Origin of the sequence: Chitinophaga chungangae (assembly GCF_017742215.1) — a bacterium.
Classification (GTDB): Bacteria; Bacteroidota; Bacteroidia; order Chitinophagales; family Chitinophagaceae; genus Chitinophaga; species Chitinophaga chungangae.
In genome coordinates this window covers 1,038,087-1,153,429 of record NZ_JAGHKP010000001.1, presented here as the reverse complement: position 1 = coordinate 1,153,429, position 115,343 = coordinate 1,038,087, and the positions used below count along the sequence as shown (strand labels likewise).

Annotated in this window: 100 protein-coding genes and 2 tRNA genes (2 of these 102 cut by a window edge); 43 read left to right on the top strand and 59 right to left on the bottom strand. The window is 52.6% G+C overall.

Annotation, left to right across the window (positions count from 1 at the left end; genetic code table 11):
- Together J7I43_RS04880 and J7I43_RS04875 are read right to left on the bottom strand one after the other, a co-directional pair.
- A protein-coding gene (locus tag J7I43_RS04880; RefSeq protein WP_209143816.1) for an SDR family NAD(P)-dependent oxidoreductase crosses the window boundary here: on the bottom strand, positions 1-587 show its 5' portion. It extends 280 nt beyond the left edge of the window; 587 of the gene's 867 nt are visible here — the first part of the coding sequence; it begins with the start codon at positions 585-587; its stop codon lies beyond the left edge, outside the window.
- A 51-nt stretch (positions 588-638) separates the two neighbouring features.
- Positions 639-920 carry a DUF427 domain-containing protein gene (locus J7I43_RS04875; protein WP_209143814.1) on the bottom strand — a complete coding sequence of 94 codons (282 nt, stop codon included), beginning with the start codon at positions 918-920 and terminating at the stop codon, positions 639-641.
- Between the two features lie 355 nt (positions 921-1,275).
- Here J7I43_RS04875 and J7I43_RS04870 point away from each other — a divergent pair, with 355 nt between their 5' ends.
- Entirely contained in the window at positions 1,276-1,866 is a 591-nt protein-coding gene (locus J7I43_RS04870; RefSeq protein ID WP_209143812.1) for a Crp/Fnr family transcriptional regulator, read from the top strand.
- A gap of 92 nt (positions 1,867-1,958) precedes the next feature.
- On the opposite strand, the gene J7I43_RS04865 is transcribed toward J7I43_RS04870, so the two are convergent.
- The 3 genes from J7I43_RS04865 to J7I43_RS04855 form a co-directional block, all read right to left on the bottom strand.
- The gene (locus tag J7I43_RS04865) at positions 1,959-2,327 is read right to left on the bottom strand and encodes an SPW repeat domain-containing protein (RefSeq protein WP_209143810.1); all 369 of its coding nucleotides are present in this window, start codon (positions 2,325-2,327) and stop codon (positions 1,959-1,961) included.
- Positions 2,328-2,355: 28 nt separating this feature from the next.
- Positions 2,356-2,751 (bottom strand): YybH family protein, encoded by a 396-nt coding sequence (locus tag J7I43_RS04860; RefSeq protein WP_209143808.1) that lies wholly within the window; start codon positions 2,749-2,751, stop codon positions 2,356-2,358.
- Between the two features lie 61 nt (positions 2,752-2,812).
- On the bottom strand, positions 2,813-3,382 hold the full coding sequence (locus J7I43_RS04855) for a hypothetical protein (protein ID WP_209143806.1): 570 nt from the start codon (positions 3,380-3,382) through the stop codon (positions 2,813-2,815).
- A 377-nt stretch (positions 3,383-3,759) separates the two neighbouring features.
- Between J7I43_RS04855 and trxB (J7I43_RS04850) the strand changes: the two genes are divergently transcribed.
- Both trxB (J7I43_RS04850) and msrA (J7I43_RS04845) read left to right on the top strand, forming a co-directional pair.
- Positions 3,760-4,743, top strand: coding sequence for a thioredoxin-disulfide reductase (gene trxB, locus J7I43_RS04850; RefSeq protein WP_236023292.1), 984 nt, complete (start codon positions 3,760-3,762; stop codon positions 4,741-4,743).
- A gap of 43 nt (positions 4,744-4,786) precedes the next feature.
- Positions 4,787-5,278, top strand: a complete 492-nt coding sequence (gene msrA / locus J7I43_RS04845; RefSeq protein ID WP_209143804.1) for a peptide-methionine (S)-S-oxide reductase MsrA — start codon at positions 4,787-4,789, stop codon at positions 5,276-5,278.
- A gap of 194 nt (positions 5,279-5,472) precedes the next feature.
- Here the strand turns inward: msrA (J7I43_RS04845) and J7I43_RS04840 are convergent.
- From J7I43_RS04840 to J7I43_RS04815, 7 genes are all read right to left on the bottom strand, one after another.
- Positions 5,473-5,557: transfer RNA gene (locus J7I43_RS04840), tRNA-Ser, on the bottom strand.
- Between the two features lie 386 nt (positions 5,558-5,943).
- Entirely contained in the window at positions 5,944-7,356 is a 1,413-nt protein-coding gene (locus tag J7I43_RS04835) for an efflux transporter outer membrane subunit (RefSeq protein ID WP_209143802.1), read from the bottom strand.
- Between the two features lie 18 nt (positions 7,357-7,374).
- Positions 7,375-10,548: an efflux RND transporter permease subunit gene (locus J7I43_RS04830; protein WP_209143800.1), complete on the bottom strand. Its 3,174-nt coding sequence runs from the start codon at positions 10,546-10,548 to the stop codon at positions 7,375-7,377.
- A 77-nt stretch (positions 10,549-10,625) separates the two neighbouring features.
- Positions 10,626-11,807: an efflux RND transporter periplasmic adaptor subunit gene (locus J7I43_RS04825; RefSeq protein ID WP_209143798.1), complete on the bottom strand. Its 1,182-nt coding sequence runs from the start codon at positions 11,805-11,807 to the stop codon at positions 10,626-10,628.
- A gap of 87 nt (positions 11,808-11,894) precedes the next feature.
- Positions 11,895-12,023, bottom strand: coding sequence for a hypothetical protein (locus tag J7I43_RS24835; protein ID WP_262898630.1), 129 nt, complete (start codon positions 12,021-12,023; stop codon positions 11,895-11,897).
- Positions 12,024-12,345: 322 nt separating this feature from the next.
- Positions 12,346-13,239, bottom strand: a complete 894-nt coding sequence (locus J7I43_RS04820; RefSeq protein ID WP_209143796.1) for a helix-turn-helix domain-containing protein — start codon at positions 13,237-13,239, stop codon at positions 12,346-12,348.
- 74 nt (positions 13,240-13,313) lie between these two features.
- Positions 13,314-15,419: an endonuclease MutS2 gene (locus tag J7I43_RS04815; protein WP_209143794.1), complete on the bottom strand. Its 2,106-nt coding sequence runs from the start codon at positions 15,417-15,419 to the stop codon at positions 13,314-13,316.
- A 231-nt stretch (positions 15,420-15,650) separates the two neighbouring features.
- On the opposite strand from J7I43_RS04815, the gene msrA (J7I43_RS04810) reads away from it, so the two are divergent.
- Positions 15,651-16,307, top strand: a complete 657-nt coding sequence (gene msrA / locus J7I43_RS04810) for a peptide-methionine (S)-S-oxide reductase MsrA (RefSeq protein WP_317197058.1) — start codon at positions 15,651-15,653, stop codon at positions 16,305-16,307.
- 95 nt (positions 16,308-16,402) lie between these two features.
- On the opposite strand, the gene J7I43_RS04805 is transcribed toward msrA (J7I43_RS04810), so the two are convergent.
- The 3 genes from J7I43_RS04805 to J7I43_RS04795 form a co-directional block, all read right to left on the bottom strand.
- Entirely contained in the window at positions 16,403-16,603 is a 201-nt protein-coding gene (locus tag J7I43_RS04805) for a hypothetical protein (protein ID WP_209143792.1), read from the bottom strand.
- 283 nt (positions 16,604-16,886) lie between these two features.
- Positions 16,887-20,312, bottom strand: coding sequence for a family 16 glycoside hydrolase (locus tag J7I43_RS04800; protein ID WP_209143790.1), 3,426 nt, complete (start codon positions 20,310-20,312; stop codon positions 16,887-16,889).
- Between the two features lie 31 nt (positions 20,313-20,343).
- Entirely contained in the window at positions 20,344-21,624 is a 1,281-nt protein-coding gene (locus J7I43_RS04795) for a Gfo/Idh/MocA family oxidoreductase (protein WP_209143788.1), read from the bottom strand.
- Between the two features lie 307 nt (positions 21,625-21,931).
- On the opposite strand from J7I43_RS04795, the gene J7I43_RS04790 reads away from it, so the two are divergent.
- Together J7I43_RS04790 and J7I43_RS04785 are read left to right on the top strand one after the other, a co-directional pair.
- The gene (locus J7I43_RS04790) at positions 21,932-22,723 is read left to right on the top strand and encodes a helix-turn-helix transcriptional regulator (RefSeq protein ID WP_209143786.1); all 792 of its coding nucleotides are present in this window, start codon (positions 21,932-21,934) and stop codon (positions 22,721-22,723) included.
- A gap of 59 nt (positions 22,724-22,782) precedes the next feature.
- A complete protein-coding gene (locus tag J7I43_RS04785; protein WP_209143784.1) occupies positions 22,783-23,160 on the top strand; it encodes a VOC family protein in 378 nt (125 codons plus the stop codon).
- 1 nt (position 23,161) lies between these two features.
- On the opposite strand, the gene J7I43_RS04780 is transcribed toward J7I43_RS04785, so the two are convergent.
- Positions 23,162-23,863, bottom strand: a complete 702-nt coding sequence (locus tag J7I43_RS04780; RefSeq protein ID WP_209143782.1) for a lysophospholipid acyltransferase family protein — start codon at positions 23,861-23,863, stop codon at positions 23,162-23,164.
- Between the two features lie 113 nt (positions 23,864-23,976).
- Entirely contained in the window at positions 23,977-24,648 is a 672-nt protein-coding gene (gene ung / locus J7I43_RS04775; protein WP_209143780.1) for a uracil-DNA glycosylase, read from the bottom strand.
- Between the two features lie 97 nt (positions 24,649-24,745).
- Between ung and J7I43_RS04770 the strand changes: the two genes are divergently transcribed.
- A tRNA-Arg gene (locus tag J7I43_RS04770) sits at positions 24,746-24,819 on the top strand.
- A gap of 156 nt (positions 24,820-24,975) precedes the next feature.
- Here the strand turns inward: J7I43_RS04770 and J7I43_RS04765 are convergent.
- The 15 genes from J7I43_RS04765 to J7I43_RS04695 form a co-directional block, all read right to left on the bottom strand.
- The gene (locus J7I43_RS04765) at positions 24,976-29,055 is read right to left on the bottom strand and encodes a carbohydrate-binding protein (RefSeq protein ID WP_209143778.1); all 4,080 of its coding nucleotides are present in this window, start codon (positions 29,053-29,055) and stop codon (positions 24,976-24,978) included.
- A gap of 199 nt (positions 29,056-29,254) precedes the next feature.
- The gene (locus J7I43_RS04760; RefSeq protein ID WP_209143776.1) at positions 29,255-30,697 is read right to left on the bottom strand and encodes a RagB/SusD family nutrient uptake outer membrane protein; all 1,443 of its coding nucleotides are present in this window, start codon (positions 30,695-30,697) and stop codon (positions 29,255-29,257) included.
- Positions 30,698-30,721: 24 nt separating this feature from the next.
- A complete protein-coding gene (locus tag J7I43_RS04755) occupies positions 30,722-33,991 on the bottom strand; it encodes a TonB-dependent receptor (RefSeq protein WP_209143774.1) in 3,270 nt (1,089 codons plus the stop codon).
- A gap of 246 nt (positions 33,992-34,237) precedes the next feature.
- On the bottom strand, positions 34,238-35,407 hold the full coding sequence (locus J7I43_RS04750) for a FecR family protein (protein ID WP_209143772.1): 1,170 nt from the start codon (positions 35,405-35,407) through the stop codon (positions 34,238-34,240).
- A 132-nt stretch (positions 35,408-35,539) separates the two neighbouring features.
- Positions 35,540-36,142, bottom strand: a complete 603-nt coding sequence (locus J7I43_RS04745; RefSeq protein ID WP_209143770.1) for an RNA polymerase sigma factor — start codon at positions 36,140-36,142, stop codon at positions 35,540-35,542.
- Positions 36,143-36,327: 185 nt separating this feature from the next.
- Positions 36,328-37,434 (bottom strand): DUF4998 domain-containing protein, encoded by a 1,107-nt coding sequence (locus J7I43_RS04740; RefSeq protein ID WP_209143768.1) that lies wholly within the window; start codon positions 37,432-37,434, stop codon positions 36,328-36,330.
- A 24-nt stretch (positions 37,435-37,458) separates the two neighbouring features.
- Positions 37,459-38,634, bottom strand: a complete 1,176-nt coding sequence (locus J7I43_RS04735) for a DUF5000 domain-containing lipoprotein (protein ID WP_209143766.1) — start codon at positions 38,632-38,634, stop codon at positions 37,459-37,461.
- Between the two features lie 16 nt (positions 38,635-38,650).
- Positions 38,651-40,579 carry a RagB/SusD family nutrient uptake outer membrane protein gene (locus tag J7I43_RS04730; protein ID WP_209143764.1) on the bottom strand — a complete coding sequence of 643 codons (1,929 nt, stop codon included), beginning with the start codon at positions 40,577-40,579 and terminating at the stop codon, positions 38,651-38,653.
- A gap of 11 nt (positions 40,580-40,590) precedes the next feature.
- Entirely contained in the window at positions 40,591-43,977 is a 3,387-nt protein-coding gene (locus J7I43_RS04725; RefSeq protein ID WP_209143762.1) for a SusC/RagA family TonB-linked outer membrane protein, read from the bottom strand.
- Between the two features lie 194 nt (positions 43,978-44,171).
- Positions 44,172-45,257, bottom strand: a complete 1,086-nt coding sequence (locus tag J7I43_RS04720) for a FecR family protein (protein ID WP_209143760.1) — start codon at positions 45,255-45,257, stop codon at positions 44,172-44,174.
- A 149-nt stretch (positions 45,258-45,406) separates the two neighbouring features.
- A complete protein-coding gene (locus J7I43_RS04715; RefSeq protein WP_209143758.1) occupies positions 45,407-45,982 on the bottom strand; it encodes an RNA polymerase sigma-70 factor in 576 nt (191 codons plus the stop codon).
- 172 nt (positions 45,983-46,154) lie between these two features.
- Positions 46,155-48,110, bottom strand: a complete 1,956-nt coding sequence (locus J7I43_RS04710; protein ID WP_209143756.1) for an LTA synthase family protein — start codon at positions 48,108-48,110, stop codon at positions 46,155-46,157.
- 485 nt (positions 48,111-48,595) lie between these two features.
- Positions 48,596-49,009, bottom strand: coding sequence for an arsenate reductase ArsC (locus tag J7I43_RS04705; RefSeq protein ID WP_209143754.1), 414 nt, complete (start codon positions 49,007-49,009; stop codon positions 48,596-48,598).
- Positions 49,010-49,141: 132 nt separating this feature from the next.
- The gene (locus tag J7I43_RS04700; RefSeq protein ID WP_209143752.1) at positions 49,142-49,984 is read right to left on the bottom strand and encodes an arsenite methyltransferase; all 843 of its coding nucleotides are present in this window, start codon (positions 49,982-49,984) and stop codon (positions 49,142-49,144) included.
- Between the two features lie 55 nt (positions 49,985-50,039).
- Positions 50,040-50,318, bottom strand: coding sequence for an ArsR/SmtB family transcription factor (locus J7I43_RS04695; RefSeq protein WP_209143750.1), 279 nt, complete (start codon positions 50,316-50,318; stop codon positions 50,040-50,042).
- Positions 50,319-50,491: 173 nt separating this feature from the next.
- On the opposite strand from J7I43_RS04695, the gene J7I43_RS04690 reads away from it, so the two are divergent.
- The 3 genes from J7I43_RS04690 to J7I43_RS04680 all read left to right on the top strand — a co-directional run bounded on the left by J7I43_RS04690 (position 50,492) and on the right by J7I43_RS04680 (position 53,185).
- Positions 50,492-51,448: a bifunctional helix-turn-helix transcriptional regulator/GNAT family N-acetyltransferase gene (locus J7I43_RS04690; RefSeq protein WP_209143748.1), complete on the top strand. Its 957-nt coding sequence runs from the start codon at positions 50,492-50,494 to the stop codon at positions 51,446-51,448.
- A 701-nt stretch (positions 51,449-52,149) separates the two neighbouring features.
- Positions 52,150-52,386 (top strand): hypothetical protein, encoded by a 237-nt coding sequence (locus J7I43_RS04685; RefSeq protein ID WP_209143746.1) that lies wholly within the window; start codon positions 52,150-52,152, stop codon positions 52,384-52,386.
- Positions 52,387-52,564: 178 nt separating this feature from the next.
- Complete coding sequence (locus J7I43_RS04680; protein WP_209143744.1) at positions 52,565-53,185, top strand: hypothetical protein; 621 nt, start codon at positions 52,565-52,567, stop codon at positions 53,183-53,185.
- Positions 53,186-53,284: 99 nt separating this feature from the next.
- On the opposite strand, the gene J7I43_RS04675 is transcribed toward J7I43_RS04680, so the two are convergent.
- On the bottom strand, positions 53,285-56,011 hold the full coding sequence (locus J7I43_RS04675) for a putative LPS assembly protein LptD (RefSeq protein ID WP_209143742.1): 2,727 nt from the start codon (positions 56,009-56,011) through the stop codon (positions 53,285-53,287).
- Positions 56,012-56,271: 260 nt separating this feature from the next.
- Here J7I43_RS04675 and J7I43_RS04670 point away from each other — a divergent pair, with 260 nt between their 5' ends.
- From J7I43_RS04670 to J7I43_RS04635, 8 genes are all read left to right on the top strand, one after another.
- On the top strand, positions 56,272-57,579 hold the full coding sequence (locus tag J7I43_RS04670) for an N-acetylmuramoyl-L-alanine amidase family protein (protein ID WP_209143740.1): 1,308 nt from the start codon (positions 56,272-56,274) through the stop codon (positions 57,577-57,579).
- A 96-nt stretch (positions 57,580-57,675) separates the two neighbouring features.
- Entirely contained in the window at positions 57,676-58,671 is a 996-nt protein-coding gene (locus tag J7I43_RS04665) for an MlaD family protein (RefSeq protein ID WP_209143738.1), read from the top strand.
- A gap of 5 nt (positions 58,672-58,676) precedes the next feature.
- The gene (locus tag J7I43_RS04660) at positions 58,677-60,329 is read left to right on the top strand and encodes an OstA-like protein (protein ID WP_209143736.1); all 1,653 of its coding nucleotides are present in this window, start codon (positions 58,677-58,679) and stop codon (positions 60,327-60,329) included.
- 21 nt (positions 60,330-60,350) lie between these two features.
- The gene (gene nhaA / locus J7I43_RS04655) at positions 60,351-61,577 is read left to right on the top strand and encodes a Na+/H+ antiporter NhaA (RefSeq protein WP_209143734.1); all 1,227 of its coding nucleotides are present in this window, start codon (positions 60,351-60,353) and stop codon (positions 61,575-61,577) included.
- 80 nt (positions 61,578-61,657) lie between these two features.
- Positions 61,658-62,134 carry a hypothetical protein gene (locus J7I43_RS04650; RefSeq protein WP_209143732.1) on the top strand — a complete coding sequence of 159 codons (477 nt, stop codon included), beginning with the start codon at positions 61,658-61,660 and terminating at the stop codon, positions 62,132-62,134.
- 27 nt (positions 62,135-62,161) lie between these two features.
- Positions 62,162-62,695 (top strand): hypothetical protein, encoded by a 534-nt coding sequence (locus J7I43_RS04645; protein ID WP_209143730.1) that lies wholly within the window; start codon positions 62,162-62,164, stop codon positions 62,693-62,695.
- 74 nt (positions 62,696-62,769) lie between these two features.
- Positions 62,770-64,287, top strand: coding sequence for an NAD(P)H-hydrate dehydratase (locus tag J7I43_RS04640; protein ID WP_209143729.1), 1,518 nt, complete (start codon positions 62,770-62,772; stop codon positions 64,285-64,287).
- Between the two features lie 107 nt (positions 64,288-64,394).
- On the top strand, positions 64,395-66,590 hold the full coding sequence (locus tag J7I43_RS04635) for a sodium-translocating pyrophosphatase (protein ID WP_209143728.1): 2,196 nt from the start codon (positions 64,395-64,397) through the stop codon (positions 66,588-66,590).
- A gap of 231 nt (positions 66,591-66,821) precedes the next feature.
- Here the strand turns inward: J7I43_RS04635 and J7I43_RS04630 are convergent, their stop codons facing one another.
- Positions 66,822-67,817: a helix-turn-helix transcriptional regulator gene (locus J7I43_RS04630; RefSeq protein WP_209143727.1), complete on the bottom strand. Its 996-nt coding sequence runs from the start codon at positions 67,815-67,817 to the stop codon at positions 66,822-66,824.
- A gap of 93 nt (positions 67,818-67,910) precedes the next feature.
- On the opposite strand from J7I43_RS04630, the gene J7I43_RS04625 reads away from it, so the two are divergent.
- The 15 genes from J7I43_RS04625 to J7I43_RS04555 all read left to right on the top strand — a co-directional run bounded on the left by J7I43_RS04625 (position 67,911) and on the right by J7I43_RS04555 (position 82,245).
- Positions 67,911-68,120 (top strand): hypothetical protein, encoded by a 210-nt coding sequence (locus J7I43_RS04625; protein WP_209143725.1) that lies wholly within the window; start codon positions 67,911-67,913, stop codon positions 68,118-68,120.
- Between the two features lie 223 nt (positions 68,121-68,343).
- The gene (locus J7I43_RS04620) at positions 68,344-70,674 is read left to right on the top strand and encodes a TonB-dependent receptor (RefSeq protein WP_209143723.1); all 2,331 of its coding nucleotides are present in this window, start codon (positions 68,344-68,346) and stop codon (positions 70,672-70,674) included.
- Positions 70,675-70,694: 20 nt separating this feature from the next.
- Positions 70,695-71,576 carry a DUF4249 domain-containing protein gene (locus J7I43_RS04615; protein WP_209143721.1) on the top strand — a complete coding sequence of 294 codons (882 nt, stop codon included), beginning with the start codon at positions 70,695-70,697 and terminating at the stop codon, positions 71,574-71,576.
- Between the two features lie 24 nt (positions 71,577-71,600).
- Entirely contained in the window at positions 71,601-72,215 is a 615-nt protein-coding gene (locus J7I43_RS04610) for a hypothetical protein (RefSeq protein WP_209143719.1), read from the top strand.
- Between the two features lie 186 nt (positions 72,216-72,401).
- A complete protein-coding gene (locus tag J7I43_RS04605; RefSeq protein ID WP_209143717.1) occupies positions 72,402-73,304 on the top strand; it encodes a sterol desaturase family protein in 903 nt (300 codons plus the stop codon).
- A gap of 87 nt (positions 73,305-73,391) precedes the next feature.
- Complete coding sequence (locus J7I43_RS04600; protein WP_209143715.1) at positions 73,392-73,775, top strand: BlaI/MecI/CopY family transcriptional regulator; 384 nt, start codon at positions 73,392-73,394, stop codon at positions 73,773-73,775.
- A gap of 10 nt (positions 73,776-73,785) precedes the next feature.
- On the top strand, positions 73,786-76,311 hold the full coding sequence (locus J7I43_RS04595) for a M56 family metallopeptidase (protein ID WP_209143713.1): 2,526 nt from the start codon (positions 73,786-73,788) through the stop codon (positions 76,309-76,311).
- 127 nt (positions 76,312-76,438) lie between these two features.
- Positions 76,439-76,930, top strand: a complete 492-nt coding sequence (locus tag J7I43_RS04590; RefSeq protein ID WP_209143711.1) for a YajQ family cyclic di-GMP-binding protein — start codon at positions 76,439-76,441, stop codon at positions 76,928-76,930.
- 61 nt (positions 76,931-76,991) lie between these two features.
- Positions 76,992-77,246: a type B 50S ribosomal protein L31 gene (locus tag J7I43_RS04585; RefSeq protein ID WP_209143709.1), complete on the top strand. Its 255-nt coding sequence runs from the start codon at positions 76,992-76,994 to the stop codon at positions 77,244-77,246.
- 68 nt (positions 77,247-77,314) lie between these two features.
- Positions 77,315-78,478 carry a putative sugar nucleotidyl transferase gene (locus tag J7I43_RS04580; RefSeq protein WP_209143707.1) on the top strand — a complete coding sequence of 388 codons (1,164 nt, stop codon included), beginning with the start codon at positions 77,315-77,317 and terminating at the stop codon, positions 78,476-78,478.
- Positions 78,479-78,521: 43 nt separating this feature from the next.
- Positions 78,522-79,280 (top strand): triose-phosphate isomerase, encoded by a 759-nt coding sequence (gene tpiA, locus J7I43_RS04575; protein ID WP_209143705.1) that lies wholly within the window; start codon positions 78,522-78,524, stop codon positions 79,278-79,280.
- A gap of 190 nt (positions 79,281-79,470) precedes the next feature.
- Complete coding sequence (locus tag J7I43_RS04570) at positions 79,471-80,052, top strand: 2'-5' RNA ligase family protein (RefSeq protein WP_209143703.1); 582 nt, start codon at positions 79,471-79,473, stop codon at positions 80,050-80,052.
- 1,128 nt (positions 80,053-81,180) lie between these two features.
- Positions 81,181-81,474 carry a hypothetical protein gene (locus tag J7I43_RS04565; protein ID WP_209143701.1) on the top strand — a complete coding sequence of 98 codons (294 nt, stop codon included), beginning with the start codon at positions 81,181-81,183 and terminating at the stop codon, positions 81,472-81,474.
- Between the two features lie 55 nt (positions 81,475-81,529).
- On the top strand, positions 81,530-81,802 hold the full coding sequence (locus tag J7I43_RS04560; protein WP_209143699.1) for an acylphosphatase: 273 nt from the start codon (positions 81,530-81,532) through the stop codon (positions 81,800-81,802).
- 212 nt (positions 81,803-82,014) lie between these two features.
- Entirely contained in the window at positions 82,015-82,245 is a 231-nt protein-coding gene (locus J7I43_RS04555) for a helix-turn-helix domain-containing protein (protein WP_209143697.1), read from the top strand.
- Between the two features lie 202 nt (positions 82,246-82,447).
- On the opposite strand, the gene J7I43_RS04550 is transcribed toward J7I43_RS04555, so the two are convergent.
- The 9 genes from J7I43_RS04550 to J7I43_RS04510 form a co-directional block, all read right to left on the bottom strand.
- The gene (locus J7I43_RS04550) at positions 82,448-83,593 is read right to left on the bottom strand and encodes a C1 family peptidase (RefSeq protein WP_209143695.1); all 1,146 of its coding nucleotides are present in this window, start codon (positions 83,591-83,593) and stop codon (positions 82,448-82,450) included.
- Positions 83,594-83,630: 37 nt separating this feature from the next.
- Entirely contained in the window at positions 83,631-84,353 is a 723-nt protein-coding gene (locus J7I43_RS04545; RefSeq protein ID WP_209143693.1) for a head GIN domain-containing protein, read from the bottom strand.
- Between the two features lie 28 nt (positions 84,354-84,381).
- On the bottom strand, positions 84,382-85,464 hold the full coding sequence (locus J7I43_RS04540; RefSeq protein WP_209143691.1) for a DUF4097 family beta strand repeat-containing protein: 1,083 nt from the start codon (positions 85,462-85,464) through the stop codon (positions 84,382-84,384).
- Positions 85,454-86,002, bottom strand: coding sequence for a hypothetical protein (locus tag J7I43_RS04535; protein WP_209143689.1), 549 nt, complete (start codon positions 86,000-86,002; stop codon positions 85,454-85,456). Before J7I43_RS04535 ends, J7I43_RS04540 begins: the two co-directional genes overlap by 11 nt.
- Positions 85,999-86,514 (bottom strand): RNA polymerase sigma factor, encoded by a 516-nt coding sequence (locus J7I43_RS04530; RefSeq protein WP_209143687.1) that lies wholly within the window; start codon positions 86,512-86,514, stop codon positions 85,999-86,001. The genes J7I43_RS04535 and J7I43_RS04530 overlap by 4 nt, the downstream gene beginning before the upstream one ends.
- Before the next feature lie 206 nt (positions 86,515-86,720).
- Complete coding sequence (locus J7I43_RS04525; protein WP_209143685.1) at positions 86,721-89,189, bottom strand: TonB-dependent receptor domain-containing protein; 2,469 nt, start codon at positions 89,187-89,189, stop codon at positions 86,721-86,723.
- A gap of 399 nt (positions 89,190-89,588) precedes the next feature.
- Positions 89,589-90,014, bottom strand: coding sequence for a hemerythrin domain-containing protein (locus J7I43_RS04520; protein ID WP_209143683.1), 426 nt, complete (start codon positions 90,012-90,014; stop codon positions 89,589-89,591).
- On the bottom strand, positions 90,015-91,295 hold the full coding sequence (locus J7I43_RS04515) for a prolipoprotein diacylglyceryl transferase (protein ID WP_209143681.1): 1,281 nt from the start codon (positions 91,293-91,295) through the stop codon (positions 90,015-90,017). It lies immediately after the preceding gene.
- A 138-nt stretch (positions 91,296-91,433) separates the two neighbouring features.
- The gene (locus tag J7I43_RS04510) at positions 91,434-91,847 is read right to left on the bottom strand and encodes a BrxA/BrxB family bacilliredoxin (protein WP_209143679.1); all 414 of its coding nucleotides are present in this window, start codon (positions 91,845-91,847) and stop codon (positions 91,434-91,436) included.
- A 215-nt stretch (positions 91,848-92,062) separates the two neighbouring features.
- Between J7I43_RS04510 and J7I43_RS04505 the strand changes: the two genes are divergently transcribed.
- Together J7I43_RS04505 and J7I43_RS04500 are read left to right on the top strand one after the other, a co-directional pair.
- Positions 92,063-92,503, top strand: a complete 441-nt coding sequence (locus J7I43_RS04505) for an Hsp20/alpha crystallin family protein (RefSeq protein ID WP_209143677.1) — start codon at positions 92,063-92,065, stop codon at positions 92,501-92,503.
- A 166-nt stretch (positions 92,504-92,669) separates the two neighbouring features.
- Positions 92,670-93,491, top strand: coding sequence for a hypothetical protein (locus J7I43_RS04500; protein ID WP_209143675.1), 822 nt, complete (start codon positions 92,670-92,672; stop codon positions 93,489-93,491).
- An 8-nt stretch (positions 93,492-93,499) separates the two neighbouring features.
- Here the strand turns inward: J7I43_RS04500 and J7I43_RS04495 are convergent, their stop codons facing one another.
- From J7I43_RS04495 to J7I43_RS04485, 3 genes are all read right to left on the bottom strand, one after another.
- Positions 93,500-93,961, bottom strand: coding sequence for a nuclear transport factor 2 family protein (locus J7I43_RS04495; protein WP_209143673.1), 462 nt, complete (start codon positions 93,959-93,961; stop codon positions 93,500-93,502).
- A gap of 529 nt (positions 93,962-94,490) precedes the next feature.
- Positions 94,491-95,888 (bottom strand): type III PLP-dependent enzyme domain-containing protein, encoded by a 1,398-nt coding sequence (locus J7I43_RS04490; RefSeq protein WP_209143671.1) that lies wholly within the window; start codon positions 95,886-95,888, stop codon positions 94,491-94,493.
- A gap of 323 nt (positions 95,889-96,211) precedes the next feature.
- Positions 96,212-96,841, bottom strand: coding sequence for a WbqC family protein (locus J7I43_RS04485; protein WP_209143669.1), 630 nt, complete (start codon positions 96,839-96,841; stop codon positions 96,212-96,214).
- Between the two features lie 339 nt (positions 96,842-97,180).
- Here J7I43_RS04485 and J7I43_RS04480 point away from each other — a divergent pair, with 339 nt between their 5' ends.
- Together J7I43_RS04480 and J7I43_RS04475 are read left to right on the top strand one after the other, a co-directional pair.
- Positions 97,181-97,636 carry an LEA type 2 family protein gene (locus tag J7I43_RS04480; protein WP_209143667.1) on the top strand — a complete coding sequence of 152 codons (456 nt, stop codon included), beginning with the start codon at positions 97,181-97,183 and terminating at the stop codon, positions 97,634-97,636.
- A 123-nt stretch (positions 97,637-97,759) separates the two neighbouring features.
- The gene (locus J7I43_RS04475; RefSeq protein WP_209143665.1) at positions 97,760-98,128 is read left to right on the top strand and encodes a HepT-like ribonuclease domain-containing protein; all 369 of its coding nucleotides are present in this window, start codon (positions 97,760-97,762) and stop codon (positions 98,126-98,128) included.
- A 17-nt stretch (positions 98,129-98,145) separates the two neighbouring features.
- Here J7I43_RS04475 and J7I43_RS04470 read toward each other — a convergent pair whose 3' ends face one another.
- Together J7I43_RS04470 and pyrE are read right to left on the bottom strand one after the other, a co-directional pair.
- A complete protein-coding gene (locus tag J7I43_RS04470; protein ID WP_209143663.1) occupies positions 98,146-98,517 on the bottom strand; it encodes a heavy-metal-associated domain-containing protein in 372 nt (123 codons plus the stop codon).
- A gap of 50 nt (positions 98,518-98,567) precedes the next feature.
- On the bottom strand, positions 98,568-99,203 hold the full coding sequence (gene pyrE / locus J7I43_RS04465; RefSeq protein WP_209143661.1) for an orotate phosphoribosyltransferase: 636 nt from the start codon (positions 99,201-99,203) through the stop codon (positions 98,568-98,570).
- Positions 99,204-99,290: 87 nt separating this feature from the next.
- Here pyrE and J7I43_RS04460 point away from each other — a divergent pair, with 87 nt between their 5' ends.
- Positions 99,291-99,893, top strand: a complete 603-nt coding sequence (locus tag J7I43_RS04460; RefSeq protein ID WP_209143659.1) for an NUDIX hydrolase — start codon at positions 99,291-99,293, stop codon at positions 99,891-99,893.
- A complete protein-coding gene (locus J7I43_RS04455) occupies positions 99,883-100,611 on the top strand; it encodes a class I SAM-dependent methyltransferase (RefSeq protein ID WP_209143657.1) in 729 nt (242 codons plus the stop codon). The genes J7I43_RS04460 and J7I43_RS04455 overlap by 11 nt, the downstream gene beginning before the upstream one ends.
- Before the next feature lie 5 nt (positions 100,612-100,616).
- Here the strand turns inward: J7I43_RS04455 and J7I43_RS04450 are convergent, their stop codons facing one another.
- The 4 genes from J7I43_RS04450 to J7I43_RS04435 are packed head-to-tail and all read right to left on the bottom strand — an operon-like array spanning position 100,617 to position 103,010.
- Positions 100,617-101,072 (bottom strand): hotdog fold thioesterase, encoded by a 456-nt coding sequence (locus tag J7I43_RS04450; RefSeq protein WP_236023287.1) that lies wholly within the window; start codon positions 101,070-101,072, stop codon positions 100,617-100,619.
- A 10-nt stretch (positions 101,073-101,082) separates the two neighbouring features.
- On the bottom strand, positions 101,083-101,571 hold the full coding sequence (gene coaD, locus J7I43_RS04445; RefSeq protein ID WP_209143655.1) for a pantetheine-phosphate adenylyltransferase: 489 nt from the start codon (positions 101,569-101,571) through the stop codon (positions 101,083-101,085).
- A 12-nt stretch (positions 101,572-101,583) separates the two neighbouring features.
- Entirely contained in the window at positions 101,584-102,150 is a 567-nt protein-coding gene (locus J7I43_RS04440; RefSeq protein WP_209143653.1) for an RsmD family RNA methyltransferase, read from the bottom strand.
- The gene (locus J7I43_RS04435; RefSeq protein WP_209143652.1) at positions 102,141-103,010 is read right to left on the bottom strand and encodes a DUF3822 family protein; all 870 of its coding nucleotides are present in this window, start codon (positions 103,008-103,010) and stop codon (positions 102,141-102,143) included. The genes J7I43_RS04440 and J7I43_RS04435 overlap by 10 nt, the downstream gene beginning before the upstream one ends.
- A 486-nt stretch (positions 103,011-103,496) precedes the next feature.
- On the opposite strand from J7I43_RS04435, the gene J7I43_RS04430 reads away from it, so the two are divergent.
- The gene (locus J7I43_RS04430) at positions 103,497-104,831 is read left to right on the top strand and encodes an MATE family efflux transporter (protein WP_209143650.1); all 1,335 of its coding nucleotides are present in this window, start codon (positions 103,497-103,499) and stop codon (positions 104,829-104,831) included.
- 6 nt (positions 104,832-104,837) lie between these two features.
- Here the strand turns inward: J7I43_RS04430 and J7I43_RS04425 are convergent, their stop codons facing one another.
- From J7I43_RS04425 to J7I43_RS04405, 5 genes are all read right to left on the bottom strand, one after another.
- Positions 104,838-105,593 (bottom strand): tetratricopeptide repeat protein, encoded by a 756-nt coding sequence (locus J7I43_RS04425; RefSeq protein ID WP_209143648.1) that lies wholly within the window; start codon positions 105,591-105,593, stop codon positions 104,838-104,840.
- A 67-nt stretch (positions 105,594-105,660) separates the two neighbouring features.
- On the bottom strand, positions 105,661-106,011 hold the full coding sequence (locus J7I43_RS04420) for a dihydroneopterin aldolase (RefSeq protein ID WP_209143646.1): 351 nt from the start codon (positions 106,009-106,011) through the stop codon (positions 105,661-105,663).
- Between the two features lie 53 nt (positions 106,012-106,064).
- On the bottom strand, positions 106,065-107,012 hold the full coding sequence (gene trxB / locus J7I43_RS04415) for a thioredoxin-disulfide reductase (protein WP_209143644.1): 948 nt from the start codon (positions 107,010-107,012) through the stop codon (positions 106,065-106,067).
- Between the two features lie 34 nt (positions 107,013-107,046).
- Positions 107,047-107,931: a DUF4249 domain-containing protein gene (locus tag J7I43_RS04410; RefSeq protein WP_209143642.1), complete on the bottom strand. Its 885-nt coding sequence runs from the start codon at positions 107,929-107,931 to the stop codon at positions 107,047-107,049.
- 178 nt (positions 107,932-108,109) lie between these two features.
- Positions 108,110-108,967, bottom strand: coding sequence for a sigma-70 family RNA polymerase sigma factor (locus J7I43_RS04405; RefSeq protein ID WP_109698810.1), 858 nt, complete (start codon positions 108,965-108,967; stop codon positions 108,110-108,112).
- Between the two features lie 392 nt (positions 108,968-109,359).
- Here J7I43_RS04405 and J7I43_RS04400 point away from each other — a divergent pair, with 392 nt between their 5' ends.
- The 3 genes from J7I43_RS04400 (at position 109,360) to J7I43_RS04390 (ending at position 113,774) form a co-directional block, all read left to right on the top strand.
- A complete protein-coding gene (locus J7I43_RS04400; RefSeq protein WP_209143640.1) occupies positions 109,360-110,373 on the top strand; it encodes a threonine aldolase family protein in 1,014 nt (337 codons plus the stop codon).
- A 220-nt stretch (positions 110,374-110,593) separates the two neighbouring features.
- Positions 110,594-113,230: a valine--tRNA ligase gene (locus tag J7I43_RS04395; protein ID WP_209143638.1), complete on the top strand. Its 2,637-nt coding sequence runs from the start codon at positions 110,594-110,596 to the stop codon at positions 113,228-113,230.
- A 55-nt stretch (positions 113,231-113,285) separates the two neighbouring features.
- Positions 113,286-113,774 (top strand): hypothetical protein, encoded by a 489-nt coding sequence (locus J7I43_RS04390; RefSeq protein WP_209143636.1) that lies wholly within the window; start codon positions 113,286-113,288, stop codon positions 113,772-113,774.
- Here the strand turns inward: J7I43_RS04390 and J7I43_RS04385 are convergent.
- Both J7I43_RS04385 and J7I43_RS04380 read right to left on the bottom strand, forming a co-directional pair.
- Complete coding sequence (locus J7I43_RS04385; protein ID WP_209143634.1) at positions 113,771-114,829, bottom strand: AI-2E family transporter; 1,059 nt, start codon at positions 114,827-114,829, stop codon at positions 113,771-113,773. The genes J7I43_RS04390 and J7I43_RS04385 overlap by 4 nt on opposite strands.
- A 10-nt stretch (positions 114,830-114,839) precedes the next feature.
- Positions 114,840-115,343, bottom strand: partial view of a hypothetical protein gene (locus tag J7I43_RS04380; RefSeq protein WP_209143632.1) — the 3' end only. 2,460 nt of this gene lie beyond the right edge of the window; only the last 504 of its 2,964 coding nucleotides appear in the window; its start codon lies off the right edge, out of view; its stop codon occupies positions 114,840-114,842.

Sequence of the window (115,343 nt, the reverse complement as noted above, 5' to 3'; positions counted from 1 at the left end):
GCTTCAAAAAGCTTATTATTTATAGATCCGGATAAACAATTATCAATTAAAACAGCAAGGCAATCAATCCCTTCAAGCTTCAGTTCGGCTTGTAACCCTTCCGATAACGCCATGATGCCCATTTTTGCCAATGTTTGAGGTATTAGAAATGGCGCCGAAAAAAGAGACGGTCCGCAACAGATATTTAAAATAACCCCTGCCTTGTTCTTTCGCATATCAGGTAATACAGCCTGTATCATCCGTATTACGCTCAATAAGCCGATGTCGAGCACCTGTCTTATTTGAGCGATGGAAGTTGCCTCGAGCAACCCGAAGCTGGCCACTTCCGCATCGTTGATCAATATGTCGATAGCTCCGTATTTATGAATGATCCGCCCTACGCTTTCTGATATAGATCTTTCGTTATCCAGATCTATAGCCACTACTTCAATGTTAGGAATTGAGCAAAGGTCATCGGCAGCTTTCCTGCTTTTTTCGTCTATGATTTGCATGCCTGCAATCACTCCATGCCCTTCTTCAGACAAAGCTTTGGCAATTAAATTGCCATAACCCGAACCACTGCCTGTTATCAAAATTGTTTTTGACATAAAAAATAAAGTAATCAATTCCGGTGCCGTATAATAACAGACATCATAATGCTACTTAATTACCGCTACCCCATTCCAAAATGCAATGCGCCCTTTTATACCTTCCGCTAACGGGCTGGGGTTTGGATAGTACCATGCCGCATCGGCCGCCATTTCTCCGTTAACAGTCACATTGTAATAAGATGCGACGCCTTTCCAGGGACAGGTCGTATGCGTACCGGACGCCGTCAGGAATTCTTTTTTTACCGAATCTGCCGGAAAATAATGATTGCCTTCGATCACAACCGTGTTATCGCTTTCCGCGATCACCTGTTCATTGTAAATTGCTTTCATCGATGTTGATTTCTAAAAATGAAATTTTTATGCTAAATATTTTTTTCGCTTCAATTGCATGGTAAAATTTAAGCCGGCATCATTGGATTCTAAAGTATAGACTTCGAACAAGCCATACATTGACAAATGTCACACACTCGGAAAGAACAGATCGGCCTATTCCGTCAAAAACTGGGTGTTTTCTACAACAGATTGTCCTTTGCGTCCATTTTCATCGCTTGTTCTATAATCTAATTTTAACGCCCTGTTGTGGCTTTATGACGATAAAAAACGGTCAAAAACCGGGTTACGGCTTTTTTGCAATTAAGTGCAACGAAAGCATGTGTTTTTTTAATGCGATTAGCGGTTTCTATTAATGCCTGAGAGTACATTCAATTTCTTTGAAAGTTATATTAGAGCGTATGGCCTGTTCTCTGACGATGAGATTGCAATCATTAAGTCGCTGGCCATACCCAAACACCTTAAAAAGAAGCAATATCTGCTTCGCCAGGGGAGCGTATGCAGGTATCACACTTTTGTATGCAGCGGTTGTCTCAGATCATACCGGATCGACGATGAGGGCTGCGAGCACATCATAGGCCTCTCCCCTGCTAATTATTGGGTAAGCGACCCGGTTAGCCTTCTTGGTGGCTCGCCTTCGAATGACTTTATCGACGCGTTGGAAGATAGTACCGTTATACAGCTTTCAACGAATAGCTTTAAAACGCTTATGGAAAATATCCCCGGTTTTAACGAAGTAAATAATAAGATCATTAAGGATGATTACAATGTGGCCCGTGACAGGATATACATGATGCTCAGCCTTCAGGCGGAAGAAAGATACAGGCAGTTTATCCGGAGTTTCCCGAATTTGCATGACCGTATTCCAATGTATGTGATCGCTTCGTATCTCGGCGTATCGAGAGAGACGTTAACAAGAATACGGAGCAAAATGGCGGAAACTTAATCCGACGGGCCGGTAGTACCCGGTCATTAAAATAACCCGGGTACTACCGGCGGGGTATCCTTATGCCGGCCCATCTTCTGAAGATCGTTTTTTTACCTGTCAGCAAGCACGCTTTCACTTGCGGTAACGGCAACTACCAAGTATACTACGGCCGCATTGATATAATAATATGCGGCATCGAAACCTTCCAGTTTAAAAAGGAACGGCACCAGCATAAAAGAAGTTGCCGCCAGTAAATCGAGTGTAAGATGCCCGCCAAATGGTATTATTTTAAATGCGCCGTAACGGTACTTTGTAGCCAGGCTGACGATGATGACAACAATACCTGCAACAACAGATATCCACCGTGCTGAAGGATTGCTGCTGCCTAATTGCAAAATAAATGGCGAGACGATCAGTGCTGCGGCAGCAAGGTAATCGACTATGCCATGATTACCCGGAGAAAGGAATCTCAACTTCATGTTTTTTGTTTTTTTAAGTTATCTGTTGTTACTGCCGAACCGCGGTTCCCTGGTTATTATCGATAATATACCTCCAGAAACCATCCGCGCCGCGCCGTACGATATCACATGCCGAGCCTCCGAGCTTGACTTCCCTGCCGTCAGGCCCTATGCCCTCAATGGACCAGTCCACGATAATCTGTGCAGTGTCTCCGGCGGTAAACACGTGACGCACGTTGGTATTAAGTGAAAGTCCGAGTTTGATGTCGCGCCCTATTATGGCAGCGATCTCTTCACGGTCGGTAACAAGTCGCCCGTCGTTCGCAACAAATACGGCTTCGGGGGCATACAAAGCCATTTGGTTATTGATATCACCTGAATTGAAACGTTCAACAAGTGAAGGAATAACATCCTCGGGCTTTGTGGGGAGTGGAAATGATTTCATGTACGTTCTCTATTTTTTAGCTAATAAAAAGTTTTCGCGATATTCAGCAAGACCTGTAGCTTCAGCCTAGATCTGCTCCCTGCTTATAATCTATTGCTTTTAATCTTTCATCTTTCAGAATACTGGTAGTTAACCAAACGTATTGCTTCAATTTATGGTCATATCCCAACATGGAAAAACTTTGCGCAAACGGGCAGGGCGGAAAGTCGGGAAAGCCCTTCCTTAACACATATCGATGAGGATCCTCATCAAATTTTGATTTGTGCACCTTTGGCAGCAAGCCAAATTTCAGCTCCAGACCGCTGTCTTCATGGGTTAATAATAATGTCGTTGCCGACAGGACCTTATTAACGACAGGAGTATCTTCCAGTGATGACAATGTATCAAACACATCAATAAGAATACCCTTTATCCTTTCTTTCGGAACTGAAATTCCATAAACCAAAGAAGAATCTTCACGCGTGCCCGAACTTTCAAAACGGTAAGCATGATCAACTTCGATTTGATCCGGGTCATACCTGTCGGACGTTTCCACCCAATATAATTTCCCGCCGACAATCCTGAATTCTTCGGTATATCCCAGCTTATCCAGCTCCTTTACGATCTTTACGATATTGCTTTTCGGGCTCATATTCTTTTTAAATTTTCAGAATGGAATAAGTTTAAATCCCTCGTTCTTTATTCGTCAAAGTACGGCAGCATTCATCTTTTTATCATTGACATATATCACAGAAAATAAACAGAAACTGCAGAACCGCGATGGTGAGGCATCTCGACTATAACCGGGCTTGAGCCGGAGCAAAAAACCACTGCATCCCACGGATATCCGCCGTGGAGGAGCCCGGTTTAACACGTCTAATTTGTGTGACAAATGTCAATGTCTGAAAGGGGGCAAGTTTTTAACTTGCCATCCTGGTGCATTGACGATCTTAAGAATCCGGACAGTCTGTCCTTTGGTCCTCGGCGATGATCCATGCAATAATGCTTACCTGATAAAAAAGAATACCATTGAATACGGAACAACACGAACGAATAAAATGCCTGATCATCGGATCAGGGCCATCCGGCTATACGGCCGCCATCTATACTGCCAGGGCAGACTTAAAACCCGTACTATATACGGGCTTGCTAATTGGCGGACAGCTGACAAAAACGTCTGATGTAGAGAATTACCCGGGCTATCCTGATGGTATTATGGGGCCGCGAATGATGGAGAATTTTCACAAACAAGCTTCGAGGATGGGTACGGATCTGCGCATCGGGTTCGTCAGCGCCGTGGACTTTTCCCAATCGCCCTACAAAGTTACCATCGATGACAACAAAGTCGTACTGGCGGATTCAGTCATCATTGCCACGGGGGCAACACCGAAATGGCTGGGGCTTGCATCTGAACAGCAATATGCCGGTCACGGCGTTTCGGCCTGCGCCACCTGTGACGGCTACTTCTTTAAAGGTGAAGACGTGGCGATCGTCGGTGCGGGAGACACCGCTGCCGAGGAAGCCCTGCATTTGTCAAAGCTTTGCAGGAAGGTTTATATGCTGGTCCGGAAATCGGGTTTTAAAGCTACAAAGACAATGATTCGTCGCGTAGAAAATATACCCAACATCGAAGTCAGATTCAATGTGGAAGTAAAAGAGATCCTCGGGGACGGGCAAAAGGTGAATGGTGCGCAGTTATATAATAATGTTACATTGCAGGAAACAAGACTGGATATCAAAGGTATTTTTTTAGCTATCGGTCACCGCCCGAATACTGAAGTGTTCAAAGCGTGGATCGATATGGATGATGTAGGATACATCAAAACAAAGAACTGTACCACAAAAACCAATATTCCCGGTATTTTCTGTTGTGGCGACGCACAGGACGCGGATTACCGGCAAGCGGTCACTGCTGCGGGAAGCGGCTGCATGGCCGCATTGGATTGCGAGCGGTATTTATTGGCAATGGAACACGGTGTTATTGAGGAAATGACTGACAAAGTGAGCGGATGATGACGCACAAAACAGCGATTAAAATAATATTAAAAGAAATTTTATGGAGAATAATAAAAAAGCATACCTGGCAGGCGGATGTTTCTGGGGTATGGAAGATCTTTTCAGAACACGTCCGGGCGTAATCGATACCGAAGTTGGTTACTTAGGTGGGGAGAACGAAAACCCAACGTATCAGAACCATCCGGGACACGCCGAAGGAATTGAAATTACTTATGATCCGGGTAAGACGACGTATAAGGAATTGCTGGATTATTTTTTTAGAGTACATGATCCCAGCACGGTAGACAGGCAGGGGAACGATAGAGGTAAAAGCTACCGTTCAGCACTGTTTATTCAGAATGATGAAGAAGGGATCGATGCGGTGGATATGATCCAGCTGGTGAACGATTCAAAACGTTGGCCGGGAAAAGTGGTGACCACATTAGAACCGTTTACTAAATTCTGGCCTGCTGAAGACTATCACCAGGATTATCTCGTAAAACACCCTAACGGGTACACTTGCCACTTTGAGCGATTCGGAACATTCCTGTAAAACGGGGTTAAGGGAATTTTTCCTACAGAAAAAAGAGACTTTGTAAACAAACTGTTCGGCGATCCATACTTAAAAACGGTTTTTGACCGAACACCTGCAATGTAGAACCTCTGTCGCATAATCATTTGAAAATGAAAGAGAAGGACAATTGATATACATAAAAAAGAGGCGCTTCATGATGAAGCGCCTCTCAGCGGAGGAAGAGGGATTCGAACCCCCGGACCTGTTACAGTCAACAGTTTTCAAGACTGCCGCAATCGACCGCTCTGCCATTCCTCCGGCGCAAAAGTATAAATCCGGTTGAATTTAAAAAAATTATTTTTCGCCCGGGCAATAAAAAACTCATGAAAGCCAATACAGTAAAGGGTTACAAAGGATCAAAATTTCTCCATGCTCCCCTTTTCCTCCATTATCAACGCCCCGGACGTATTAACGGGTGATCGCGGGGAGCGCTTCGCCGGCGACGATCTCATCTATGATACGTGTAGCCATGACCCCATAAAAAAACCGGCAAACCGCGTTTCCGCTAAGCCTGCCGGTACAACCTGATGTTCATGAAGAAAGATAACCGGTGACAGATGACAGTTGCCCTTGCATTCTTCCGTAAACCTGTCTGTTGATCCGAAAATTAACAACTATCACCTGTCTCCGGTCCTTCCCTCCTTTTATTGATATCCGCCGCCCAGTGAGCGGTAGAGGTCTACCATTGCGGTAAGGCGCTGGCGCCTGATGTCTGCCTGCGTAAGCTCCGCCTGCAGGCTGCTGCCCTGCGCGTTGATCACCTCGAGGTAATTCGCCAGGCCGCTGCGGAACAGCAGGCGGGCATTGCTCACGGCCTGCTGCGTGGTTTGCAGCCGGGCGCCTGCAATGTCTTGCTGGCCCTCCAGCTTGTCCAGCTGGATCAGCGCGTTGGACACTTCCTGTACGGCTACCGTTACGCTCTGGCGGAAAAGGATCACCGCCTGGTCGCGCTCTACTTTGGCTACTTCCAGGTTCGTTTTTAAACGGCGCTGCTGGAAGATCGGCTGTGAGATATTGCCGGCCACCGTTCCGAACAGCGAGTTCGGTATGGAAAACCATTTGCCGATCTCATAAGCGTTCAGACCGCCGTTGGCCGTGAGGCTGAGAGCCGGGTACATCGCGCCCTGCGCCGCACCCACATTGGCGTTGGCGGCTTTAAGGCCGAGCTCGGACGCTTTTACGTCCGGCCGGTTGGCGATCACCTTTGCGGGAATACCTGTCTGCAGTTCGTCCCAGATGGGATAAGCGTCCAGCGTGCCCCCGCGGGCGATGTTGCCGGGCATTTGCCCCATCAGGATGCGGATGGCATTTTCCTGGATAGCGGCGGCCTGTTCCAGCTGCGGCACCAGCAATTCAGCATTCTGCTTCTGCGCCACGGCCTGCTGTACGGCCAGTTCCGTAACGTCCCCGGCTGTTTTCTGCATTTTGATCATCTGTACGATGGTGTCGCTCAGCGCTACGTTCTTCCGCGCTATTTCGAGCTGCGCGTCCAGCATCAGCAGGTTAAAATAACTGTTGGCCACGTTGGCGATGATGCCGGTCTGCACGGCCTTTGCCGCCTCGAAGCTCTGCAGGTAAGAAGCCAGCGCGGATTCTTTCTGCCGGCGGATCTTACCCCAGATGTCGATTTCCCAGCTGATGCCCACACCGAGGTTAAAGTCCTCGATATGACTGGTCTTCAGGAACTCGTTCAGGCTGACGCCGTTGAGGCTGTTTTTAGACGGAATGGACGTATTGCCCGTGGCGTTGGCCGTTACGGAAGGCAGCAGTTGCGCCCTGGCCTGTTTTACGTAGCTGGAAGCGGCGTCGATGCGCTTCAGGGCTATCTGCAGGTCGAAATTGTTCTTCAGCGCTTCCGTGATCAGGTTTTGCAGGGCCGGATCGGGGAAAAACTGCCGCCATTGCGCGTTGGCGATGGAGCTGTCTGCGGTGGGCGTGGTGCTGCCGAACTGTTCGGGCAGCGCCACTTCCGGCCGCTGGAAGTCTTTACCGACCTTGCACGCGGCAAACGAAGCTGCCGTGAGTATAACAATGATATATTTTGAATATTGCGTCATGATAATCCTTGATTTTACTTATATAGTTGCTTCTTCCAGCTCTTCTTCCATCTCTTCTTCGTAAACCCTTAAACCAGGACGGCCGGTTATTTTTTCCTGTAAGAACTGGAATATCACATACAGCACAGGAATAATAAATACGCCGAGTATTACACCGGTCAACATCCCGCCGATGGCACTGTAACCAATGGAATGGTTACCCACCGCGGAACCTTTCTGCACAAATACCAGGGGTATCAGGCCTACGATAAAGGCGAACGAAGTCATCAGGATCGGGCGCAGCCTGGCTCTTGCCCCGGCCAGCGCCGATTCGAGCAGGCCCATGCCGTTGCGGCGCCGCTGGACCGCAAATTCCACGATCAGGATGGCGTTCTTCGCGAGCAGGCCTATCAGCATGATCATACCGATCTGGACATAGATGTTATTGTCCAGGCCGGCAAAACCGATGAAGGCAAATACGCCCAGGATGCCCGTCGGGATGGTCAGGATAACGGCGAGCGGCAATACATAACTTTCGTATTGAGCCGCCAGCAGGAAGTATACGAACAGGATGCTGAGCAGGAATATGTAGATCTGCTGGTCGCCCGCTTTGATCTCCTCGCGGGTCGCCCCGGTCCATTCGTACCCATATCCGTGCGGCAACGCCGTTTTCGCGGTCTCTTCAATGGCCTTGATGGCGTCGCCCGTACTGTAACCAGGTTTGGGCGTACCATTGATGGTAACGGCATTGAACATGTTGTTGCGGGTCACCGTTTCAGGGCCGTATACACGCTTGAGCGTCACCATCGATTTTACCGGCACCATCTCGCTCTGGCTGTTCTTCACGTAAATGCCATCCAGCGAATGAATGTCCGTACGATAAGGCACATCAGCCTGCGCTACCACGCGATAGTACTTTCCAAAACGGTTAAAGTCCGAAACGTAGCTGCTGCCATAATAGATCTGCAAGGTCTGCATCAGATCGCTGACGGATACGCCCAATTGTTTGGCTTTAAAATTATCCACTTCCACCTTGTACTGGGGGTTGCCCGCGGAGAAGGTGGTGAAGGCCGCGCCGATCTCCGGTCTTTGCATCAAAGCGCCGATAAAAGCCCAGGCATTATTGCCCAACTGGTCCAGCGGGCGCCCCTGCTTATCCTGCAGCATGAACTCAAAGCCGCTCACGTTACCAAAGCCCTGCACCGTCGGAAAGTTGAAGAAGAAGGCGCCGGCATCTTTCAGCTCGCTCGCCGGTCCGTACATCATGCCGGTGATCTGGTCGATATTATCCACGTCGCCCCTTTCACCTTTGTCTTTCAGGCGTATAAACCCTGCTGCATAAGGAGATGCGGCGGCATTGCTGATGAAGTTAAAACCGTCCACCGTCCATGTATGTTTCACCGACGGGAATTGGCGGAGCTTTTCGTCTATTTTTGAGGTAGACTTATGCGTTCTGTCCAATGAGCTGCCCGGAGGCGTGTTCAGCGCATATAATACGAAGCCCTGGTCTTCCGTGGGAATAAACCCGGTAGGCGTTTTTCTGATCAATATAAAAGCTCCGATGGTTACAACAACCAGCAGGCCGATGGCAATCGCTTTCCGTTTTATCAGGAAATTAAGGCTCCTGATGTACCGGTTCGTCATGGAGCGGAAACCGGCGTTGAAGGCATTAAAGAAGCGGCTGCCGAATCCTGTTTTCTGTCCATGTTCGCCATGTTCAGGTTTTAAGAACAGGGCGCACAGCGCGGGGCTCAGGGTCAATGCATTGATCGCCGAGATCATGATGGCAATGGCCAGCGTAAACGCAAACTGCCTGTAGAACACGCCTGCGGGGCCTTCCATAAAACCGACGGGTATAAATACCGCCATCATTACCAGGGTAATGGAAATAACGGCTCCTGATATTTCATCCATCGACTTCAGGGTAGCTTTTCTTGCCGGCCACCGCGTTTGTTCCATTTTGGCATGCACCGCTTCCACCACCACGATCGCGTCGTCCACTACTATGCCGATTGCCAGCACGAGGGCGAACAGGGTGAGCAGGTTGATACTGAAACCAAACAGCTGGAGGAAGAAGAAGGTGCCTAAAATGGCCACCGGCACTGCAATAGCGGGGATCAACGTAGAACGGAGGTCTTGCAGGAACAGGTATACCACCAGGAATACGAGCAGAAATGCGATCACCAGCGTTTCACGCACCTGGTGAATAGACGCGTCCAGGAAGTCTTTAGCGTTGTACATCACTTCCGTTTTCACGCCGGTAGGGAGCGTGGCCCTGAAATCCACCAGCAGATGCTCGATGTTGTCAAGGATCTCGTTGGCGTTGGAGCCGGCCGTTTGAATGATCGCAAAACCTGCGGCCGGTTTGCCATCCAGCAGGTTGTTCGCGCCGTAGTTGAGCGACCCGAACTCTACGCGGGCCACGTCTTTCAGGCGAAGCATCGAGCCGTCGCTGTTCGCTTTTATGACAATGTTCTCATAGTCCTCGTTCAGGCTCAGCTTGCCTTTGTATTTTAATACAAATTCAAAGGTTTCCGCGCTGTTTTCGCCCAAACGGCCCGGGGCGGATTCTATGTTCTGGTCCCTGATCGCGTTCAGCACGTCCTGCGGGGCAAGGTTATTCGCGGCAAGACGGTCGGGTTTTAACCAGACGCGCATGGAATAGTCCTTGGCGCCGAAGATCTGCGCCTGGGCCACGCCGGGTACACGTTGGATCTGGGGGATCAGGTTGATCTTGATATAGTTTTGCAGGAACTTTTCGTCGTATTCTTTAGGGTTTTCACTATACAACCCCATGAACATGATGAAACCGTTCTGCACTTTCTGCGTGCTGATGCCCGCCGTTACTACCTCCGCGGGCAGCTGGCTAGTGGCTTTGGATACCCTGTTCTGCACGTTTACGGCAGCGATATCCGGATCGGTCCCCTGTTTGAAATAAACGGTCAACACCATGCTGCCGTCGTTATTGGAGTTGGAGGTCATGTAGGTCATGTTCTCCACCCCGTTCACGGATTCCTCTATCGGGTTAGCCACGGAACGGGCCACCACTTCGGCGTTGGCGCCGGGATAAACGGCCGTCACCGTCACGCTGGGCGGCGCGATGTCCGGGAACAACGTAACAGGCAGGGCGAAATATGATATGATGCCCAATAATAGCAGTATTATGGACACTACCGTAGAAAGGACCGGCCTTAATATAAATCTTCTTAACATGATGAATTCACTTTTTAGATCGTAAGCGAAACTGGTTCTTGCGTGTTATACTTTTCAATTAAAGTATCGCCTGTTACTTACAATTGTTTTGACTTGAGCACACTGTCTGCCGGTACCGGCTGGGGTGTGATTACAGCGCCGTCCTTTAAGTTGGCCGTTCCGGACAGAACGATCTTTTCGCCCGCTTTCAGCCCGTCGTTCACAAAATAAAGGTTCGCTGTTTTTCCGGCGATGTGAATGGGCCTGCTGGTCACTTTGTTGCTATCGGCTACGGTATATACCAGCACTTTGTCCTGGATCTCGAACGTAGCTTCCTGCGGTATCGTAATGGCAGCGGGTACCTCGCGGGCGAACCTTACTTTGCCGGTGTTGCCTGTGCGCAGTACGCCGTCGGGATTGGGGAAAGCCGCGCGGAAAGTGATAGCGCCGGTTGTTTTGTCGAATTGCCCGTCTATCATTCCGATCCTCCCTTTTTGGGCGAACGTGCTGTTATCGGCCAGGATCAGTTCTACAGCAGGCGCGTTCTTCAGTTTTTCTTCCAGCGTTTTGCCCGGGAAGTCGTTCTTGAACGTGATAAAATCCGCTTCGCTCATTGAAAAGTAAGCGTACATTTCACGCACTTCTGAAAGCACGGTAAGCGGCTGTGCGTCGATATTGCTTACCAGGGCGCCCACTTTGTAGGGAATCCTCCCGATGTAACCGCTCACCGGTGCGGTAACGAGGGTATAACCTACATTGATCCGCGCGCCGCCTACCGCGGCTTTCGCCTGCGCCAAAGCGGCTTTCGCTACTTCGTAGTTGGCTTTCGCCGTTTTCAGCTGCACGTCAGAAACCACATTGCTGGCAACAAGCGGGGCCAGGCGGTCCACTTCCACCTGCGCCTTTTCAACGTTAGCCTGTGCGGCGAGCTGGTTCGAACTGGCGCCGTTCAACTGTTCGGCGTATACTTTCGGATCGATCTTAAACAAAGGCTGGCCTGCTTTTACATAGGCGCCTTCATCCACGTATATCTTTTCCAGATAGCCGGATACCTGCGGGCGTACGTCTACATTCACCTTTCCTTCCAGCGAAGCGGGAAATTCCAGGTAAGTGGTAGCCGGGGCGGATGCAACCACCATCACCGGCAACTGCGGGGGGCCCTGGGGAGGCGTGCCCGCCTGGGGAGACGAACAGCCATATATGAATACAGTCAGCAGCAGGATACCGGCTGAGTAACTGAGTGGCTTATGTGTGATCATTGTTTTTTGTAAGCGTTTCATGTGTTGTTGTGTTATAGAATTTGAAGTGAGTTTGGTTTACGCTGTTAAGGCGGATATGATGTTGAACAGATCGCCGCCGTTAACAGGTTAATGCTTCGTATGCTGCGTTTCAGGCCTGGCTGAAGAAGTGCCGCATCCGTATAAAAACAGGCACGCCACGATGCTTACCGCCGCGCCGGCCACGAGTTTGTTGTCTGAATTAAATACTGGTTTCATGCTTCGGTTGTTTATAGAAAAGTTTAGAAAATGCACGGCCATGTTCCATCCCGCAAAGCGGAAGGCAATAAGATAACATCAGGGCATGACGGTCCCTGTGTATTCAAAACATGGTGTGAAAAAAGGAAGACTGTAATACTGCCTGGGCTTGCAGTATATCCGTAACTGGCATGGTTCCGTTATCAATATTGCTGTTATATCTTAAACGGGGCTGTTACAGTTAGGTTACATAAGTTTCATCGTTCTGTTGTATTGATGCGTTGCAATTGACAATGCAAATGTATAAACTCTATCAGAAAGTTGTACGTTCCGAATCGCGGTATTAATTGTACTTTTCGCGGATGGTTCTTTGGAATAAAGCGGGCGTCTGACCGGTGTGTTTTTTAAAGAAACGGGAGAAATAAGCGTCGTCGTCGAAGTTCAGTTCGCCCGCAATCTGTTTCACAGAGTGCTTTTGCCAGAACAGCAGCCTTTTGGCTTCCATGATGCGTTTGGCGTCTATGATCTGTTTGGCGCTGCGGCCGATGGTGTTTTTTACCGTATCGTTCAAATGCCCGGGGGTAACGTGTAACATCTCGGCATATTCCGCCACCTGTACCTTCTCCCTGAAATGTTCGTCTACCAGTATTTTGAACTGTATGCCCAGCCCGTTGAACGTCGCTTCGGAACGGTAGATCTCCGTATTGCCCGTTTCGGGCCGCGCAATGCGCCCGCAGGCGATGATGAAGGCGCTCAGGATGTGGCGAAGCACCGCTTCTTTCCGCGGTTTGTCGTTGCGGAACTCGTGCAGTAAAATACGCGCGAAGCTGAGCACCTCCTGCAGCTGGTTTTCCTCGAGGTGGAGGATGTTGTCTTTAAACACGCACTGCCAGCAGCTGAGCACGCCCAGCGTTTCCGTCACCAGGAAATCGCGTGTGAAATACATCGCCAGCACTTCCGCGTCTGCGCTGCGGTCGTGCTGATGGATCTGTTCGGGCTCCAGCATGATGATGGCCGGGGCGTGGATGGTATGTTTCTCGAAATCGATGTACTGGGTAACGCTGCCTTTCAGCAGGATGTCGATGGTGTAGCCGTCGTGCCGGTGGGGAAGATCAAAACCTTCCCAATCGATGTCGCGCAGGTTGGCCAGGTGTATCAGGAACTGGGAGCCTTCTTCCGCATAAGGCGAATCCTGCACGCTTACCATCGGTATATGATTGAATTTCGTCAGTTGCATGGGATGTGTGTTTTTATCGGTTAAATGATCCCTTTGCCCGGGTAATTCTCTCTAAAGAAGACCGTAAAGATACGTTATTCCGCTTTTTGCCGTTCCTGCACCAGTACCAGGTCCGAGATCTTCACCTGAATGGGGATGTTGCCGATCTGCACCACCGCGGTTTTGCCCCGCAGCTCGTTCACTTTCCCCACCTGGTTGTTCGTCCGGATCTTCACCTGGTCGCCGGTTTTCACCTCTCCTTTCATTTCCTCGAACCTGTCCTGCACCTTCTTTTTGATCTTTTCGTTGATGGCCTGGCTTTTGCGGTTGAACAGCAATGCCTCCGCCTGTTTGATCACTTTCTGCTTGTCGTCCGTACGTTTCCATTCTATCACGATCTGCTTCAGCTTGCGCTCCATGTCTTTGAGGTAGCTGATGTCTTCCTCCTTGATCTTGTTCTGCAGCTTCTGCAGGGTGTATGCCTGCTGCACGCGTTCCTTGTCGGACAGTATTTCGTACTCCTTCTTTAGTTTTTCATTTTCCTTCATCAGCTTCTGCAATTCCTTCTCGCGGCTTTCCACGCGCTGAAGGTCCTGTTCGGCCTTGTTGAGCAGCTTGTCCAGCCTGAAATGCCCTTCGTCCACCAGTTTCCTCGCGCGGTTGATCAGCCCCTGGTCCAGCCCGATGCGCTGCGCGATGCTGAAGGTGTAGGAGCTTCCCGGCTTGCCCACCAGCAGTTTGTACATGGGCAGCAGGTTCTGCTCGTCGAAGCCCATGGCGGCATTGATGATGCCTTTTACTTTTCCGGCCATGATCTTCAGGTTGAGATAGTGCGTGGTAACGATGCCGAAGGCATGTTTGCGCGCCAGCTCTTCCATGATCACTTCCGCGAAAGCCCCGCCCAGGTTGGGATCGGAGCCGCTGCCGAGCTCATCGATAAAAAAGAGCGTTCTGCCGTTCGCATTTTCCATGAAATGTTTCATGTTCTTCAAATGCGAACTGTAGGTGCTCAGTTCAAATTCAAGGCTCTGCGTGTCGCCGATGTGTATCATCACCTGCCTGAAAATGCCCAGCTGGCTGGTAGGGTGCACGGGCACCAGCAAACCGGCCTGCAGCATCAGCTGGATGAGCCCCACGGTCTTCAGCGTCACTGTTTTCCCGCCCGCGTTCGGCCCGCTGATCACCAGGATGTGATTGTCCTTGTCCAGCGTAAGGCTTACGGGGATGGTAGGTTTGTTCTGCTTACGGTTGTACAGCAGCAGCAACGGATGGTACGCTTCCACCAGGTGAACCTGCGCGTGGGGCATCAGCATCGGGAAATTCCCGTTGATGTCCAATGCCAGTCGGGCTTTCGCACGGATAAAATCGTACGTGCCCAGGATGTCGTGATACCCGCTCAGCAGGCCGTGATGCTGCGCCAGTTCGGCCGTGAGGGTGCGGAGTATCCGGTATACCTCCCGTTGTTCGTCCCTTTCGAGGGAATGCACTTCGTTGTTGAGCTGGATGGTTTCTTCCGGCTCCAGGAAGGCCGTGCGCCGCGTGTCCGATTCACCGTGAAGGATGCCCTTCACCATGCGTTTCTGTTCGGCGAAAATGGCCACTACCCGGCGGCCGTTGAGAAAACTCTCCTCGATGTCCGCCAGGTAGCCCTGTTTCTGTAATTTGGAAAGGATGCGTTCGAACACCCTTCTCAGCTCGGTACGTTTCCTGAAAAGCTGCGTGCGAAGCTTCGCCAGTTCGGGCGTGGCATTGTCCCTCACCTGCCCGGCCTCGTCCAGCACGTCGTCTATCAGCGTAACGATCTTTTTTTCGTAGTGTGTATGTGCGATCACCCCATGCAAAGCCGCATAGGTCACTCTTCTGTCGGCGTCAAAAAAACGTACGATGCTGTGCATGCTTTCCGCCAGCTTGCGGATCAGCATGAACTGCTCCCCGGTGAGCACCGCCCCCTGTATTTCAAGCAGGCGCAGTTCCTGCCGGAGGTTCAGCACATAGTCGTTGGGGAAATGCACCTGGATCAGCACCAGCTGCTTATACTCGTGCACTTGTTGAAGCGCCGTTCTCACATAGTCGATGTGCGTATGCAGGCGCAGCTCTTCGGCCATTTGCTTGCCCAGCTCCGTTTTGCAATGCTCCTGCAATAATGTTTTTACCTTGTCAAACTCCAACTGTACCAGCGCCGACTCTGGAAAATATTTCACTTTTTCGTCAATTTAATTTTATGGCTGCCGGCCCGGTGCAACCTTTGTTCCTTTTTTCGTTCCGCAAAATTGGCCTATCTCCCGGAAATGCTCAAAAACGATTGATCAATAAACGGGTACGAATGACAAATGCGGTTCATCATCCGTCTTTTATCAAAAGAATGTTAAAGTTACTTAACTTGTTGATCCAAAGCACCAGGGATATCGTAATTTGATAGACAGAACAAACATATGATGTACCTGAAAAAATACCTGCTCGCAATGCTTTTCCTCGGCTCCGGCCTGGCCGGCTGCGCGCAGTCTAAGTCCAAAACAAGTAAAGAACCAGGGGATATGACCATTCCAACAGACACAAAGACCGAACAGGCCACCTTCGGCACCGGCTGCTTCTGGTGCACGGAAGCCCAGTTCCAGCAGCTGGAAGGCGTTTTGACCGTAGAATCCGGGTATTCCGGGGGCGACAAGCCCAACCCTACCTACGAGGAGGTATGCACCGGCAATACCGGCCATGCCGAGGTAGTGCACATTACGTACGACCCGTCGAAAATCAGCTTCGCCACCTTGCTGGAAGCGTTCTGGCTCAGCCACGACCCAACCCAGCTGAACCGCCAGGGCAACGACGTGGGCACGCAGTACCGGGGCGTAATTTTCTACCACAACGAAGAGCAGCGGAAAGAAGCCGAGTTCTACAAAAAGGAACTGCAGGAATCCGGTTCCTATTCCAGCCCGATCGTAACGGAGATCACGCCCTTCAAGGCTTTTTACAAAGCGGAGAACTACCACCAGAATTACTATAACCAGAACGGTTCGCAGCCGTACTGCCAGTTCGTGGTAAGGCCGAAGCTGGAAAAATTCAAAAAGGCTTTTGCTGAGAAGCTGAAGAAATAGTAACCAATACTTTACGACACAAAAAAGACGCCCCCGGGGCGTCTTTTTCTATTCCGGTCTCCCGGTGTCAAGTCTAATGCTTATACCGTAATTTTTCAGAGCACATCCAGCTTTTTGCTGCCTTTGTACAGCCAGGCCAGCAGGAAATATGCTATTGCCGTGATAATGAGCACATACCCGGCAAAACCGATAGTTAAAATGGCTTCGGTGCTCATCCAGCTGTTCAGCTCCGCAAAGTAAGCGATCACTGCCATGATGATCCCTGTAATGCCGCCAATGATGGTTACCGTCTTCATAGAGGGTGTTGTTAATTTTCGGTTTAAATATTAACTGGTTACGATTTGGTTATATCCTATAACGTGCCAACCTGTAAAAGGTTTACAGGGGCCGCTGAAGAATGTTTCCACAGCGGGATTGTGGATAAATTTGCCTGGTTGTTGGTTCACCCTGGTTACAGAAATCCACATCCCCCTGGTTATACGACGCACCGCGCCCCCCTTTCCCCCTACCCATCCGGCCTTAAAAACAACAAAGGGCCCCCGGTAACCGGAAGCCCTTCGTTTATTTTTACGTGTAACCTTATTTCTTTTTCGATTTTTTCGATTTCTTCGTCACTTCTTTCACCGCTACGTCTTTCGACAGGTCTTTAACCCTGATATTCCTGAAACGCACTACGGAGCCGTGGCCGAGATAGCCGATATGGCCGGTCGTATTTTTCAGGCCCGGGTGGTCTTTGTGGTCCAGCGTGCCGTTGTCGCGCGCTTCGGCGATGTCGCCGTCGAGGATCACGGTGCCGTTCAGCTCTACGGTGATGTGCGTGCCTTTAACGGTCACCTGCTCGTAGTTCCACTCGCCTACCGGCTTCAGGAAGCCGCGTTTGGCGGGAATTACGCCGTATACGGAACCGTGGTACTGGTATACATGGAGGTTCTTGTAGATGTCGGCTTCGTTGTCGAGGATCTGCAGCTCCATGCCTTTGTACGCAGCATCGCCGCCGAGCGGGGCGCGGATGCCCAGGCCGTTATTCGCGCCGGGCGTGAGCTGGAACTCAAAACGGTAGATGAAGTCGGAGAACTCGTCTTTTGTGTAGATGTTGCCGCCGCTGCCGCTTTTCGGGTTGCACACCATGTTGCCGTCTTCGATGTTGTAGCCGGCCAGGTTGCCGGTCCATTCGTGCATGTTGGTGCCGTCGAACAGGATGCGGTAACCTTCTTTTTGTTCAGCGTCGCTCAGCACGAAGGGTTTCGGACGGGCGAACTCGCGCACGTACAGGTTGCGGTAATATACTTTGGTGCCGTGGGCCTGCAGTTCCAGCTGCTCTTCGGGGAAGATGGGCAGCTTGCGGTCCCAGTAATTTTCCAACACTACGTTGTTCACTACTTCCTGGCCGTTGAGATACACGGTTACGCGGTCGCCTTTCATGATGATGCGGAACGTGTTCCACTCGCCCGGCGTGTTATCGGCCAGCACGGTGGGTTTGCTCGCGTTCACCTGGTTGTTGTACAAACCGCCGGAACCTACCTGGGCGCCAACGTCTTTACGCGCGGTGTCCCAGATCTGTACCTGGGGCGTGCCGCGGAGATAAATGCCTGCGTCGCCGTTGGGCTCTATTTTCCAGTCCACGAACATTTCGATGTCGCCGTATTTTTTGTCGGTGCAGAGGTTGTCGCCATGGCCGTTAAAAACAAGCATATTGTTGCTCACGCTCCATCCTTCGCGCATTTTGGCGTCGGCTTTTTCCTGCTCTTTGGCAAGGGTGGCCGCGTCCATCTGCGCGCGTTTGATCGGGTTGGCCACGAGGCCTTTCCAGCCGGTGAGGTCTTTTCCGTTGAACATGCTTACAAAACCTTCGCCGGCGGGCATTTCAGCAAGATATTTGCGGATGGCCTCGCGCTGGTAATCGGCGTCGCCGCCTTTCAGCACGGAGGAGGTTTTTTCGAGCAGGCTGCGCACGGTAGCCCCGCTGTAGGTTTTATCCGCCAGCGCCACGTTCATTACCGCCTGCGCTGCTTCTTGCTGCACGGAGGGGTCGTCCAGGAAATTGCCGGCGAAAATGAGGGCGGGGAATGTTTTGCATTGTTCCGCCTGTTGCAGGATATTTTTCTTCAAGGCTCCTTCAGGTTTCAGCTCCATGGCGTTGATCAGCATCAGCAGGCGCTGCTCGGGCAGTTTCACCGCGCGGGCGAGGCGTACATAACCCTGCAATGCGGTGGCGCGGTATGCCGCGTCTTTACGGGCGATCTGCAGCAGCGAATTGGTGGCGCCATCGTCCGTCCAGGCGTTGAGCGCTGCAACGGCGGCGGTTTTCTGCGAAGCGGAACCGGTTTCGAATGCGCCGTTCACTACTTTCAATGCTTCAGGGCCACCCAAACCTGCGAGGATGGCGTAATAACGCTCCTGGTTGGCAGGTTGTTCCTGCTTCATCTGCGCGATCACGGCTTTTTGCTGGCCGGGCGCGGCCGCTATTACAGCGGCTTGCAGGGCTTTGATGTCTTCAGCGGCCGTTGCGGCGCCCAGCAGTTTGTACAGCGTAGGCAGGTTCTGCGCGGTGGCCATATCCTGTAAAGCTACCATGGCTGCTTTGCGGACATTTGCGTCGGAAGACTGCGTCAGCGGCAATACATCCTGCACGCGGCCGTCTGCCTTGCGGGAAGCCAGAACGTCTATCAGCGCCACCTGTGCGGCTGGCGGCATGCCTGCCAGCAGGGAGCCGCTCTGCGCGGTCACTTCATCACCTTTGATGGTTTTCAGCGCGCCTTTTACGGCGGCTATCTCAGCGGTATTGCCTGTTTTCATAACAGCCAGCAGCGAAGGCACAACCTTTTCACCGCCGATCTGCCCGGCTGCCGTGATGGCGGCCAGTTTCACAGGTTGATCCTTACTTTTCAGGAAAGGCAGAATGGAAGGCAAAGCGGCTTCCACTTTGTTGTTGCCCAACATGGTAATTACCGCGGCCTTGCCTTCCGGCGTGGCTTTGGATAACGATTTGATCCATGCGGCGGTGGCAACGGTGCCCAGGGAACCGCCCGCGAATTTCATGGCGGCGTCGCGGTACTCGGGCTGTTTGTCGTTAACAGCGGCCAGCAGCAGCGGCAGCGCTTTTTCGCCTTCGGCATGGTTCAAAATATAAAGCGCACCGGTGCGCAGGTGTACCTGCCCCGGGGCGGTGGCGCGTTTCTGAAGGTTTTGCGCTATCAGCGACGCTTCTTTTTTATGGCCTTTTGCAAGCAGGTTCTGCGCATAAGCGAGGTACGAACCTGCCGCATTGGTGATGTCGTATTGATATTTGGCGCGCGCGGCTGCTGCTTCCAGCGCCTGTGCGGTGGCCGGCGCGGGGTCGGCTATCTGCGCCAGGGCGTACAGCGCGGTTTTCGCCAGCATTTTGTCCGCATCGTTCGTGAGCGGGATCAGCGCGGCGGTGGCGGAAGCTGCGCCGGCATCGCCGATGGCTTCCACGAGGCTTTGTTTGTTGCGGCCGCTGAGCCTGGGCAATGCAGCCACCAGCGCCTGTTGCGCGGCGGGCGTATTGATCTTCGCGAGGGTGCGCGCGGCGGGGTCTGCCAGGCGTTCGTCCGTCAGGTAAGGCGCAATGACGGTCACTGCTTCGTCTGTACCGATGTGTTGCAGCTGAACGAGCAGGAAGGCTTTGTTTTCCTTGTCCTGCACCTGGCCCAGCGCTTTGGTATAGGCGGTTACCGCGGTTTTGCGCAGGTTTTCCTTACCGGGCTGCGTAACGTAAAACGCGTAGCCGGAGAGGGCGTATTGCACGGCGGAATTGTCTCCCTTGCCGGGCGCAGCCAGCATGGCGGCCATGCCGGTGATGCCTTCTTCCCCCAGTTCGCCGAGGGCGGCCATATTAGCGTTAAGGGCGGCCTGGTCTTTTGCAGGCTGCTGTTGCAGCAGGTCTGCTATTTTCGTATGTGCGGCACGGTTATCCTGCTTCGGTTGGGCCATAACGCCCAGCTGAAGAAAACAACAAACGGCAGCAATCAGTATTTTTTTCATTGTGTTTGGTAGTTGTCGGGTAAATGCAAGGCTATATGGTCCAGGGGCCGCGCATGGGCTGGAATATCAGCCTGTTGGCGCCTTCGTCGTTGACAAATTCCTGTTTCACAGGGTCGAACTCGAGGTTGCGGCCGAGTTGCAGGGCGATCTTGCCCATGTTCACGATCGTGGCGGAACGGTGACCGTTCTCTTCATTGAGCGCGAATTTCTGGCGTTTTTTCACGGCTTCCACGAAGTCTGTCACCTGTGGCGCCGGGTCGGGGAACTGGGCGAGTTTCTTTTCCAGGTCCGGGATGTCTGACTTGAAACCGGGATACAGCTTGCCTTTCGGCCCTTCAATATAAGCGGCTTTGGTTTCGGTGCCTGCGCCATCGAGCACGATCTGGCAACCGTCTGCATAAGTATAGGTGATCTTGCGCCAGGTGCCAACGGCGTCGCTGTGCTGCTGGGGAGCGTCTACTTCTACTTTTACAGGGCTGGTATCGTCTTTCCCGAGGAAATACTGCACAGGGTCGATGTAGTGCTGGCCCATGTCTCCAAGGCCGCCGCCATCGTAATCCCAATACCCGCGGAACGTGCTGTGCACACGGTGTACGTTATATGGTTTGTAGGGTGCGGGGCCCAGCCACATGTCGTAGTCCAGTTCTTTGGGAACGGCCTGCGGCTCGAGGTTGGTTTTGCCCACCCAGTAAAATTTCCAGTCGAAACCGGTGTGTTTGCTGATGGTCACTTTCAGCGGCCAGCCCAGCAAACCGCTTTCTACCAGTTTTTTGATCGGCTCCACGGTGGTGCCCATGCCGTAAAAACGGTCGGAGAAGCGGAACCAGGTGTTGAGCCTGAAGATCCGGCCATGCTGCTGAACGGCTTCCACCAGGCGTTTGCCTTCGCCGATGGTGGCGGTCATCGGTTTTTCGCACCATACGTCTTTCCCGGCGCGGGCGGCGTCCGCCGCGATAATGCCATGCCAGTGCGGCGGCGTGGCCACATGCACAATGTCTACCTCCGGCAGCTGGATCAGCTCACGGTAATCGGCAAACGTTTTTACGCCTTTGCCGCCGTTGGGCAGCGCATTCAAACCTTTCTGGATGTGACTTTTATCCACATCGCAGATGGCCACTACGCGGGTGCCTGCATACCCGAAGTGCCCGCGGCCCATGCCGCCGGTGCCTACTACGGCCTTCGTCAGCGTATCGGAGGGAGCCAGATAGCCGCGGCCCAGCACATGACGGGGCACGATGGTAAAGGCTGCGAGCGCCCCCAGCGAGTTCCGCATGAACGCTCTCCTGGAAGATTGATGTACTTTCTTTCCCATGGTTTTCTTTATGTATAAACGTGATTTTTTCGCGGTTACAAAATACGAAGTTGATTTTGTGAATGCTGATGGTATATTGAAGTAAAATGATCGCTTATCTCCATTTAATCGCGGTATTCGTTCCCAATATGCGCAACATTTTTGCTAAAGAGTAAAGTTTTCTGATTTTTTACGTAATGAAAAATACTTTATTAAATTTTTTAAAGAAGTGAAAATACAGAATGGCTGTTTTGGGAGGAAATGAGGCATATTTTGATTGAAAAAGCCGGTTCCGGCCGATATTCTTAACTTTAAGGAATTTTCGATCATGTACGTCACCTTTCCGCCTCCCGCTCCCCTCGCCCCCTATGTACGCATGTTCTGGGCGTTCGAGTACCAGGTGCCCGACGGGCAGCCGTACGTATACCGTTCGCTGGCAGACGGATGCGCGGAAATGGTGTTTCATTACAAAAGCCGCTTCACCGAGCTGGACGGCACCTGCGACCAGGCCGCCGTGCTGCACGCGCAAACCAGCCGTTACCGCCGCTTTCTCACCCATGGCAGCTTCGGGATATTCGGGGCCTATCTCTATCCTTCGGCGCTGCCGCAGCTGTTCGGTTTTTCCGCCGGGTCTTTCAGCAATGAAATGCCTGAGCTGTCCGCCGTTTGCGGCGCGGAAGGCCGCTGGCTGGAAGAAAGGGTGATGACCGCAAAATATCATCATCAGCGGGTGGAGATCCTGTCCGGTTTCCTGCTGCGGCAGCTGGAAAAACGCAAACCCGCCGAAACGGCCGCACATCATGCCATTAAGACCATCATCAAAGCGCAGGGCATGGTGAACGTAACGGAACTGGCGGCGGACCTTTGCCTGAGCGCGCGCCAGTTCGAGCGTAATTTCAAAGCCTACGCGGGTTTTCCCGCCAAAACCTATGCGCGGATCGTCCGCTTCCAGCGGGCCGCGGCCCAGTACGGCCGCATCGAAGAAAACCTGACGGCGCTGGCGTACGAATGCGGGTATTACGATCAAAGCCATTTTATCCACGACTTCAAAGAATTTTCCGGGTATCACCCGCGCCGGTATTTTTCAGGCCGGCCGGAAGGGATCGAGTACAGGGATTAAAATGTCGTTTTTCTCCAATTTCCTTCCCTCCCTCTCCCTTAATTTGCATTCAAAAACTTATGGCAACCACCAATAAACCCGCGGGCATTCCCACGCTTTGCCCTTATTTCCTAATGCCGGACGGCAATCGATTCCTCTCCTTCCTCCAAAATGTTTTCGGCGCAGAAGAACATGCCGTGTACCGCAATGACGATGGCGGCATCATGCACGCGGAAATGCGGATAGGCGACAGCGTGGTGATGTTCGGCAACAGCAACGAACAATATCCGCCGCAAACAGGCGGTGTTTTTATGTACGTGAGCAATACGGATGAAGTGTACTACAAAGCGCTGGCGGAAGGCGCCACTTCGGAAGCTGTGCCTGAAAACAAGGACTATGGCCGGTCTGCGGGCGTAAAAGACATGTTCGGCAATATGTGGTGGATCACGCAGTTGTAGATCAGGCCAGTTCAGGGGCGGGACTTACAGCCGCGTCTTTCGCATGCAGCGTGTAATAGTCCCACATGATGTTAAATACCTTTTCTTTCAGTTCAAGCAGGTTGTCGCGGGTAAGACCGGCGGTATCCACCGGCGGCAGGAAGTGGAAGTCTATCCTGTGCGGCAGTGCAAACAGGAATTTGCCCGGCACCTGTATTTTTTTGGTATTGAACAGCAGCGCGGGAATGATGGGCGTCTGCGCGTCGATGGCGAGAATGAATGCGCCGTCGTAGAACTTTTTGAGGGGCATTCCTGTACGGTTGCGCGTGCCTTCCGGGAACAGCACCATGTGCATACCCATGTTCAGCGCGTTGTGCATATGTTCGAAGCTCTGGCGGCGGCTTTGATCGTCCTGCCGGTTCACCATGATGCCGCCGATGCGGTACATCATGCCGAAGAGCGGGATCTTCGCCATTTCGGCCTTGGCGAGCGTTTTGTTCACGCCGGGCACGCCGGGTGTGGTAACAGGCACGTCGATGAAAGAATTGTGATTGCACACCACCACGAATTGTTTTCCTTTTTTGAAATGTTCCAGGCCTTTGCGGAATACGGGGCAGCCGATCAGCGGCATGTAAACGCCCATCCACACCCTTCCGATGTTAAGGAAATAACGCGTTTTACGGGGATCTGGGAAAAAAGAGACGATCCATATAGGGATGAGCACGATCAACAGGGTCGCAACAAAGAGCAGGAGCCCGTAAATTGCAAAAACCCGACCTGCTATGTTTTTAAGCCATTTCATGCGCAAGGGGAATGAAACGTAATATTAAGAAAAAATCACAATTGCCAGTTCACCGGCTCTTTACCTTGCCGGATAAGCAGTTCGTTCGCCTTCGAGAAATGTTTGCAGCCGAAGAAACCTTTGTCTGCACTGAATGGAGAGGGATGCGCCGCTTTGAGGATATGATGCTGGGTGCCGTCGATAAGCACTTGTTTGTCCTGCGCGAACTTGCCCCATAACATAAACACCACGCCTTCCTTTTTGTTGCTGACAGTGCGTATAACCGCGTCCGTAAAGGTTTCCCAGCCGATCTTGCTGTGCGACAGGGGCTCGCCGTCGCGCACGGTAAGGAAGGCATTGAGCAATAACACGCCGTTTTCCGCCCAGGGAGTAAGGTCGCCGGTTTGTGCGATGGGAATGCCCAGGTCCGCGTTCATTTCTTTGTAAATATTCACGAGCGAAGGCGGCGGTTTGGTGCCTTTCTGTACGGAAAAACAAAGGCCATGCGCCTGTCCGGGGCCATGGTAGGGGTCTTGCCCGAGAATAACCACCCTCACTTTGTCAAAAGGAGTTTTATCGAATGCATTAAAGATCTGGGAGCCCTGTGGATAGATGGTTTTGCCGAGGGCTTTTTCATGTTTGAGGAACATGACGATCTGCTCGAAATAGGATTTTTGAAACTCTTCTTTCAACGCTTCTTTCCAGCTGCTTTCAATCTTTACGTCCATTATATTACCTTTGGGTCAGCGATTTATTTGATTAATTGGTGGAAAATTATATAAATTTGCACTCCCAATAAAAATAAATTTATTGTGATACGTTACCGGACCGGTAGCTCAGCTGGATAGAGCAGCTGCCTTCTAAGCAGCAGGCCATTGGTTCGAATCCAATCCGGTTCACTGAATTGGACAAATCAGGATCTCCGCTGGTTTGTCCATTTTCATTTTGGTTCAAACTTTTATCCAGCTTATACATCAGTTACCTGCATAAAAAAGGCAATGTCCCCAAAAGCCTGGAGACATTGCCTGTAACCCATCCACTCCGTAATAGCTATTTTACTGTTTTATTACCCGCACCATTTCCGTCTTCCCCGTGCCTTCGAGCTTGATCAGGTAAAAACCGTTTTTCAGGAAACCAAGATCTTTTACCAGTCTCGTTTCACCCTGCCTGATGATCCATTGCCTGATCACCCGGCCCTGCAGGTCGAACAGGGTGGCGGTACGGAAGCCTTCCGGCAGGTCTATCGTTACGTTGTGTGAAACAGGGTTGGGATAAATCCTGACAGCCGCCGTGCTCTTCGCATGTGCCGGCTGCTCCATCTTTGGAGACACGGCGATGAGCGGTGCGGTTTCTTCCGGCACCTGGGTACAGTTATCGATGCTGAACCAATTGTATTTGAACGTGCCCGCCTTTACGCTTACGGTAATATTGGGCGATGCGGGAAGTGTGACCGTATCTTTCACCGTTTGCCAGGTGCCGCCGGTATTGGGCACGTCTATCAGTCCGAACGTAACGCCCGAGTACCCGATGCCGATCTGCCCGGTCGCTGTGGAATTGACCCTGACGCTCACGGTGTAAACACCGGCTGCGGGCACATTCAGGTTATCGTAAGAGAACCAGTGGCCTGTGGCCAGGCCGGCGAAATTCTGTCCGCCGCCAACATCCGTGCAGGTTTGCAGCCAGGGGCCTGCGTGCCGCGTGGTGAAGGCTTCGGCTTCGCGTTTGTTATTGATGGTACAGGGCGCGCTCACCACGTTTACCGGCGCCGAAACGCTGAGGCCGCGCACCACCGCTGTTACCGTGTAGCTGCCGGTGGCGCTGCCCGCGGTAAACATGCCTAACGGGCTGATAGTGTTATTCGCGCCCGTGGCAGACCACTGTGTAGGGGGCAGCATCACCGCGGTATTGCTTGAATCGTAGGCTGTCAGTATAAACGGCTGCGCATTTCCGACGCTCACATCTGCCGTATCGGGGCTCAGTTCCAGCCGCACTATTTCCGGCGCGCAGTTCTCGAGGCTGAACCAGTTGAACTTGGGACTGCCGGAGCCCACGGTGATGTTCAGGGTCGTGAGGGCGGGCAGGTGAATAGTATCTGAAATGGTCGTCCATTTGCCGCTGGTGTTGGGTATCTTGATGTAGCCGTATACCTGGTTGTTATAATTCACCCTCATTTCCCCGGGATAGGTGGAAGATACCCTGATGCGGAAAGTATACTTGCCGGGATTGGGCACGTTGACGTTGCTGTAAGTGAAGCGGTGGCCGCTTGCCAGGTTCACATAGTTCTGGCCGCCGCCTACGTCTGTACAAGCCTGCAGCGTAGAGCCGCCAGCCACGGACGAAGCGGATTCCGCCTCATAATGATCATTCACCGTACAGGTGTAGGCGGTAGTGGCGTACACCGTATCTTTCGCGGCGCCGCTTGCAAACGTGACCATAAAAGTCCCGATGGAATCGCCGGCGGTGAATACGCCCGCGGTACTTACACGGTTACGCGTTCCGGTAACCGCCCAGCCGCTTTGCGCCGGTACGGTCATAATGCTGTCGAACTGGTCGTACCCGGTGATGGCAAAGGCCTGGGACGCATCTACCGGTACCGTAGCGTTGCGCGGTGAAATGGTCACCCGCGTCAATACGGGTACAGGCACCACTTTCACCATGGCCGTACCGGTCGCCCCTTCGTCTCTTGCCTTTACCATAAACCAGCCGGCAGCATCTCCTGCTGTGAACAGGCCCTGCTGGTCGATCGCATTCACGGTGTCGCCGTTGCGCAATTTCCATTCGGGCGCGAAGGATACGATATCGCCGCGCTGGTCGAAAGCCTTGGCGCTATATTGCTGGGTTTCTCCGTATTTGCGCGTCACGGAATCGGGCGTTACCACCACGTTCGTCACCACCACGCTGTCTGCATCTACGATCCGCAGCCAGTTGTAGTTCCAGCCGGATGCATTGGAGAAAATGCGGATGGTTTGTTTGCCCTGTTTGAGCCTGATCTTGGGTGAGGAAACGGTGATCCATTTCTGCCAGCCACCGCTCGCCGGTAGTTTTACGGTGGCGAGCAAAACGGTGTCCTGGTAAATATTGGCGCTGGTAGCAGCGCTTACCGCCGCCCTGAGCTGCACCCGGTACCGGTTGCCTTCGGGCACGTCGATATCGTAATCGAACCAGGTGCCTTTGCCGATATAACTGATGTTCACCGTGCCGCTCGTGTCCTGTGTAGGTTCGGTGCAGCAGGAGTTGGAATTATCGAATGCTTCCGCTTCGATCCTTGCGGGGATGGGCTTGTAATTGGGCGTGCGCACATTAACATAGGCCGATCCGCTGACCGATATCGTGTCCTGCATGGCGGTGGCCGTAATGATGCCGGAAGTATCCAGCGTGGCAAGACCGCTGCTGGTGATGGTGTTGCCCGCGCCGGTAATGTTCCATTGGGGCGCCAGGTCCATCACATGCCCATTCTGGTCCAGTACTTTAGCGGTATACTGCAACGATTTGCCGGCCAGCACCAGCTGGTTGGCGGGCGTTACGATCACGGTATCCGGATAAGGCGTGCCCAGGCCTTTCTGGTATACGCGCACATAATCTACGTTCATACTGTCCGGCCAGTCGCTTTCCACGATCGTGCCGCCCATGCCGCCGCCAATGGCAACGTTGAGGATGATGTGGAATTTCTGGTCGAAAGGCCAGTCTTTCCAATCCGTATGCGGGTTCCTGTAAGTATATACATGCAGGCTGTCGAAAGTGAACATCAGCGAGTCCGGCGACCATTCCAGCGAATAGGTATGGTAAGCGGTATGCGCATCAGGGAAGTTGCGGGAACCGGTAAGATGACCGCCGTTGGTCCAGTTGCTGTTTTGTGTATGCACGGTAGACATCACCCTGCCGAGCTGGTTCCCGATATGTTCCATGATATCGATCTCGCCGCTTTTCGGCCAACCGCCGTACACGCTGCTGGTGGGCATCATCCAGATGGCGGGCCAGGAACCGCGCGCTTTGGGCAGCTTAGCCCTTACTTCCACCTTGCCATAGAGGAAATCCATTTTGTTCTGCGATATCACGCGGGCGGACGACCATGGTTCGGTGGATACGCCGTTCGGGAAATCTTTTTTACCGGTGATCACCAGGTTGCCGTTGCGTACGCGCGCATTGTCGTGCGTACTGTCGGTATACACCTGCTGCTCCCCGTTGATCCAGCCTTTCGGCTGGGGATCTACCGTCCATTTGCTGCGGTCGGGTATGCCGTCTACGTTGAACTCGTCGTTGTAGATCATCGTCCAGTTGGGGTTGCCGTCAAAAATAGCGTTGCCTTTCACCGTATAAGACGGTGTGTTGGCGCTGTCTACCTCCTGCCCTGCCACCGTCAGTTTGAGGGCGGTGCGGGAATAGTTGGCGGGGGAATTGCCTGCCAGCACAACGTTCGCCATCGTATCGTTCACCCGCTGAATGCTGCCGATGCTCACGCCCGGCGGCAGGTTCTCCGCATTCCAGTTCGCCTGGCGGAGCGTGTCGTTAAAAACAGCGCGGCTCAGTTTCACCGGTATCACCGCGCCATGTTCCTGGCCCATCAGGATGCTGGTGTTCACAAAGGTGAGGCTGATCGGATTGGGCGCCTGCACCAGGTCGAAATACAGGATGCCATTGGCTTTCCGGCCGTCGATGAACTGTACGGCAATGCGGTTGAAATCCGTCCTGTTTGCCACGCTCGAGAAGTTAAAGGTCGCTTCTTCCCACTGGTTGACGTTCTTCACCTTGTACGTAAAAAATACCGCTTTCGTGTAATCGTTACCGGGTTGCAGCTTGAACATCACTTCTTCGCGCACGTTGCTGTACACCAGCATTTTGAACACGGAGGCGCCGTTAAGGTCGAAGGGAGTGGTGAGGCCGCAGCTGGCGCTCATGTACTCGAAGCAGGTCGTGTCTTTCGTGAATTTCGCCACATGCGGGCTGGGGTTAAGGGATGAAGGCGCCGGGTTGGGCACGTTGAACAATACATTGCCGGTGGCGTTTGCGCCGGCGTAATAGGTCCATCTGCCGGAACAGGGGCCGTTGCCCTCAAAATCGTCCAGCAGCAGGAACTGGGCGCGCAGCATATTGCAGCAAAGCAGTCCGCCCAGCAGGAGCAGTAAAAGTTTTTTCATAACGGGTGTTTTTCATCAGTGATAATTGATTTTTTCTGAGGTAACCTCGCATGCGGCCGTTCATCATCGGAACCTGTCCATGCCCGGTCTGTGTCGATCCTGGTATTGCGCTAACGGTCTGATGTAACCTCGCATGAAACATCTTTCATGCGAGGTTGTATGTGGAAAGGATTTGTATTCGTATCGTGGAAATGCGGGATCAAAGGTTCGGGTTCATCTGCGCGTCCGCCCCGGGAATGGGCAGCCAGTATTTCTCTTTGGTGATCGTGCCGGGCTCAAGGTCTCCGGGGTCTTTCGAAGCGTTGGCCGCTTCCACTTTTTCGAGCCGCACGAGGTCGAACCAGCGGCTCCATTCGCCGGCAAATTCCCAGGCCCTTTCATTCACCACGGCATCCGCAAATGCGGCGCTGTTCAGTCCGGGCGCAAGGTCTCCCAATCCCGCGCGCAGGCGCACCGCATTCACGGCGGCATATGCTTCGATGGAAGGCGCGGCTGAAGACCTGGCCTGCGCTTCGGCATAAATGAGCAGCACGTGCGCATAACGGATCATTACCACCGGATTGTTGGACATATAAGTGTCCTTTTGTCCGCTCTGGATGGTGAACTTTTTGTAATAGGGGTGTTTTGTTGTAACGTCCTGCCAGGGGATCGTAACGCCGCCCACCACGAAAGAAGTGGAGAATGTGGCGTCTTTCCTGCTGCCTGCGGGGAAGCTGTTGAAGAAATTCAGCTCGGGGAAAAAGTCGGACCAGCCGCCTTCGTTTTCGGGCATGGTGGATAAGCCGTAAAAGGAATTGTAGGTGGACCACTGCCCGCGGGTGAACAGGGTAAACACATCTTCCACGGTGCCGCCCGCGAATATTTTCAGGAAACCGTCCTGGTAAAGATCGAATTTGTATACGCCTTTGTCGTCGATCACTTCTTTTGCTTTCGCGGCGGCCAGGGCGTATTTGCCATGGTCTTTCAGCGGCCATCCGCCTTCCGTGAGATACACGTCCGCCAGCAGCGCTTTTACAGAACCCTTGTTCGGCCTTCCGGGATCGCGTTTGGTATTCGGCACCCATTCCTCCGCTTTCAGCAGGTCGGCTTCGATCTGTTTGTAAATGTCCGCCGGCCCGCTTTTCTGCATATTCAGCTGGTCTGAAGTATATTTTTCGGTGAGCACCAGCGGCACGGCGCCCCAGTAGCGGGTAAGCCAGTAATAGCAGAGCGCGCGCAGGAAATACGCTTCGCCCACGATGGCCTGCACTGTGGCTTCGTCGCCGTCTTTTACCGCCTCATAATTGTTGATGATATTGTTGGCGGATTGTATCGTCTTGTAACAACCGCGCCAGATGGGCGTCATACGGCTGTTGAGCGACGATACGCTGAACTGGTCGAACTCCCTGAACTCCTCCTTGTTGGAGCCCGGATGCGTGGTGAGATCGTCCGCCCCCATACACATGGCAATCTGCGAAACGGTGGTGAAGCCGCTTTCCCAGGGAACCATCAGGCTGCCGTAAGCACCGGTGAGCGCGGCTTCCAGGCCGGCCTGGCTGCTCAGGCCCTCGCTGCCTATTACCAGGCCGCGCGGATCTTCTTCGAGCGCTTTGCTGCAGCCGGTGAATATTATGATGAGTGCGAAGAAATATATCTTTTTCATGTTTTGCTGTTTTGGATCAATCCATTAAAAATTCAGTGTAACCCCGCCGGTGATCGTTTTTGCGTTTGGGTACGAGCCATAATCTATTCCCTGCCTGAAATCGCCCGACGAAGAGCTGGCTTCGGGATCGATGCCGGTGTAATCGGTGAAGGTGAGCATGTTCGTAGCGCTCACGAATACCTTCAGTCCCGCATGTTTCATGATGGGTTTGGGCAGGGTGTAGGAAAGACTGATGTTTTTCAGCCGCAGGAAATCCGCTTTTTCGAGGAAACGCGTGGACTGCGTGAAATTTTTATTGGTGGCGCTGAAAGCCGGTATGTCGGACGTTTCGCTCTTGCCGGGAATATAGCGGTCGAGGATGTCGCGCAGCGTGGCCTGCCTTGCGTCGCCGCCGAGATACATGGCCGCGGCATTGTTGTAGTTGAGCTTGTCGAACCCGAACATGCCCTGGAAGAAAATGTTCAGGGAGAAAGATCTATAATTGAAGGTGTTGTTCCAGCCCAGCGTTGTGCGGGGAATACCCGTGCCGATCACGCCATAGTCGCCTGCATCGATCACGCCGTCTTCCTTAACGTCCCGGTATCTCGCATCGCCCGGTTTGGCGCCGAATTTGGCGGCTTCGGTTTCCTGGCCCGGCTTCCAGGTGCCCAGGTATTCCAGGCCCCAGATAGCGCCCAGCGGCTTGCCTGCTATTACTACGAACTCTGCCTGCGGCGACATGCCGCCGCCGATGCGCCGGTTGTTCGGGTCGAAAATGATGGATTTCGAACCCGTGGACTGCACGTTATTTTTTACGAAGGAAACATTCACGCCGGTGTTCCATCTGAAGGCGCCTTTGTCGAAAACATCGGCCTCTACCAGCAATTCCCAGCCTTTGTTCTGCACGGAGCCGATATTGCGGGTAATAACGTTATTGCCCAGGTAGATCGGCAGGTTTTCGTTCAGCAGCAGGTCACGCGTATTTTTTACAAAATAATCTGCGCTGATATCGATGCGGCCTTTCAGTAGCGAAGCGTCTATCCCGATGTTCTGCTGTTCGGTGGTTTCCCATTTCAGATCGGGATTGCCGATCACGCCGAGGATGATGCCGTTCTTGAAAGTGCTGTTGGTAAACGATGCGTTCCTGTTGGAATATGCGGAGAACGTGCTGTAGGGGCCAACGCCGTCGTTGCCTGTAAAGCCCCAGCTGCCGCGGAGCTTCAGGTTGCTGAAGACCTGCTGGTCTTTCATGAACGGTTCTTCGCTGATGATCCATCCTGCGGAAAAAGAGGGGAAATAACTGAACTTATTGCCGCCAAGGAATTTGGAGGAACCATCGCGGCGGACCGCGGCGGATAACAGGTAACGGTCCTTATAACCATAATTCGCACGGCCCACCAGGGAGAAGATCGAAGATTTGGAATAACCGGAGCCCGGGCTGCCGGCCGTTCCCAGCGCCAGGTTGTTCCACTGGAAAGATTCATACGTAAGGTTGGACGCCCCGGCGGACATGAAGCTGTACACGATCTGCTGGTATTCCATTACCGCCGTCAGGTCCAGGCTGTGGTCATTGAACGTTCTCCGGTAGTTGAGCATATTCGTGTTCTGCAGTTTGGTCTCTTTGTTGGTGCGAAGGCTGGCGGTAGTGGTACCGGAGTTGATCACTTTACCGGCGAAAGCTTTATCCTGGTATTCGAGATAATTGGCGCCGTATTGAATGCTGAGCGACAACCCGGGCACGGCGATGTCGTCAAACTTGAATCCCCCGATGCCGTTCACCAGCATGCGTTCCCGTACAGACAGCTGCTCTGTGGTAAGCGCCAGCGGGTTGAAGAACACCGAGCCGATAGGGTCCGCCGCGGTGTACGTACCGTCCGCCTTGCGTACGGGCACGGTGGGAGACCATGTGGCGGCCTGCGCGAGCGGGCTGTGAGGCCCGTCTGCCGGGATATCCACGTTCTGCGCGGTGCTGTAGGAGCCGGTAATGTTGAGGAAAGTGGAGATCTTGTCCGTAAGCCTTGAATTGATATTCGAGCGGAGGGTGTAGCGTTTGTACGATGAATTGTTGATCACGCCGTCCTGGTCGAGATAATTGCCGGAGATGAAGTACCCGCTTTTATCATTGCCTCCCGAGAGGTTCAGCATGTATTCCTGGCCGAGCGCGGTGCGGAAGATCTCGTCCTGCCAGTCTGTGCCGCCATTTTTCCGGTAGCCTTCTATCTGTTCATCCGTAAAAGGTTTGGTGGTGCCCAACGCGTCGGCGCGTTCGTTTACCGTGGAAGCGAACTCGGCGGCATTGAGCAGGTCCATTTTTTTGATGACCTGCGAAGAGGAAAGACGTGTGGTGAAATTCACCTTCAGGCCACCTTTGCTGCCTTTCCTGGTGGTAACGAGAATAACGCCGTTGGAGCCCCTGCTGCCGTAAATGGCGGTAGCGGCCGCGTCTTTCAGCACCTGGATGGATTCGATATCGTCGGGGTTAATGGCAAAGAGCTCAGCGCCTACAAACCCGTCTACCACGTAGATAGGACCGTTATCGCCGTTGATGGAATTGGCGCCCCTGATGCGGATGCGCACCGCGCCGCCGGGCGAGCCCGCGGAATTCGTTACCTGCACGCCGGTTACGCGGCCCTGCAATACCTGGTCGATGCGGTTGACCGGCTGAGCCTGAAAGTCTTTGGCGGTAAGGGAAGAGATGGAGCTGGTAAGACTGCCTCTTTTTTGTTCGCCATAACCGATCACCACCAGCTCAGACATCCTTGAAGCCGACGCCGTAAGAACGATGTTCAGTTCCGCGTTGCCGTTTACCGCCACCTCCCTGCGGTCGTAACCGATGGAAGAAACGATCAGCACGGCGTCAGGACCGGGCGCTTCGATGCTGTATTCCCCGTTCGCGTTGCTTACCACACCGCGGGAAGTGCCTTTCACCTGCACGGTAACGCCCGGCAGGGGCAGTCCTTTATCGTCGGTTATCTTTCCTTTCACGGTCACGTCGGCGGGAGCAGGCGCAGTGGCTGCACCAGGCCTGCGTTTTACCACGATGGTTTTATTTTCAATGGTATAGAGCAATGGCTGGTTTTCAAAACACCGGTCGAGCGCGTCGCGCAACGGCACGTCTTTCAGCTCGATGCTGAAAGCGTGGGAATGGAACAGCTGCTCGTCCGTATACAGGAAGGTATAACCCGTTTGTTTCCTGATCTCCCTGAAAACCTTTTGCAGGGAGGTGCTTCGTGCGGAGATCGACACGGTTTGCGCGAAGCCGGAAGCGTGCACCTCCAGCAAAGCGGTGGTCATCAAAAGCACTATCAATTTCATGATCAGTAACGTTTTTGCTGATAATCGCGGAATCTTTAGTCGCCGCCGGGCATGCCGGGGCCTGCTTTGAGAAAAAAGCATATTTTTGTACGGTTATGGGTAATTAAATAATAATTGCGAAACGATTGTGGTTTATGCACCCAAACCCGCCGGGAGCGGTACGAACGCTTCCGGCATTTATTTGGGCCATCATTGTGTCATAGTTCAGGGACTCATAACGTTGAAATTTTGGTGATCGCTACTTTTTTATGGTGATACGATAATTTGCCTGTCTCCTATCTCGAAATGCACTTCCCCCGTCAATTCCAGCATCTTTAAAACCTGCGATACAGGCACGTTCCGCGGTACGATCCCCGTGAAGTGCGCCGGCACATTTCCTTTATACACTACTTCCACATCGTACCAGCGCGCGATCTGGCGCATGGCGGAGCGGATGTCGTTCCCTTCCAGCTGGATAAAACCGTTTTTCCATGCCACCGCTTCTTCCGTGTTCACCCCGGACATCAATTCCAGCACACCGCTTTGGCGGTCAAGGCTGGCGCCCTGGCCGGGTTTCAGCTTCCTGGCGACGCCGGCCTTTTTTACTTCAACCGCCCCTTCCAGCAAAACGGTCTTCACCTCCGGCTCATCGTCGTACGCCATGATGTTAAAGTGCGTGCCAAGTACTTTTACTTCCATCTCATCCACTTTCACCACAAAGGATTGACCGGGCTGCTTCGCCACTTCAAAATAGGCTTCGCCCTGCAGCTCCACGACCCTCCCCTTACCATTGAAGACGGTGGGATAACGCAGGCTGCTGGATGCGTTCAGCCATACGCGGCTGCCGTCGGGAAGGGTAATGGTGTATTGTCCCCCGCGGGGAGTGGCGATGGTATTAAAGACGGAATGGCCGCCATCCTGCGAGGCATTGTATTGCAGCTCGCCGTTGCCGGTTTTGATCACTTTTGCGTTGCCTTGCTGCGCAAGCAGGCCGCTGCCCGCGCTGTCCAGCGATATTTCCGTACCGTCCCCCAGCGTGAGCACGGCCCTGTTGCCGCCCGGGGCGATGTCTTTCTGGGGTTGCGCCGCCAGCGCCGGCTCTTTTACGGAAGCGGGCTTCCGCAGCAGCCAGAAGGTAAGGGAAGACGCCAGCAGCAGCATTACGGCCGCAGCCCAGGCCCCGGCGCGCCAGGTTATTACTTTGGCTGGCTGAGGACGGTCTGCCGAGAGAATAGTATCGGCCAGCCTGTTCCAGTGGGCTTCGTCGTATGGCTGCGCGGGCGCCGCATCGTTGCGCAGCATTGTTTCCATCTCCAGCGAGCGTTCGCCCGTGAGGTCCTGCTGTACAAGGTCTGCCAGCTCCTGCAATTCTTCCGCCGTGGCCGTGGCATCCGCAGCTTTTTTAAGAAGTACGGCTATACGTTGTTGGGTAGTCAATTTTGTATCGTTTTTCAGTTTTACGTGGCGCTTTCATACATACAGACGCGCAACCGGAGATTCAGGACCTATGGGGAAGAAAAAAAATCCCGGATAAGCGGAAATACGCCATGAGAGGGCTAATAATTAATATTACGGTACCAGCGCGGCTGGCAGGAGCCATAACGTTATCAGCGGCAGCCAGTATCCTCCCGCTTCAATTTGCCGCCGGATAGTTTGCAGCGAGCGGACGAGGGAATTTTTCACGGTATGAGGCGACAGGCCAAGCTGCTCCGCTATTTCCGGGATGCGAAGGCCGCCTTCGCGGCTGAGCTTGTAGATCTTTTTTGCCTGGGCCGGCAACTGCTGCACAGCTTCTCCCACCAAACGCAGCATGGCGGCATACACGATTTCTTCTTCGGTGGTGCTGCGCATTGGTTCGCCGCCCAGGGCCATGGCGTCCAGGGCTTTGTGATGCACGCTACGGCGGCGCAGCCAGGTAAACGACTGGTAAAAAACGATGCGCAGCAGCCAGGAACGCGGATTCTCGATAGCCGGCAGTTTGTCGCGGTTCAGCCATACCCTCAGGAATGTTTCCTGGATAATGTCTTCCGTTACGGATGCCGTTTTGGTAAGGTGCATCACCAGCGGCTCCAGTTGCGGAATGTAGGCATGGAACAGCTCACGGAAAGCGGCTTCGTCGCCTTCAGCAATTAACTGGAATAATGCTTTGTCTGTTTGCAATCGGTCGTACATGCCTGTAACGCGGGATGCGATCTGTTGGTTGAATTATTGCCAATGTAATAAAATTATCGGGAAGGGTCGTTTCTTTCGGAGGTTTCCGCGGCAGGCAAACAATTTATCCGGTCCGGGGCGCTGTCGGCATAAAAAAAAGACAGCCCCGCAAAGAGCTGCCTTTTCTGTCTGCCTTATTTTTCTCATCACTGCCCATACGCATAGATCTCCGCTATACTCGTGAACGGTGATCTGTTGCTGTCTGGCAGGTAGATCTTCAGATACCTCCCGGAAGCATGGTTCGTATTGTCTACGCTCATCATATCGCCGGAGCCGAACACGCCTTCGCCGGCAAGCGTCCAGGCGCCGTTGGGGTCGGGGCTGTCGCCGAGATAGAACCGTGCGGTTTTGGCGTCGGTATTGCCGGGGCGGCGGTATATGGTGAAATAAGCGATGTTTTTTGCGGACGCCATGTCGATGATGGCCCAATGCGGCGGATCGATGTCCGGCCCCCATTGGGAGTGCCAGTAGGAACCGAGATTGCCGTCTACCAGCGCAGCCTTGCCGCCGCCGTCGCTGGCGGTTTCGTCGGATACTTCCAGCGCTTCCCATTCCGAACGGTCGATCGTGTAGAAATCGGGCAGCTTATCGGTTCCCCAATCCGTCGCAAAGGTATCGATCGATTCTTCCTCGGGAATGTACAGCGAACGGAACTGGAACTCGGTGCCGCCCGGGGCGTCGAATGCCACGTTGAACGAATCGGCGTGAAAACGCACGATGGTGTCGGTACCGCGGCGGTTCACGAACTTCACTTCGTTGGCGATCATTCCTTCCGCCGGGGAGAACCATTCGATCTCTCCCGCGGTTTCGGTGAGGGAGGTGCTTTTGATCCTGCGGTTCTGGAGAGATCCCGCGTAACCGGCGCCGTAAGCCGCGCCGAACTGAGTATAAGTGAGCGAGCGGTGGCCGAAATTATCCATCGTGTATATGTTGAAAGAATAGGATTTTTCGGCCAGGCCGCCGAGCATTACTTCGAGGCTGTCGAGGCCGGTCTTGAATTTCGCGGGTATCACCATCGAATCCTGCCCGCTGTTCCACGATACGATCACTTCCTTGATGTTCTGGGCGTTTTCCATCCAGAGCCGCATCATCAGCCTTTCCTTCCCGGCGATGAACACAACGGAATCCGGCTTCACTGCATAAATGATCTCCCCGCCTTCCAGGTACTCCTTGTGTATGTCCGTGAATTTATCGCAGGAGGCCACCGCAGTCACGATGCACAAAAACGAAAAAACATGCAGTATATATTTCATGTGCTTGTCAGTTTAGATTGATATTTATTTCCGCTCGCCGTATACGTCCACTTCCGCAGGATGGGTGAACGTGGTGCTGCCCCAGGTAGAACGCACCACGATGCGGATGTAGCGGACCGGTTCCAGCGAAAGGTCGAAGGTGAATTCGTGCCCGTTCTCCGCGGCGCGGAGGTCGTCGTCCGTGACCGTGCTGGTACTTGCGCCGGAGGGTTTGATGACCTCGGCTTCCATTACTTTTGTCCATTCGCTCCAGTCGCCGCTTTGTGAAGGCGCGGTGGCTCTCACGTACACGTCAAAGGTCCTGGGATTGCCCCAGTTGTAATAGCTGTCGCTGAATTTGCGCTGGAACAGCACGAAGCGGCTCACTTTCGCCGTTACGCCCAGGTCGAGCGTAAAGGGCGCGGGAAGCGAGGAAGATGCGGAGTGGCCAAAGGAGGTCAGGTCGTCGTCGATGATCTTCTGGTCGGAGCCTTCCCAGTTGGTGAAACTCTGATCGTTGGCCAGCCTCATGATACTCATGGCGTTTTTGGGAAGCCGTTCTTCGAACAGCGGCGTGAGCTTCCTGTTGGGCGGGAAGATCGTGTCTGACCGGTTGCCGAAATTGTCTTTCACCACCAGCCCGAATACGCGCGGTACGGGCGGATAGCCGCGCAGCGCCTGCGTGCCTTCCTCCACCTGCGAGTTGATGACGCGCACGAGGGTCATGCGGCCAAGGGAATCCGGTGTATACATTTCAAAAGCCAGCGGCGATTTCAGTTCGTTCTGCCAGCTGAAACGCGCCCCGCCAAAGTCTTCCTGGACGTGTACGGTGGCAGCTGCCAGCTTCAGCGGCGATATCTTCGGCTTGATGGTGCATTTCACCGGGTCCGACAATTCCTGTGCCCGGTTGACGGTATACAGCAGCACTTCGTGCTCGTTTTCGTCGTTGTAGCCCATGAGGGTCAGCTTGTTTTCGTACATGGACGAAAGGGCTTCGTACTGCTTGCCGTTGGACAGGGTGTACACTGCCTTTACGCTGATCACCTCCGCCTGGTTCGGGATGCGGTAAGTGATGGTTGCGCCGCCGTTCAAGTTGGCGACCGATACTTCCGTTACTTCGCCGGGCTTGCCGGTTTTGGGCGATATCGGTTCATTTACCTTTTTTGTACAGGCGTGCAATGCGCCTGCAAAAACGATGATCACTAAAAAGAATTTTTTCATAACCTTTATTTTGACCTTACCAACCCGGGTTTTGGATAAGCAGGGGATTTTTGATCAATTCAGACTGCGGGATAGGCGCGAAATAATCCCTGTAGGTGAAGCGCTGGAAATACACCGTGGTAACGGAATAATACTCCTCCGCTTCCCTGCCGTTCACGTTCCAGCCTTGTATGGGACGGTTGCGTTCTTTCATCGCCGTTTTCCAGCGGTTGCTGTCCCAGAGGTAAACGCCTTCGGCGGCGAGCTCTATCTTCCTTTCCTGCTGGATGATCTGCCGCATGCCTTGTTTGGACTGCGGTTTGGCGGGCTGGTTGGAATACTGCGACCAGCTGTCGAGCACGCCTTTAAGCCCCGCGCGCGCCCGTACGGAATCGATGTACCGGTACACTTCAGCGTCCGGCGCGGCCTTGGTTTCGTTAAGCGCTTCCGCGCAAAGGAGCAGCAGGTCGGCAAAACGCATTTCAGGGTAAGGATAACTTTCTTCGGAAACGCTGTTGGGATCGCGCCAGGTGGTGTTCATGGAAACGAGCTTTTTCGGCCAGTACCCCGTGGCATTGTATTCGCCGGGATTGAACACGGAGGAATATTCGCCAAAACGGTTTTTGGGGAAAGGAGATTCCTGCTCGGTTGACACGAGATAAGTATTGCCGTACCAGCGGCCCCTGTCAAAGCCGAGCGTGGAATAAAAACGCATTTCACGGTCGAAGTTCAGCGCGGCGGTTTTTTCACCTTTCGCGATGAAGAGGTTATGCGCCTCGTCTCCCTCCCGGATATTGTACCGGGTGGAGTAAGGATACGACACGTCCTCGTTGATGGGCACGCCTTTGCTGGAATAGAACTGCTCCACGGTAGACAATGGTACGCTGAGCGTGCCCGTATAACCTGACGGCGTGGAGGTGCCGGGCTCCATTCTCGTGATGGCGGTGATCTGGTAGTTCCAGTTGGCCGGGTACGAAGAGTTGGCCCAGATGATCTCCGGGTTCCAGCGCTGGGTGACCGAGCTGCGGAGCGTATTGATCAGCAAAGTAGTATCGGAGGTCGGTTTTGAGTTCACGGCCCTGAAGTCGGAAGGCGTATATAGCCGGTGACCGGCGGCGCTGCACACTTCGATCGCCTTTTTGCAGGCGCTGGCCGCACTGTCCCAACGCGCGGCGTTGTATTGCTGGTTGAAAAAAGGAACGCCCTCGTGGTTGACGAACCCGCTGTAATCGGCGTTACCGTTGAACAGGGGACTGGCCCAGTACGTGAGCACTTTGGCCCTGAGAAAATAAGCTACAGGACGGGAGAAGCGGCCCAGCTCGGTGCTTTTGCCCTCGATGTTGAGCGGCAGCGCATCGGATGCGATCACTTCGTCGATCAGCTCCAGCACATAACCGAAACACTCGTCGATCGTTTCGCGGTACACGCGGATGCCTGAAGTGGATTCCGTGAGCGAGGTATTTTTCCGCAGCGGCGTGATGGGGCCGTAATACTGTATCAGGTAAAAGTTCAGGTAAGCCTTGATCAGCTTCACCTCCGCCTTCATCCGCTCTTTTTCGTAGCGGTTCACGTCCTGCACGCCGTCGATGTTTTCCAGGAAGGTATTGCAATCGCGCATGCCGGCGTAAAGCGACCGCACCATGGTGCCGCCGGAACTCCAGTAATTGGTGATGGCGAGCACCGCGCTGTTTTCGCCAAGGGCGTACTGCATGCCGCCTTCGGTGCGGTGGTCGCGGTTAAAGATCAGCTCCATGGCGCCGAGCATCGCGGGGTTTTCGTTCCAGCCCGCGGATTTGGGAATGCCCCAGTAGCAGGTTGCCAGGAATTTCATGGCATTGTAACGGTCGGAAAAAGCATTCTCGATCGTCGGGATGTTGTCCGGCACCACATCGAGGTATTTGTTGCACGAAACCGCTCCCGTCAAAACGCTGCAAAAGACAGCCATCTTAAAAAATACGTTCTTCATATGTAATCTTTTTACAGGCTTATGTTAAATCCTACGTTATACACTTTCTGCAGGGGATAGTCGAACCCGGAGCCCGCCATTTCGGGGTCCCAGAGCTTGAACGCGCTCCATAATCCCAGGTTGGAACCGCTGGCGTAGAGACGCAGGTTGCTCACCTTGTATCTCTTCAGCCATTTGTTGGGGAGCGTGTAACCGATGTCTACTGATTTAAGCCGCAGGAAGGAACCGTTCTGCATGAACCAGGTGCTATGCTGCCGGTTGTTCTCGATCCGGTAGTTGGCGAGGCGCGGCCAGAAAGCGTAGGGGTCGCGGTCCGATTCAGACCAATAATCGTTCGCAATGGCCTTCATCACAGCGTTCTGCCCTACCCTGCCGTCGTCGTTGTCGCCGTCGATGAACGGTGTTACATTGTCCAGGTTGAACCAGAAGGATTCGCGGGCCAGCCCCTGGAAGAAGAAGTTGACATCGAAATTTTTATACGCCACGGACAAACCGAAACCGTAAATGATCTCCGGCGTGGTGGGGTGACCGATGGGCACGAAGTCGAGCGCGTCGATCTTCCCGTCGCGGTTGATGTCGCGGTATTTGATGTCGCCGCCGGTGTAGGCGCCGAACTCCTGCCTGGGCGAATTCTTCACTTCTGCGTCGTCCACGAAAAGCCTTTCCGCGATCAGGCCCCAGGTTTGCCCGAGGTTGGTGCCGATGCGCGACAGCCAGCGGTTGGCGCCGTAATCCGGCTCTTCCCATTTGATCACCCTGCTGGTGCTGTAGGTGAAGGTGCCGCGGCCGGTGAGCTGCAGGTTTTTGCCAAAGCTCTTGTCGTAGTTCAGCTCGATATCGATGCCTTTGCCTTCGGCTTCGCCGAGGTTGGCTTTTACCGCCGGCAAAATGCCCATAGTGGCGGGAATGATCCTTTCCTGCAGGATGTTCTTCCTTCTTTCCTTATACACTTCTATAATGGACGAAAAGCCGTTGACGAGGTTGAACTCGAGCACGAGATTGGATTTGAACGAACGCTCCCAACCTACCTGGTCGTTCGCATAGCGGCTCACGTTGATGCCGCCGGGGTTTTCGTTCATATTGATCCCCCAGTTCACATTGTAGGGCGCGTTGAGGTCTACTTCGGAGAGATAAAAGAAACGTTCCGATGCGCTGCCGATGGCCTCGTTGCCCGCGATGCCGTAAGAGCCGCGGATCTTCAGCTGGCGGAACACCGAACGGAGAGACGCGAACATGGGCTCGTTGGAGATCACCCAGCCTGCGCCGAAAGAGGGAAAAAAGCCCCAGCGGTTCCGCTTGGAAAAACGTTCGGATGCGTTATAGCCGAATGCGAACTCGGCGAGATAACGCGAATCGAAGTTATAGGAAAAACGGCCGGAGAGGCTGACGTTGCGCGTTGGCAGCGACAGCTGGATGGTATTCGGCGCGCCCTCTTTGAACTGGCGCGCGGTGAACACCAGCAGGCCGTTCACGCTGTTCTTTCCGAAGTTGTTGTTATACTGGCTGGCGCCTTCGAAATAAAAGCTGTTGGATACGGTGCGGCTGGTATTAATGGGGTCGTAATCCAGCGTTTCGCGGCCGTCCCTGGGGTTGAGGCGTACGAGCCTGTAAGAATCGTCCTTCAGGTCGAACGCGGAAACATCATAATAGAAAGGTACGTAAGCGCGGGAAATAGCGTACTCCGACCGCCGGTCGAAATTCACGAGACCGCGTATCATGAGGCCTTTCACGAACTGGTCCAGGTTTTGTTTCAGCTCCACGGTGGTGAGCATGTTGCTGCGGCTGTAGTCGCGGTAGCCGCGCAGCGCTTCCGCGTACGGGTTAAGATAGTTGCCCGTTTCGAAGTTGCCGAACAGGATGTGCTTTGCGTAGGAGAACGCGGAATCGGGCTCGTAATAGGGCTTGAAACGAACGGGGTTCGCCTGCATCACTTTGCGGTACATAGACGAGCCGCCGTCGATCGGGCCGGTATAGTCGTCGAAATTCGCCACGAAGCGGGTGGACATTTCCGTGGTTTTCGTCAGGTTGATGTTGACGTTCGAGCGGATGGAATATTTGTAGAGATCGATGTTGGAGTTGAAGTCGTTCTTTTTGTCGATGCGCATGTTGCCCCTGTCTCTTGTAACGGTGCCGGCCACATAGTAACGGGCAACGCTTCCGCCGCCGGTGAAGCTGAGGTTGAGCCGGTTGTTGACGGTGGCGTCTTTGAACATGGAGTTGTACCAGTCCGTAGCGGGATAGATGTCCCTGTGCTCGCCCATTTCGGTGAAGGTGATCTGCTCGTCGGTATAAAGCGTTTGCCCGAGGGGGTCGCGGGTCTTCACCGATTCGTTGTGCATTTTCATGAAAGTTACGGGGTCGGAGGTCTCGATCCGTTTGGTGGGCATGGAGAAGGAATTTTCAAAACGAAGGTCCACCCTCATTTTCCCTTCCTTCCCTTCTTTGGTGGTAACGAGAATAACGCCATTGGCGCCCCTGGCGCCGTACAGCGCGGTGGCCAGCGCGTCTTTCATGATGCTGAAGCTCGCGATGTCGTCCGGGTTCAGCCGGGCCAGGTCGCTGGTGCTAAGCTCGATGCCGTCGATGAGGATAAGCGGGTCTTTTTTTGCCGAGGCCCCGAATGAGGTGATGCCCCGTATGAAGAAGGCCGTATTGTCCTGCCCCGGCTCACCGCTTCGCTGGTAGGCGACTACGCCGGCAAGGCGGCCGGCGAGGGAGTTGGTAAGATTGCTGCTCGGTATGCGCAGCTCACCCGGATTGATGGTGGTGACCGACGCCACCATGCTGGATTTTTTCTGGCGGGAATAACCTACCACCGCCACTTCGTTAAGGCTGCCTTCCTGCGCGTCCATCACGATGTTCAACGGGCGGCTGTCGCTGATGAAAACGGTTTGCGGCTTGTAGCCCACAAACGAAAAAACGAGGCTGTCGTACAGGTTAGCCTCGATCCTGAACTCACCTTTTTCATTGGTGACCGTGCCCGTCTGCGTGCCTTTGATATACACGGACACGAGCGGCATCATGCCGCCCGCCCTGTCTTTCACCACGCCCCTGACGGTGACCGGCGGATGCGAGGATGACCGCGTGTCGGGCGCCTGCCGGTTGAGGATAACGATCACGTTGTTCTCCATCTTTTTATAATACAGCGGCGTGTTGCGCAGCACCTGCGTCATCACCGAATCGATGGAGGCATTTTTGGCGTTGATGTTGATCTCGATGCCCGGCGGGATCATCTCGGACTGGTACACGAAAGAATACCTGCTTTGCGCCTGTATCGTGCGGAGAACGCTTTCGATGGACGCGCGGCTGAAGTTAAGGGTGATCTTGTCCTGCCCCGAAAGATCGTTTGCCAGCAGGGACGAACCGGTAAAGAGCGCAAGAAAAAATAAAATTTTCATGGCAACCAATTGCTTAAACATATAGCCTCGGCTATAGCGGTACATGTAAGTCATATCTTAAAAGTTCAATTGAAAATCAACCGGCATTGCACGGCCGAAGTTTGTTGATCGTTTACGGTAGGGCACGTGGAGTTCCCTCCGGTTTCTGCAAAAAACTGGGATCGTTAACTAATCATACGCAACGTGATTTTGGTTTAAGGCGCTATCAAAATTGTGTCGTTCTTCATACTGTAACTGAAACCGCCGGCTACTTTCAGTGATTCCATAACGCTTTGGATACTTTGATTCTCAAAAATGCCTGTATAATGCCTGGTTTTCATGTCGCCGCCGCCCTGCACGATAACGCTCACGCCATACCAGCTCGATAAAATATTGGCTACTTCGTGGAGCGGTTGGTCCGTGAAGACCAGCTTGTTTTGGATCCATTGTGCTTCGGCAGGAATTGCATCAGTTTTTACTATTTTGATTTTGGTTATCTCTTCCGTAGACTCTTTTTTGCTGCGTTTTTCATTCGTTCCTTCGGGCAGGCCGGAATCGTTTTTTATGATGAGTTTTTCATCCGGCGCCAGCATATAGCTAAGTTCTTTTTTATTGTTGACAGACACCTGTACTTTCCCCTTCACCAGCGTGGTGGCAGTGGTTTTTTCCCCGGGGTAGGCGCGTACGTTGAAGGCGGTACCGAGCACCCTGATGGTGACGGCGGCCGTTCTGATGATCATCGGGTGGTTAGGGTCGCCGGCCACATCGAAATACGCTTCCCCCGTGAGGGTCAGCTCCCGGTTGTTTTTGCCGAAGCTGGCGCCGTAGGAGATCTTGCTGTCCCCGTTCAGCCAAACCCTCGAGCCATCCGGCAGCGTGAGCTTGGAGCGCGACCCTTTTTCGGTGCCGACGATATTCTGGGCCGCGCGGGCCTCTTCCCTGGCGGAATGCCAATACCAGCCTCCCGCTCCCACCACGCATAACAAAACAATAGACGCGGCTGCCAGCGGGATGATGCGGCGCCATGTAAAGTTCTGCCGCTTCTTCGGTAAAAACGGCTCGTCGCCGCTTTCCGAATGCATGGACTTCATGACGCGGTCCCAGCTTTTTTCCTTGCTCCGCTGCTCTTCGTCCGTATGTTCCGGCCCGTATTCCAGGGCAAACAATTCATCTATCTGCGCTGCCAGGTCCTTATCGTCGTCATTCCCCTGCAGCCATTTTGACAACTCAAACTGTTCCTTGAGCGAAATGCTCCCTGCTTTCTTTTTTGCGAGCAATTCAATTAAACGGCTTCTATGCATGGACTTGACGATAAGTTCTTCCATTGTATGACAACGGAACAGGCCGATTTACGTAGTCGGATGGAAAAAAAATTTCCGGGAACCGGGAAAAGATGCGTAATGCAGGATGGACGGGGATTGGAGGGGGAACGGGATACCTGGGGGCCACCTTACCGGCTGCTCCGGCGCGGCAGGATCACCTGGTTTTCTTCCAGCACAGCGGCGATCTTTTTCAGGGAATGATAAAGCTGGGTTTCCACCGTGCGGACGGAAGAGTTCAGTATCTTGGCCACTTCCCGGCAATTCAGCCCTTTTTCCTTCACAAGATAAAACACGAGCTTCGATTTGGGCGGCAGCTGGTTGATGGCATTCTCGATGGTGAGCACCTCTTCCTTCCCGATCATGGAAGATTCGGGAGTGGTAAAGGAATAAAGGCCCCGGTCGTCGAGGTCGTCGATAGACACGTCGCTGATGTTCTTCCTCGCTTTGAGATAATTGATAGAGGCGTATTTGACGGCGGTGTAAAGGTAGGCGGACAGGTTATTGATATTGCCCAGCGTCTTGCGGTTTTGCCAAAGCCGGATAAACACGTTTTCCACAATGTCTTCCGAAGCCTGCCCATCCGCAATGATTTGCCGGGAAAAGGCGATCAGGTCAAAATAGAACAGATCGAAGATCTCCCTGAATGCATTTTCATCGTCGTTCTCGATCCGTTTGGATATTTCAGACAATCGTGTATTTTCCAATTGCAGTGGTTTATGTGAAATACGACAATATCAGTCCGTGTACGGATCAAGTTATTAGATTTTTTTGATTTTTTTATTTTTTTTCAAAATTCTGAAGGGCAGGCATTCTCTCACCGCCAGCCGCCAATGATATGCACGGCTTCGTACCGCTCCCCATCATCCCCTTTGCCCATTAATTTAAACGCAGCCCGCCATGCTTGAACAGGTAATATGCCGTCTGGTAATACGCAATTGCCTCGCGGGCGATCTTTTTATTTTCCGCAGCGGGCGTCTGGCTATTGGAAGCGGGTGAATACAACATCGTTTCCACCCGTTGCTGCGGCGAAAGTATCACCAGGCTGTCGTTTTTCAGGTATGCAAGTTTTTGGTAAGTGCCGATGAACGCCCGCGAAATATAACCCGGCTGGCGAACGTCCATTCCATAGAGATTGCTGTTGTAGCTCCACCTGAGCAGCCCGAACAGCGTAGGGAACAGATCGATCTGCGAGCAAACCTGCGGAATTGAATCGCAATAACCGCCGGGGAGATTACAGACCACCGCCGGGATATGGTACCGTGCGATGTCGATCTCGTTTTTCCCCGCGCTGCTCGCGCAGTGGTCGGCAACGAATATGATCACGGTATTGCGGTACCAGGGTTCTTTCTGCGCGGCCTTCAGGAATTGCCCGATCGCGTAATCGGTGTATTGCACAGCCCCTTCCCTGCCGGAACCGGAAGGATAATTCACCTTGCCTTCGGGGTATGTAAATGGCCGGTGGTTGGAGGTGGTCATTACGAAATCAAAAAAAGGTTTCCCTTCCCTGAACTTCCGCCCGGCGTCGCGGATAACGGCCGCATACAGATCTTCATCACAAATTCCCCACGCATTGCGGAAATGGACCAGGCTATCGGGGATTTCGGTTCTGCTGGCGGCAAACCGGTCCCTGAACACAAGGCCCCTGCCTTTGTCGATGATGTTGTAACCGTTGCTTCCGAAAAACTGGTTCATATTATCGAAGTAACCGTCGCCGCCATAGAGAAAGCTCGCTGAATAACCCTTTGCGCGGAAAATAGCGCCTACGGTCGAAAGGTTCCCGTTCTCCGGCCGGCGAACGATGCTGCTGCCCGGCGTTGGCGGCACCGCCAGCGACAGGGCTTCCATTCCACGCACAGTGCGCGTGCCAGTGGCGTACATTTGATCGAACACCAGGTTTTTCCGAGCGAGGGAATCCAGCACCGGCGTAATATGCCGCGAATTGCCGAACCGCTCCATAAAATCGGCGCTCAGGCTTTCTATCGTTACCAAAATTACGTTGGGATGAATTTCCGTTCCTCCTGCCCGGATGCGCCTGCGGATCGAGGAGCCGTTCTGCAGGTATTCGCTGTTCTTTTCTTTCATGCCGGCGCGCGTAATGGCGAAAGCTTCCTGGTCGCCGATCAGCCGGTAAAATTGTTCGTAGTTCAGCTCATTGTTTTTGAAAGCCGAGAAAAAGGAATAGATGCCTGCTTTTGCCAGCTCGTCGTGGTACCGGTTGCGGCCTTTTTCCGCGAGCCCGTTGCCGATAAAGAGCGCATACACCGTTGCGAGCCCCAGCAGCACAACAAAAACGCCTGCCCGCCGAAAGAACGGCGCATTGCCCCGGAATGCCGCCCGGAACATTCCCGCCGCGGCAAAACCCCAGGTAACAATGCCCGTCACCGACAGCATGCAGGTGATCAGTACCGGCAACGGATACGATTCGTTAATATTTTGTACCACTTCGTACGTATACACCAGGTAATCCACCGCAATGAAGTTAAACCTGCTCTCAAATTCAAGCCAGAAGGTGAATTCCGCAAAGAAGGAGAACATCAGCACCAGCGTTGTGACAAAGAAAAAAACATATGTCACGATCCGGTTAAACAGGCTCCCGCTCCATCGCAGGGGCAAAAAGAGCAGGTATGCGGCGTAAGGCAATATGAAAAATGTGGCCACGCCGGCGTCGAACAACAAACCAAAGCCGAAGATCCTCAATACGCCCGTGAACGTCAGGTCCAGGTTTTCCAGGGAAATAAACAGGAGCGTTATGCGCAAAAGGGCAGACAGCCCGATGATCATGATGGCGAAACCGGTGAGCAGCCGGTAATTTTTATTACTGATTGAAAACATCGTTGGTCGCTTAAATCCGGGCGTATCCCGCTTTATCTTCCGGTCGACCGGCAAGGCGCCGGCGAGGTCCGAAACGTTGATGGCAGGATCGTCCTTTGCTTTTTCCGCAAAGCTCGCAACTGATTTAGAAGAAATTTGGAATGGGGAACACAGGAATTTGGTAAGGCCTGGTTGAAATTCATAGTATTTCCATCCGTCCTGTTGCAGAAATCGCTATTTTCCCGTAGTTTGAGAATCGACATGAATTTTTAATAAAAATTCTCCACATCATATTAGCCCCGGTATTATTTTTTGCAGTACAGCCTCAACTGCAAGCTCAAACGTCGTACAACCCGGAAAAAAAGTTTGAGATGGAAAAGTTACAAGAGGACCTTAAAGTGCTGGAAAAAGTTTTAAGAAAAGTGCACCGTGTGGGGCCTCATTGGATTCGTGAAAAAATACAAGGCCTTCAGGCCGGTATGACCTGAAGACTTTTCGACGTCTTATCAAATATGATCCCGCACAAATGCGCGGCAATAATCTTTTATCAAATCCCGGACGGCACGGAACTCCTGTGTTATTTCATCTTCGGTTCCCGCCGCCTTTGCCGGGTCGGGGAAGTTGTGATGGAACCGTTCCGCGGTGCCGGGAAAATACGGGCAACGTTCTTTTGCATTGTCGCAGACCGTGATCACATAATCGAAGGGAATACCGGCGTATTCATTGACGTTGTTGGACGTGTGCGCGGAGATGTCTATGCCGTCTTCCGCCATCGTAGTCACGGCGCGGGGATTGACGCCGTGGGTTTCCATGCCCGCGCTGTACACTTCCGCTTTGCCCGCGGCAAACGCCCGCAGGTACCCTTCCGCTATCTGGCTGCGGCAGCTGTTTCCCGTACAGAGTACTAAGACCTTTTTCATTCGTCGTTTTTAAATGGCAGCAGCCATACAAGGTTAATGATAGTAAATTTCGGATCGAAGCCGAAAACAATATTGAGAATAATCACCGAAAGGGTAATCACCATTGGTTTGCGGTATTTCCCTTTCAGGGCGCTATTTGCAGCAATCCGGGCCGCAGCAATCCTTTTCCTGTATTGATTTTTCTGCATAAACAGTGATGCTGAAGATGCCCGTAGAACTGCTTTTGTACAGGGCAAGCTCCCCGGGGTTTAAATAATTGCTTAGAATATCGTCCGGTATCACGATCTGTTTTTCTTTTTGAATCCTGATGCCGGTGAACCCGGTGTTTTCGATCAGGCCAAGATATGCGTCTTTCTGAATAGCGCCTGCAACACAACCGGCATACATCTCCGCTGCCTGCTGGAGATTCTGCGGCAGCTCCCCTTCCAATACAATGTCTGATATGCTGAAATGCCCGCCGGGTTTGAGAACGCGGTAAATTTCCTTAAATACGCCCGCTTTGTTCGGCACCAGGTTCAGCACGCAATTGCTGACCACAACATCCGCTACGTTGGCGGTAACGGGCATCTGCTCGATATCTCCCTGCCGGAACTCTACATTATTGAAACCACGCGTCTCCGCGTTCTGCCGGGCGCGTTCGATCATGGCGGGCGTAAAGTCGATACCGATCACCTTGCCCGTTTCACCGGTTTCATGCCGCGCGATAAAACAGTCGTTGCCCGCGCCGCTGCCAAGGTCGATCACGGTGTCTCCTGCTTTGATCTGCGCAAACTGCGTGGGCAGGCCGCAGCCGAGGCCCAGGTCCGCATCCGGGTTGTAGCCTTCCAGCTGACTATAATCGTCGCTCATGATATTGTACACTTCAGATGAACAGCAGCCGGAGCCGCAGCAGGACGCTGCATTCACATCTTTATCCTGCGCGGCGATCTCGGTATATTTCTGCCGCACCATGTCTTTTGTTGCCTGATCGGACATAACATAATCATTTAATAATCCATTGCAATATTGCGATTAATAAAAACAAAAAAAATCAGCAGCAATTCCCGCCTTCCAGCGTCACGTCTTTAAAAAATACGTTGAATAGTTCCCTGTACTGTTTCCATACTTTCGGATCGATGCAATAACAGACGTTCACCCCTTCAACGGTTCCCTGGATGATCCCCGCCGTTTTCAGCTCCTTCAGATGCTGGGAGGTGGTAGCCTGCGCCAGGCCCAGCTCTTCGACCAGGTCGCCGCACACGCAGGCGTTTTTTTTGACGAGATATTGCAGGATGGCGACCCTCGCGGGATGCGCAATTGCCTTTGCCATGCGGGCTATTGCGTTCTGCTGCCTGGTAAATAAATCAGCTTTTGTAATTCCCATTATCGCAATATTACGATTAAAATGGAAAATCCAAGCCTGTTCCGGGAGATTTTTTTTATTTCCGTGATTTTTTTGGAAAATCATATATTTGCGTAACCAGGAACGTAATTTAGAACGAGATGAACTTTTACGACCACACCGGCAAAATGGCGATTGGCAGCAGGCTGAGGCTGCTCACCGACAAGATCACCGAAGACGCCGCGGAGATCTACAAACTTTACCAGGTTGATCTTCAACCCAAATGGTTCCCCGTTTTCCATGCCTTGTCGCAAAAGGACAACACCATCACCGGGATCGCCCAGCTGATCGGCCACTCCCACCCTTCCGTGAGCAAGATCGTCGCGGAAATGTCGAAAAAAGGGATCGTTACCGAGAAAAAAGACAAGACGGACAAACGCCGCAACATGGTGGGCCTTTCCCGAAAGGGCCAGGAGATCGCGGAGAAGATCAAAGACCAGCTTACGGATGTGAACAGCGCCATAGAAGACATCCTTTCCGGCACCCGCAACGACCTTTGGAAAGCCATCGGCGAATGGGAATTTGTGCTCGAACAAAAAAGCCTGCTGCGGCGCGTGCAGGAACAGAAAAAGCTGCGCGAAAGCGGCAACGTGCAGATCGTGGATTACAAACCCGCATATGCCGCGGCTTTTAAAACTTTGAACGAAGAATGGATCTCCACTTATTTCAAAATGGAGGAAGCCGATCACAAAGCGCTGGACAATCCCGATTCGTACATTCTCAAAAACGGCGGCGCCATTATCGTAGCGCTCTACAACGGCGAACCCGTGGGCGTTTGCGCGCTCATCAAAATGAACGACCCGCATTATGATTTCGAGCTGGCGAAAATGGCCGTTTCCCCCAAAGCGCGCGGCAAAAATATCGGCTGGCTGCTGGGCGGGGCCATCATCCGGAAAGCAAAGGAGCTCGGGGCATCAATGATCTACCTGGAAAGCAACACCATTCTCAAACCTGCCATCAACCTGTATCACAAGCTGGGCTTCCGCAAAGTGGCAGGGCATAAATCACCGTACGAAAGATGTAACATACAAATGGAACTGGCGCTGGAAACTATTTGAGAGCCGGCGCTTTCCTGTTTACGGATCAACGCTTATCTTCGGCACCATCCTTATACCGAAACATATGAACGCGGTGGAAAAACTAACCAATAAATTTATTCAATGGCACTTTTTGGGATCTGGGGAATATACCTCATTATTTTTATCGTTTGGGTCGTTAAGAAACAACCCTGGAGTCGGAGACGTGATTAATTCATCACCGATCGGCTAAAACTCAAATTCGTCTTTCCGGCAATAAAACCTGGGCGCTGTCTCCGACAACACGCAGCTTCCAAGGAATATCTTATTCGTCTTTGCTTTCCTGAACATCTTCTTGCTGGGGTAACCGTAAACAATCGGGATAAGATGTTTGCGCGATAAACAAAGCGGGCATTTTTTCTGAGCGGCAAAACCGCTGCTGCTGAAGGATACTATCACGATCGGGGAGGATTGTATGTGATGGTACGACCAATGGCGGCTCTTTCCTGATAAGGGGGAAACACGCAACCCGGATGCCATCCATTTTCCAACGGCCTTGCTCATTTTTTCCCAAACGCCCGGAAAATGCCGCAACAACTGCCTGAAAATCATACTGCGAAAGCGGCAATCAGTTCGCCGGAAAAGTTATTGAACTGCGCTGGGCAATCAACCAACGGAACGTTTTTTTCCTTACCTTTCCGTAAACTGTTAACACTGTTATCGAACTAGACCCAAAGAAAGGTATGGACACAAGCCCCGCAATTCAGCTTCAGCAAAAAATCATCGCCTTCATCAACAGCCTCAAGGATGATGGTATCAGCTATATTGGGCTCAGCATTGCCGGCAACGAATCGCATTTCCTTCCCGACGTGAAGATCGATACCATGCTGCTGGATGGCAAACCGTTCACCTCGCAGCATTATTACCCGGCGACAGATATCGAAGCCACCGTTATTCTCCGAACCAAAGACACACAATAATATTCACTCCGGTGAAATTTTAAAATGGACATACAAACTTACCGGGCATTCCTGCCCGGTTTTTTCTCGCACTAGATAAGAATTTATTAATTATGTTTTGTTTTTAAAATCAATGAATTATCTTTAAACGTTACACTATACCTTTTTTAGTATTTATTATCCCTCATCCCAATCAACAATGAAAAAACTGTTACTCCTGGCGGCCGTATGCTTCAGCGCCGCCACCGCTTTTTCACAAAGTTTCACGCACGGTGTAGGCGTTACCGTTATGGTCGATAAAATGCAGGACCTCGATGCGCGCCCCGGCTTTGGTTTCACCTATTCTCCCCGTTTTAACTTCGCGGAATCCGAAAGCATGTCTGTATCCGTGGGCATTCCCATCAGCGTAGCCCTCGCAGGCAGCTACAGCGGCACCTACAATTCCCGCTCCGGCTGGGAAGAAGATCCCTACATGTCAGGCGACGGCAGCGTGGCCGTATTCCTGAACGCACCGGTAATGCTCAACCTCAACTTCGGCGCAGGTTCTTCCCGCGACAACGAAAGCCGCCTCGGCGCATTCGTAGGCGCAGGTTTCGGGCTGCACTGGAGCGCTTCCACCGACCAGGTGTTTTACGACGAAGCCGGCAACCCGGACTACCGGAATACCGGCGGCACGGTGTTCGGCCCCGCAGGCAACGCAGGCATGCGCATCGGCGTGGGCAACAGCGGCAAAAACATCGAGATAAAACTCTCCTACTACCGGGGCCTGGACGATAACAAACTCAACCTTTTCGGCCTTGCAGGCATCTTTAATTTCTAGCAGGCAAAAATTACATGAAAAAGTAAAGGGCGGTCTCTGCAAAGACCGCCCTTTTTAATTGCTTTTCGTCCGCAAGGGCCGGGCGTTGCAGCCGGCCCGCTACAAGTCGAAGAACTGCCGCGTTCGGTTCACTCTCAGGTCGCGCAGGATGCCCGCCTTGGGGTTGATCGTGATGCTGAATTGCCTGTAAGAGCCGAAAGGCACCAGGTTGATGCTCATCTGCCAGCAGTGCATATCGCGAGATACGGTAAGCGTGGTGTAGGATACCTGTTTGAGGCGGAAATCGAAACCGCTGCTCATAATGATCTTCCATTTGGGCGTAAGACTGAAATCGCCGCTGAAGTTCAGGCCCTGCGTGAATATCGTCGTGTCCCGCAGGCGGTCTGCCGAACGGCCGCGGGTATAGTTAAGGCTGTACGAGAGATCGAGGCGCCAGGGAATGTCGAAATCCACATAATCCCCCGGGTTATTGCGCATCATTTCCATCTGCCGCCGCTGTTCTTCCAGCTGGGCTTCCGGCAATACGCCTTCCTGCTCTTCCATTTCCTCTTTCTGTTTTTGTTTGGCTTTGCTTTTGGCGTCCTGGCTTTGGAAAGAGGTACTGATCGCGATGTTTGCCTGTGTAAGGCGGCCGATGCTGAATTTTTCGCCTTTCCAGGTGTATTTGTCTATGCGGTAGCCCATGCTGTCTACCTGGTAAGGGTCAATGGTGCCGTTGAAGGAAATGTTCACCTTGTCGAACAGGTTGGTGCGCGCATTAAGCGAGAACGGCGCGAGGTTGAACGAATCCGCCACGAAGTTGTAACTGCTGTTCACGCCGAAACCGTCGAGTATCTTGATTTTCCTGAAACCGGAAGTGTCTTTGTCGGACTTCACCTTCATTTCAAGGTTGTTATCTATCCCAAAGTTAAGCCCCGCGAAGGTTTCCGCTGGCGAAGGCCCGAAAGGCGCGCCGTCGTAGTACGAAAACCGGCTCATACGGCCCGTTGTATCCGACTGCACCATGTAATAATCCTTGCTGGCGAGGTCCGGCGAATAACTTACGCCCACATTGGGCCGCATAACATGGCGGATGGCCTGCACCTTCGAATTTTTGTTCTTAAAAGCGTACATGCCGTAAATCGCCGTGGCCAGGGAGGCGCCGGTAGACACGGCGCTGCTTCTGTAGAAGCCGCTGTTGTAAGTGGTATCGTAGTTCCTGCGCTGTTCGTTCCAGCTCATCACCTGCTGGCGGATGTACCATTTTTCAGTATAGTTGATGCTGGGCGAGAGCGTAAGGTTACTGAACAGCGGGATAGACAGCGTGAGCGGGATCTGATGCTGCATGCCGGCCTGCAGGCGGTCGAACATGGCGGGCTTGCCGAAGCTGGAATCCGCAAAGTTCATATTGTTCCTGAACAGCAGGTTGTAACTCGCGCCGATCTTCTCGTACCATTTGGGCGTGCCCACCATCTCTTCGCGCTGGAAAGGGTAAATGGTGTTCACGTTGAACGAACCGTCGGGGAAGTTGATGGTCACCTGGCGGGTCAGCGTGTTCTGGTTATGGTTCGCGGCGATGGAAAGGTTGTACGGTTTGCCGATCCAGTTTTTGGAATAGGTGATGGACGAGCTCATGTTATTATTGAGCCTGGTGGCCGCATCGCGCACGTTGTACTGGTTGAAGGTGGAGGTACCGAACAGCACGCTGGCGCTGAAGTTGGTACCGGGCCTGGCCTTCCCGTCCATACTGTGGCTCCAGGAGATCTTGTAGTCCTGCGAGCGGGTGTAATCCTGCTTCACCTCCGGGTCGCCGATGCGGGTGAGGGCGTAAGACAGGTTCATGCCGCCGTTATATTTATACCGTTTACGGTAAGTGGGACTGAAAGTGGTTCCCCAGCTGCCGTAGGAGTAGATGTCTGCCCGAACGGTAACGTCCAGGTACTCTCCCAGCCCGAAATAATAACCGCCGTTTTGCAGGCCGAGACCCCTTTGCTGGTCTACCACGTACTGCGGCGGCAGCAGACCCGTACGCTGGCCCTGGCTGAGGGGGAATATGGCGAAGGGGATGAACAGGGGTGTGGGAATGCCTTCGATCTCCAGGTTGGCCGGGCCTGATACAATTAAAGTGTTAGGGATCACTTTGATCTTTTTGGCGCGGAACGCGAAGTGCGGCGTGTCCAGGTTACAGGTGGTATAGCCGTTCCTGAAACCGAACACGGTATTGTCTGGCTGCTTTTTAACCTTCTGGCTGCTCACAAAACCTTCGCCGTACTGGGCGCGGGTTTGGTAGATCATGGCCTTGCCGCTGTTGAAGTTGTATTGCACCGAATCCATGTCTGAACTGGTGGAACCGTCGTTGAGCACGGCTTTGTCTATGGGTTTCCCGGCCGTGTCTATCCCCATCCTGGAGGTGAGAATGCCCGTAGCCTGGTTGAAGTCCATCGTATTGCCGGTAAGCTGCGTCTGTTCGTATTTTACGTCTGCCTTATTATAAAGGCGGAATTCTTTCTTTTTCACGAGCATTACGATGGAATCCTGCGCTTTGTAGTACACAGGCGCGCTGAGACTGTCTTTCGAGATGCGGATGCCCGATGTGTCTGCCTTCAGCGAATCGGCGCTGATGCGCGAAGTATCCGTGAGGTGAAGAGAATCGGGCATGACAGACGGAATTGTATCGATCGTGCGTTTTATAACCGGGCGGCGCGCCGTATCTTTCGCCAGCGAATCGCGGTCGGGGAAAGTGACGGGATGCGGCAATGGCACGGTGTCTGTGAAAGTTTTGTTAAAGTAACCCGCCGGGATCGCGGATGCACGGGCGAAATCGTCTTTTAACAGGGACCAGGCCATGAACAAAAGAAGAATCAAAGGCAGGAAGAGCCGCCTTAGAAAGTTTTTATAATTATTTTTGCAGAAAGGGTCCATGTGTTAAGCGGGCACAAACCTACATGATTTTATACAAATTATTACATAGTTCGCCAATGCCCCTGGAGGGAGGAAAGGTATGGAATGTCGGGCGGACGTGCATCATAAACGTATAAAATTAAGGTGAACAATTAATGAAGGACCTGGACACGATTGAATACAACCCATTAAAATAAAATGTTGACATGCGCTGGAAAAGAGTATTATTTTCAGGTTTAGGCATAGGACTGATCTATACCTTGTTCATTCATGCAAAAACTACACCGGATTTCCCGATACCTGTGCAGGACAGGCCGATCCGCACCATCGTGATCGATGCGGGCCATGGCGGCAGCGACGCGGGCGCCCGCGGCAGCTTTTCGTATGAAAAAGATATAACCCTTGACGTTGCGCTCAGGCTGGGCAAACTCATCGAAGAGGCCATGCCCGATGTGAAAGTGGTATATACCCGCAAAAACGACCGTTTCGACGACGTGCACCGCAAATCCGCCATCGCCAACGAAGCCAAGGGCGACCTTTTTATATCCATTCACTGCAACGCCGCCCCCGCCGTAAAAAGGATCGTGGGCCACAAAACAGTTACTTACCGCGATAAAAAGAAAAGAAAACGCACCCGCAAGGTGCCCATCTATAAAACTTCGCCCAATCCCGCCCAGGGAACGGAAACGTACATATGGGCCCCTACTAAGAACGCGGCGAAAACCGAATCGCTGCGCAACAGCTCCGTAGTCGTGTTCGATGCCAATTCGGAAGAGGTACAGGCGCTCATGGATAATAAAGACCCGGAGACCCTCATCATGCTCAATACTTTGCGCAACGTGTATTTCGACCAGAGCGTACGCCTTTCCACGCTCGTGCAGGACGAATTCGCCCGCGTGGGCCGCATCAACCGCGGTGCCCGCCAGCGCAACGAAAAAGGCATCCTGGTGCTGCATGCCACCGCCATGCCCAGCGTGCTGGTAGAGCTCGGCTTCATCAGCAATCCCGAGGAAGAGAAATACCTCAATTCCGCCGACGGGCAGAACGAACTGGCCGGCTGCATCTACCAGGCTGTAAAAAAATATAAAGAGGAACTGGAAAGGGTCTACAAAAACGGCGAAGCCGCCAGGCACCCGCACCCGGCCGGGCAAGCGCCCGCCGCCCCCGCGGTAACGCCTCCCGCCCCCGCCCGCCAGGTAGTGAACCATATACCCGCGGCCGTTAGTAACGCCGTGGAAACACCTGCGGCGGAAGAAGAAGAAGAAAGCTTCAGCTACAAAGTGCAGCTGATGACCACCGAAAAAGTGTACGCCCGCACCAATCCCCTGTTCAAAAACCTGAAAGGCACCATCGAAAGGGAACAATCCTCACAGGGAAAGAAAAAAATCAACAAATACGTTTGGGGCAGCTTCCGCACCGAAGCCGAAGCCCAGGCGGCCGTATACAAAGCCCGTAAACAGGGCTTTTCAGACGCTTTTGTGCTCACGTTCAAAGACGGCGAGCGCATCGACTGACCCCAAGCCCTGGCCCGCCTTTTGCAGATATTCTGATTACCTACAACTGCCGCACCGTTGTTTTAACTATTTTTGCTACGAACATTTGTATAAACGATGCTGAAAATCAATAACGAAACGAAAGTAGGTATTCTGACCACCGTTGCCATTGTGCTGCTGATCCTGGGTTTTAATGTCCTGAAAGGCCGGAGCCTGTTTTCCAATAAAAAGACGATCTACGCGGTTTACCAGCAGGTGAACGGCCTCCAGCCGTCCAACGCGGTGACCGTGAACGGCCTCACCATCGGCAGCGTACTCGATCTCGAAGTGATGGACAAACGCGCCGGCCGCATCCTGGTGACCCTGCAGATCGACAAAGACATCGAGATCCCGAAAAACTCCGTCGCCCGCATCAGCTCCGACCTGCTGGGCACGCGCAAAGTGGAGATCGATTTCGGCAATACCAACGAATCGCTAAAAAATAAAGACACCATTTATGCCGCGGTAGACGGTTCCATCACCGACGCGCTGAAAGAACAGCTCAGCCCGCTCGTGAAAAAACTGGAAACGGCCCTCGGCTCCGTAGACACGCTGCTCGTTACCGTCAACTCCGTGTTCGACACCACCGCCAAACAAAACATCCGCACAGCCATCGCAGGGCTCAACGGCACCATGCAGAACCTTTCGCTGGCAACCCGCAATATCAACGGCATGCTGGCAGACGAAGGAAAGATCTCCGGCACGTTCGACAACTTCCAGGCGGTGTCTGAAAACCTGAAGAACAACAACGAAAAGATCTCCCACATCATCGATAATTTCGACAAGCTGTCCGGCTCCTTCGCCGACGGCCAGCTGGACACCACTATCAATCAGCTGCGCTTCACCATGGAAAGGCTCAACAGCGTTGTGGCCAAAGTAAGCAGCACCGACGGCACGCTCGGCATGCTGGTAAACGACCGCAAAGCCTACAACAACCTGCAAAATTCTCTCAGCAGCCTTAACAAACTGCTGGAAGACCTGCGGTACAATCCCTGGAGATACGTGCACCTGAGCGTGTTCGGCAGGAAAAACAAAGTAGTGCCCATCCCGTCAGACACGGTTCAATTACAATAAGGACGATGCTTAAGAACGTATTATACGGCCTGGTACTTTTAGGAGGAATAGGCGCTTCCGGGATGCTGACAGCCGCATACCGCGACCCCGCGCGCCTGCCGCTGAAAAGGCCGGAAACCGTGCCCGTGCAGCAAGACACTACCAAAAAGATCTATCTCCTGAAGGCCAAAAGCGTGGTGAACCTGCAGACAGACACCCTCAGCGAAAGACGCTTCGTGGGCGACGTGCTCTTCAGACAGGGCACCAGCCTGTTATCCTGCGATAGCGCCTCCTTCAACGCCAATACCAACATTATCGAAGCCTGGGGAAATGTACATATCAACCAGGACGACAGCGTGCATACCTACTCCGACCAATTACTTTACCGCGGCAACCAGCGCCTGGCAACGCTTACGGGCAACGCCAAACTGACGGACAGCAAGATCGTGCTTACCAGCCCTACCCTCAATTACGACCTGAACACCAAGATCGGCACATACGACCAGGGCGGCAAACTCGTAAATGGCGAATCGGTGCTTACCAGCCGCGAAGGCATTTATTATGGGGAACCGAAAGACGTGTATTTTAAAAAGGATGTAGTGGTGGTAGACCCCGGTTTCACGCTCGGTACAGACACGCTCATGTACAACACCGTGACCAAAATAGCCACCATCATGGCGCCCACTACCATCAACGATGGCAAGATGACCATGTACGTGACTTCCGGGTATTACAATACAGAACTTGGTTATGGCAACTTCGCGCAACGGCCCACCATCGAAGACAGCACGAATACCTTCACCGCCAACGAGATACAGACCGATAAAGCCACCGGCATTTCCATCGCCACGGGCAACATGATCTGGCGCGATACCGCGCAGAAAGTAGCCGTGCTGGCCAATTACGGCATCGTGAACCAGAACGTCAAAACCGTGCTGGCCACACAGAAACCCGTGATGCTGCTGGAAGGGAAAGACGATACGCTGTTCGTAGCGGCAGACACGCTGTTCTCCGGCATCGTGCCCATCCTGAAAGATTCCGCCGCGCTGGCTGAAGACAGCGCCCGCATTGCGCGTGGAGACACCGCTAATATCAACAAATCAGACACCGCGGAAAAACGTTTCCTCATCGCCTATCATCATGTGAAGATCTTCTCCGATTCGCTGCAGGGCGTGGCAGACAGCGTGTATTATTCCGGCGTGGATTCCATCTTCCGCCTTTACCGCGACCCCGTGCTGTGGGCCAACAATAACCAGCTCACGGGAGACACCATCTTCCTGTTCACTAAAAACCAGAAGGCAGACAAACTGCTGCTGGACCAGAACGCGCTGATCGTGAACAGTCCGGGCCCGGAAATGTACAACCAGATCAAAGGCAACACCATCCTCGGTTATTTCGGCGACGAAAAACTCGATTCGATGTATGTGAACGGGAACGCGGAGAATATTTATTACGTGCAGGACGACGACAGCGCCTTCGTGAGCATTAACCGCCTGCTTTCCGCCAATACCCGCGTGTATTTCGAGAACGGCGAGCTGGAAAGGATCGTATTCGTGAAAGAGCCCGAAGCCACGATGTACCCGTTTACGCAGATGCCGGAAGACCAGAAAAAACTGCCGGGCTTCAAGTGGGAGATCCACCGCAAGCCCAAATCGAAATACGAGCTGATCGGCCAGTAATTTTTCACCTAAAAGATCAAAATGAAACTGCAGCAGACGATCAAACAACGCGTCATCTCCCCTATTTTTCAATTTTTACAAGACAGTCGCGCTGTCGGCATTATCCTGATCGTTTGCACCATCATTTCGATGCTCATTGCCAACTCAGCATGGCGGGAACCGTACATCGGTTTCTTCACCCGGCTCTTCGACGCCGGAGGTGGCCACCACTTGAATTTCCACGGGCTTCATCTTCCCAATTCCTGGTTGCTGTGGATCAACGACGGGTTCATGGCCTTTTTCTTTTTCCTGGTGGGAATGGAGATCAAACGTGAACTGACCACCGGCGAGCTGGCAAGTTTCAAAAAAGCATTGTTGCCCGCGCTGGCCGCGGTAGGCGGTATGGCGGCGCCCGCGCTGATATATGCGCTGTTTAACCACAATACGGAATATCACCAGGGCTGGGGCATTCCTATGGCTACGGACATCGCTTTTTCGCTGGGCATCATTTCGCTACTGGGGAAAAGAGTGCCTTTAAGCCTCAAAGTGTTTCTCACCGCGCTGGCCATTATCGACGATCTCGGGGCCATCCTCACTATCGCGCTGTTTTATACGGACGAGCTGCATACCACTTACCTGTATTTCGGCGCAGGCATTTTCGCGCTGCTGCTTTTGCTGAATTATTGTAAAGTAAAACGGCTGATATTTTATTTTATCCCCGGCATCCTGCTCTGGTACTGTCTTTTTAATTCCGGCATTCACGCTACCATCGCGGGCGTGCTGCTCGCGTTCACCATTCCGCTCGATAAAATAAACAACCTGGAACATACGCTGCACGACCCGGTGAACTTCCTGATCATGCCCGTGTTCGCGCTGGCCAATACCGCGATCCCCTTTCCCGCAGACATTTTGCAGGCATTCAGCCATGCGGTCAGCTTTGGCATTATGACCGGCCTGGTGCTGGGCAAACCGCTCGGCATTTTCCTTTTCTGTTTTGTAGCCGTAAAACTGCGGCTGGCCAGCCTTCCCGCGCAAACAAACTGGAAACAGCTCTGGGGCGTGGGCATGATCGCGGGCATCGGTTTTACCATGAGCATATTTATCGCCGGCCTCGCGTTCGACGCAGCGGACATACAAATCGTATCCATTATGTCTGTTATCGCCGCGTCCGCGATCGCGTCGGTGGCGGGTTTTATTTTCCTGCGGCTGCTTACCCGCGAACCTTCCGCAAAACGCGGCGGGGCCGTACAAAATAAAATCGCCGAATAGCCGTTTTTGAAGCAACCTGTCGTCAACCGGATTTCCCTTCTGTCGCCCCTTTGGCATTGTTATTGCAAATATCTAATCGCATGAAATATCGCATCATTGCCGCTATGCTGGCTTTAGGCCTTGCCGTTAACGCAAGGGCGCAGCAGGCGGCCGGAGAAAAAGGGCAGATCGAGGCTGGCGTAAGACTTGGCCTGCCGCTGGGCATTACAGGAAGGTATTTTTTTACAGACCGCTCCGCCGTGGAAGGAATTGTGGCCCTTTACAACAAGACATTTTCCATAACCGGGTTGTACCAGTACCACTGGGACCTGTCTGCCCTCACCGTGAACGGCTTTGGCTGGTATGCGGGCGCGGGCGCACACCTGGGCACGCGGGAAATAGACGGCAGCCAGAAATTCCTGGCAGGGGTAGACGGCATTGCGGGCATCAATTACAACTTCCAGACCATCCCGCTTAACCTCAGCCTCGACTGGAAACCCGCCATTCATTTCGGCAACTCTCCCAACCTGGCAGACTTCGCCGTATCGGCGCGGTACCGTTTCGGCTGGAAGAAATAAATACACGGACTAATTAAAGACGAACATATGAAAAGGATCATGTTGCTCTTCGGAGTACTTTCATTGATGGCCTTCCAGGCAAATGCACAGCGCAGAACATCCGGCGGAGGCGATCCGGCCGATTACAATACCGCGCTGGGCGTAAGGGTCAATCCCTGGCTCGTGGGTTTCACCGTAAAGCACTTCATTAAAGGGCCGCACGCAATTGAAGGCATTGTGCACCATTATTTCGAAAACGGCGACGATGCCTCCAACGTAACGTTTACCGGTCTTTACGAATACCACTGGAACGTATTCGGCAAATCCGAATGGAACATGTACGCCGGCGGCGGCGCGCATCTCGGGTTCTGGAGGGATTATTATTGGGACAACGGGCGCCGCAGAGGCGAAGGCACGGACGTTGCCGTGGGCCTCGACGGTATCTTCGGGGTGGAATACACCTTCAAGAACATTCCCCTGAACCTCAGCGCAGACCTCAAGCCGTATGTGAACTTCAATGGTTACAACGACTTCATCGGCGAGCAGATCGGCGGATTCTCCGTACGGTACACGTTCAAATAAGTTAAAAGGATAACACACTTCAGGCGGCTGCTTCGTAACGGGGCAGCCGCTTTTTTTTGTTATCTTCGGAAGGTATGAAGATACTTTCCGCACAGCAGGTCCGCGAGGCAGACGCCTACACGATACAACATGAGCCCGTTAGCAGCGTGCTGCTGATGGAACGCGCCGCATCGGAATGCGCGGGATGGATGGTGCATACTTTCGGCGAAACGCCCCCGCCCTATTACATTTTCTGCGGAATGGGCAACAACGGCGGAGACGGCCTGGTGATCGCGCGTAAGCTGCAGGAACAGGGTTTTGCGGTGCAGGCCTGGCTGGTGCATACTTCCGGCAATGCGTCTGCAGACAATGCGGCCAATCAGCCGTATTACCCGGAGCTGCGGCATATCCATGAACTGGCGGAATTCCCGGAGATGGAAGAGCCGGGCATTATCGTGGACGCGCTGTTTGGCACAGGCCTCAACCGCCCGGTGGAAGGATGGGCAGCCGGCGTGATCCACAAGATCAACGACCAGCGGCACAAACATACCGTCGTCTCCGTAGACATGCCTTCGGGAATGATGGCGGATTCGTCGTCCGTTCAATTTCCGTGTGTGCATGCACGTTATACACTCACTTTCGAATTTTACAAACTGGCTTTTCTGCTGCCGGAAAACGGTGAGCGCACGGGGCAGGTGGAGGTGCTGAAGATCGGCATCCACCCGGCGTTTACGGCGCAGGTACAAACCGAATACCATCTTACCGACCCGGCTGTCATCCACACGATCTACCGGCCGCGCAACGCGTTTTCGCATAAAGGCACTTATGGTCACGCGCTGATGATCGCGGGAAGCTACGGCAAAATGGGCGCGGCTTTGCTCGCAACGCGGGCCTGCCTGAAAGCGGGCGCCGGGCTGGTAACGGCGCATATCCCCCGCTGCGGTTACGAGATCCTGCAAACGGCCGTGCCGGAAGCGATGTGTAATACCGAAGAATCCGCGCATTATTCTTCCCATTTCGACGAGCCTTTCCGCTTGCACCAGGCGCCTGATTACGCGGCGATCGGCATCGGGCCGGGCATTGGCACCGAAAATGCGACCGCCAAAGCGCTGGAACGCCTGCTGCTGGCTTACCGCAAGCCGATGGTGCTGGATGCGGACGCGTTGAACATTGTGGGGAAATACCCGGCTTTACTGGCCGAAATCCCCGAAGATTCGATCCTGACCCCACACCCCAAAGAGTTCGAACGGCTTTTTGGCGCAACGGGCGACCATTTCGAACGGCTGGAACTGTTGACCCGCAAGGCACGGGAATTGAAACTGTATGTTTTGCTGAAAGGGAAATACAGCGCCATGGCCTGTCCTGACGGGGCCGTGTATTTTAATCCCACCGGCAATCCCGGCATGGCCACTGCCGGGGCAGGCGACGTGCTCACCGGCATCCTGACGGGCCTGCTGAGCCAGGGTTACACACCAAAAGCCGCGCTGCTGCTGGGCGCGTGGCTGCACGGGCTGGCGGGCGACCTGGCGGCGGACGATCTTTCCGAGGAGGCGTTAACTGCGGAAGACATCGTTCATTACCTGGGGCAGGCATACCTCAGGACCCGGCAATAAAAGCGTCCATAATACACTTCTACTGAATAATTTCGAGCACTAGTAAAATAAATCCTAATACATTATCTTCGTCAACCTTGTAAATTTTAAAAGGCTTATAAATGAGTATGAGTATAGTTTACGTTATTCCACTGTTCGGACTGATTGCACTGTTATTCACCGCTATCCAAAGCGCCTGGGTTACCCGCCAGGACGCAGGCAATGAGAGAATGCAGGACATTGCCAGACACATCGCTGAAGGCGCCATGGCCTTCCTGAAGGCTGAGTACAAGATCCTCACCTATTTCGTGATCATCGCGGCCCTGTTGCTGGGCTATATGGGCTATTCCCATAAGAACTCTGACTGGACGATCGCACTGGCCTTTGTGATTGGCGCGGTATTTTCCGCCTGCGCCGGTTTCATAGGCATGAAAATAGCTACCAAAGCCAACGTACGCACGGCGCACGCCGCGCGCACCAGCCTTTCCAAAGCCCTGAAAGTTTCTTTCACCGGCGGCTCCGTGATGGGCATGGGCGTTGCGGGCCTTGCAGTGCTCGGGCTGGGCAGCCTTTTTATCATCCTCAAAGCGTATTTCGGCGCTGAAGCCAATACGGCTGAGATGATCAAGACCATCGAAGTACTGACGGGCTTCTCCCTCGGGGCGGAAAGCATTGCGCTGTTCGCACGCGTGGGCGGGGGCATTTATACCAAAGCGGCCGACGTGGGCGCGGACCTGGTAGGTAAAGTGGAAGCGGGCATTCCCGAGGACGATCCCCGCAACCCCGCCACCATTGCCGATAACGTAGGCGATAACGTAGGCGACGTAGCCGGGATGGGCGCGGACCTTTTCGGCTCTTACGTAGCCACCGTGCTGGCCACCATGGTACTGGGCGTTGAAACCACTTCCACCGACAATTTCGGCGGCCTGGCCCCCGTGCTGCTGCCGATGTTCATTGCCGGTACCGGTATCATCCTTTCCATCATCGGCACCTTCTTCGTGCGCATCGGCGAAAACACCGGTTTGAGCACCGCAGCCGTACAACGCGCATTGAACCTGGGCAACTGGAGCTCCATTGTGCTCACGGCCATCGTTTGTTATTTCGCCGTAAACTGGATACTGCCTGAAAGCATGACCCTCCGCGGCCACGACTTCACCCGCAACGGCGTGTTCGGCGCCATTATCGTGGGCCTGGTGGTAGGCACCCTTATGAGCATCATCACGGAATATTATACGGCCATGGGCAAACGCCCGGTGAAATCCATCATCCGCCAGTCTTCCACCGGCCACGCCACCAACGTGATCGGCGGTTTGGCCGTGGGCATGGAATCTACCCTGCTCCCCATCATCGTGCTGGCAGCGGGCATCTACGGCTCTCACGCCTGCGCGGGCCTTTACGGCGTTGCGATCGCGGCGGCCGGTATGATGGCCACCACTGCCATGCAGCTGGCTATCGACGCTTTCGGCCCGATTGCAGATAATGCGGGCGGTATCGCCGAAATGAGCGAGCTGCCGAAAGACGTGCGTGAAAAAACAGACATCCTGGATGCGGTAGGCAATACCACCGCCGCTACCGGTAAAGGTTTCGCCATCGCTTCCGCCGCTCTTACGGCACTGGCGCTTTTCGCCGCTTTTGTTGGCGTGGCGGGCATTTCCGGCATCGATATTTATAAAGCGGACGTACTCGCCGGCCTGTTCGTGGGCGCGATGATACCCTTTATCTTCTCTTCCCTCGCCATCCGCGCCGTAGGCGAAGCGGCCATGAGCATGGTGGAGGAAGTTCGCCGCCAGTTCCGCACCATCCCCGGCATTATGGAAGGCACGGGCAAACCGGAATACGACAAATGCGTGGCAATTTCCACCGAAGCTTCCATCAAAAAAATGATGGTGCCCGGCGCTATCGCCCTGCTCTCCCCGATTCTGATGGGCTTCATTTTCGGCCCCGAAGTGCTCGGCGGTTTCCTCGCCGGCGCAACCGTAAGCGGCGTGCTGATGGGCATGTTCCAGAACAACGCCGGCGGCGCATGGGACAATGCCAAAAAATCCTTCGAAAAAGGCGTGGAGATCAACGGCGAGATCTATTACAAAAAGTCCGAGCCGCATAAAGCGTCCGTAACCGGCGATACCGTGGGCGACCCGTTCAAAGACACCTCCGGCCCGTCTATGAACATCCTCATCAAACTGATGTCTATCGTATCCCTCGTTATTGCCCCCACACTGGCGGAATTGCACAACGAAACGACGGCGTCGAAGACAGCGCCGGAAAAAGTGCAGGAAGTCGTAAAAAAGGCTGAAACCGCCGAAAAAACAACCGTGAAACTTTAATCACAACGAATTGATCATAAAAAACCGGCTGCGAAATTATTCCCTCAGCCGGTTTTTCTTTTTTTGCCCTTTTCACCGGAATTTATTTGGCAGGTATGGTGCTTCCCCTTACCTCTTTCGAAGATTTTGCAAAGGCGAACGCCGCGAAATTCTAACGGCGTTTATTTCATACAAAAAAGCGGCTGCACCTTTACAATGCAGCCGCTTTTTTGTATCGTTTTTTAAATGTTATCACGCCCATTTTTTCACTTCCCGCGGGCTCAGGCCGTACTTTTTCCTGAACGCATTGCTGAAATGCTGCAGGGATGAGTATCCCAGTGTGTCGGCGATTTCGGTGAACGACAGATCGCCCTGCCGGATCATTTCGCGGCTTTGTTCCAGCCGGTGATCGTTCAGGTAGCCGAACACGGTGTTGTCGAATACTTTTCTGAAACCGTTCTTCAGCTTGAATTCGTTCAGTCCCGCTTTGCGCGCGAGCTCCGCCAGCGAAAGCGGGTCCTGCGCATGTGCCAGCAGCAGGTCGCGGGCGTGGTAAATTTTTTCTTCATCCGTGCGGGACACCTTTCCTGTTTCCGGGGTACGCTTCGATTCCGTTTCTATCTGTTCGCACTGCAAAGCCAGCAGCTCGATGGCTTTGGACTGAAGGAACAATTTTTTCAGCCCGCCTGTAAAATGACAATGCCGCACTTCCTCGATCACCTGCATCATGCGCGGCGTGATGTGGTAACAGCGCGGCAGGTACACCGGCCGGTTGTTCGCCACATTTTCCGCGTAGCGGTCCAGCACAGGCCCGTTGTTGGCGGCCAGCGCCACGAACGTTTCCTTGATGAAGCCCAGCCCGAACATTTGTATGTCCGGCTGCCGCTCCACCCGCACGATCTCATTCGATTCCGGGCTGTACACGATGGTATGCTGGTAGCTGGAAGTGACGAGTTTTTTTACGGCGCCGCGGATATGCGAGGTTACTTCGCCTCGGATCATAAAATGCATGCCGATGCGCTGCAGCTCTTCGCTGCTTTCGATGTGAAGCCGCTGGTGAACGGCGGCGGTGCCGAAGCCCATCATGAACCCGTCGAAATGCGATTCCTTCATTTCCGCTCTCCCGAAACTGAATTCCAGGCGGTGATGTTGCTCCACCAGCTCGGGTTTCAGGAACATTTCCGCGGGGTATACCGTATCGTCGTGGTAAAGAACGGAACGGTCGTCGTCGGTGATAGTGAATGGCATAAAAATCCGTTAAGTATAAATAATAATCCGCCTGGTATAAGCCCGTTTGCCGGCCGGGTGCGAATTTTGTGTGAAATTATTCAATTCAGGCACATGATCGGCATCTTCAAAACCAATATTGTTACGCTCCAGGACAAAAACAGGGTGATAGACGCAGTGGCCGGCAGGTTTGCCACCACCACCTGCACGCTGGACCTTGAAGACTGCGACAAGGTGTTGCGCGTAGTTTGCCAGCAGCTGGAAGAAGACCACGTGATCTCCTTCGTTTGCAGCCTCGGTTTCCAGTGCTCGGTACTGGACTGATTAAAATTGCACCCAAATCCCCGGAAAAAACATGACGTTCGTCAGTTAACCCCTCCCCCACGTCTATGTGATTTATTTATTTCCCGTAGGGGTATCCTTTATTTTGCACGTCATACTTTCGGAAAACGGCGGAAACCATCCCATCCGTTCACCATTTAACATATAAAAACCTGAAAACCAAATGAAAAGGATCGCAAACTGGCTTTTGCCCTTTTGCTTGTTCATGCTGACAGCATTTAATTCATCGGCACAACAGCAACGTTTTACCATCAGCGGGTATGTAAAGGACGCCCAGTCCGGCGAATCCCTCATCGGGATCTCGATCGGCAAGCCCGGCACCACAGTAGGCACGGTTACCAACGAATACGGCTTTTATTCGCTGACATTGCCTGCCGGAACGCACGACATCCAGTTTTCCTACATTGGTTACACCGCCCAGAAATTCACCATCGACCTGACCTCCAACAAACGGCACGACGTGAAGCTCACGCAGGCGGACCGGCAGCTGAACGAGGTGGTGATCACCAGCAGGCAGCAGGAAAAAAACATCAATACGCTTAGCACCAGCGTCAACAAGCTGGACATTTCGGAGATCAAAAAACTGCCTACCCTTATGGGCGAGGTGGACGTGATACGCACCATACAGACGCTGCCCGGGGTGAACACCGTGGGCGAAGGCGCGGCCAGCTTCAACGTGCGCGGCGGTAACGGGGACGAAAACCTCATCCTGCTCGACGAAGCGCCCGTATACAACTCCACCCACATGCTCGGCTTTTTCTCCGTGTTCAACCCGGACGCTGTAAAAAACATCAATCTTATCAAGGGTGGCTTCCCCGCCGAGTTCGGGGGCAGAACGGCTTCCGTGCTCGATATCAGGATGAAGGACGGGAACAACCAGAAATTCGGTCTTACCGGCGGCATCGGCAACATTTTCAGCCGCCTGGCCGTGGAAGGCCCGCTGCAGAAAGACAAATCCTCCTTCATCGTGGCGGCGCGCCGTTCTTATATGGACGTGCTCATGAAACCGTTCCTCAAAGGCGATATGAAAGACACCAAGCTGTATTTCTACGACCTTACCGCCAAAGTGAACTTCAACCTCAACAAAAACAACAACCTGTTCGTAAGCACCTATTTCGGCCGCGACGTGTTCGGGTTCGGCAACGAAGCCAATATGAACTGGGGCAACAACACAGTGTCCGTGCGCTGGAACCACATTTTCAACAGCCGCCTGTTCCTCAACCTGACCACGTATTACACGAAATACGACTACAGCCTCGAGTTCAAAACCGACCCGGAAGAACCAGTGAAACAGGCTTTCAAATGGACCTCCAACATCATCAACTACGGCGTGAAACCGGCATTTACCTATTACCTCAACGCCAGCAACACCCTGCATTTCGGCGTACAGGGCACGTATTACACCTTCAAGCCCGGCACCGGCACTTCGAGGGAGGACGAGCACGAAACGCGCATCACCGTAAAAGATAAAAACGCCGTGGAAGCCGCGCTGTATCTCGATCATGAGCTGAAGATCGGCGATAAGTTCGGCATACAATACGGCGTGCGTTATTCCGGCTTCCAGTTCCGCGGAAAAGGCACCGCATATTATTATGCAGACACGGTACCCGGCATCCGCAAACGCCTCACCGGCACGAAAGATTTCGATGCAGGGCAAACCATCGCGGACTATTACAACCTGGAGCCGCGCCTTTCCGCACGTTACGCCCTCAACAGCACATCCGCCGTAAAAGTGGCCTACAGCCGCAGCGCGCAATACATGCACCAGCTGAGCAACACCGCGTCTCCCACGCCCGTTGATATCTGGACGCCCGTTTCCAACAACGTAAAACCGCAGGTGACCGACCAGGTAACCGCGGGATATTTCTACAGCGCGCCCGGCGATAAATTCGAAGTATCCGCCGAAGTATTCTACAAAAGCATGCAGAACCAGCTGGATTACATCGACGATGCGGACCTTGACCTGAACCAGTTCATCGAAGCCGACCTGCTTTCCGCGAAAGGCCGTGCATATGGCCTGGAACTGTACGCGAAAAAAGATATCGGCAACACCACAGGCTGGGTAAGCTACACCCTCAGCCGTTCCGAGCGAAAAACGCCAGGGCTGAGCCTCAACGAGTGGTTCATCAACCGTTACGACCGCACGCACAACGTAAACGTGGTGGTAAGCCATGAATTTACCAAACGCCTCAGCCTCAGCGGCAACTGGGTATTCGCATCCGGCACGCCCGCTACTTTTGCGGACGCGCGCCTGGAGTTCCAGGACTGGGACATTCCTTACAACACCACCGAAAAAAGAAATAACTACCGCCTGAAACCCTTCCACCGCCTCGATCTGTCTGTAACCTACAAAGGCAAACAGCTGAAACGCTGGAAAGGCGAATGGGTATTCTCGCTGTACAACGTGTACGCCCGCAGGAACGCCTACACCGTGTATTTCCGCCAGAACCCGGACAACCCGGACCAGAAGGAAGCCGTTCGTTTATCCATCCTCGGTTCCATCATTCCCGGCATTACTTACAACTTCAAATTCTAACCAGCAAAGCATTCGATCATATGAAACGGAACATCATACAATATAAATTCATCGCCCTTCTTTTTGCAGCCGCGGCGTTTGTTTCCTGCGAAGACGTGATAGACGTGGAAGTGCCCGAAGGCAAAACCTTCACCGTGGTAGACGCATGGATCACCGACGCGCCGGGCAAACAGGAACTGCGCATCACCCAAAGCGTGCCTTACACCAGCCAGGCCCCCGCTCCCATCGTGAATAACGCCGTGGTAACGCTCACCGACGTTACCAGCGGACAGGTATACCCTTTTACTTTTTCGAACGGCAAATACAGCTACGATCCCGGCGCGGGCGTGAGCATCGGCATTGTGAACCACGTGTACAAACTGCGCGTGGAGCTGAGCGAATCCACCTTTGAAGCCACCGATACGCTCAAACGCGTGCCCGTGATCGATTCCATCAGCTATGAATTTAAGACCAAAGAAGAAGCGGCCAGCGGAGAAGAAGGATTTTATGCGCGCTGGCACGGCAAAGACCTTGCGGGCGCTACCGACTGGTACTGGATACGCAGTTACCTCAACAGCACGGACAACCGCGTGGAAGACGCATTCGCGATAGACGGCTCTTATGAAGCAGACATTGCCGACGGCATGACTTTCATTTACCCGATCAGCGAAGCCATTACCCGCTTCGACAGACCTTTCCTGGAAAATGAAAAAGTGATCGTTCGCCTCGCCTCCGTTACCTCGCGCAGCCACGCCTTCCTCGAAATGGTGCAAAGCCAGCTGAACGCCGGCGGCCTGTTCGCGAAGATCCTCGAGAACGTGCCGAGCAATCTTAAAAACGTAAACACTTCCAGCAACGCGAAAATACTGGGCTGGTTCGGCACATCCGCCGTACAGTTCAAGGAACGCACGATGGTGAAATAAAATCCAAACACGAAACTTATGAAAATGAAAAAATTATTTTTTGTGATCGCCGCCGTGCTGCTTTCCCACATGGGGTTTGCGCAGGACGGGCAAATAGAGAGCCTTGCCGGGAAAGGCAAAACGAAGATCCGCGTGGGCGGTTTCGGCGCGCCCGCCATCAAGTTCACCACGTTCGACGATCAATTGGGCGTGCTGCTGGGCGGTTACGCCGGCGTGATGCTGAACAGCAGGATCATGCTGGGCGCCGGCGCATACGCGCTGGTGAACAACATCGAAGCGCCGCGCACGGATGTAAGCGACCCGACGCTTTACTGGAACATGTGGTACACCGGGTTCGTGCCGGAATACACCATCAAATCGAACAAACTGTTCCACATGGCGGTAGGCGCGCTGATCGGCGGGGGCGGCGTGATGAAGAACGAACGTTACAAAGGGCTCGACGAAACGGAAAACTTCGATGTCAGCGGCTTTTTTGTAGGCGAGCCGCATGTGAACTTTGAAATGAACATCACCTCATACCTGCGCCTGGCCGTGGGCGGATCGTACCGCTTCGTCAGCGGGTCCAATACCGCCGGTATTACTGACGAAAAGCTGAGCGGCCCCGCGGCTCACTTTACGATCAAGGCGGGCCGTTTTTAATATTATTACTGACGAAACCATACATAGGTGCTGCCCCGCCGGAATGCCGCGCGGGGCAGGCTTTTTCAAGACCTTACGGGTTACGGGTGCGGGGCCGGATTTTTGGGAAATGTCGCCTGAGTTCCGCAGATATTCAGTAACTTTTGGCAAAAGGAATATCGCCTCCATTCGTAATCCGTTCAAATCATGGACCCGATACATCTCGCTATACCCGGTTTTGTGCTGTTGCTGCTGGCGGAAGTGATCTTCTCCGCCCGGGAACACCGCCATCTCTACGAAACCAAAGACGCCGTGAGCAGCATCGCCATGGGCCTCGGCAACGTTTTTATCGGGCTTTTCATCAAGGGCATTATTTACCTCGTTTACGACTTCGTTTACCAGTTCCGATTCCTCACCCTCGACGCCGGCCTCTGGTGGGTATGGGCGCTCTGTTTTTTTGCGGACGACTTCACGTATTACTGGTTTCACCGCTTCAGTCATAATATCCGGTTTTACTGGGCCAGTCATGTGATACACCATTCCAGCCGCCGTTACAACCTTTCCACCGCGCTGCGCCAGACCTGGACCGGCAACCTCACCGGTACTTTCCTCTTCTGGTGCTGGATGCCGCTTGCCGGTTTTCACCCGGCGATGGTGATGACGATGCAGGCTATCAGCCTCATTTACCAGTTCTGGATCCATACCGAGGCCATCCGCAGGCTGCCGCGGCCGCTGGAATTTGTGCTCAATACGCCTTCGCATCACCGCGTGCATCATTCCTCCGACCTGAAATACCTGGATAAGAACCATGCGGGCGTGCTGATCGTATGGGACCGGCTGTTTGGCACCTTTCAGCCGGAAGAGGAAAAACCCGTGTACGGGCTCACCACCAATATCCAAACTTACAATCCCCTTAAAATAGCCACGCACGAATGGGCAGCGATCGGGAAAGACCTCCGTAAGGCCCGCTCCTGGCGCGACGTATGGTATTATTTATTTGGCGCCCCCGGCTGGAGCCCGGATGGCAGCAGGCAAACCACCCGGCAACTGAGGGAAGCGGCGCGCAATGCCTCCGCTCCTCCTCCCGGATCGCCATTTATCCAAAAATAAAGCCCGGAGTTTTGTTATTACGAAAAGTGTCGTACATTCGTTTACGAAGATATTCGTACAAACAGATCATTACAATACGACAATAACATGAACAAGCCCATCAAGCCGACGGAAAGTGAACTGGAAATACTGGCCATCCTCTGGGAAAGAGGGCCCAGTACGGTAAGGGAAATACATGAGATCCTGGAACGGCAGAAGGAAGCGGGTTACACCACTACCCTGAAGCTGATGCAGATCATGCATGAAAAAGGATTGGTGACGCGCGACGCCAGCGCCAAAACGCATATTTACGAAGCGGCCGTGGACCGTGAACTGACGCAGCGGCAATTGCTCAACAAAATGATCGACACCGTTTTTAAAGGGTCCGCTTCACAACTGGTGATGCAGGCTTTGGGGCATCACCGGTCTTCCCCCGAAGAGCTGGACATGATCCGCCAATACCTGAACGAGATGGAAAAAAAGCAGAAATAAACATTTTGCCATGACTTCGTTGCTTCCTTTTACCCAAGATCTGATCCGGGCGTTCGGCTGGACGCTGCTGCACTCTTTCTGGCAGGCCTTTTTTGTATTCGCGTGCCTTCGCATCGTATTGCGGCTATGGCCGCAGGCAAGCGCATCCATTAAGTACCACCTGTCGTACCTGAGCCTGGCCGGCATTTTTGGCTGGTTCGTGGCAACGTTGTACCGCCAGTTGACCATCCTGCGGGAAGCACAGGAGATCCGGCAGATGGTGGCGTTGCAGCTACGCCCCGATGTGCTGGCGAAAGCCGCGCAGCATACGCCGCCGCCGCAGGCAGACGGGCTGCAGGTGCTGTTTCCCGGCATGGAAAGCTACTTTCCCTTGCTGGTAGGCATTTACGTGGTAGGAGTAACGGTAATGACCATCAAACTTTGCGTAGACCTTTCGCAGCTGCGCCATGTGCGCAGGCTGGGCGTAACGCCCATGGGGCCCGTGTGGGAACAGCATCTCAGGGAACTGGGCAAACGCCTGGGCATATCTAAAAAAGTGCAGCTGTTTATTTCCGAGCACCTGCAGGTACCGGTGATGATCGGTTTCCTGAAACCAGTGATACTGCTGCCCGCCGCCATGGTGAGCAACCTGAGCCCGGAACAGCTGGAAGCCATCCTGCTGCACGAGCTGGCGCATATCAAGCGTAATGATTATCTGTTGAATATCTTCCAGTCCATTGTTGAAACCATTTTGTTCTTTAACCCGTTCGTATGGTGGATATCCCGGAACATCCGCCAGGAGAGGGAACATTGCTGTGACGACCTGGTGATCGCAGGCACCGTTCAGCCCATGCATTATGCCAAAGCCCTTGTGGCGCTCGAGGAGTACCGGATCACCGCTAACCCGATGGCCATGGCGGCTGCGCATGATAAACACTTCTTACTTCATCGCATTAAACGCATCATGGAAATGAAAACGAAAAATCTCAATTATAGCCAGCGGTTCCTTGCATTGCTCATCATCGTGACCGGCCTTGTGTCTATCGCATGGCTGAGCCCCGACAGGAAAAACGGGAAAAAGGAAAAACAGTCATCCGTTCTGCAAGACACCATTCTGCCCAAACCGCCCGTTGCGCCCATAGCGCCCGGCATAACGCCCGCGCCGCCGGCGCCGCCGACGCCAGCGCCCACCGCGGATGTATCAGCGCCGCCCGCTCCGCCAGCGCCTGTAGCTTTTGCAAGCCCGACCCCTTTCCCGGCAGCCGCGCCCGAAGCGCCACTGGCCCCGCTGGCGCCTATGCCGCCGATGGCGCCCGCATCCTGGCCCGCCGCAACTCCCCTTCCGCCCACTCCTCCCGGCCCTCCGAACTGGGTGAGCTACAATAACAATTACAACGGCCACTATAACGGTAATTTCTATTTCCAGGACACGCTCGCCCCCGGCCAAAAGATCGTGATCGTAGACGACAAGGGGAACAAAAAGGAATACCGCAGCATCGACGAAATGCCCGCGGCAGACCGCAAACGCATGGAGGAAAGTTTTTACAAAATGCAGCAGGCAAAGGCCAGCTTCCAGTATAAACCTAACCAGGACGAGATCAAACAGGCCATGAAAAACGCGCGGGCCGCCATCGATAACATCGATTGGACCAAAATGAACGCGCAGATCTCCGAAAGCATGAAAAATGTGGATTGGGAGAAGATCAACAAACAGGTTTCCGAAAGCATGAAAAACATCGACTGGCAAAAGATGCAAACAGACCTTGCCAAACAGATGAAAGAGATCCAGTGGGACAAGATCAGCGACCAGATGAAAAACCAGCTGAAAAACCAGGACTGGGACAAAATGAACAAAGACATCCGGGAATCCCTTGAGAAGATAGACTGGAAAAAGATCGAGAACGACGTGAAGAAAGCGATGGAAAACGTAAAATTCGACAGCAGCTTTCATTACAACTTCGACTACGATCATGATTTCGACTTCGACCTCGACATCGACGGCAGCGGCGACACGAGCATAGACCGCAGCAGGGCGCGCGCCCGTGCCCAGCATGAGAGGAACCTGGCCCGCAACCGCGCCGCGTTCGACGAAGCAAGGGAGCGCAACAGGAAAATACAGGAAGAGCACGTGGCCATGGCCCGCGCCAGGCAGCAGGAAACCAAGGAAAAAATAAAAGCGCAGCGGGAGGAACAGGTAGCCATCGCACGGGCGCGGCAGCAGGAAACCAGGGAACGTTCGCTGAAAATGCGGGAAGAGAACATGGAAAAAATGAAAGCGCTCCGCGAAGAATCCATGAAAAAAGCCGAAGAGAACCGCGCAAAGGCCGAAGCGGTGAGCAAATCGTACCGCCAGTTGCTGGACGGCATGGAGGCGGACAAACTAATCGACCGCAATGCCGAATACCAGGTTGAAAAGAAAGGCGGCGACCTTTTTATCAACGGAAAAAAACAATCCCCCGACGTATTAAAGAAATATGAACAATATCTCAAGAACGATAACGTTACTATACGTGGAAGCAAAAACAGCCTGAATATCCAGTCGAACGACAATCAGTAACTGTCAGTGCTCTTTTCCGTCCATGTGAACCATTTACTCCGCCATTCTATTTAAAAGCCGCTGCCCGTCTGGTAGCGGTTTTTTATTATATTTGCCGTTCGTTTATTCACCCTTTAAAAGCCCAATTATGCCGTCTTTCGACATCGTGAGCAAAGTAGACCTGCAAACCCTGGACAACGCCATCAATACCGTAAAAAAAGAGATCACCACCCGGTACGACTTCAAAGGCTCGCATGTGAGCATTGAACTGGATAAAAAGGAGCTGGTGGTAAAGCTGGAAGTGGAATCGGAAATGAAGCTGGACCAGGTGATAGAAGTGCTGATCAGCCGCAGCATGCGCCAGGGGCTGGATGCGACGATCTTCGACCAGGGTAAGGAACATTTCCAGAGCGGCAAAGTGGTGAAAAAGGAAATACCCGTGCGCAACGGCATCAAACAGGAAGACGCCAAAAAGATCGTTAAGATGATCAAAGATTCGGGTTTAAAGGTACAGGCCGCGATCATGGACGACATTGTACGGGTTACCGGCAAAAAAATCGATGATTTACAAGACGTTATACAGCTGTGCCGGGGCGGCAACCTGGGCATTCCGCTGCAGTACGTGAATATGAAAAGCTAAAAAATTCTTGGCTTATTTAAAATAATCTGTTACCTTTGCGCTCTGTATTTAACTTTTTGATATGAAACAGGGAATCCATCCGGAAAATTATAGATTCGTAGTGTTTAAAGATATGTCCAACGGGCATAGCTTTCTGAGCCGTTCTACCACCCCTTCTCGCGAGACCGTGAAATGGGAAGATGGTAACGAGTATCCGTTGATCAAGCTTGAGATCTCCAATACTTCTCACCCCTTCTACACTGGTAAGAACGTACTGGTTGATACCGCGGGCCGTATCGACAAATTCAACAAACGTTACAAGAAAGACGCTAAATAAGCGTACCGCGATATTTTTTTAACAAATCCTGCCGGTCAATATCGGCGGGATTTTTTTATTTTGCCCAAATGAACCCGCACTACATCCTGTTTGACACGCCTGAACGCGACCAGCTCTACCCCTTTACCCACACCCGGCCGGTTGCGGCCTGCCGCATCGGGCTGCTCACGATCCGTGAAAAATGGGAAAAATGGCTGAACGTAAGCCCGATCAGCTATTTCACGATGGATTACCTCCAGGATAAATACCCGCTCGTTAAAGCGCCTAAAAACGCCGTTACCGTGCTGATCAACGGTCACCTCCTTCCCTCCGCCCCGCTCGTGGAAGAGATCGGCAAACTGCAGCCCGGGCAGGAGATCTATAAAAACGGCCGGCTGCTCGTAAAAGCCGTAAGCGGCGACGATTTTTTCGTGCCCACCGCCAGCAGGACCGATTTTGAGGAAGACATCATCCGCATCGACCAGCCGTGGCATATCGCGCAATACAACGACGCCGCGCTGCGGGCGGATTTCGAGCTGCTGACCCGCGGCCGCAAAAGCGCGCCCATCAGCAATACCAACCGCGTGGAAAACCCCAAACAGGTATTCCTGGAGCCGGGCGCGAAAGTGGAGCACAGCGTGCTCAACGCTTCCACCGGGCCGGTCTACATCGGTAAAAACTCCCTTGTAATGGAAGGCAGTCTTATCCGCGGGCCGTTTGGCATGGGCGAACAGTCCGTCGTAAAAATGGGCGCCCGCATATACGGCGCCACCTCGCTCGGGGCGCGCTGCGTGGCGGGCGGCGAGATCAAGAACAGCGTATTTTTCGACCATTCCAACAAGGGGCACGACGGTTACCTCGGCGATGCGGTGATCGGCGAATGGTGCAACCTGGGCGCCAACACCAGTTGTTCCAATATGAAGAACAATGCCGGCGAAGTGCGCGTATGGATGGAAGCGAAACAGGAAAGCTGGCCGGCGGGCAACAAATGCGGGGTGATGATGGGCGATTTCAGCCGCAGCGGCATCAACACGATGTTCAACACCGGCACCGTGGTGGGCGTGAGCTGCAACATCTTCGGCGGCAATTTTCCGCCCAAATTCCTGCCCTCCTTCAGTTGGGGCGGGGCCGGCATCACCGACCGGTACAGGCTGGCGGAAGCCCTGCGCGACGCGGATTCGTGGATGCGGCTGAAAGGCGCGTCGCTAAGTGAGCAGGACCGGCAAATACTTGAGAAAATATTTAAGGGATAAATGCGTATTTTTCGCGCCTCTTATCAAAAGTAACGTAACGTCTATGAGAAAAAAGATCGTAGCAGGCAACTGGAAAATGAACCTCACACTGGCGCAGGGCGAGCAGTTGGTGAACGACATCGTTGCCGCCGGCATCAAACTGGCGGAAGGCCAGGAAGTGGTGGTAGCGCCCCCCTTCCCTTACCTGATCAAGGTAAAACAGCTGATACGCAATTACCCCGGCATTTACCTGGCGGCACAGAACTGCGCCAGCGAAAAATCCGGCGCTTATACCGGCGAGGTTTCGGCGGAAATGCTTGCTTCGGTGGGCGTGGATTACGTGATACTCGGTCATTCCGAGCGCCGCGAATATTTTTCCGAAAGCAATGCGCAGCTGGCTAAAAAGATAGACCTGGCGCTGGCGAACGGCATCAAACCGATCTTCTGCTGCGGCGAGCCGCTGGAAGTGCGGAAAGCGGAAACGCAGAACGAATACGTGGCGCGTCAGCTGGAGGAGAGCCTCTACCACCTGGATGCGGCCGCGCTGAAAAATATTGTGATCGCATACGAGCCGATCTGGGCCATTGGCACGGGTTTAACGGCCAGCGCGCAGCAGGCGCAGGACATGCATGCGTTCATCCGCGCGCGCATCGCCGAGAAATTCGGGCGGGAAGCGGCTTTGGGCCTTACGATCCTGTACGGCGGCAGCGCGAAGCCTTCCAATGCCGGTGAGCTGTTTGCAAGCGCGGACGTAGACGGCGGGCTGATCGGCGGAGCATCGCTGGTGGCTGCCGACTTCACGGCGATCGTGAAAAGTCTGTAATACTGCGGAAACACAGCAGGGACGGCTGACGGGGATCACCTGTCAGCCATTTTTTTTAGTATTTTTTGCTAATAATTTTAGTATTTTCAGATTTAGTTTGTATATTTGTATTGTGAAAAGAGGGATCATTGTCGCGCTGCTGTAAACGACAGTGATTGTTTCAAATTGATGATTGCTAAATCAGAAAGACATGGAACAGGACGTATTATATGATTACATGCTGGTATTGCAACCTGACGCGCAGACGGTGCAGGATGTGAGCATGTACAAGCACCTGATAGCGGAGGAGCTGGGCCCTTTCCCGGGTGCGTTTTCGCAGGCACATATTGCGCTTTTCCGGTCGGAGTTCCCCGAGCGTTATGAAACGGAGTTTGTGGGGATGCTGGAAGCTTTGGTAACGGACCAGTCGGCTTTTACGGTGTATACCTCCCGTATCGATCATTGCAAGCAGGGCGATACGAAACATATGTTTTATGTGAACGTGGCCAATCCCCGGCCGGTGGAGGAATTGCACCGCAGGATACTGGACGCGTTCGAGCTGAAGGGCGGCGCTTACCGTCCTCATATCACGCTGGCGCGTTCTGTCAGCCAGCAGCAATTCAACCAGCTGGCGCCTTATCTTGCCAACAAGATGTTCGTCCGCAGTTTCCATTGCCAGAGTTTCAGCCTGTTGCGGAAGCCCGCAGGCGGCAGAAAGTATGAAATAGTGAGAGAATTTATGTTCGGAAAGGACACGCCGGCCAGGCATCCCCTGTTTAACCATGCGGCTTAAACAGAGCGTGTTTTTCCTGGGAAAGTTGTTCCGGCGTGGCGTTCGTTCGCTGTTTAAACCATGCGCGTTTGGATGAAGGATGGTGATGATTTAAGGAACATATTCCGGGCATTGCGTTCGACGTTTAAACGATGTGGTTTGGATGAAGAGTGATGGCGATGATTTCAGGAACATAACATATTCCAGTATTGCGCCAGCGGTTTAGGCAACGTGGTCAGATGAAGAGTGATGGTGCGCGGGAAACACATTCCGGTATTGCGCGAGAGGTTTAGACTACGCAGTTTAAATGAAGAGTGATGGCGCGCGGAAAGCATATTCCCGAATTACGCCAGGGGGTTAGACTACGTGGTTAGATGAAGAGTGATAATGTGCGGGAAACACATTCCGGTATTGCGCGAGAGGTTTAGACTACGTGGTTAGATGAAGAGTGATACTGCGCGGGAAACACATTCCGGCATTGCGCCAGAAGTTTAGACAACGTGGTTAGATGAAGAGTGATGATATTGAGGCGATATATTCCCGGCAAGGCACAGACTTTTCAATTACACGGTTTAAATGGAGAATGATAATATTGAGGAATCACATTACGGTGTTGCTCTTGATGTTTAACGATGCGGCTGGATGAAGAGTGCTGATATTGTAGAGACATATTCCCGGCAGTGCGTTCGATGTTTAAACCACAGAAAAAACAGGGTGACGATATTGAGATTTTATCCCGGTATTTTGCTCATTGTTTAATCATACAATTTAGGAGACATTATCTTTTTTTAAGAGTCAGTATCATATCTCATCGGGTCGGGCGTTGATCTCCCGGCCCCTCTTTTCCCTACTTACGACCCATCCGATTCACCCTTGTATTTTGCATTCAAAGGAGCAGGAAATATGCCGGCTGGCAGGTTTATTGCGCCCTGTTGAGAGGCATTGTTTTGCATTCGAAGAATAGCAGCCATGGCTTACCCGAAAGGAATGATCCATAGCAATGAACAACAATTCCATACGCGTAACGCACATGCCCTGGCCGGGGGAAACCTCTGCCAGGGCCTGATGCACGCGGATGTTTTAAAAAAATACAGGACGTTGGGCCAATACCCAACGTCCATTGAATTACTCCCTGCTAAATTTAAAAATATGGAATGGGGCAATATCAAACCATCATACTACAACGGCCGCATGCAGCCGTCCGCCGGGCAAACCGTATTCTCCCTGCTCGCCAGGGCCGGTTTCCAGCTGGAACAGCAGAAAAGGAACATCTCCCCCGCTGCCGTGGAATATTTTTACTTTCATCCGTCTTTATACATCCAGGTGCACGAAGTGCAGGAACCAGACGACGGCCCGTCCAGGTTCTTTATTTTTTACCCCGGCGGCGCAACGGCTTTTGCCTCTGATATCGGGCAATTGCAACGTTGCATCTCCGCCGGGTAAAACCCTGGGCCGTTCATCCTTGTTATTTTATAACCCGGTTAATTTTGAAAAGAAGATGATCCACAAAGAAATCGTCGTGAAAGGTAAAGTACAGGGCGTCTATTTCAGGGCCACCGCGCGGTCCGTTGCAGTGAGGCTCGGGCTTAACGGCGCCGTTAAAAATCTCCCGGACGGCAGCGTTTGGATCGTTGCCGAAGGGCCGCCGCAACTGCTCGAAGAATTTATCAGCTGGTGCCGCATCGGCCCGTCCGGCGCAACCGTAACGTCGCTCGATATTACAGACGGCCCCATGGAAAATATTTCAGGTTTCGAAATACTTCACAGCTAAAAATATTTCATGCAGCCTTGATTGATTCCCTGCCTGGAACAACCACCATCAGGCATTTCAGCGCAAAAAACACCCCAGCGGGCTTTAACCCAATGCTTAAGTCAGATAAATACGCCAACTTGCCTGTGTAATTATTTTCGTATGCTGGGATAACACCCAACGCTTACGTCAATAAAAAAATCCAATTTGCCCGCATAGCAAACAATCAATCAATGGCTTTACAAGAAACCGACATATTAAACATCTTCGGTGAAAATCTCAAGCGCATCCGGCACGAAAAAGGATACAGCCAGCGGGAGCTGTCGTCCCGGTGCAATGTAGACAATGCGGACATCTCAAGGATGGAAAAAGGCGACATCAACATCACCCTCCGCACCGCCGGCCAACTGGCAGACGCGCTCGACGTAAGGGTGATAGACCTGCTGATGAAACGCTACCAGTAACACATCCCTATCCATTCCATATTTTTTTTGACAGACAGCACCCACACACCATTCCCGGTAATTCATGTTCGTATGCTGCCGGCATTCAATGTCTGATCATTAGCTAGTATCAATACACATGAGAACCTGTGTCAACTTTTGACAAAAAACGGCGAAGGCATCTTGCCTTCGCCGTTTTTTAAAATCATTTGTATCTTAAACTTTAGTTGATCTGGAGTTTCTTTAGCAAAGCTTTGTCCAGCGCCGATTTCGGAACGATGATATTGATCGTGTTCACCGCGAAATACGGCTCCGAAACATATACATACCCGCCGAATGGCGACGATTGTTTGCCCCAGGAATTTTTCACGATAAAAAACGATTTGCCCGCCGGGCTTTTCCCGATGCCGGTAATGTGCATCAGGTGATCGTCCTGCGTCACCAGCTTTTCAAACAGCTCCTGCCGGTAACCCTGCGTGGCATTCACTTCCTGGAGATCGGGGTTCGGTTTTTTGCGGTTGAATAAACTGTCTGCCTGCGGCGCAAAAGCATAACCGCTGGAAGTTACGAAACCGCGGTTACTCACGTCCGCATCCCACATTACGGTGTACCCCTTTTCCACGGCGGTTTTGGTGGTGCCGATCAATTCTTCGAGCGTTACGTTATAAAAACTGCCGTTGGCATGATTGTCCGGCAGTTCGAGAATAAAATTGCTATAATAAGGATGATGCGTGAACGAAGTAAGGTTCACATAATCGGCCGGGTTAAATTTTATCACTTTTTCCGCAAATTGCTGCGGCGTGTAAGAACGGCCCTGGTACTCGAACGTAGCGGGAGGCGCGCCGCCCATGTACTGGTCCATCAGCGCGGCGTATTGTTGCTCCCAGTTCACAGGGATGGGCCTTTTGCGCAACATCGTGTCCAGGAATTTTTTAAGCGTATCGGCCATTTTGCTGTGGTCTGGCCGGGTTTGGCCCGCATTAAGGCCATGGTACACTGATTCGGGCATCAACCCGTATCTTTCCGCGGCGATCAATACATCATGACCGAGACCGCCTTCGCCAAACTTCGCGTCGCCCTGGCGCATTACGTAATTGCGCGCTTTGATCAGGTACACGTTGCGCACGGTGAACATTTCCGATAGGTCAGGTTTGTCTCCGCCTTTTTTCACGCATTCGCTTTCGATAAGGGATGTAGTGGCAAAACACCAGCATGTGCCGGTGTTTCCCTGGTCTTTGACCTCAGTGGCCGTATTGTTCCTGATAACGCTCACTCCTTCAACGGGCGCGTTAATGGCGACGGGATGTTCCTGCGCTGCGGCCTGCAGGCTGAAAGCCAGGCCCAGGAGCAACATTGTGTCTTTTCTCATAAGCGGCATATTTTGCAGCTAAGGTACGGAAAGCGGCCTAGTTTTCCTGCGTCACTTTGCCCCTGCCGGAAACAGCCTGGTTTACCTTGCCGGGATTGCCTTTATATTTTACGTTGCCGCTGCCGGAAATAGCTACGTCGAGCGATTTTGAAACGTTCACACTGGCGTTGCCGCTGCCGGATATATGCAGTTCCATGTTCTGCGACTGCATATCAGGCGCATCCACTTCGCCGGAACCGGAAATGCTCACCTCGGTATCATCCGCGCGGCCGTTGAGTTTCAGCTTGCCGGAGCCGGACATGGCCACTTCCAGTTTTTCATATTGCACGTCCATCTTTGCGTCTACCCTGCCGCTGAAATTGGTTTCAAGACTGGCCCCTTTAATGGTACCGTCGGTGGTGATCTCCACCTGGCCGCTCGCGTTGATCTCTTTCAGCGTGGCGAGGGTGATCCAAACGGTGATAGGTTTGCTCGGGTTGATATTATACCCTTTTTTCGGGTGCAGTTTCAGTTCGTTGCCGTCGATCTCCGTTTCGATGTACGGAAGGATGTTTTCATCCGCTTCCAGCTCGACGGAATGCGTAGCCCCCTGTTTCAGCATCAGCTTGTATTTCCCGGATGAGGAGATCTCGTTGAAAGAACCGTTTACCGGGCGTTTCTCTTTTTTAAGCGAGCCGTTGCCGGTGATCTTTTCCTGCGCGTGCAGGGTGCCGGCGGCAATGATGAGCACAGCAGACAGGAAGGTTGCGATTTTCTTCATGATGTTGGATTTTATGAGGCGTTTTGTGTTAATCTCCTCCCAACTTCACATCGCTGTACCGGGCATTGATCGAAATTGCCGGTGACGCGTCTGATCCGTTGGCAGTTATGGCGGAAAAGGAGAGGTTTTCGTTTTTGCGGACCTGGTTCACGTTCTTCCATTCAAAATCTTTCGTTTTCAGATCTCCGTTCTTCATCGACGCGTGCAGCCGGAAAGCCGCGCGGTCGCTGATGCCCAGCACTACGTCCGTATAATTCAGGTTTAGCTGCATGTTCTTAAAATCGTTGGATACGTGGCGCAGAACAATATCCCCGTAATTGGCGCTTAACGTCAGCGCCCCGTCCAGCTGCTCCGATTTAAAATCCGTATAGTTCGCATCGAGGCTAAGCGATTTCACGCGCTGGAATTTTATGTCGTCGTAATTGGAATGCATTTTCACATCCCCTACCGAGCCGAACGAATGATCGCCGTTGTTGGAACGGATGTCTACATTCCCGGCGTTGCCTACTTTTATACTGGAGTAATTCGCGCTGATGTCGAGGTCTTTGGCTTTGCCAATGCGGCATTTATCGGTATAGTTGATGCGAACGGACAATTTCTTACCGGCTTCCGCAATGTCCACAAAACCGTAGTTCACCTGTACAACGGCCGCCATGGGCAGTTCGCGGGCAAGCACATCGCCAAAATTATTATCGAGCATCAGGTAAGCGATATTGGCGGGCACAAAAAGATTGTAATTCACTTTCACATAATCGCGCGAATCTTTTTTGCCGAAGTTGAACCATTTGCCGGCGCCGCTGTTGGCATTGTAGGCAGTTTCCATCTTCACGTCGCTGCCGTTGCTGTTCGCCTTTATTTCCACCATTTCCGCCATCCTGCGGGCCTGGTCGGCGTTATTGCCAAAACCGGTGATCTCGATATCGGCCTTGCATTCCTGGCGGTTCCAGATGTTGACCGTGATCTTTCCATATTTGTTAGACACCATCACTTTCGAACTGCCGCTTACGCCGAAGGTTTTGGTGATGCGCAGCTTATGCTCTTCATCGCCTTTGGAGGCGAGCACCAGCAACGGGCACAACAAAAAGAGTAATAATGTAGATTTAAATAACATTTTTTCTGATTAATGGTGTGGAGTCGGAATTGTTAGCGTCGTTATTATATTTATGGTGCTCGTCGAGGATCTTTTCCAGCAGTTCCAGTTTCATCTGGTAATAGCGGATCATGGCGGAGCGGATGCGTTCGTTGCCGGGATTGCCCGCCAGTTCTTTTTCGAGCATCCGGTACGTTTCGTTGCGCAGCTCCAGTTCTTTGCTGGTAGTGCTGTCCAGCCCAAGTTCCGCGGCCGGTATGCGTTTCAGCTCATCCAGCTTTTCTTCGATGCGCGTGGTATAGAACTGTTCCATCTCCTGCATTTCCGGGATCACCACCGCCACTTCCTTTTTAGTTTGCAGGAAAATGAGGAGGATGCCCGCATTTGCCACAAGCGCAACCAGGATGGCAGCCTTCCACCAGTGGCGGGCCATCATTGATATCACCCTGGCCTTCTGCTTTACCGGCAGCTCTTTTTCCAGCGCAGCCCACACTCCCGGGCCAGGACCTTCTTCTTCGAAAGCATTTCTGTTCTGCTGAATGAAATCTTCCAGTTTCATACTTCTCTGGTTTTTATTTTCACCAATTGCCTTACTTTTTCCTTGGCGCGCATGTACTGGGTTTTCACGGTCGATTCCGAAATGCCGAGCAGCGATGCGATCTCCCGGTGAGAGTACTCTTCGAAAAGGTACAGGTTGATCACCGTTCTGTAACCGTCCGGCAACTGGCTGATGGCGTCTTTTACGGCCGTTACCGTCATGGCGTGCTCCGATTCGTCTACCTTTTCCGCTTCTTCATACTCCCCTTCCCCTACTTCCTCGAAATGCACTTTCTTTTTGCGGAGGTAACTGAGGCAGTGATTGACCACGATCCTTTTGATCCAGGCTGTAAGACTGCTGTCGGTCGCCAGCTTGTCGAGATTTTTGAACACCTGCACGAATGCTTCCTGCAATACGTCTTCCGCATCTGCCTGCTGCCCCGTCATTCTCAGGCAGATGTTGTACATCGCTTTGGAATACGCCTCGTACAGCTCGCGGTATGCCCTTACGTCTCCCTTGCGGCAGCGTACCACGATTTGATTAGTTACAGGCGTGTTTTCCAAATTGTCAGGGTATAAAGTCATATTAAAGACGCGGGATTAAAACCAGGGTTGCATGCGGGTGACAATTATTTTCAAAATACTGAAAATCACCGGCATATAAAAGAGAACGCGACTTACGAGAAGCCGCGTTCTTTCCATCCTTATATACCTAAAACATGATTAGGTACGTGTTTGTGTTACTTCACCCGGCTCTGTTCGTCTTCCAGACCGGTTTTACGGTTCCGGGCCTCTTTGACGTTGGAGTTGCCGAAGCGGTAGGTGAAGGAAACCCTTACCTGGCGGCTATCCCAACGGTTCGCGAGTTTGATGTCGCGGTTGGTGACGCTGTAGGTGCCGCCGAAGCGCTGGGTGTTGAAAACGTCGTTCACATTCAGGCGAATCGTGCCTTTCTTATCCAGCACGGTTTTCTGGAAACCGACATTAAAAGCGTACATCGGGTTCATTCTGAAAAGCCCTTCCTGGGAGATCTGCGAAGAGTTGTACCAGAACGATGCCTCGGCTGTATAACCCTTGCCCAGTGTGAACGTATGTTGGGTGTTGCCGAAGAAGCCGCCGGAAGAGCGTTTGATCAGCTCCCCGTTTACGGTGGTTTCGAAGGCGTTATAAAAAACGGAGAACGTGGTGAAGGTTTTCCACCATTTGGTGACGGGCACCGGCGCGGAGATGTTCAGGTTCACGTTGTCTTTTTTCGCTACGTTCATATAGCGGTACACTACAATGGTGGTATCGCCGGTTTCGCTGTCTACGCCCGGCTCCAGGATGCGCGACAGCATGTCGGTGGTATGACTGTAGCCGATGGCCGTGGTCAGGAACGATTTGAAGGTATGTGTCAGGTCGAAGTTGCTGGAGTACTGCGGGCGCAGGTTCGGGTTGCCCCCGGCTTTGGTGTAGCGGTCCAGGTAAAATTCGAACGGGTTCAGGTCGTCGTAGCTCGGGCGCTGCAGCCTGCGGCTGTAGGAAATGCCCCACTGGTGGTCTTTGCTGGCGTTGTAGCTCAGGAAGATGCTGGGGAAGAAGTTCAGGTAACTCGTGTCGTTCACCTGTTTGAGCGTAACGGAATTGCCTTCCACGTTCGTTTGTTCGGCGCGCAGACCGGCCTGTACGCCGATTTTTTTGAACTGTTTGCTGAAGTTGAGGTACGCCGCGTTCACGTTTTCTTTGTAAACGAAGTAGTTGGAGCGGTTGTAATCGTATTCCCAGCTGCCATAACGGAGCGAATCGAAGCGGGAATTATTGTCCGATTCCACGAAGCTGATCTTCACCCCGGCCTCGAACTTGGCGTCGTTCTTCAGCGGATGTGTGTAATCTATTTTGGCGGTTTTGATGTTGATGATGGAAGGCTGCAGGCTGCGGGTGGTATCTCCGCGGAAATAGATCTTGCCGTGCGCGTCCATGTAGCCCGAATACAGCAATGCGTGCTGGTCTTCGGCGTTGCGGGAATAGTCCAGGTCGATGTTGATCTCTTTCCCGGTGGTGTCCAGCTTGCCTTTATAGTTAAGGTTGTAGCTCTGGCGGTTCATGTTCTGCCGGTTGTCTGTGATCGTTTTCAGGCTGGAATCGATCCTTTGGCCGTTGCCGATCCAGGTTTCGCTGTTGCCGTCCCCTTTCCAGCGGTTGCCCGCCACATTCACCATCACACCGAGGGTGTGGTTTTTATCGAGAAACCAGTCGATGCCGGCTTTGGCGCCGTGGTATTGACTTTCCTTATCCAGGAAAGAATGCTGGTCGAACACGATGCGGCCGCTTTTCTCGATGTTGTCGCGGTAAATGTCCAGCGCTTCGAACTGGCGGTTGTAGCTGTAATTATACGAACCGTAAACATTGAGATGCTGGTTGCGGTGGTTGAGGTTGAGGCCGGCGTTGCCGCGGGGGAGCTTGCCCTGGCCGTACGTGGCGTTCACGCTGCCATTGGTGCCGAAGTTGGAATTTTTCTTCAGTTTGATGTTAATGATCCCGGCGTTGCCTGCTGCGTCGTATTTGGCGGAAGGATTGGCAATCAGCTCGATCTGGTCGATGTTCGAGCTGGGCATATTTTTCAGCAGCAGTGCAACGTCCTGGGGAGACATGTTCGTGGGTTTGCCGTCGATCATGATGATCACACCGTTCTTGCCACGCATGGATATATTGTCGTCTTTATCTACCTGGATGCCGGGCGATTGCTGCAGCACTTCCAGGGCGGTGCCGCCTGCGGCCACGATGCTGTTCTCCACGTTCACCACCATTTTATCGGCCTTTTGTTCGATGAAAGGGCGTTTACCCGTCACATTTATTTCCTTCAGGTTGCGGGTTTCTTCTGAAAGCACGATGGCGGGCACTTTCACGGGGGAGCCGTTTACTTTGAGGGGTTTGCTGAAATTCTTTTTGTACCCCATATTGGCGGCCGCCACGAGGTACTGACCTTCGGCGATGCCTTCAAAAACGTACTTCCCTTCCATGTCCGCAATGGCCCCTTTCACAAGGGAAGAATCTTTTACTTTAAGGAGCGTTACGGTGGCAAATTCTACAGGTTTGTTGCCTGTTTTAAGTACTGTGCCGGTTACTTTGCCTTTTTCGTCAGTTAGGTCGGGGGTTGTTTGTGCCTGTCCATTATAACTGTTACTTATCAGTAACACGCTAAGGATCAGCAGCATAAAGTTAGATTTCATATAAGGAGGATTGTAGATTTTGATAATTTATAGTTCCTTTCTTTATCAACTACAGTGCAAAGATAGGTAGTATGTTTTGCATAGTACATAATTATACACAAGTGGTCGTATGATGGTGACGATTGGTAAAACCGGGATTTGGATCTGGAAATGATTAGTCAGGTTAAGTCCGCGCCGTTTCTTTTGGAATCGTATTCAGGATAAAAGACGACGGGCGGGGAAATATGTTGCAAATTTTTCGGGGTAAGTGGATGAACGGGGCTACATGGCGAGGAACGGGGCAAAACAAAGAGCCGCCCGGTGAAAGGCGGCTCTGTCTAATAATATATCCCGGTCAGGGCGCAACAATTAAACGGATCGTTTTTTCATGACATAGGGAAATTGATCTTACAAGAACCGTCAGTCGAATTTCAGCCTGTCCAGCACTTCCGGCAGCAGCTCCTGCATTTTTTCGAACACCACCCGTTCTTCTTTGCGGATGTGCTCCTCGAGGCTGCGGGCCAGTGTATCCATGTCCGTTATAAGGTCTTTACTGTCTACCAGTGTGCTGTACATGCCGGAGATAACCCGGTGCTCGTGGAGCAGTTCGTCGAGCATGGCGTCCATTTCGGGGGAAAAGCCCCGGCATTGTTCAAAAAGATGGTCTTCTTTCTGAATATGCGGCACCATTACTTCCTGGAACACTTTCACCATGTAATCCATTTTGGCGTTGGTTTCCAGCGGGTAGCCCTCGTAAGGCGCGGCGTCTTTTTTCAGGTACCTGCATACAAAAAGCAGGCTTTTATGTTCGTGCGAAAGCGGGATCAAATTGGGATGACGCTGCATCTATGCTGTTTTAAGCGTATTCGTTCTGCGGGCGTACCAGATCAGCACGGCCCCTCCTATTACCAGCAGGCTGGCGATCAGCTCGGCCTGCGTGGGATGGAAGCCGAAGATATCATATTTTGTATTGACCCGTATCTTTTCCACGAAGAAACGTTCTACGCCATTGAGTATTAAATAGATACCGAATATCACGCCCGGGGTGGTCACTTTTTTCCGGATCGCCATCAGCACCACGAAAAACAGCCCGCATACGATGATCTCATACAACGGCGTCGGGAAAACGCCCACGGGCAAAGCGCTGCAGTATTCCCCTGAGCAGCCCTGGATGGCGATACCGTCGTTCACCACGTTACGCGGATAACTGTACGCCACAAAAAAGTCGGGCAGCCAGCTGAGGGCTTCCGGTTTTTCGAAGCTGCGGTGCGGCACGGCGTCGAGACTGCCGAATTGGTTAATAAAATATGTCTTGTTTTTCTGAACGATCTCCTGGTATTGCGCCGGCGCGATCTTCACCACATTCCCGGAGGGATCGGTGCCGTAAGCGCTGTTGTTGATGCCCCAGTCGCCGTCTCCGGCAAACTGGCAGCCCATGCGGCCCACGGCGTAAGCCAGCATCAGGGCGGGGCCCGCACTGTCTATCAGGTGTTTCCAGCTGATGCCTTTTTTATGCGCATACCGGATGATGACGTAAGCCGCCACGATGAGGCCGCCATAAAAGGTGAGGCCGCTGGCGGAGAAAATGGAGCCCCAGGGATTTTTCACGAATTCGCCCCAGTTTTCCAGGTTATGGAACACCTTCGCTCCTATCAGTCCTGCAACGGCGGCCATGATGGTAAAATCAGGCACGCGCTGGTGCGGGTATACGAGCACGGTTTCTTCTTTGGGTTTGGGAAGCGCCTTCTTTTTGCGGGCGTAATATTTATAATACCCCAGCGCCGCGCCCGCCAGCAAGCCGCCGATAACGCTGCCCTGCATGGAAAGGAAATAATCCCGGAGATCGCCTTCCGCGCTGAAAAGGCCGAATACCTTAAAACCGATAATAAAACCGATCACCGCGTTGGTAATGATCTCCGTCATCGACGCGGGCTGGCCCACCATCACTTTTTCGGGCACGGGATGCAAAAGGCCGAGCCGCTCGCGCCGGCGCAATTCGGAAGTAAGCACGTACGCCGCGGCCAGGAAAGCCAGCGCTACAAAAAAGCCGAATGTCTGGAACACTTTCAGGAACGGGATCTGCACCCCGAACAAATCCTCAAAAGCGTAATACAAGTTAGGATACATAGGCAAAAAAAATGGTGATCTGTTTTCCTATGAACAAAGCCGAATTAGTCAGTTGGAAAATCAAACCACCAAGTTACATTTCAAATATGAATTAACCATTACGAATTTCAAACACTATCCGTAACCGTTATCATATTATTAACAGTATTCGTCGAACGCGGCCAGCAGGTTGGTCGCGATCATCTGGGCCGAACGGCCTTCGATCATGTGGCGCTCAATGAAGTGCACCAGCTGACCGTCTTTGAATAATGCGATAGACGGGGAAGACGGCGGGTAAGGCATCAGGTGCGTGCGGATCTGCTGCACGGCAGCGGAATCAAAACCGGCGAAGCTGGTCGTCAGCCTGTCGGGTTTCTTTTCGCTGGCAGTTACCGCCATCAGCACACCGGGGCGCGCAGTACCGGCGGAGCAACCGCATACGGAGTTGATCACCACCAGGGTTGTACCGCTTTGCTTTAATACGTCATCTACCTTTTCAGGGGTGAGCATTTCTTCAAAACCATTATCTGTTAATTCTGCCTTCATCGGCATCACGAGTTCCGCAGGGTACATAATTATTTGTTTTTTGCAAAGTTAATAATATATCGACATACTTCAATAAATATCGTATTTTGACAATTTGTCTGCAAATATACAAATGTTTTGACAACTTGTCATTAAAACACGTCTATCTTCTGCACAATTTACCGTTTTCCGGCATTGGTATCCCATTTGATCTATACCTCGCGTAACCGAAAAAAATGGTTTAACTCAAAATTATAAACACTATGACACTCGTAAAATTCAATCATCAGCCGGTTAAGACCTTTAGCAGCCTTGTAGACGATATTTTCAACGGCAAATTCATTAACCGCGACTTCGCCACCTCCGATTTCTTCGGCAGCCATACGCCGGTTAACATCGTGGAAACCAAAGACGCCTATGTGCTCGACGTGGTAGCGCCCGGCCTGGCCAAAGAAGACTTCAAGATCAAGATCGACGCACAGACATTGACTATCAGCGCGGAAAAGAAAACCGAACAGAAAGAAGAAACCGACAAACACATCCGGCGCGAATACAGCTTCCGCTCCTTCTCCCGCTCCTTTAACCTGGACGAGAACGTGGATGCTGAAAAGATCAACGCGAAATACGATAACGGCGTCCTGAAACTGACCCTGCCCAAAAAAGAGGCAAAACAGGAAACCGTAAAAGAAATTACAGTTGCATAAGGGTTAGGAATAGTTGCGATTTGACATTCGAATTTCAACATTACGGAGCTGCTCTTTCAAGAGCGGCTCCTTTTTTTATGCCCTCAAATTACCACTAACGTTGAATGGCGGGGCCGCAGGATGAGAGTACCTTGCTGGAAAGCATGTAGCCCTTATGCCTGCCACGGTGAACAGTTTACGTCGTCTCTCGAATACCCTTTACGGCTACGCCGAAACATGGGTAACAGGAAGGCTTATACGTAATACCGCCTGCCCCTTCGAGCAGGCCCGTGTCAAAATGCTGTTCGATTATCTTTTCTTCTACAGCCTCGTACTGCTGCCTATCCTGCCGGCGGTGATCTATCACCGGGACTGGACCAATACGTTCGTCACCGTTTGTTTTGTCTCCATTTTCGTGTTATGCGCCGCATTGATGGCCGCGGGCGTCAATATCGCCGTCACCGGCGCGATTGCCTCGCTCAACACCCTGGTAGTGCCGATGGTCAGCTCCTTCGCCAACGACCTGGACGTATCCCCCATTTATGCCATACCCTGGATGATGGCCTGCCTTCTCGGCTACTTCGTGCTTAACCTCCGGGCGGCATTGGGACTAAGCGGCGTTTTGCTGGCATATCTCGGGCTGGTGGCCGTTATCAAGATCAACAACATCCCGGTATTGCTGCCGCCTACCTATTCCCCCATGGACAAATACCTCGTTACCCCTTTCCTGATGGCGGGTTACATGATCGTATGCCTGCGGGTATGGGGCGTGTATTACCTGAACATCACCCGGATGGAACAAAAGGCCCGGTTGGAGCAGCAGCAGCGATTCACTGCCATGATCAACCAGAAATTGACCAAACAGTTCCTGCTGGTAAAGGGGCTTTCCCGCTCAGGCAAAACCGAGAACCAGGAGGGCAACACCGAAATGCTGGATGCCTGCTTTTCAGAGATCGAAAAACAATGCGACACCGCCATCCAGTACCTGGACGGGGCGCAGCCGGAATAACCGCCGGTTTAAAGGCACTTATCCTTCCTTCTTGTATCTACCAGGTAAATGATCTTCCAACCTTCCGGGCTTTTGAATAACTGGAAAGAATTGACCCCGCAATGGGCGAACTTGTTGTTGAGGTAAAACGAATACGGGGTCCATACGCTGGCGAGCGGCCCGTCTACTAAAACTTTGCTAAACGTAATCCGCTCATCCCACACGTCCGTGTGAGGCGTACCTACGGCTGTTAGAAATTTTTCAAGGGAGGCGGTTACCAGGCGGAGGCTGCCGTCTTTGGTGGTAAGAGCGGTCTGCATTACAGGGTTTTCGTAGAAGACGGCCTTTACCATCGCGCTATCCCCGCGTTTCATTCCTTCAAATAGTTGACGGATGGCGTTCTTTACGGCTTCTTCCTCTGAATGCTGCGCTGCGGCAGGGCGGGAACATATGATTAATAATATAAAAGGGAGTAATTTGAAATATTTCATAATTGATAAAGCGGCTTAATTTAATATTATCAAGTATGGGGCCGAAATGGTCGCAACGTATTTTGTGTAAAAAAGTTGTTAAAAGATACAACTAAATGGTATTTGCAATCGAAAGAAGGCGAACTATTTTTGATTACGTAATTATTCGTAACCTATTGCCCGATACCTTGAGATTTCCTTGTCCTTATGCCATGAATGGTTCCTTTTTCCTTGTGCCTTGAAATGTTCCTTTTTACCTTATGCCTTGAGTTTCCTTTTATTCCCTTGCTATGAATGTTGGATCGATCTATCCTATGAAATTGTAGGCTCTCCCCCTGGAGAGCCTATTCAATTATGTGATAGTCAGGTTCCGTAAAACGAAAGCGGCGGAAAGAGAACGCGGTCTTGCGATGTTTTACTTAAGTTACCGAACCCCTTTGTGAATTCCGGGCGTTTTGGTACAAACGGTTGCACCGGGTTATAACCGCTATAAAAACAGAAACCCTCCGGAGAACCGGAGGGTTTTTAAGTGGATTACTAACCCATTTTTTTAATAACCCAAAATTTTCAGCATGCTTTGGGAGGTTTGCTCCTTGGCATATAACCAGTCTTTTAATTGTCCGTTTTTATCGTAGCCTACGATCACGTGTTTGGGGGAAGGGATCAGGCAGTGCTTGATGCCCCCGTACCCGCTCAGTTGATCCTGGTAGGCGCCGGTGTGGAAGAACCCGATATACAGAGGCTCCCCGTTGGTCAGCTTGGGAAGGAACACGGCGTTGATGTGTTCTTCCGAGGTGTAGAAGTCGTACCCGTCGCAGGTAAGCCCTCCAAGGTGCACCTCCTGGTATTCCTGGTCCCATTTGTTGATGGGCAGCATCAGGAATTTCTCGCCGATGCCCCAGGTGTCCGGCAGCGTGGTAATGAAAGAACTGTCGATCATATACCAGGCCTCGCGGTCGTTCTGTTGTTTTTCGCCCAGCACGCTGTAGATCACTGCGCCGCTCTCTCCCACTGTGAACGAGCCGAATTCCGTGTAAATGTCGGGAACGGGCACTTTGTTCTTTTTGCAAACGCTCTTGATGTTGGCTACGATCTCGTTCACGATGTAAGCGTAATCGTAGTCGAACCCGAGGGAGTGTTTGATCGGGAAGCCGCCGCCGAGGTTAATGCTTTCCAGTTCGGGAGCGATCTTTTTCAGCTGGCAGTAGAGGTTCAACACTTTGTTGAACTGGCTCCAGTAAAATATATCGTCCTTGATCCCCTTGTTCATAAAGAAGTGGAGCATTTTCAGCTCGAACTTCGGGTTACCCTTCAGCTTGTCCACGTAAAACTCGAGGATGTCGCGGGGGGCAACGCCCAAACGGGAGGTATAAAAGTCGAAGGTCGGCTCCTCTTCCGCCGCGATCCGGATGCCCAGTTTAACGGGATCTTTGGTGCGGATGAATTTGGAATAGTCTTCCAACTCCTCTTTATTGTCCAGTACCGGTATCACATTGGTAAAACCGCTGTTGACCAGTTTGGCGATGCTGCGGGTATAAGTTTTTGTCTTATAACCGTTGCAGATAACGTACGTGTCCTTGCTTATCTTTTTCCTTTCGTACAGTTTATTGATGATATCAATATCGTAGGCGAAGGAAGTTTCGATATGCACCCCGTGTTTCAGGGTCTCCTCCATAATAAAGGAGAAGTGCGAACTTTTGGTGCAATAACAATAATAATAATTGCCATCGTACCGGTTCTTTTTGATCGCGTCCTGGAACATCTTTTTCGCCCTGTTCACCTGCATCCCGATCTTGGGAAGATAGGTCAGTTTGAAAGGCGTCCCGTACTTGTCGATCAGGGCCCGGATATCCAACCCGTTAAACACGAGGTTGTTGTCCTTCACTTCGAAACCCTCCTGGGGGAACTCGAAGGTTTGGTTAACGAGGTCCGTATAGGTGTTGTTCATTTAACGCTGTGAATGAATTTTAGAGTTAGTAAAAACTTAAACTACAGTATAAATGAGCTGGAGGACTTCTGGTTTGATAGTTGAAAGCAAATCACAATACCTACGTAAGTTCGTTGACCCAGCAAAATCGGATGCAAATCTAACACTTTGTTCTAATGGAAAACCAAAATTTTTCCCTCTTTTTTATGAAAGGTGAATAACTATATTAATTGTTTGACAGTCAATTAATTCAGCATAATTATATCTAATAAAAATAACAACAACCCAATATCTTATTCCCTTATATGTAAGAGCATGACAGGAATATTACAATCGCTTCAGAATCATTTTAATAGTTCAAGTCCCCTTTTTCCTTCGCAGAATAACAGGTCCAGGATGCTGAGGTTCGGGAAAAAACCCGTGCGCTCGCCAAAAACCTGGGTGTAAACGGGCGCTTCTTCCGGGAGCTGACCGGGCACCATATGGTCCCTTTTATCGGAAACATTGGTGGCCGGGTCGTAAGTTTTGCGGAACTCGTCCGTCAGCCGGACCTCGGGGTGTATGCCCAGCGCCTGGTTGACCCATTCGAGGCAGGCAAGGTTCCAGTCCAGCAGGAACTCGAACCGCTTTTCATACAATTCTTCCAGTTCCGGTTCAAAATATTCGAACCAGGGGGAACGGCGGTAAGCGGAAGTGAGGGTCTTCCAATGAAGGGCCTGCCAGTTTTCCACATTGCTGATCCGGACATCCTTCATTACCGTCCGCTGATTTTTTCCCTTCGAAAGGGGAACGCTCAAAAGGATGACGCCGTTCGGCCCCGCAACGTAACAACGGTTCCTGAAACTCACCTTTTGGTAGTGTTCATATCTCTCAATTTGTAATATTTCGCTCTCAATTAAAGTTTTATAAAAATAAACTGATGGAAAGTATTGACTTTCAATAAGTAAAATTTTCGAATTGTTCGTTGCTGTCATATCGTCACGATTGAACTTTTCCGGGTGTAAAAATGATGAAAACCGCCTGTTTAAAATTTAATGTTAAGTTATCAATTCAATTGCATAATTTATTGAAATGCAGTTCATAGAATGATATTAAATATGCTATTTATTTTAGGATTCCGCAGTTTAAAGCGGAATTGTAAAAGTCAACAAAAATACTAAAGTTATTAGTCTGAAAAATGATTGATTTTGACGCATTTTTACTTGAAGTAAAATTTGAAGCAGGAGGCACGCTCCCAGCCTTCCGGAAATGAACCTTTAACGTAATCTTTAGATGGAGTTTCGTAGGTTTGATGAAATCTTAAACAGCAGTTCATGAAACGGTTTCGTTGGTGCCTCGTTATTTTGTTCATTTGGGGAGGGCTCAGTTCCTGCGATAAAATGAAGGACCTGGAATTTCTCCGGGTCGCCAGTTTCGATTTCGAAAGCCTGAGTTTCTCAAAAAGCACCGTTAAAATGGAGCTCGCCTATTTCAACCCGAACAATTTTTCGCTCCGCCTCAAAGATGCCGAGTTCGACGTTTTTCTTGACGATACCAAAGTCGGCCATTCTTTGCAGGACACCCTGATCGACATCCCCGCCCGCGACACCTTTTATTTCCCCGTGAAACTGGACGTGGAAATGGGCAACGTTTTCAAAAATGTGCTGGGCGCTCTCGGCAACAAGGAGGTCACGATCAAGGCCTCAGGCAACTGCAAAGTGGGCAAAAAAGGCGTTTACCTGCCCTTCCCGATCCGTTGCGAGACGAAGCAGAAACTGGACTTTTTTTGATGGGGACAGGGGCATTCGACCATACCTTCCACCATAAAATTGACATGGTTTCACGGAAGGGCATAAAACCGCAGTATTTGCCTTATATAGAAAAAAACCTTATCCATCTGAACGCACGTATCATTGCTGCTACTGGATATTAAGGTTTCTATCAGTAAAATTCTTGAGTATACCAAAGGCATTTCCTTCGATGCTTATGAGGCCGACTCAAAAACAAAGGATGCGGTAGAAAGAAATTTTGAAATTATTGGAGAAGCTTCTTCAAGAATTCCAGCCGATTTTAAGGAATTACATCCCGGAATTGAGTGGAGGATCATTAAAGACTTTAGAAATTTCATCATTCATGAATACTTTGGGATAAATAACCAGATCGTGTGGGATATCATACAATACAGGCTGCCGGTTTGCTCAAAGAGATTGATGGCTTACTCTCCGGGGAAGCTTAGGTTAAGCCCAATAAAAAACCGCCCCGGAACTCCGGAGCGGTTGTAATATAAAATTTACGTGAGTTAGTTCTTTTTCACCGGCCCTCCGCCGTCTTCAGGTTTCTTGCAGCACTTCGGCAGGGCATCGTAGGAATCTTCGTTGGCCGTTACATCGTCCGCATCATAACCCGCGTTTGCGATCGCGGTTTTGATGTTCTCAATATTCGTACGGTCGGTATAGTATTTTACGGTAGCTTCTTTCTTTTTAACGTCCACCACCATACTTTTCACCCCTTCTTCCTTCAGGAAATAACGCTGGATCCTGTCTTTGCACATGTTGCACTGCACGGAAGGCACCTTGATCTTGGCCGTGGTCAGCGTTTGTTTGTTAGACTGGGCCATGGCAGCGCCTGCACCGCACAAAATGAACACCAGCATGAGTTGAATGATACGCATAGCATGATTATTTAAGTCTCAATATACAAATAAACGTAAATATATCCTGTTTATTTCCCCCACACGTCGGGAGCGGCGCGCCAGGCGTTCAGGGTCTCCTGCTGTTCCGGGGAAACCGTCCCTTTTTCCACCGCCAGCTCTATCAGCGCGCTGTAATTGCTCAGCGACCGGAAGGGCACGCCTGCCGCTTCGAACGCTTTCACCGCCACATCGAAACCGTAATTGAAGATCGATACCATCCCGATCACTTCGCCGCCCGCTTCACGGATGGCCTGTACCGCTTCCAGGCTGCTTTTGCCGGTAGAGATCAGGTCTTCCACCACTACTACCGGCTGCCCCGGCTGCAATACCCCTTCGATGCGGTTGCCCATGCCATGTTCTTTCGGCTTCGACCGTACATAAATAAACGGCAGTTTCAGCTGATCGGCCACCATGGCGCCATGTGGAATGCCTGCCGTAGCTACGCCCGCGATCACGGCCGCTTCCGGGTAAGCCTCAAATATCAGGTTGGCAAGCTCGGATTTGATATAGTCGCGGATGTACGGGAAAGACAATACCGTGCGGTTATCGCAATAGATCGGGGATTTCCATCCTGAAGCCCAGGTAAAGGGCTGGGCCGGGCTGAGTTTTACGGCCTGAATCTGGAGCAGCTTTTCAGCTACCTGTTTTTCACTGACTTTATTCATAACGGTGGCAAAAGTACGATGAATAATGCAAAGGATTATTTTTGCAGCATGGAAACACCCGTTAATATATATATAAATGAAAGACCGTTGGTAATAGCGAACAACCAACAACATCTGCCCCCCGCTTTCGTGAATGCCGCCACCCTTTTTTCCCCGACGGATGAAGAAGTGGCTCAAACCCTGCGACTGCTCGAAAAAGGCGAATTGCCTATGGCCGTGCTGCGGAGCCCCGCGCCGGAGACCGTGCTGGAACGGGTGAAAAGCCATTTTACAGAATTCGTGGCTGCGGGCGGCCTCATTACCAACGCCACCGGCGAAGTGCTGCTAATGTTCCGCCGCGGTAAATGGGATATGCCCAAAGGCAAGCAGGATGAGGGGGAAACGCTCGAAGAATGCGCCCTCCGCGAAGTTCAGGAAGAAACCGGCCTGCAGAACGTAAAACTCGGCCACCTGATCACCGAAACCTGGCATTATTACCCCCTGAAAGATAAAAAAGTGCTGAAACACAGCTACTGGTACCGCATGTACTTCACCGGCACGGAACTTACCATCCCACAGATCGAGGAAGATATTATGGACATCCAGTGGATACGGCCGGAGAACCTTGCCAAATACATGCAATACTCCTACCAGAACATCGTTGATGTGGTGGAGAAAGCAGGATATAAAAGTCAGACCTATGAACGCTAAAGAACATTACGACAATCACCTGGCCGCCTTCTATGCCTGGATGACCGGGAATTTCGACACCAAACAGCAGGAACAGGAAGATTATTTCAGGCGCAAGCACATTGCGCCAGCCGGCAACCGCGTAGCGGTAGACTTGGGCGCCGGGCATGGCCTGCAGACCATTTCGCTGGCCAACCTGGGGTTTACGGTATTTGCGGTGGACTTCAACCAGCACCTGCTGTCTGAGCTCAACGCCCGCGCCAAAGGCATGCCCGTGCGCACCATCCTCGGGAACCTGACCAACACCGCGCAATACGCCATGGACGCGGAGCTGATCACCTGCATGGGCGACACCCTCACCCATCTCGAAAGCATCCAGCAGGTAACTACGCTGCTGGAGCAATGGCAGCGCATGCTGCCTCCCGGGGGCAAGCTGGTATTATCTTTCCGCGACCTCACGCAGGAACTGCACCACGAAGAACGGTTCATTCCCGTAAAAGCGGAAGACGAGCGCATACACACCTGTTTCCTGGAGTATTTCCCCGGGTTCGTAAGGGTGTTTGATGTGTTGATGGAAAAAATAAACGGGCAGTGGATACAAAAAGTAAGCAGCTATCAAAAGCTGCGGCTGGGGATTGAACAGGTGAAAGTTATGCTGACCGCCGCCGGTTTCACCGTGCGCGATCACGAGGTGATCGCCCGCATGCATTACCTGGTGGCGGAAAAAAACAGGGGGTAACCTGCTCAGCCCGCGTCTCCCGCTGCAAGGTCGCGTTTCGGCAGCACGGCTACCGTCAGGCGGCTTACGCACACCAGCTTGTGATGATCGTCTGTGATCCGGATATCCCACACATGCGTGGTGCTGCCGAGGTGCAGCGGTTTCGCGATGGCATGCACATACCCTTCGCGTACGCCGCGCACGTGATTGGCATTGATCTCCAGCCCTACACAGATCTGTTTCTGCGAATCGATCACCAACGCGGAGGCCACGCTGCCAACGGTTTCCGCAAGCGCGGCCGAAGCCCCGCCGTGCAACAGGCGGTAAGGCTGAACGGTGCGATGGTCTACCGGCATCATGGCGCGCAGGTAATCCGGCCCGATTTCCGTGAACTCCATGCCCAGGCAGGCAGCCATGGTATCGGCCGAGTTTTCATTCAGCTGGTCCAGCGAAATATCCAGCGTAAACCAGATCGGTTTCATGTTATAGTTTTTACTTTTTGTTTTTTGCTGCAGCAACGATCGAAGCGGCCACAGGGTCCGGCAGGAACTGTTCTGCGGGCCCGCCGTGGCGGATCACGTCTCTTACCAGCGTGCTGGCGATGGTGGAATATTCCGGCGAACAGGTCAGGAAAATGGTTTCCACTTCATGTTCCATTTTGCGGTTGATGTCCGCGATCGCTTTTTCGTATTCAAAATCACTCACATACCGGATGCCCCTCAAAATAAACCTCGCACCGATCTGTTTGCAGAAGTTCACCGTCAACCCTTCGTAAGCCGTCACCCTGATGGAAGATTGCCCGCGATAGATCTCTTTGATCCATTCCACGCGCTGCTCCACGCTGAACATGGGCTCTTTGCCGGCATTCACCCCAATGCCGATCACCAGCTCGTCGAAAAGCGGCAGCGCCCGGTCGATGATGTCGGTATGGCCCAGCGTTACGGGATCGAAAGTACCGGGGAATAAGCAGATTCTTTGCATACGTCTTGTGTATTATTCTCCGGGAGACGGTTTCCGCAGTTCTTCCCGGTTGATGAATATAGAGAAAATAGTCGTTCCGTAATTACGTTGCGTGCGGTAATAGCTGAATTGTTTGTAATCGTTGCGGGGTGTATGTTCCAGCACAAACCAGCCTTCGGGCTTCAGCAGCTCTTTCCGGAACACCACCTTCGGCAGCTCGTCTATCGTGCCCAGCGCGTAAGGCGGCCCGGCGAAGATAAAATCGAACTGTTCGTTGCACTGTTCCAGGAACTTGAACACATCCATCCGGACGAGTTTGAGATTGATGCCCAGCGAAGCCGAGGTTTTGGCGATAAAATCCGCCATGGCATTGTCTTTCTCTACGATCGTCTGGTCCGTAGCCCCGCGGGACGCCAGTTCGTAACTGATGGCCCCGGTGCCGCCGAAGATGTCCAGCGTTTTCAGTTCGGAGATGTCCAGGTTGTTTTCGATGATATTAAAAAGGCCGCCCTTCGCAATGTCTGTCGTGGGCCTGGTATGCGGCATATTCGCAGGGGGGCTGATGCGGTGACCGCCCAATGTGCCTCCGATTATACGCATAACGCCAGTGCATAAAGATTGTGGAAATGATGCGGCGGCAGCTCGTTCATTTTCGGGATATACAGGAACCCGTCCGGCTTATGCGCCCATTCCAGTCTTGGCAGGAAGCGGTTCAGCTCCTGGTATACCTGGGAATCCTGCGTGAGCGCGCCACCCAGCTTGATCCTGGCCTGCTGCTCCGCAAAGCCCAGCTGTCGCAGGGAATTGACGATGTAGTATACGATATCAAGACCGCTGCGGTAAGTGTATTGCTGTTGCATCTGCAGGTTGCCGGCAGCGTAAATGGTAAGCGTGAATTGCTGGGGCGCCACTTCGATGAAGGCGATGCCCTCGGGGTGCTGAATATCGCGGTCTGCCCCGTAGGCTTTCAGCAGTGCCGAATGCGCGTGGATCACGCGGTCGGTGGAAAATTCCTTTCTTAAGAATCCCAGCATATCCTTATCCACTGCGAAAACATTCACCATGCCCAGTTCAGGCAGCAGGTCGTTTAATACGGCCTCATGTATCTTTTCCGGTAGCACCGCTCTCAGGTAGTCCTTTTTCAGCTGGGACTGGAAATGCGTTTCCGGCACCAGGGTATTGTCCGGCGAATCGAAAGCGAGCAGCACCTGTTTGAACGCTGTGAAAAGGAGCTTGTCCGCATCAAAAATGTGCTCGATCATCTCCAGGTCCGCCATTGCCACCGTTTTAGGCTGATAACTGTAACTCTTCAGCGCCAGGAACTTCCGCTGAAGCGGCGACATCACCGCATAACTGAACGTACCGGAGCCGATGAGCACCAAAAGCGTGCAGGTAGTGAGGTCCGTCTCCAGCAGGGAGGCGTCGTCTATCGCGTATGTGGGTTGTATGGTATATGCCACGGGCATTTTTGATAAAGATAAAATCCGCACAATAATAAACAAAAAGCTCCAACGGATGTCTCAAATTTGGTAAAAAAGAACTGGGTGGAGGTTCTTTGGGGCTGGGGGCACAGCTTTTTTACCAAATTTGAGACATCCGTTTCCGTAACCCAAAAAAGGAAAAACGTAGTACCAGGACAAGGAATTATAATATGATGCACCCCGGAAACACCCTTGCAACTTCACCATTTGAAACGGTCTCTGCATCCAAAAAGGAAAAACGCAGTACCAGGACCATCTTCCACCCTCCACCCCTCAAAAAGCGGGGCGGAAACGGGTATCGAATATTTTATAAAAAGCTGTGCCCGCAGCCTCAAAAAACACTGCCCAGTTTCTTTTATGAAAAATTTGGCATCCGTTGAAGCTGATTGAGCAGATGACGAAACACATTGCTCCCTTTATAAAGCAGCAGTAGCAAGGTTTTGAGTATCTTGCGCCACCTAACGTATGCAAGTTAATTTAACTTATAAGCAGATCATAAAGATCGCCGGGCCCATATGTCTCGCACTCATTTTGCCCCAGATCAATCATATGACGAATGCGGCCTTCCTCGGCCATCTCGGGGAATTCCCGTTTGCGGTGAACGGCATTGCCGGCATATATTACCTCGTCATGCACATGATCTCCTACGGGCTGAACAACGGCTTGCAGGTACTGTTCGCCCGCAGGGCCGGTGAAATGAACTACGGCGGCATGGGCAGGATCTTCTCCAACGGTTTTTTCCTCGCTTTGATCTTCTCCGCCTTCGCCATCTTCATCACCTACGCCTTCGCGCCTGCGTTTTTCTCCGCTTCCCTGCACGACCATGCCATTATGGGCGCGGCGTCTGATTTTGTACGTATCAGGATATGGGGACTGCCCTTTCTGATGCTCATGAGCCTCTGCAACGCATTTTATATCGGTACCGGCAACACGAGGCTGCTCGCCATTACGTCCATTTTCCAGGAAGCGGTGAATATTACGCTGGACTATGGTTTTATCTTCGGCAATCTCGGTCTTCCCGCACTGGGACTGAACGGGGCGGCCTACGCGTCTGTTATCGCGGAACTGACGGGTTTTATAGCGGCTTATTCCCTGCTGTTCGGCCTGAAATTCCCGGCGAAGTTCAGGTTGTTCGAAACCTTCAGGCCGGAATGGCAGGCGATCAAAAATATCCTGACCATTTCCGCGCCGCTGATCGTGCAGTTCCTGTTCAGCATCGGCAGCTGGCTGGTGTTCTTTATTTTCATCGAGCACCTGGGGCAGCGGCCGCTGGCGGTGTCTAACATGATGCGCAGCGTGTTCGGGCTGTTCGGGATATTCACCTGGGCGCTGGCTTCCACCTGCAACACGATGGTGAGCAACCTTATCGGCCAGCAGCGGGAAGAAGATGTGCTGAAACTGGTGAAAAGGATCATGGGCATCGCGTTGCTGTGCGCCAGCTTCGTTTGCCTGCTCATCAATTTGTTCCCTTACCAGCTGCTGCGGATATATACTTCAGATATGACGCTCATCACCGATTCGATCCCTTCCATCAGGGTTTGCACGTTAGTGATGCTGCTGTCTGCCATGACGGCCGTCACGTTCAACGGCGTTACCGGTACCGGCAACACGCGCATCAACCTGCTGATCGAATTTGTTTCGGTGGTGGTATACCTTACCTATTGCATCGTGATCATCGAAAAATGGCGAAGCCCGCTGCATTGGGCCTGGGGCGCGGAGTTCGTGTACTGGACCGCCATGGGCGGACAGGCATGGCTGTACCTGCGCAGCGGCCGGTGGAAAGGCAAGGTGCTGGCTTAATTGCGGTTATTGCATGTCTTCCAGCATCTTTTTACATTCCGCTTTGTACGCGATATCGTCCTGGAAAATAGGGCGGAGCTTTACGGCCTTGTTGAGCACTTCCATGCTTTGCGTTTCCTGGTTGTTTTGTTTGAAAGCAATGGCGAGGTCGAGGTAATTGAGGATGAAGGAAGGTTTCAGCTGCATGCATTTTTCATAGTTGGCGATCGCTTCTTCCATGGTACCGGGAGGCACGCCGCCGAACAATACTTTAGCGGCCGCTTTTTCGATGGAGCTGAGGTTGTACAGGTCGAAATTCCATTTGCCGATCAGGTGAAAGGCTTCCCCGTAGCCGGGTTTGAACTTCAGGGCAAGGTCCGCATACTTTTTCACTTCTTTCGCGGCGGCCACTTTTTCTTTCGCTCCCGAGATCTGCGCCAGGCGGGCGTAATACACGGCCTGCGCATAATTGGCTTCGGCGTTTTCCGGCTCGGCCTTCAATGCTTCGTAGGCGTAGATGCGTGCCTGGTCGAGCCAGGTCTGTTTGGCGGCTTTATCTTTCTGGCGGGCGGCTTCGCGGCTGCAGATAAGGCTGGATTGCGTGAAAGCGGCCACATGGCCGGGAGATACCTGCAAAAGCTCCTTGTATTTGGCAAGGGCCTCGGTTTCCTTCATTTGTTTCATCAGTGTTTGCGCCTGCGTGAGCAGCTCTTCCGCGCTTTGGGCCATGGAGGCCGGCGCAATGCCGCAAAACATAAGCAGCAAGATGGTTTTCTTAAGCATAGGACTTTAATTTGAATTTATGGGTCATCAAATTTAAGCGTTCCTGCCTGTAAATAACAGCCGTTCTTCAATAATGTTTCTCCAGGCTCACCACCGAATAAGCGAGATCGCCGCCGAACGGCGGGGCCTGCTTGCGCAGCGTCACTTTGGAATGCGCAACGGCGGGGTACCGTTCGCGGATGGCGGCGGTAATGTCGTGCACCACCTGCTCCAGCAGCGGCTGCGGCACTTTCATCACGCCGCAGGCGATGTTGTACAGCTCTTCGTAATTCACCGATTCAGACAGCATCGAAGGATGTTCCGGCTCAGGAATACTTACCTGCACATCGAGTATAAAATGATTGCCCAGCACCTGTTCTTCCTGGTAAAGCCCGTGAAAGGCGAAGAAGCGGGCACTTTCCAGCGCGATGGTCAGCATAATGATAAAAGATAAAAAAAGGCCGGCCTTCGCTGGCCGGCCCGTGAAAAAAATTAATGTCCTTTTGCGGAGAGGTATCTTTCCGCGTCCAGCGCGGCCATACAGCCGCTGCCGGCTGCGGTCACCGCCTGGCGGTAGATCTTGTCCTGCACGTCGCCGCAGGCGAATACGCCTTCCACGCTGGTGCGGGTGCTGCCGGGAACGGTTTTGATATAACCCTGGTCGTCCATTTCCAGCTTGCTGGCGAAAATGCCGGAGTTGGGCTGGTGGCCGATGGCTACGAAAAACGCGCTCACGGGGATCGTTTTTTCTTCTTTGGTCTGCGTGTTGAGGATGCGTACGCCGTCTACCTTGTTCTCCCCGGTCACTTCGAGGGTTTCGGTGTTCCAGTATACCATGATGTTGGAAGTTTTCAGCACCCTGTCCTGCATTACTTTGCTGGCCCTCATTTCATGACGGCGAACGAGCATATGCACGTTGGAGCAGATCTTGGAAAGATAGAGCGCTTCTTCGGCCGCGGTATCTCCCGCGCCAACGATGGCCGCTTCTTTCCCGCGGAAAAAGAACCCGTCGCACACGGCGCAGGCGGATACGCCGCTGCCGTTGAGGCGCTGCTCGGAAGGCAGCCCCAGCCATTTGGCGGAAGCCCCGGTGGCGATAATGATCGCGTCCGCGGTAATGGTTTTTTCTTCGTCGATCTCTACTTTATAAGGCTGGGAACTGAAGTCCACGGCGGTAGCCATGCCATAACGGATATCTGCCCCCATGCGGCTGGCCTGTTTCTCGAAGTCCACCATCATTTCCGGGCCCTGGATGCCTTCGGGGTAACCGGGATAGTTTTCAACTTCGGTGGTGATGGTAAGCTGGCCGCCGGGCTGGATGCCCTGGTATAGTACGGGTTTGAGGTTGGCGCGGGCGGCATAAATGGCTGCCGTGTACCCCGCCGGGCCCGACCCGATGATCAGTACATGTACATGTTCCTGTGATGTCTTGTTTTCCATGCTGTCGTTTAATGTGTTGGTGTTGGTTTTGATTTTATTTAGGTATGATAATGGTTTTCAATGCCACGCTGTAGCCTCCCCAGTAGCCCAGCGCTCCTTTTACGTTGCCCATCGTGCGGGTGGGCGATGAGAAGGGATTGCCGGCGGACGAATAGGCAAATTCCGCCGTGCGCCAGAAATCATAGGTGTTATGATCGATGTTGCAGAATTTCAGCGTCACCGTATCCCCCTTGTCAAAAAAACCGTAATCGCCGCTGATGCCGGAGCTGCGGTTCTTATCTACGCCCGGGGCCACCACCACGTCGAAGCTGGTGCCGTTCACCACCTGGTCGTCGAACACGGAGCTGAGCGCCGGCAGGAAACGGCCGCGGTTCAGCGAAGTGAAATACCGGAAATAGTTGCCTCTTTCCGGCGGGTCCGTCACTTTCAGGAGTATTTCCGCCCGGTTGGAATCCTCTTCCTTCCCGAACTTCCACCACATCGTATCGATCCTGAACTTCGGCTCGGGGATCGTGGTGATGGAATGGAACGTTTGCCCCTCTGTTTCTATCCGCAGCGTATAACTTTTACCGGGCTCGCCGAAAAACGCCGTCTGCATGTCTGCCGTATCTACCGTATAAAAGTAGAGGGCGATGCCGCCGGTGGTGTCTGTCCGGTATTCGCGCAGCCGGTGCGTTTGTACGCCGTTGCTGACGGTTACGGCCGCATTGTGCACGAACGACTCCAGCAGCTGCTGCGGGGTGATCCTGCTGAAATAGTTCAGGCTCTTGCTGATCCGCACCATGGGGAAACTTCCCTGTTCAATGATGCCTTCCACTACAACCATGTCTTCAGTGCGCTGAAGATCAACGTTGATTTCTTTTTCACAGGCCGTACCGATTACTGTCAGAAAAACGAATGTGAAGTATGCCTTTCGCATAAGATTGCAAAAATAAAGGGTTGAAAGGAGATTTTCGAATCCGGAAATGGAAGTACCGTCGTCTATATGACTCTATATTAGTATAGACGGCACCTATAGGCATAAAAAAAACATCCCGCCTTATGTAAATAGGGCGGGATGCCTTTATCCCGGGTTCAGTAAAATATTTCTAGTTCAATTATCCCAGATAGGATTTCAGTGCGCCGCTGTAGCGGGCTTTCTGAAGCCTTTTAATGGCTCTTTCCTTGATTTGGCGGATGCGTTCTTTCGTCAAATCGTACTTCTGCCCTATTTGTTCGATCGTTGCGCCGTTTTCACCATCCAGACCAAAATATGCGTTCACGATCTCCGCTTCGCGGGGGCTCAGGGATTTGAGCACGCGGCGGATCTCTTCTCTCAGCGAATCCTGCATTACATCGTCGTCGGTCACGTCGCCGCCTTCCAGGAGGTCGCCCATCGCCACGTCTTCCGCTTCGTGCACGGGTGCGTCGAGGCTCATGTGGCGGGTATTGCTCTGGAAAATGTTGTTGATCTCAGACTCGGACATTTCGAGGATCTCGGCCAGCTCTTCGGTGGAAGGCTCGCGTTCGTTTTCCTGTTCGAATGCCATGTACGCTTTATTCGCTTTATTGTAAGTGCCAATTTTGTTTTGCGGCAGGCGGACCAGACGGCCCTGCTCGGCCAATGCCTGTAAAATGGACTGGCGGATCCACCATACGGCATAAGAGATGAATTTGAAACCCTTGGTTTCATCGAAACGTTGTGCTGCCTTGATCAACCCTAAATTACCTTCATTGATGAGGTCGGAGAGGCTTAAGCCCTGGTGCTGATATTGTTTGGCCACAGAAACAACGAAACGAAGGTTTCCTGTAGTTAATCTTTCAAGAGCCCGCTGGTCGCCCATTTTTATGCGCTGAGCCAGAATGGTCTCTTCCTCTGGAGTTAACAAAGGGATCTTCGAGATTTCCTGCAGGTACTTTTCTACCGCCTGCGAATCACGATTGGTGATCTGGGTGGCAATTTTAAGTTGCCTCATATTTTACAAGTATTAGTTTAAGAATATTATATTAACAGCCGAAAGATTATTTTGTTGTAACATTTAAATGGTATATCTTACACGGTTGCGAAATTAGCCTGCAAAGATCGTGCTAATCCCCCACTCTTCCAAATTACTGCGATATGGTTAGGCTGGGTTACGGAACCGGGTCAAAGAATTGCTCATTACATGTTCACTTTCAATCGCTGAGCGCTGTCAGCCGGACAGTCTCCATGCCTGCCCGTCATAACAAAGTACTCCATATAAACGGATTTTAATAGCGAATTCGTCCGTATTTCCGGGGGTTTATGTAAATTTTAACAATTGAAAAATATACTCATTCAAATTAATAACTTCACTAATTTATCTAACCACCTTTTGCAAATTATTTAATGGATTTCAGGAGCGACACTTTTACAAAACCCACTCCGGCCATGCTGGAGGCCATGCTTAATGCCCCCGTGGGCGACGACGTTTTCAGTGAAGACCCTTCCGTGAACGAACTGGAAGCCAGGATGTCAGCACTTTTTGACATGGAGGCCGCCCTTTACTGCCCTTCCGGCACAATGAGCAACCAGGTCGCCATCAAAGTGCACACCCGCCCCGGCGACGAAGTGATCTGCAGTTCCCTCGCCCACGTATACATTTACGAAGGCGGCGGCATCGCCTTCAACGCCGGCGCACAGGTACGCCCCCTCGAAGGAGACCGCGGCATGATCGCGGCAGCCGATGTCGAAGCCGCCATCAATCCCGACGACGTTCATAAAGCACGCACCACCCTCGTATGCCTCGAAAACACCTCCAACCGCGGCGGCGGATGCTGCTACGACTGGGAAGAGATCGAAAAGATCAGGGCCGTTTGCGACGCCAATAACCTTCAGCTTCACCTCGACGGCGCCCGTCTTTTCAACGCGCTGCTCGCCACCGGTCAAACAGCCGCGCAATACGGCAAAACGTTCGACAGCATTTCCGTCTGCCTCAATAAAGGCCTCGGCTGCCCCATGGGCTCCGTGCTGCTCGGCAGCAAAGCTTTTATCAAAGAAGCGCGCCGCGTGCGCAAAAAGTTCGGCGGCGGCATGCGGCAGGCCGGGTATATGGCCGCTACCGGCATTTATGCGCTGGAACAGCATGTAGACAGGCTGGCAGACGATCACGCACATGCCAAAATGATCGCCGCAGCGTTGCTGGAACAAACCTTCGTGGGGCATATGCTCCCCGTGGAGACCAATATCCTCATTTTTGAAGTGCACGGCGGGTGGACGCCCGTCAAATTCCGCGACTACCTCGAGCGCGAAGGCATCCGCGTGATGGCCATCTCACCCACACAGGTAAGGATGGTGCTGCACCTGGACATTACGCCCGAAATGGTGGAAAAGACCATCGGCGTGATCCGCACCATGGCCTGAGCACGGCTCAATCCGGCATACTGATGTTGTAATACCGTTTCGCCGATCCGTAATCGCGAAGATCGGGGCCTGCACGCACCAGGCCATCCCGGCCGATGATCTGATGAAGGGTTTTCCTTCACGGACCGGCCATTCAGGTTAATGGCCGGTTATTTCCGAATCAGCCACGGATTCAATATTTTTGCAATCCTGTAAAAGAAAACTGCATATATTAAACAGCATGGAACTTTCGAAAAATTACATCCCTGCCGCGGCAGAAGACAAATGGTACCAGTATTGGATGGAGAAGCAGTATTTCCGTTCCGTTCCCGACGAGCGGCCTCCCTTTACCATCGTAATACCGCCGCCGAACGTAACCGGCGTGCTGCACATGGGCCATACGCTGAATGAGACCGTGCAGGACATCTTGGTGCGCCACGCCCGCATGAGCGGCTTCAACGCATGCTGGGTGCCGGGCAGCGACCATGCTTCCATCGCCACCGAATCGAAGGTGGTGAATATGCTGAAAGAAGAAAAAGGCATCGAAAAAAGCCAGCTTACCCGACCCGAATTTCTCAAATACGCCTACGAATGGAAGGAAAAATACGGCGGCATCATCTACCACCAGATCAAAAAACTGGGCTGCTCGGTGGATTGGGACCGCGTGTCTTTCACGATGGACGATCATTATTACCAGGCGGTGATCCGCGTGTTCGTAGACCTTTACAATAAAGGGCTCATTTACCGCGGCGCCCGCATGATCAACTGGGACCCCAAGGCAAAAACCGCCCTCAGCGACGAGGAAGTGGAATATAAAGAGATCAACGGCAAACTTTACCACGTGAAATACGCTGTGGTAAATGCCGCGGGCGAAGCCACCGGCGAGTTCATCACCATCGCCACGCAACGCCCCGAAACCATCATGGGCGATACCGCCATCTGCGTAAATCCCGGCGATGAGCGTTACGCACATCTCAAAGGCCACTTTGCCGTGGTGCCGCTGGTAAACCGCAAGGTGCCCGTGATCTTCGACGAATATGTAGACAAAGAATTCGGCACCGGCGCCCTCAAAGTAACGCCCGCGCACGACATCAACGACTATAACCTCGGCCTGAAACACCACCTCGAAGTGGTGGACACGCTGAACGACGACGGCACGCTCAGCGCAGCCGCCATCGTGTTCGTCGGCGAAGACCGTTTCCGCGCGCGCAAAAAAGTAGTGGCTGCGCTCGGCGAGCAGGGCCTTCTCGTAAAAGAACAGGAATACACCACCCGCCTCGGTTACAGCCAGCGCAACCCGGATACCGTTGTTGAACCGCGCATTTCCACGCAATGGTTCGTAAAAATGGCGGACATGGCGCAACCCGCGCTGGACGCGGTGGTGAACGGCGATGTACGTATTCATCCCGGCGACCGCTTCCTGGCCACTTACAAATACTGGATGGAAAACGTGAAGGACTGGTGTATTTCCCGCCAGCTGTGGTGGGGCCAGCAGATCCCCGCCTGGTACGACGAAGCGGGCCAGTTCGTGGTAGCGGAAACGCAGGATGATGCGTTGAAGCTGTATGCGGAGAAGTTCGGCAAAACCGTACCGTCGCTGCGGCAGGACGAAGATTGCCTCGATACCTGGTTCTCTTCCTGGCTCTGGCCCATGGAGGTTTTCAACGGCATCAGCCAGCCTAACAACGCGGACATCAACTATTATTACCCCACTTCCGTACTGGTAACCGGGCAGGATATCATTTTTTTCTGGGTGGCCCGCATGATCATGGCCGGCCTGGAATACAAACACGAAAAACCCTTCAGCGACGTATATTTCACCGGCATGGTGCGCGACAAGCTCGGGCGTAAAATGAGCAAGCAGCTCGGCAACTCGCCCGACCTGCTGGAGCTGATCGAACGTTTCGGTGCGGACGCGGTGCGTTTCGGCATCATGATCTCTTCCCCCGCAGGCAACGACCTGCTGTTCGACGACACCAGCTGCGAGCAGGGCCGCAACTTCAACAACAAGATGTGGAACGCGCTCAAACTCGTGAAAATGTGGAAACCCGCCGCGGATACCGGCGCCCCCGTTCCGGATTTTGCCGTGGAATGGATGGAGAACCGTTTGAACGAAGTGCATGCCGAAGTGGAAAAACTGTTTAAGGACTTCCGTCTCAGCGAAGCCCTCAAAGCCATTTACAGCCTTATCTGGGACGATTTCTGCTCCTGGTACCTCGAGTGGATCAAACCCGGTTACGAACAGCCGATAGACGCGGGCGTGTACGAAAAAACGATCGGTTTCTTCGAGCGCCTCGTGCAGCTGTTGCACCCGTTCATGCCGTTTGTGACGGAAGAGCTGTATCACCTGCTGCGCGACCGCCAGCCTGGAGACGACCTGGTGATCCGCCAGTTTTCCACTCCCGCCGCCACGCACCAGGCCATTCTCGCCGAAGGCGCGCTGGCGAAAGAAGTGATCACCGGCATCCGCGACGCGCGCAACAAAAACCAGGTGAAGCCGAAAGACACCATTGCGCTGCATATCGAAACACGCCATGAGAACGCCTTCCAGCGTATAAAAAGCATACTCGCCAAACAGCTCAACGCGCGCGAACTGGCTTACACCCGTAACGCGGTGCCCGGCGCTATCGCGCTGGTGGTGGGCAAAGACAAGTTCTACATGCTGACCGATACCCTGATAGACCCGGCGGCGCAGAAAGAACAATTGCTGAAAGACCTCGTTTACCAGCAGGGCTTTTTGAAGTCTGTTACGGCAAAACTGTCCAACGAAAAATTCGTGCAGAACGCCAAACCCGAAGCGGTGGAAGCCGAGCGGCGCAAACTGGCGGACTGCGAAGCGCGCATCCAGGCGATAGAAGAAAGTCTCAAACTGTTATAATTTTAAAGCCCGTCCGGCGTTTTAGTAACCGGACGGGCTTTTTTACCGGTTCCCTATGATGCAGAAACTATTTTACACGGTATTGCTTTTTATTTGCTGCTCCGCTGCGGCCACGGCACAGGCGGGAAAACCCTCGTCCTCCCAAAAGCCTGCACAGAAGCCCGCCGCGAAAGAAAAACCGCTCAGTTTCCGCACCACCTGGGGCATTTTCCTCAGCGATACGCTGCCCCGCCCCGAAGTCGTAAAACTCCTTGATTCGTCGCTTGTTGTGCGCGACAATAAAAACAACAAATTCCCCGTCGTGTCTTTCGACTTCACTTACGAAACAAAAGAAGCATACCTGAACGATACCACGCAGCAGGTCGGTTTTTACACCGACGCCATCGGCGATTCCTTTAAAAGCGACCGTCTCAGCACACTGTGGAGCACACGGCTGAAGGAAACCGTGCAAAAAGGCGAAGTGTTGTTATTCTCCAACATCGTGGTGCGCTACACCGGCGATAAATATTACCGCGTGCCTGAAGTGCGCATCGTCGTAAATTAGATCTGTTCCCCCTGCCCCATCAGCAGCCCCCATGCGCGCATGTTCGGGATGCGGTCGAAGATCACTTTCAGCAAAGCCATCGCGGGAATGGAAATGAACATCCCCGCAATTCCCCAGATCATACTGCCTACGAACACGCCCAGCAGGGTGATCATTGCATTGATGGACACTTTCGAGCCTACGATCCGCGGCAGCAGCACGTTTGCGTCGAGCAGGTGAATGCCGAACATGATGATCGCCGCCCACAGGGCCTGCGCGGCCGTGCCGGTGGTGAGCGTTACCAGCACCGTCACCAAAATCGTGATCACCATGCCGATGTAGGGAATCACGTTGAAGATCGCGCCCAGCGTGCCTAACAGCACGGCGTACTTCACACCGAGCGACAGCAGCGCGATAATGTACAGCGCCGCCACCACGATCATTTCAATGAAAAGCCCTACCACGTAACTTTTGATCACGATGCGCGAATGCCCGATCACTTCCCGCACCTGGTCCGCATGTTCGTGTTTGAAAAGCCGCAGCAGGAAATTCATGAGCAGGCGGCGGTAAAAAAGCAGGAAAAAAGTATACAGCGGGATAAAAACGAGGAATATCAGCATGGAAGATACAGACGAGATGGTGTTCACCGCGAACTGCGATACGGTGCTCACGCTTTTGGCCGCCGTTTCGTTGATCCAGGCCACCTGCTGGTCCGAATCGATCTTGAATTTTTCGTCGACCCAGATGGTGAGGTCGTTCGACAGCGCCATCATTCTTTTTTCCAGCACGGGGAGGTCGCTGAGAAAAGTGGTGGTTTGCCAGGAAATAAAATACACCATGCCCAGCATCGATATCACGAAGATCAGTACGGCTACTGTGGAAGCCCAGCCCCTGGAGAATTTCAGCCTTTCCAGCCCCTGCGCCAGCGGCAGCAGCAGCACGGCGAAAAGAAAACCGAAAGCCACCGGCGCCAGTATTTCCTTCATCGTGCGCAATATCACCACGATCAGCACCAGGCTCAGCAGCACATGGCTCAATTTGATATAAAAAGGCGGTTTGTTGGTTACCGGTTTCATTCAGTTGTTTTTAAAAAGAAAATAATTGCTGCAACGGCACGATCACTTCGAAACGGTCTTTCCGCGAAGGGGCGCCGGGATTGGTGTTCAGCAGGTAACTGTAACGCAGCCCGAAAGTAAACGGCAGCGTATTTCCCACCTTCGTATCGAAATACAGCTCTCCCCCCGCGGATGCATAAGTAACATCCTGCCTGCTGCGAAAGTTGTACGCGGAACTGTAATCGTAAAACGCGTTGCCCCTGATGCGCATAAAATATAACAGGTTCGCAAAACCCCAGTCAGGATAAGCAATCGGGAAATGATAGTTGACGCCCACCTTCCAGATATGTTCGTAGAAAGGTTTGCTGTAGCCTCTTGCGTACACGAAATTATCGCTGAAACTATACCGGAGCATCGTGTCGCGCTGCTGGAACGCGCCCTGCAGCACGATGCTGTGATTGGCTGAAAGGCCCGGCAGGTAAAGGTCCAGGCGGCCATAGAGCTGCTCGGCCGGCACATCGTTCACGGATCTATT

Bases quoted from the DNA above. Each gene is read 5' to 3' on its own strand.
- J7I43_RS04875 (WP_209143814.1), bottom strand. From the start codon at position 920: ATGAAAGCAATTTACAATGAACAGGTGATCGCGGAAAGCGATAACACG.
- J7I43_RS04870 (WP_209143812.1), top strand. From the start codon at position 1,276: ATGCCTGAGAGTACATTCAATTTCTTTGAAAGTTATATTAGAGCGTAT.
- J7I43_RS04865 (WP_209143810.1), bottom strand. From the start codon at position 2,327: ATGAAGTTGAGATTCCTTTCTCCGGGTAATCATGGCATAGTCGATTAC.
- J7I43_RS04860 (WP_209143808.1), bottom strand. From the start codon at position 2,751: ATGAAATCATTTCCACTCCCCACAAAGCCCGAGGATGTTATTCCTTCA.
- J7I43_RS04855 (WP_209143806.1), bottom strand. From the start codon at position 3,382: ATGAGCCCGAAAAGCAATATCGTAAAGATCGTAAAGGAGCTGGATAAG.
- msrA (WP_209143804.1), top strand. From the start codon at position 4,787: ATGGAGAATAATAAAAAAGCATACCTGGCAGGCGGATGTTTCTGGGGT.
- J7I43_RS04835 (WP_209143802.1), bottom strand. From the start codon at position 7,356: ATGACGCAATATTCAAAATATATCATTGTTATACTCACGGCAGCTTCG.
- J7I43_RS04830 (WP_209143800.1), bottom strand. From the start codon at position 10,548: ATGTTAAGAAGATTTATATTAAGGCCGGTCCTTTCTACGGTAGTGTCC.
- J7I43_RS04825 (WP_209143798.1), bottom strand. From the start codon at position 11,807: ATGAAACGCTTACAAAAAACAATGATCACACATAAGCCACTCAGTTAC.
- J7I43_RS24835 (WP_262898630.1), bottom strand. From the start codon at position 12,023: ATGAAACCAGTATTTAATTCAGACAACAAACTCGTGGCCGGCGCGGCG.
- J7I43_RS04820 (WP_209143796.1), bottom strand. From the start codon at position 13,239: ATGCAACTGACGAAATTCAATCATATACCGATGGTAAGCGTGCAGGAT.
- msrA (WP_317197058.1), top strand. From the start codon at position 15,651: ATGATGTACCTGAAAAAATACCTGCTCGCAATGCTTTTCCTCGGCTCC.
- J7I43_RS04805 (WP_209143792.1), bottom strand. From the start codon at position 16,603: ATGAAGACGGTAACCATCATTGGCGGCATTACAGGGATCATCATGGCA.
- J7I43_RS04800 (WP_209143790.1), bottom strand. From the start codon at position 20,312: ATGAAAAAAATACTGATTGCTGCCGTTTGTTGTTTTCTTCAGCTGGGC.
- J7I43_RS04795 (WP_209143788.1), bottom strand. From the start codon at position 21,624: ATGGGAAAGAAAGTACATCAATCTTCCAGGAGAGCGTTCATGCGGAAC.
- J7I43_RS04790 (WP_209143786.1), top strand. From the start codon at position 21,932: ATGTACGTCACCTTTCCGCCTCCCGCTCCCCTCGCCCCCTATGTACGC.
- J7I43_RS04785 (WP_209143784.1), top strand. From the start codon at position 22,783: ATGGCAACCACCAATAAACCCGCGGGCATTCCCACGCTTTGCCCTTAT.
- ung (WP_209143780.1), bottom strand. From the start codon at position 24,648: ATGGACGTAAAGATTGAAAGCAGCTGGAAAGAAGCGTTGAAAGAAGAG.
- J7I43_RS04765 (WP_209143778.1), bottom strand. From the start codon at position 29,055: ATGAAAAAACTTTTACTGCTCCTGCTGGGCGGACTGCTTTGCTGCAAT.
- J7I43_RS04760 (WP_209143776.1), bottom strand. From the start codon at position 30,697: ATGAAAAAGATATATTTCTTCGCACTCATCATAATATTCACCGGCTGC.
- J7I43_RS04755 (WP_209143774.1), bottom strand. From the start codon at position 33,991: ATGAAATTGATAGTGCTTTTGATGACCACCGCTTTGCTGGAGGTGCAC.
- J7I43_RS04745 (WP_209143770.1), bottom strand. From the start codon at position 36,142: ATGTACGACCGATTGCAAACAGACAAAGCATTATTCCAGTTAATTGCT.
- J7I43_RS04740 (WP_209143768.1), bottom strand. From the start codon at position 37,434: ATGAAATATATACTGCATGTTTTTTCGTTTTTGTGCATCGTGACTGCG.
- J7I43_RS04735 (WP_209143766.1), bottom strand. From the start codon at position 38,634: ATGAAAAAATTCTTTTTAGTGATCATCGTTTTTGCAGGCGCATTGCAC.
- J7I43_RS04730 (WP_209143764.1), bottom strand. From the start codon at position 40,579: ATGAAGAACGTATTTTTTAAGATGGCTGTCTTTTGCAGCGTTTTGACG.
- J7I43_RS04725 (WP_209143762.1), bottom strand. From the start codon at position 43,977: ATGAAAATTTTATTTTTTCTTGCGCTCTTTACCGGTTCGTCCCTGCTG.
- J7I43_RS04720 (WP_209143760.1), bottom strand. From the start codon at position 45,257: ATGCATAGAAGCCGTTTAATTGAATTGCTCGCAAAAAAGAAAGCAGGG.
- J7I43_RS04710 (WP_209143756.1), bottom strand. From the start codon at position 48,110: ATGTTTTCAATCAGTAATAAAAATTACCGGCTGCTCACCGGTTTCGCC.
- J7I43_RS04705 (WP_209143754.1), bottom strand. From the start codon at position 49,009: ATGAAAAAGGTCTTAGTACTCTGTACGGGAAACAGCTGCCGCAGCCAG.
- J7I43_RS04700 (WP_209143752.1), bottom strand. From the start codon at position 49,984: ATGTCCGATCAGGCAACAAAAGACATGGTGCGGCAGAAATATACCGAG.
- J7I43_RS04695 (WP_209143750.1), bottom strand. From the start codon at position 50,318: ATGGCAAAGGCAATTGCGCATCCCGCGAGGGTCGCCATCCTGCAATAT.
- J7I43_RS04690 (WP_209143748.1), top strand. From the start codon at position 50,492: ATGAACTTTTACGACCACACCGGCAAAATGGCGATTGGCAGCAGGCTG.
- J7I43_RS04685 (WP_209143746.1), top strand. From the start codon at position 52,150: ATGGACACAAGCCCCGCAATTCAGCTTCAGCAAAAAATCATCGCCTTC.
- J7I43_RS04680 (WP_209143744.1), top strand. From the start codon at position 52,565: ATGAAAAAACTGTTACTCCTGGCGGCCGTATGCTTCAGCGCCGCCACC.
- J7I43_RS04675 (WP_209143742.1), bottom strand. From the start codon at position 56,011: ATGGCCTGGTCCCTGTTAAAAGACGATTTCGCCCGTGCATCCGCGATC.
- J7I43_RS04670 (WP_209143740.1), top strand. From the start codon at position 56,272: ATGCGCTGGAAAAGAGTATTATTTTCAGGTTTAGGCATAGGACTGATC.
- J7I43_RS04665 (WP_209143738.1), top strand. From the start codon at position 57,676: ATGCTGAAAATCAATAACGAAACGAAAGTAGGTATTCTGACCACCGTT.
- J7I43_RS04660 (WP_209143736.1), top strand. From the start codon at position 58,677: ATGCTTAAGAACGTATTATACGGCCTGGTACTTTTAGGAGGAATAGGC.
- nhaA (WP_209143734.1), top strand. From the start codon at position 60,351: ATGAAACTGCAGCAGACGATCAAACAACGCGTCATCTCCCCTATTTTT.
- J7I43_RS04650 (WP_209143732.1), top strand. From the start codon at position 61,658: ATGAAATATCGCATCATTGCCGCTATGCTGGCTTTAGGCCTTGCCGTT.
- J7I43_RS04645 (WP_209143730.1), top strand. From the start codon at position 62,162: ATGAAAAGGATCATGTTGCTCTTCGGAGTACTTTCATTGATGGCCTTC.
- J7I43_RS04640 (WP_209143729.1), top strand. From the start codon at position 62,770: ATGAAGATACTTTCCGCACAGCAGGTCCGCGAGGCAGACGCCTACACG.
- J7I43_RS04635 (WP_209143728.1), top strand. From the start codon at position 64,395: ATGAGTATAGTTTACGTTATTCCACTGTTCGGACTGATTGCACTGTTA.
- J7I43_RS04630 (WP_209143727.1), bottom strand. From the start codon at position 67,817: ATGCCATTCACTATCACCGACGACGACCGTTCCGTTCTTTACCACGAC.
- J7I43_RS04625 (WP_209143725.1), top strand. From the start codon at position 67,911: ATGATCGGCATCTTCAAAACCAATATTGTTACGCTCCAGGACAAAAAC.
- J7I43_RS04620 (WP_209143723.1), top strand. From the start codon at position 68,344: ATGCTGACAGCATTTAATTCATCGGCACAACAGCAACGTTTTACCATC.
- J7I43_RS04615 (WP_209143721.1), top strand. From the start codon at position 70,695: ATGAAACGGAACATCATACAATATAAATTCATCGCCCTTCTTTTTGCA.
- J7I43_RS04610 (WP_209143719.1), top strand. From the start codon at position 71,601: ATGAAAAAATTATTTTTTGTGATCGCCGCCGTGCTGCTTTCCCACATG.
- J7I43_RS04605 (WP_209143717.1), top strand. From the start codon at position 72,402: ATGGACCCGATACATCTCGCTATACCCGGTTTTGTGCTGTTGCTGCTG.
- J7I43_RS04600 (WP_209143715.1), top strand. From the start codon at position 73,392: ATGAACAAGCCCATCAAGCCGACGGAAAGTGAACTGGAAATACTGGCC.
- J7I43_RS04595 (WP_209143713.1), top strand. From the start codon at position 73,786: ATGACTTCGTTGCTTCCTTTTACCCAAGATCTGATCCGGGCGTTCGGC.
- J7I43_RS04590 (WP_209143711.1), top strand. From the start codon at position 76,439: ATGCCGTCTTTCGACATCGTGAGCAAAGTAGACCTGCAAACCCTGGAC.
- J7I43_RS04585 (WP_209143709.1), top strand. From the start codon at position 76,992: ATGAAACAGGGAATCCATCCGGAAAATTATAGATTCGTAGTGTTTAAA.
- J7I43_RS04580 (WP_209143707.1), top strand. From the start codon at position 77,315: ATGAACCCGCACTACATCCTGTTTGACACGCCTGAACGCGACCAGCTC.
- tpiA (WP_209143705.1), top strand. From the start codon at position 78,522: ATGAGAAAAAAGATCGTAGCAGGCAACTGGAAAATGAACCTCACACTG.
- J7I43_RS04570 (WP_209143703.1), top strand. From the start codon at position 79,471: ATGGAACAGGACGTATTATATGATTACATGCTGGTATTGCAACCTGAC.
- J7I43_RS04565 (WP_209143701.1), top strand. From the start codon at position 81,181: ATGGAATGGGGCAATATCAAACCATCATACTACAACGGCCGCATGCAG.
- J7I43_RS04560 (WP_209143699.1), top strand. From the start codon at position 81,530: ATGATCCACAAAGAAATCGTCGTGAAAGGTAAAGTACAGGGCGTCTAT.
- J7I43_RS04555 (WP_209143697.1), top strand. From the start codon at position 82,015: ATGGCTTTACAAGAAACCGACATATTAAACATCTTCGGTGAAAATCTC.
- J7I43_RS04550 (WP_209143695.1), bottom strand. From the start codon at position 83,593: ATGAGAAAAGACACAATGTTGCTCCTGGGCCTGGCTTTCAGCCTGCAG.
- J7I43_RS04545 (WP_209143693.1), bottom strand. From the start codon at position 84,353: ATGAAGAAAATCGCAACCTTCCTGTCTGCTGTGCTCATCATTGCCGCC.
- J7I43_RS04540 (WP_209143691.1), bottom strand. From the start codon at position 85,464: ATGTTATTTAAATCTACATTATTACTCTTTTTGTTGTGCCCGTTGCTG.
- J7I43_RS04535 (WP_209143689.1), bottom strand. From the start codon at position 86,002: ATGAAACTGGAAGATTTCATTCAGCAGAACAGAAATGCTTTCGAAGAA.
- J7I43_RS04525 (WP_209143685.1), bottom strand. From the start codon at position 89,189: ATGAAATCTAACTTTATGCTGCTGATCCTTAGCGTGTTACTGATAAGT.
- J7I43_RS04520 (WP_209143683.1), bottom strand. From the start codon at position 90,014: ATGCAGCGTCATCCCAATTTGATCCCGCTTTCGCACGAACATAAAAGC.
- J7I43_RS04515 (WP_209143681.1), bottom strand. From the start codon at position 91,295: ATGTATCCTAACTTGTATTACGCTTTTGAGGATTTGTTCGGGGTGCAG.
- J7I43_RS04510 (WP_209143679.1), bottom strand. From the start codon at position 91,847: ATGTACCCTGCGGAACTCGTGATGCCGATGAAGGCAGAATTAACAGAT.
- J7I43_RS04505 (WP_209143677.1), top strand. From the start codon at position 92,063: ATGACACTCGTAAAATTCAATCATCAGCCGGTTAAGACCTTTAGCAGC.
- J7I43_RS04495 (WP_209143673.1), bottom strand. From the start codon at position 93,961: ATGAAATATTTCAAATTACTCCCTTTTATATTATTAATCATATGTTCC.
- J7I43_RS04490 (WP_209143671.1), bottom strand. From the start codon at position 95,888: ATGAACAACACCTATACGGACCTCGTTAACCAAACCTTCGAGTTCCCC.
- J7I43_RS04485 (WP_209143669.1), bottom strand. From the start codon at position 96,841: ATGACAGCAACGAACAATTCGAAAATTTTACTTATTGAAAGTCAATAC.
- J7I43_RS04480 (WP_209143667.1), top strand. From the start codon at position 97,181: ATGAAACGGTTTCGTTGGTGCCTCGTTATTTTGTTCATTTGGGGAGGG.
- J7I43_RS04470 (WP_209143663.1), bottom strand. From the start codon at position 98,517: ATGCGTATCATTCAACTCATGCTGGTGTTCATTTTGTGCGGTGCAGGC.
- pyrE (WP_209143661.1), bottom strand. From the start codon at position 99,203: ATGAATAAAGTCAGTGAAAAACAGGTAGCTGAAAAGCTGCTCCAGATT.
- J7I43_RS04455 (WP_209143657.1), top strand. From the start codon at position 99,883: ATGAACGCTAAAGAACATTACGACAATCACCTGGCCGCCTTCTATGCC.
- J7I43_RS04450 (WP_236023287.1), bottom strand. From the start codon at position 101,072: ATGAAACCGATCTGGTTTACGCTGGATATTTCGCTGGACCAGCTGAAT.
- coaD (WP_209143655.1), bottom strand. From the start codon at position 101,571: ATGCAAAGAATCTGCTTATTCCCCGGTACTTTCGATCCCGTAACGCTG.
- J7I43_RS04440 (WP_209143653.1), bottom strand. From the start codon at position 102,150: ATGCGTATAATCGGAGGCACATTGGGCGGTCACCGCATCAGCCCCCCT.
- J7I43_RS04430 (WP_209143650.1), top strand. From the start codon at position 103,497: ATGCAAGTTAATTTAACTTATAAGCAGATCATAAAGATCGCCGGGCCC.
- J7I43_RS04425 (WP_209143648.1), bottom strand. From the start codon at position 105,593: ATGCTTAAGAAAACCATCTTGCTGCTTATGTTTTGCGGCATTGCGCCG.
- J7I43_RS04420 (WP_209143646.1), bottom strand. From the start codon at position 106,011: ATGCTGACCATCGCGCTGGAAAGTGCCCGCTTCTTCGCCTTTCACGGG.
- trxB (WP_209143644.1), bottom strand. From the start codon at position 107,012: ATGGAAAACAAGACATCACAGGAACATGTACATGTACTGATCATCGGG.
- J7I43_RS04410 (WP_209143642.1), bottom strand. From the start codon at position 107,931: ATGCGAAAGGCATACTTCACATTCGTTTTTCTGACAGTAATCGGTACG.
- J7I43_RS04405 (WP_109698810.1), bottom strand. From the start codon at position 108,967: ATGAGGCAACTTAAAATTGCCACCCAGATCACCAATCGTGATTCGCAG.
- J7I43_RS04400 (WP_209143640.1), top strand. From the start codon at position 109,360: ATGGATTTCAGGAGCGACACTTTTACAAAACCCACTCCGGCCATGCTG.
- J7I43_RS04395 (WP_209143638.1), top strand. From the start codon at position 110,594: ATGGAACTTTCGAAAAATTACATCCCTGCCGCGGCAGAAGACAAATGG.
- J7I43_RS04390 (WP_209143636.1), top strand. From the start codon at position 113,286: ATGATGCAGAAACTATTTTACACGGTATTGCTTTTTATTTGCTGCTCC.
- J7I43_RS04385 (WP_209143634.1), bottom strand. From the start codon at position 114,829: ATGAAACCGGTAACCAACAAACCGCCTTTTTATATCAAATTGAGCCAT.